The sequence below is a fragment of the Amycolatopsis sp. w19 genome, assembly GCF_051373225.1.
Lineage (GTDB): Bacteria > Actinomycetota > Actinomycetes > Mycobacteriales > Pseudonocardiaceae > Amycolatopsis > Amycolatopsis japonica.
Genome location: NZ_JBPQFM010000010.1, coordinates 1 through 110,360, shown reverse-complemented (window position 1 = coordinate 110,360; position 110,360 = coordinate 1). Strand labels below are relative to the sequence as shown.

The 110,360-nt window shown below is 69.4% G+C and carries 112 protein-coding genes, 2 pseudogenes and 2 riboswitches; of the genes and pseudogenes, 47 read left to right on the top strand and 67 right to left on the bottom strand.

The window, feature by feature from the left end; all coding sequences use genetic code 11:
- Positions 1–45: 45 nt before the first annotated feature.
- From ACSMFO_RS21045 to ACSMFO_RS21005, 9 genes are all read right to left on the bottom strand, one after another.
- On the bottom strand, positions 46–831 hold the full coding sequence (locus ACSMFO_RS21045) for a DeoR/GlpR family DNA-binding transcription regulator (RefSeq protein WP_016335505.1): 786 nt from the start codon (positions 829–831) through the stop codon (positions 46–48).
- A gap of 126 nt (positions 832–957) precedes the next feature.
- A complete protein-coding gene (locus ACSMFO_RS21040) occupies positions 958–2,814 on the bottom strand; it encodes a DUF5107 domain-containing protein (RefSeq protein ID WP_436460178.1) in 1,857 nt (618 codons plus the stop codon).
- Positions 2,811–3,878, bottom strand: a complete 1,068-nt coding sequence (locus ACSMFO_RS21035) for an ABC transporter ATP-binding protein (RefSeq protein ID WP_038511256.1) — start codon at positions 3,876–3,878, stop codon at positions 2,811–2,813. Before ACSMFO_RS21035 ends, ACSMFO_RS21040 begins: the two co-directional genes overlap by 4 nt.
- A gap of 6 nt (positions 3,879–3,884) precedes the next feature.
- Positions 3,885–4,814 (bottom strand): carbohydrate ABC transporter permease, encoded by a 930-nt coding sequence (locus ACSMFO_RS21030; RefSeq protein WP_436460177.1) that lies wholly within the window; start codon positions 4,812–4,814, stop codon positions 3,885–3,887.
- Positions 4,815–4,824: 10 nt separating this feature from the next.
- A complete protein-coding gene (locus tag ACSMFO_RS21025) occupies positions 4,825–5,775 on the bottom strand; it encodes a carbohydrate ABC transporter permease (RefSeq protein ID WP_037345437.1) in 951 nt (316 codons plus the stop codon).
- Positions 5,775–7,169, bottom strand: a complete 1,395-nt coding sequence (locus ACSMFO_RS21020; RefSeq protein ID WP_436460176.1) for an ABC transporter substrate-binding protein — start codon at positions 7,167–7,169, stop codon at positions 5,775–5,777. The genes ACSMFO_RS21025 and ACSMFO_RS21020 overlap by 1 nt, the downstream gene beginning before the upstream one ends.
- A gap of 81 nt (positions 7,170–7,250) precedes the next feature.
- Positions 7,251–8,132, bottom strand: coding sequence for a class II fructose-bisphosphate aldolase (locus ACSMFO_RS21015; RefSeq protein ID WP_436460175.1), 882 nt, complete (start codon positions 8,130–8,132; stop codon positions 7,251–7,253).
- A gap of 8 nt (positions 8,133–8,140) precedes the next feature.
- The gene (locus ACSMFO_RS21010; protein ID WP_436460174.1) at positions 8,141–9,031 is read right to left on the bottom strand and encodes a 1-phosphofructokinase family hexose kinase; all 891 of its coding nucleotides are present in this window, start codon (positions 9,029–9,031) and stop codon (positions 8,141–8,143) included.
- A gap of 7 nt (positions 9,032–9,038) precedes the next feature.
- Complete coding sequence (locus ACSMFO_RS21005; RefSeq protein ID WP_436460173.1) at positions 9,039–9,920, bottom strand: SIS domain-containing protein; 882 nt, start codon at positions 9,918–9,920, stop codon at positions 9,039–9,041.
- Between the two features lie 141 nt (positions 9,921–10,061).
- Between ACSMFO_RS21005 and ACSMFO_RS21000 the strand changes: the two genes are divergently transcribed.
- The 4 genes from ACSMFO_RS21000 (at position 10,062) to ACSMFO_RS20985 (ending at position 13,535) form a co-directional block, all read left to right on the top strand.
- Complete coding sequence (locus ACSMFO_RS21000; RefSeq protein ID WP_436460172.1) at positions 10,062–10,334, top strand: hypothetical protein; 273 nt, start codon at positions 10,062–10,064, stop codon at positions 10,332–10,334.
- 78 nt (positions 10,335–10,412) lie between these two features.
- Entirely contained in the window at positions 10,413–10,886 is a 474-nt protein-coding gene (locus ACSMFO_RS20995) for a carboxymuconolactone decarboxylase family protein (RefSeq protein WP_395869632.1), read from the top strand.
- A 99-nt stretch (positions 10,887–10,985) separates the two neighbouring features.
- Complete coding sequence (locus ACSMFO_RS20990) at positions 10,986–11,435, top strand: MoaF C-terminal domain-containing protein (RefSeq protein ID WP_436460171.1); 450 nt, start codon at positions 10,986–10,988, stop codon at positions 11,433–11,435.
- A gap of 654 nt (positions 11,436–12,089) precedes the next feature.
- On the top strand, positions 12,090–13,535 hold the full coding sequence (locus ACSMFO_RS20985) for an APC family permease (RefSeq protein WP_436460170.1): 1,446 nt from the start codon (positions 12,090–12,092) through the stop codon (positions 13,533–13,535).
- Here ACSMFO_RS20985 and ACSMFO_RS20980 read toward each other — a convergent pair.
- Positions 13,515–14,264 carry a GntR family transcriptional regulator gene (locus ACSMFO_RS20980; protein WP_436460169.1) on the bottom strand — a complete coding sequence of 250 codons (750 nt, stop codon included), beginning with the start codon at positions 14,262–14,264 and terminating at the stop codon, positions 13,515–13,517. The two genes, ACSMFO_RS20985 and ACSMFO_RS20980, sit on opposite strands and share 21 nt — an antisense overlap.
- A 109-nt stretch (positions 14,265–14,373) precedes the next feature.
- Here ACSMFO_RS20980 and ACSMFO_RS20975 point away from each other — a divergent pair, with 109 nt between their 5' ends.
- Together ACSMFO_RS20975 and ACSMFO_RS20970 are read left to right on the top strand one after the other, a co-directional pair.
- Entirely contained in the window at positions 14,374–15,243 is an 870-nt protein-coding gene (locus tag ACSMFO_RS20975) for a Cgl0159 family (beta/alpha)8-fold protein (protein ID WP_436460168.1), read from the top strand.
- Between the two features lie 20 nt (positions 15,244–15,263).
- Positions 15,264–16,748, top strand: coding sequence for a CoA-acylating methylmalonate-semialdehyde dehydrogenase (locus ACSMFO_RS20970; protein WP_436460167.1), 1,485 nt, complete (start codon positions 15,264–15,266; stop codon positions 16,746–16,748).
- Between the two features lie 215 nt (positions 16,749–16,963).
- Here ACSMFO_RS20970 and ACSMFO_RS20965 read toward each other — a convergent pair whose 3' ends face one another.
- A complete protein-coding gene (locus ACSMFO_RS20965) occupies positions 16,964–18,352 on the bottom strand; it encodes an amino acid permease (RefSeq protein WP_436460271.1) in 1,389 nt (462 codons plus the stop codon).
- Positions 18,353–18,522: 170 nt separating this feature from the next.
- Between ACSMFO_RS20965 and ACSMFO_RS20960 the strand changes: the two genes are divergently transcribed.
- Positions 18,523–19,428: a glutaminase gene (locus ACSMFO_RS20960; protein ID WP_436460166.1), complete on the top strand. Its 906-nt coding sequence runs from the start codon at positions 18,523–18,525 to the stop codon at positions 19,426–19,428.
- A 36-nt stretch (positions 19,429–19,464) separates the two neighbouring features.
- Positions 19,465–19,873: pseudogene (locus ACSMFO_RS20955) on the top strand (MSMEG_6728 family protein).
- Positions 19,874–19,930: 57 nt separating this feature from the next.
- On the opposite strand, the gene ACSMFO_RS20950 reads toward ACSMFO_RS20955, so the two are convergent.
- Entirely contained in the window at positions 19,931–20,350 is a 420-nt protein-coding gene (locus tag ACSMFO_RS20950; protein WP_436460165.1) for a hypothetical protein, read from the bottom strand.
- Positions 20,351–20,378: 28 nt separating this feature from the next.
- Positions 20,379–21,236, bottom strand: coding sequence for a LysR substrate-binding domain-containing protein (locus tag ACSMFO_RS20945; RefSeq protein WP_436460164.1), 858 nt, complete (start codon positions 21,234–21,236; stop codon positions 20,379–20,381).
- Positions 21,237–21,318: 82 nt separating this feature from the next.
- Between ACSMFO_RS20945 and ACSMFO_RS20940 the strand changes: the two genes are divergently transcribed.
- On the top strand, positions 21,319–22,260 hold the full coding sequence (locus tag ACSMFO_RS20940; RefSeq protein WP_436460163.1) for an MBL fold metallo-hydrolase: 942 nt from the start codon (positions 21,319–21,321) through the stop codon (positions 22,258–22,260).
- Here the strand turns inward: ACSMFO_RS20940 and ACSMFO_RS20935 are convergent.
- The 4 genes from ACSMFO_RS20935 to ACSMFO_RS20920 form a co-directional block, all read right to left on the bottom strand.
- Complete coding sequence (locus ACSMFO_RS20935) at positions 22,207–22,383, bottom strand: hypothetical protein (RefSeq protein ID WP_436460162.1); 177 nt, start codon at positions 22,381–22,383, stop codon at positions 22,207–22,209. The genes ACSMFO_RS20940 and ACSMFO_RS20935 overlap by 54 nt on opposite strands.
- 146 nt (positions 22,384–22,529) lie before the next feature.
- On the bottom strand, positions 22,530–23,303 hold the full coding sequence (locus ACSMFO_RS20930) for a hypothetical protein (RefSeq protein ID WP_395872639.1): 774 nt from the start codon (positions 23,301–23,303) through the stop codon (positions 22,530–22,532).
- Positions 23,290–24,825 (bottom strand): substrate-binding domain-containing protein, encoded by a 1,536-nt coding sequence (locus tag ACSMFO_RS20925; RefSeq protein ID WP_436460161.1) that lies wholly within the window; start codon positions 24,823–24,825, stop codon positions 23,290–23,292. Before ACSMFO_RS20925 ends, ACSMFO_RS20930 begins: the two co-directional genes overlap by 14 nt.
- On the bottom strand, positions 24,822–26,060 hold the full coding sequence (locus ACSMFO_RS20920) for a hypothetical protein (RefSeq protein ID WP_436460160.1): 1,239 nt from the start codon (positions 26,058–26,060) through the stop codon (positions 24,822–24,824). The genes ACSMFO_RS20925 and ACSMFO_RS20920 overlap by 4 nt, the downstream gene beginning before the upstream one ends.
- A gap of 170 nt (positions 26,061–26,230) precedes the next feature.
- Between ACSMFO_RS20920 and ACSMFO_RS20915 the strand changes: the two genes are divergently transcribed.
- Positions 26,231–27,886: a glutamate--tRNA ligase gene (locus tag ACSMFO_RS20915; RefSeq protein WP_436460159.1), complete on the top strand. Its 1,656-nt coding sequence runs from the start codon at positions 26,231–26,233 to the stop codon at positions 27,884–27,886.
- A gap of 505 nt (positions 27,887–28,391) precedes the next feature.
- Here ACSMFO_RS20915 and ACSMFO_RS20910 read toward each other — a convergent pair.
- Positions 28,392–29,105, bottom strand: a complete 714-nt coding sequence (locus ACSMFO_RS20910; protein WP_436460158.1) for a hypothetical protein — start codon at positions 29,103–29,105, stop codon at positions 28,392–28,394.
- 15 nt (positions 29,106–29,120) lie between these two features.
- Positions 29,121–29,954, bottom strand: a complete 834-nt coding sequence (locus ACSMFO_RS20905; RefSeq protein WP_228694928.1) for a hypothetical protein — start codon at positions 29,952–29,954, stop codon at positions 29,121–29,123.
- A 209-nt stretch (positions 29,955–30,163) separates the two neighbouring features.
- On the opposite strand from ACSMFO_RS20905, the gene ACSMFO_RS20900 reads away from it, so the two are divergent.
- Positions 30,164–30,391, top strand: coding sequence for a hypothetical protein (locus ACSMFO_RS20900; RefSeq protein WP_051972438.1), 228 nt, complete (start codon positions 30,164–30,166; stop codon positions 30,389–30,391).
- Between the two features lie 4 nt (positions 30,392–30,395).
- Here ACSMFO_RS20900 and ACSMFO_RS20895 read toward each other — a convergent pair whose 3' ends face one another.
- Positions 30,396–30,629 (bottom strand): hypothetical protein, encoded by a 234-nt coding sequence (locus ACSMFO_RS20895; protein ID WP_038511193.1) that lies wholly within the window; start codon positions 30,627–30,629, stop codon positions 30,396–30,398.
- Positions 30,630–30,800: 171 nt separating this feature from the next.
- Between ACSMFO_RS20895 and ACSMFO_RS20890 the strand changes: the two genes are divergently transcribed.
- Entirely contained in the window at positions 30,801–31,520 is a 720-nt protein-coding gene (locus ACSMFO_RS20890) for a sensor histidine kinase (protein WP_436460157.1), read from the top strand.
- A complete protein-coding gene (locus ACSMFO_RS20885; RefSeq protein WP_436460156.1) occupies positions 31,517–32,182 on the top strand; it encodes a response regulator in 666 nt (221 codons plus the stop codon). The genes ACSMFO_RS20890 and ACSMFO_RS20885 overlap by 4 nt, the downstream gene beginning before the upstream one ends.
- On the opposite strand, the gene ACSMFO_RS20880 is transcribed toward ACSMFO_RS20885, so the two are convergent.
- The 5 genes from ACSMFO_RS20880 to ACSMFO_RS20860 form a co-directional block, all read right to left on the bottom strand.
- Complete coding sequence (locus ACSMFO_RS20880) at positions 32,146–33,702, bottom strand: alpha/beta fold hydrolase (protein WP_436460155.1); 1,557 nt, start codon at positions 33,700–33,702, stop codon at positions 32,146–32,148. The genes ACSMFO_RS20885 and ACSMFO_RS20880 overlap by 37 nt on opposite strands.
- Before the next feature lie 41 nt (positions 33,703–33,743).
- A complete protein-coding gene (locus tag ACSMFO_RS20875; RefSeq protein WP_436460154.1) occupies positions 33,744–34,928 on the bottom strand; it encodes a sodium:proton exchanger in 1,185 nt (394 codons plus the stop codon).
- A gap of 181 nt (positions 34,929–35,109) precedes the next feature.
- Entirely contained in the window at positions 35,110–35,406 is a 297-nt protein-coding gene (locus ACSMFO_RS20870; RefSeq protein WP_436460153.1) for a hypothetical protein, read from the bottom strand.
- Between the two features lie 114 nt (positions 35,407–35,520).
- Entirely contained in the window at positions 35,521–36,099 is a 579-nt protein-coding gene (locus tag ACSMFO_RS20865) for a hypothetical protein (RefSeq protein ID WP_436460270.1), read from the bottom strand.
- Positions 36,100–36,322: 223 nt separating this feature from the next.
- The gene (locus tag ACSMFO_RS20860) at positions 36,323–36,871 is read right to left on the bottom strand and encodes a TetR/AcrR family transcriptional regulator (RefSeq protein WP_436460152.1); all 549 of its coding nucleotides are present in this window, start codon (positions 36,869–36,871) and stop codon (positions 36,323–36,325) included.
- A gap of 108 nt (positions 36,872–36,979) precedes the next feature.
- Between ACSMFO_RS20860 and ACSMFO_RS20855 the strand changes: the two genes are divergently transcribed.
- Both ACSMFO_RS20855 and ACSMFO_RS20850 read left to right on the top strand, forming a co-directional pair.
- Complete coding sequence (locus ACSMFO_RS20855) at positions 36,980–37,588, top strand: SRPBCC family protein (RefSeq protein WP_436460151.1); 609 nt, start codon at positions 36,980–36,982, stop codon at positions 37,586–37,588.
- Positions 37,589–37,614: 26 nt separating this feature from the next.
- On the top strand, positions 37,615–37,974 hold the full coding sequence (locus ACSMFO_RS20850; RefSeq protein WP_350584026.1) for a hypothetical protein: 360 nt from the start codon (positions 37,615–37,617) through the stop codon (positions 37,972–37,974).
- Here ACSMFO_RS20850 and ACSMFO_RS20845 read toward each other — a convergent pair.
- From ACSMFO_RS20845 to ACSMFO_RS20820, 6 genes are read right to left on the bottom strand one after another with little or no spacing between them, the layout of a single operon-like run.
- On the bottom strand, positions 37,904–38,776 hold the full coding sequence (locus ACSMFO_RS20845) for an ECF transporter S component (protein ID WP_436460150.1): 873 nt from the start codon (positions 38,774–38,776) through the stop codon (positions 37,904–37,906). The two genes, ACSMFO_RS20850 and ACSMFO_RS20845, sit on opposite strands and share 71 nt — an antisense overlap.
- The gene (locus tag ACSMFO_RS20840) at positions 38,773–40,368 is read right to left on the bottom strand and encodes an ABC transporter ATP-binding protein (RefSeq protein ID WP_436460149.1); all 1,596 of its coding nucleotides are present in this window, start codon (positions 40,366–40,368) and stop codon (positions 38,773–38,775) included. The genes ACSMFO_RS20845 and ACSMFO_RS20840 overlap by 4 nt, the downstream gene beginning before the upstream one ends.
- Entirely contained in the window at positions 40,365–41,477 is a 1,113-nt protein-coding gene (locus ACSMFO_RS20835) for an energy-coupling factor transporter transmembrane component T (RefSeq protein ID WP_436460148.1), read from the bottom strand. Before ACSMFO_RS20835 ends, ACSMFO_RS20840 begins: the two co-directional genes overlap by 4 nt.
- Complete coding sequence (locus ACSMFO_RS20830; protein ID WP_436460147.1) at positions 41,477–42,382, bottom strand: ABC transporter substrate-binding protein; 906 nt, start codon at positions 42,380–42,382, stop codon at positions 41,477–41,479. The genes ACSMFO_RS20835 and ACSMFO_RS20830 overlap by 1 nt, the downstream gene beginning before the upstream one ends.
- Before the next feature lie 14 nt (positions 42,383–42,396).
- Positions 42,397–42,957 carry a hypothetical protein gene (locus tag ACSMFO_RS20825; protein WP_038511159.1) on the bottom strand — a complete coding sequence of 187 codons (561 nt, stop codon included), beginning with the start codon at positions 42,955–42,957 and terminating at the stop codon, positions 42,397–42,399.
- A 4-nt stretch (positions 42,958–42,961) separates the two neighbouring features.
- Positions 42,962–45,397, bottom strand: a complete 2,436-nt coding sequence (locus tag ACSMFO_RS20820) for a hypothetical protein (protein WP_436460146.1) — start codon at positions 45,395–45,397, stop codon at positions 42,962–42,964.
- 67 nt (positions 45,398–45,464) lie between these two features.
- A riboswitch (cobalamin riboswitch) is annotated at positions 45,465–45,578 on the bottom strand.
- A 67-nt stretch (positions 45,579–45,645) separates the two neighbouring features.
- Positions 45,646–45,794: riboswitch (cobalamin riboswitch) on the top strand.
- Between the two features lie 32 nt (positions 45,795–45,826).
- Here ACSMFO_RS20820 and ACSMFO_RS20815 point away from each other — a divergent pair.
- Positions 45,827–46,834, top strand: coding sequence for a peptidase (locus ACSMFO_RS20815; protein WP_436460145.1), 1,008 nt, complete (start codon positions 45,827–45,829; stop codon positions 46,832–46,834).
- A 242-nt stretch (positions 46,835–47,076) separates the two neighbouring features.
- Here the strand turns inward: ACSMFO_RS20815 and ACSMFO_RS20810 are convergent, their stop codons facing one another.
- Together ACSMFO_RS20810 and ACSMFO_RS20805 are read right to left on the bottom strand one after the other, a co-directional pair.
- A complete protein-coding gene (locus tag ACSMFO_RS20810; RefSeq protein WP_436460144.1) occupies positions 47,077–49,443 on the bottom strand; it encodes a LuxR C-terminal-related transcriptional regulator in 2,367 nt (788 codons plus the stop codon).
- Positions 49,444–49,491: 48 nt separating this feature from the next.
- On the bottom strand, positions 49,492–50,088 hold the full coding sequence (locus tag ACSMFO_RS20805) for a QsdR family transcriptional regulator (RefSeq protein WP_038511150.1): 597 nt from the start codon (positions 50,086–50,088) through the stop codon (positions 49,492–49,494).
- Positions 50,089–50,228: 140 nt separating this feature from the next.
- Between ACSMFO_RS20805 and bdeA the strand changes: the two genes are divergently transcribed.
- The 6 genes from bdeA to ACSMFO_RS20775 are packed head-to-tail and all read left to right on the top strand — an operon-like array spanning position 50,229 to position 55,805.
- Entirely contained in the window at positions 50,229–51,086 is an 858-nt protein-coding gene (bdeA, locus tag ACSMFO_RS20800) for a bis(hydroxyethyl) terephthalate hydrolase (RefSeq protein ID WP_073848943.1), read from the top strand.
- Positions 51,087–51,145: 59 nt separating this feature from the next.
- Positions 51,146–51,916: an ABC transporter ATP-binding protein gene (locus ACSMFO_RS20795; RefSeq protein ID WP_436460143.1), complete on the top strand. Its 771-nt coding sequence runs from the start codon at positions 51,146–51,148 to the stop codon at positions 51,914–51,916.
- Positions 51,903–52,607 carry an ABC transporter ATP-binding protein gene (locus ACSMFO_RS20790; RefSeq protein ID WP_436460142.1) on the top strand — a complete coding sequence of 235 codons (705 nt, stop codon included), beginning with the start codon at positions 51,903–51,905 and terminating at the stop codon, positions 52,605–52,607. Before ACSMFO_RS20795 ends, ACSMFO_RS20790 begins: the two co-directional genes overlap by 14 nt.
- Positions 52,608–52,619: 12 nt before the next feature.
- Positions 52,620–53,498 (top strand): branched-chain amino acid ABC transporter permease, encoded by an 879-nt coding sequence (locus ACSMFO_RS20785; RefSeq protein WP_436460141.1) that lies wholly within the window; start codon positions 52,620–52,622, stop codon positions 53,496–53,498.
- 1 nt (position 53,499) lies between these two features.
- A complete protein-coding gene (locus tag ACSMFO_RS20780; RefSeq protein ID WP_436460140.1) occupies positions 53,500–54,501 on the top strand; it encodes a branched-chain amino acid ABC transporter permease in 1,002 nt (333 codons plus the stop codon).
- Entirely contained in the window at positions 54,498–55,805 is a 1,308-nt protein-coding gene (locus ACSMFO_RS20775) for an ABC transporter substrate-binding protein (RefSeq protein ID WP_436460139.1), read from the top strand. Before ACSMFO_RS20780 ends, ACSMFO_RS20775 begins: the two co-directional genes overlap by 4 nt.
- A 1-nt stretch (position 55,806) precedes the next feature.
- Here the strand turns inward: ACSMFO_RS20775 and fahA are convergent, their stop codons facing one another.
- The 3 genes from fahA to ACSMFO_RS20760 all read right to left on the bottom strand — a co-directional run bounded on the left by fahA (position 55,807) and on the right by ACSMFO_RS20760 (position 58,444).
- Positions 55,807–56,982 (bottom strand): fumarylacetoacetase, encoded by a 1,176-nt coding sequence (fahA, locus tag ACSMFO_RS20770; protein ID WP_436460138.1) that lies wholly within the window; start codon positions 56,980–56,982, stop codon positions 55,807–55,809.
- The gene (locus ACSMFO_RS20765) at positions 56,979–57,821 is read right to left on the bottom strand and encodes a hypothetical protein (protein WP_436460137.1); all 843 of its coding nucleotides are present in this window, start codon (positions 57,819–57,821) and stop codon (positions 56,979–56,981) included. The genes fahA and ACSMFO_RS20765 overlap by 4 nt, the downstream gene beginning before the upstream one ends.
- A gap of 80 nt (positions 57,822–57,901) precedes the next feature.
- Complete coding sequence (locus ACSMFO_RS20760) at positions 57,902–58,444, bottom strand: MarR family winged helix-turn-helix transcriptional regulator (protein ID WP_360960837.1); 543 nt, start codon at positions 58,442–58,444, stop codon at positions 57,902–57,904.
- 239 nt (positions 58,445–58,683) lie between these two features.
- Between ACSMFO_RS20760 and ACSMFO_RS20755 the strand changes: the two genes are divergently transcribed.
- From ACSMFO_RS20755 to ACSMFO_RS20745, 3 genes are read left to right on the top strand one after another with little or no spacing between them, the layout of a single operon-like run.
- Positions 58,684–59,301 (top strand): DUF1989 domain-containing protein, encoded by a 618-nt coding sequence (locus ACSMFO_RS20755; RefSeq protein ID WP_436460136.1) that lies wholly within the window; start codon positions 58,684–58,686, stop codon positions 59,299–59,301.
- The gene (locus ACSMFO_RS20750) at positions 59,298–60,410 is read left to right on the top strand and encodes a tRNA-dihydrouridine synthase (RefSeq protein WP_436460135.1); all 1,113 of its coding nucleotides are present in this window, start codon (positions 59,298–59,300) and stop codon (positions 60,408–60,410) included. Before ACSMFO_RS20755 ends, ACSMFO_RS20750 begins: the two co-directional genes overlap by 4 nt.
- Positions 60,407–61,276: a polysaccharide deacetylase family protein gene (locus ACSMFO_RS20745; RefSeq protein WP_073848933.1), complete on the top strand. Its 870-nt coding sequence runs from the start codon at positions 60,407–60,409 to the stop codon at positions 61,274–61,276. The genes ACSMFO_RS20750 and ACSMFO_RS20745 overlap by 4 nt, the downstream gene beginning before the upstream one ends.
- Here the strand turns inward: ACSMFO_RS20745 and ACSMFO_RS20740 are convergent.
- Positions 61,264–62,823, bottom strand: a complete 1,560-nt coding sequence (locus ACSMFO_RS20740) for a PucR family transcriptional regulator (protein ID WP_436460134.1) — start codon at positions 62,821–62,823, stop codon at positions 61,264–61,266. The two genes, ACSMFO_RS20745 and ACSMFO_RS20740, sit on opposite strands and share 13 nt — an antisense overlap.
- 117 nt (positions 62,824–62,940) lie before the next feature.
- Between ACSMFO_RS20740 and ACSMFO_RS20735 the strand changes: the two genes are divergently transcribed.
- From ACSMFO_RS20735 to ACSMFO_RS20725, 3 genes are read left to right on the top strand one after another with little or no spacing between them, the layout of a single operon-like run.
- Entirely contained in the window at positions 62,941–64,161 is a 1,221-nt protein-coding gene (locus tag ACSMFO_RS20735; protein WP_436460133.1) for a serine/threonine-protein kinase, read from the top strand.
- Between the two features lie 56 nt (positions 64,162–64,217).
- Positions 64,218–64,844: a ClpP family protease gene (locus ACSMFO_RS20730; RefSeq protein WP_038511119.1), complete on the top strand. Its 627-nt coding sequence runs from the start codon at positions 64,218–64,220 to the stop codon at positions 64,842–64,844.
- Positions 64,841–65,431, top strand: coding sequence for a ClpP family protease (locus ACSMFO_RS20725; protein WP_016335566.1), 591 nt, complete (start codon positions 64,841–64,843; stop codon positions 65,429–65,431). The genes ACSMFO_RS20730 and ACSMFO_RS20725 overlap by 4 nt, the downstream gene beginning before the upstream one ends.
- Positions 65,432–65,584: 153 nt before the next feature.
- Here the strand turns inward: ACSMFO_RS20725 and ACSMFO_RS20720 are convergent, their stop codons facing one another.
- Positions 65,585–65,917 (bottom strand): helix-turn-helix domain-containing protein, encoded by a 333-nt coding sequence (locus ACSMFO_RS20720; protein WP_037345333.1) that lies wholly within the window; start codon positions 65,915–65,917, stop codon positions 65,585–65,587.
- A gap of 46 nt (positions 65,918–65,963) precedes the next feature.
- Positions 65,964–66,908: a GlxA family transcriptional regulator gene (locus tag ACSMFO_RS20715; RefSeq protein ID WP_436460132.1), complete on the bottom strand. Its 945-nt coding sequence runs from the start codon at positions 66,906–66,908 to the stop codon at positions 65,964–65,966.
- 71 nt (positions 66,909–66,979) lie between these two features.
- Between ACSMFO_RS20715 and ACSMFO_RS20710 the strand changes: the two genes are divergently transcribed.
- Positions 66,980–67,315: a cupin domain-containing protein gene (locus ACSMFO_RS20710; RefSeq protein ID WP_436460131.1), complete on the top strand. Its 336-nt coding sequence runs from the start codon at positions 66,980–66,982 to the stop codon at positions 67,313–67,315.
- Here the strand turns inward: ACSMFO_RS20710 and ACSMFO_RS20705 are convergent.
- From ACSMFO_RS20705 to ACSMFO_RS20690, 4 genes are all read right to left on the bottom strand, one after another.
- On the bottom strand, positions 67,300–67,965 hold the full coding sequence (locus ACSMFO_RS20705) for a pentapeptide repeat-containing protein (RefSeq protein ID WP_436460130.1): 666 nt from the start codon (positions 67,963–67,965) through the stop codon (positions 67,300–67,302). The two genes, ACSMFO_RS20710 and ACSMFO_RS20705, sit on opposite strands and share 16 nt — an antisense overlap.
- A gap of 54 nt (positions 67,966–68,019) precedes the next feature.
- Positions 68,020–68,196, bottom strand: coding sequence for a CsbD family protein (locus ACSMFO_RS20700; protein WP_360127538.1), 177 nt, complete (start codon positions 68,194–68,196; stop codon positions 68,020–68,022).
- Positions 68,197–68,280: 84 nt separating this feature from the next.
- Positions 68,281–68,487 carry a hypothetical protein gene (locus ACSMFO_RS20695; RefSeq protein ID WP_073848926.1) on the bottom strand — a complete coding sequence of 69 codons (207 nt, stop codon included), beginning with the start codon at positions 68,485–68,487 and terminating at the stop codon, positions 68,281–68,283.
- A 153-nt stretch (positions 68,488–68,640) separates the two neighbouring features.
- Positions 68,641–69,102, bottom strand: a complete 462-nt coding sequence (locus ACSMFO_RS20690; RefSeq protein WP_436460129.1) for an N-acetyltransferase family protein — start codon at positions 69,100–69,102, stop codon at positions 68,641–68,643.
- 95 nt (positions 69,103–69,197) lie between these two features.
- Between ACSMFO_RS20690 and ACSMFO_RS20685 the strand changes: the two genes are divergently transcribed.
- A complete protein-coding gene (locus ACSMFO_RS20685; protein ID WP_436460128.1) occupies positions 69,198–69,725 on the top strand; it encodes an EF-hand domain-containing protein in 528 nt (175 codons plus the stop codon).
- An 87-nt stretch (positions 69,726–69,812) separates the two neighbouring features.
- Positions 69,813–70,766, top strand: coding sequence for a hypothetical protein (locus tag ACSMFO_RS20680; protein WP_436460127.1), 954 nt, complete (start codon positions 69,813–69,815; stop codon positions 70,764–70,766).
- Here the strand turns inward: ACSMFO_RS20680 and ACSMFO_RS20675 are convergent.
- Positions 70,696–71,331 carry a helix-turn-helix transcriptional regulator gene (locus ACSMFO_RS20675; RefSeq protein ID WP_360127513.1) on the bottom strand — a complete coding sequence of 212 codons (636 nt, stop codon included), beginning with the start codon at positions 71,329–71,331 and terminating at the stop codon, positions 70,696–70,698. The genes ACSMFO_RS20680 and ACSMFO_RS20675 overlap by 71 nt on opposite strands.
- A gap of 86 nt (positions 71,332–71,417) precedes the next feature.
- Positions 71,418–71,669 (bottom strand): hypothetical protein, encoded by a 252-nt coding sequence (locus ACSMFO_RS20670; RefSeq protein WP_038522963.1) that lies wholly within the window; start codon positions 71,667–71,669, stop codon positions 71,418–71,420.
- 277 nt (positions 71,670–71,946) lie between these two features.
- Between ACSMFO_RS20670 and ACSMFO_RS20665 the strand changes: the two genes are divergently transcribed.
- The 5 genes from ACSMFO_RS20665 (at position 71,947) to ACSMFO_RS20645 (ending at position 81,652) form a co-directional block, all read left to right on the top strand.
- Positions 71,947–74,004, top strand: a complete 2,058-nt coding sequence (locus tag ACSMFO_RS20665) for a BTAD domain-containing putative transcriptional regulator (RefSeq protein WP_436460126.1) — start codon at positions 71,947–71,949, stop codon at positions 74,002–74,004.
- A 60-nt stretch (positions 74,005–74,064) separates the two neighbouring features.
- Positions 74,065–77,712, top strand: a complete 3,648-nt coding sequence (locus tag ACSMFO_RS20660) for a BTAD domain-containing putative transcriptional regulator (RefSeq protein WP_436460125.1) — start codon at positions 74,065–74,067, stop codon at positions 77,710–77,712.
- Between the two features lie 26 nt (positions 77,713–77,738).
- A complete protein-coding gene (locus ACSMFO_RS20655) occupies positions 77,739–78,998 on the top strand; it encodes an ABC transporter substrate-binding protein (RefSeq protein WP_436460124.1) in 1,260 nt (419 codons plus the stop codon).
- Positions 78,999–79,009: 11 nt separating this feature from the next.
- Complete coding sequence (locus ACSMFO_RS20650) at positions 79,010–80,359, top strand: GH1 family beta-glucosidase (RefSeq protein ID WP_436460123.1); 1,350 nt, start codon at positions 79,010–79,012, stop codon at positions 80,357–80,359.
- Positions 80,360–80,452: 93 nt separating this feature from the next.
- Positions 80,453–81,652: a DUF222 domain-containing protein gene (locus tag ACSMFO_RS20645; RefSeq protein ID WP_436460269.1), complete on the top strand. Its 1,200-nt coding sequence runs from the start codon at positions 80,453–80,455 to the stop codon at positions 81,650–81,652.
- Between the two features lie 488 nt (positions 81,653–82,140).
- Here the strand turns inward: ACSMFO_RS20645 and ACSMFO_RS20640 are convergent, their stop codons facing one another.
- The 8 genes from ACSMFO_RS20640 to ACSMFO_RS20605 form a co-directional block, all read right to left on the bottom strand.
- Positions 82,141–82,968 carry a carbohydrate ABC transporter permease gene (locus ACSMFO_RS20640; RefSeq protein WP_436460122.1) on the bottom strand — a complete coding sequence of 276 codons (828 nt, stop codon included), beginning with the start codon at positions 82,966–82,968 and terminating at the stop codon, positions 82,141–82,143.
- Positions 82,969–82,970: 2 nt separating this feature from the next.
- Positions 82,971–83,864 carry a carbohydrate ABC transporter permease gene (locus tag ACSMFO_RS20635; protein WP_436460121.1) on the bottom strand — a complete coding sequence of 298 codons (894 nt, stop codon included), beginning with the start codon at positions 83,862–83,864 and terminating at the stop codon, positions 82,971–82,973.
- Positions 83,861–84,622 carry a DeoR/GlpR family DNA-binding transcription regulator gene (locus ACSMFO_RS20630; protein ID WP_436460120.1) on the bottom strand — a complete coding sequence of 254 codons (762 nt, stop codon included), beginning with the start codon at positions 84,620–84,622 and terminating at the stop codon, positions 83,861–83,863. The genes ACSMFO_RS20635 and ACSMFO_RS20630 overlap by 4 nt, the downstream gene beginning before the upstream one ends.
- 109 nt (positions 84,623–84,731) lie before the next feature.
- Positions 84,732–85,913: an RNA polymerase sigma factor gene (locus ACSMFO_RS20625; RefSeq protein ID WP_436460268.1), complete on the bottom strand. Its 1,182-nt coding sequence runs from the start codon at positions 85,911–85,913 to the stop codon at positions 84,732–84,734.
- The gene (locus tag ACSMFO_RS20620) at positions 85,913–86,272 is read right to left on the bottom strand and encodes a YciI family protein (protein WP_073848915.1); all 360 of its coding nucleotides are present in this window, start codon (positions 86,270–86,272) and stop codon (positions 85,913–85,915) included. Before ACSMFO_RS20620 ends, ACSMFO_RS20625 begins: the two co-directional genes overlap by 1 nt.
- A 31-nt stretch (positions 86,273–86,303) precedes the next feature.
- The gene (gene glmS, locus ACSMFO_RS20615; RefSeq protein WP_037345307.1) at positions 86,304–88,124 is read right to left on the bottom strand and encodes a glutamine--fructose-6-phosphate transaminase (isomerizing); all 1,821 of its coding nucleotides are present in this window, start codon (positions 88,122–88,124) and stop codon (positions 86,304–86,306) included.
- 41 nt (positions 88,125–88,165) lie between these two features.
- Positions 88,166–88,438 carry a hypothetical protein gene (locus ACSMFO_RS20610; protein ID WP_038522954.1) on the bottom strand — a complete coding sequence of 91 codons (273 nt, stop codon included), beginning with the start codon at positions 88,436–88,438 and terminating at the stop codon, positions 88,166–88,168.
- 65 nt (positions 88,439–88,503) lie between these two features.
- Positions 88,504–89,580, bottom strand: a complete 1,077-nt coding sequence (locus ACSMFO_RS20605; protein WP_436460119.1) for a M20 family metallopeptidase — start codon at positions 89,578–89,580, stop codon at positions 88,504–88,506.
- Positions 89,581–89,629: 49 nt separating this feature from the next.
- On the opposite strand from ACSMFO_RS20605, the gene ACSMFO_RS20600 reads away from it, so the two are divergent.
- Both ACSMFO_RS20600 and ACSMFO_RS20595 read left to right on the top strand, forming a co-directional pair.
- Positions 89,630–90,817 (top strand): cytochrome P450, encoded by a 1,188-nt coding sequence (locus tag ACSMFO_RS20600; protein ID WP_436460118.1) that lies wholly within the window; start codon positions 89,630–89,632, stop codon positions 90,815–90,817.
- Between the two features lie 25 nt (positions 90,818–90,842).
- On the top strand, positions 90,843–91,814 hold the full coding sequence (locus tag ACSMFO_RS20595; RefSeq protein ID WP_436460117.1) for a helix-turn-helix domain-containing protein: 972 nt from the start codon (positions 90,843–90,845) through the stop codon (positions 91,812–91,814).
- On the opposite strand, the gene ACSMFO_RS20590 is transcribed toward ACSMFO_RS20595, so the two are convergent.
- From ACSMFO_RS20590 to ACSMFO_RS20575, 4 genes are all read right to left on the bottom strand, one after another.
- Complete coding sequence (locus ACSMFO_RS20590) at positions 91,801–92,574, bottom strand: hypothetical protein (RefSeq protein ID WP_436460116.1); 774 nt, start codon at positions 92,572–92,574, stop codon at positions 91,801–91,803. The genes ACSMFO_RS20595 and ACSMFO_RS20590 overlap by 14 nt on opposite strands.
- A 9-nt stretch (positions 92,575–92,583) precedes the next feature.
- Positions 92,584–93,252 (bottom strand): papain-like cysteine protease family protein, encoded by a 669-nt coding sequence (locus ACSMFO_RS20585; protein ID WP_125735005.1) that lies wholly within the window; start codon positions 93,250–93,252, stop codon positions 92,584–92,586.
- A gap of 151 nt (positions 93,253–93,403) precedes the next feature.
- Positions 93,404–94,981 (bottom strand): adenylate/guanylate cyclase domain-containing protein, encoded by a 1,578-nt coding sequence (locus ACSMFO_RS20580; protein ID WP_436460115.1) that lies wholly within the window; start codon positions 94,979–94,981, stop codon positions 93,404–93,406.
- A gap of 60 nt (positions 94,982–95,041) precedes the next feature.
- A complete protein-coding gene (locus tag ACSMFO_RS20575) occupies positions 95,042–95,845 on the bottom strand; it encodes a class I SAM-dependent methyltransferase (protein WP_436460114.1) in 804 nt (267 codons plus the stop codon).
- Between the two features lie 114 nt (positions 95,846–95,959).
- Here ACSMFO_RS20575 and ACSMFO_RS20570 point away from each other — a divergent pair, with 114 nt between their 5' ends.
- Both ACSMFO_RS20570 and ACSMFO_RS20565 read left to right on the top strand, forming a co-directional pair.
- Entirely contained in the window at positions 95,960–96,214 is a 255-nt protein-coding gene (locus ACSMFO_RS20570) for a hypothetical protein (RefSeq protein WP_038511068.1), read from the top strand.
- Between the two features lie 37 nt (positions 96,215–96,251).
- Positions 96,252–96,713, top strand: coding sequence for a peroxiredoxin (locus tag ACSMFO_RS20565; protein WP_436460113.1), 462 nt, complete (start codon positions 96,252–96,254; stop codon positions 96,711–96,713).
- 92 nt (positions 96,714–96,805) lie between these two features.
- Here the strand turns inward: ACSMFO_RS20565 and ACSMFO_RS20560 are convergent, their stop codons facing one another.
- Positions 96,806–97,498, bottom strand: a complete 693-nt coding sequence (locus ACSMFO_RS20560; RefSeq protein WP_436460112.1) for a MerR family transcriptional regulator — start codon at positions 97,496–97,498, stop codon at positions 96,806–96,808.
- Positions 97,499–97,578: 80 nt separating this feature from the next.
- Between ACSMFO_RS20560 and ACSMFO_RS20555 the strand changes: the two genes are divergently transcribed.
- From ACSMFO_RS20555 to ACSMFO_RS20545, 3 genes are all read left to right on the top strand, one after another.
- Positions 97,579–98,028, top strand: a complete 450-nt coding sequence (locus tag ACSMFO_RS20555) for a DUF6194 family protein (protein WP_436460111.1) — start codon at positions 97,579–97,581, stop codon at positions 98,026–98,028.
- A gap of 18 nt (positions 98,029–98,046) precedes the next feature.
- Positions 98,047–98,781 carry a TioE family transcriptional regulator gene (locus ACSMFO_RS20550; protein WP_436460110.1) on the top strand — a complete coding sequence of 245 codons (735 nt, stop codon included), beginning with the start codon at positions 98,047–98,049 and terminating at the stop codon, positions 98,779–98,781.
- Positions 98,782–98,969: 188 nt separating this feature from the next.
- Positions 98,970–100,127: a S1 family peptidase gene (locus ACSMFO_RS20545; RefSeq protein ID WP_436460109.1), complete on the top strand. Its 1,158-nt coding sequence runs from the start codon at positions 98,970–98,972 to the stop codon at positions 100,125–100,127.
- A 50-nt stretch (positions 100,128–100,177) separates the two neighbouring features.
- Here ACSMFO_RS20545 and ACSMFO_RS20540 read toward each other — a convergent pair whose 3' ends face one another.
- Genes ACSMFO_RS20540 through ACSMFO_RS20525 form a run of 4 tightly spaced genes read right to left on the bottom strand, consistent with a single transcriptional unit; the run spans position 100,178 to position 102,701 of the window.
- Positions 100,178–100,657 (bottom strand): DinB family protein, encoded by a 480-nt coding sequence (locus ACSMFO_RS20540; RefSeq protein ID WP_436460108.1) that lies wholly within the window; start codon positions 100,655–100,657, stop codon positions 100,178–100,180.
- 37 nt (positions 100,658–100,694) lie between these two features.
- A complete protein-coding gene (locus ACSMFO_RS20535) occupies positions 100,695–101,633 on the bottom strand; it encodes an alpha/beta fold hydrolase (RefSeq protein ID WP_436460107.1) in 939 nt (312 codons plus the stop codon).
- A gap of 13 nt (positions 101,634–101,646) precedes the next feature.
- On the bottom strand, positions 101,647–102,111 hold the full coding sequence (locus ACSMFO_RS20530) for a DinB family protein (protein ID WP_436460106.1): 465 nt from the start codon (positions 102,109–102,111) through the stop codon (positions 101,647–101,649).
- Complete coding sequence (locus tag ACSMFO_RS20525; RefSeq protein WP_436460105.1) at positions 102,108–102,701, bottom strand: class I SAM-dependent methyltransferase; 594 nt, start codon at positions 102,699–102,701, stop codon at positions 102,108–102,110. Before ACSMFO_RS20525 ends, ACSMFO_RS20530 begins: the two co-directional genes overlap by 4 nt.
- A gap of 68 nt (positions 102,702–102,769) precedes the next feature.
- Between ACSMFO_RS20525 and ACSMFO_RS20520 the strand changes: the two genes are divergently transcribed.
- The gene (locus ACSMFO_RS20520) at positions 102,770–103,339 is read left to right on the top strand and encodes a helix-turn-helix domain-containing protein (RefSeq protein ID WP_436460104.1); all 570 of its coding nucleotides are present in this window, start codon (positions 102,770–102,772) and stop codon (positions 103,337–103,339) included.
- On the opposite strand, the gene ACSMFO_RS20515 is transcribed toward ACSMFO_RS20520, so the two are convergent.
- Together ACSMFO_RS20515 and ACSMFO_RS20510 are read right to left on the bottom strand one after the other, a co-directional pair.
- Entirely contained in the window at positions 103,336–103,938 is a 603-nt protein-coding gene (locus tag ACSMFO_RS20515; protein WP_038511038.1) for a response regulator transcription factor, read from the bottom strand. The genes ACSMFO_RS20520 and ACSMFO_RS20515 overlap by 4 nt on opposite strands.
- Positions 103,935–105,038 (bottom strand): sensor histidine kinase, encoded by a 1,104-nt coding sequence (locus ACSMFO_RS20510; protein ID WP_436460267.1) that lies wholly within the window; start codon positions 105,036–105,038, stop codon positions 103,935–103,937. The genes ACSMFO_RS20515 and ACSMFO_RS20510 overlap by 4 nt, the downstream gene beginning before the upstream one ends.
- Positions 105,039–105,157: 119 nt before the next feature.
- Between ACSMFO_RS20510 and ACSMFO_RS20505 the strand changes: the two genes are divergently transcribed.
- Both ACSMFO_RS20505 and ACSMFO_RS20500 read left to right on the top strand, forming a co-directional pair.
- Positions 105,158–106,039 carry an ABC transporter ATP-binding protein gene (locus tag ACSMFO_RS20505; RefSeq protein ID WP_436460103.1) on the top strand — a complete coding sequence of 294 codons (882 nt, stop codon included), beginning with the start codon at positions 105,158–105,160 and terminating at the stop codon, positions 106,037–106,039.
- 14 nt (positions 106,040–106,053) lie between these two features.
- Positions 106,054–106,773 (top strand): ABC transporter permease, encoded by a 720-nt coding sequence (locus tag ACSMFO_RS20500; RefSeq protein WP_436460102.1) that lies wholly within the window; start codon positions 106,054–106,056, stop codon positions 106,771–106,773.
- 15 nt (positions 106,774–106,788) lie between these two features.
- Here ACSMFO_RS20500 and ACSMFO_RS20495 read toward each other — a convergent pair.
- Positions 106,789–108,000, bottom strand: a pseudogene (locus ACSMFO_RS20495) (alpha/beta hydrolase); the annotation flags it as partial.
- A gap of 485 nt (positions 108,001–108,485) precedes the next feature.
- On the opposite strand from ACSMFO_RS20495, the gene ACSMFO_RS20490 reads away from it, so the two are divergent.
- The gene (locus ACSMFO_RS20490) at positions 108,486–108,926 is read left to right on the top strand and encodes a hypothetical protein (RefSeq protein WP_436460101.1); all 441 of its coding nucleotides are present in this window, start codon (positions 108,486–108,488) and stop codon (positions 108,924–108,926) included.
- 106 nt (positions 108,927–109,032) lie between these two features.
- Here ACSMFO_RS20490 and ACSMFO_RS20485 read toward each other — a convergent pair whose 3' ends face one another.
- Together ACSMFO_RS20485 and ACSMFO_RS20480 are read right to left on the bottom strand one after the other, a co-directional pair.
- Positions 109,033–109,464 (bottom strand): MepB family protein, encoded by a 432-nt coding sequence (locus ACSMFO_RS20485; RefSeq protein WP_436460100.1) that lies wholly within the window; start codon positions 109,462–109,464, stop codon positions 109,033–109,035.
- A 76-nt stretch (positions 109,465–109,540) separates the two neighbouring features.
- A partial coding sequence (locus ACSMFO_RS20480) for a DUF222 domain-containing protein (RefSeq protein WP_436460099.1) occupies positions 109,541–110,360 on the bottom strand: 820 nt, incomplete at its 5' end.

Here is a 110,360-nt window from a genome sequence, read left to right as displayed (position 1 = left end):
GGAACTCAAGCCACGAAATTTCCGGCACAGAACACCTGGTAAAAGTCAGACCGCCTGGACCTCGACCCCGGCGGCCTCGAACGCCCGCAGCACCTTCGGGTCGGCGTTCGAATCGGTCACCAGCGCGTGCACCTGCGGCGTCGCGCAGATCCGCGCGAACGCCCGGCGGCCCAGCTTCGAACCGTCGGCGACGGCGACGACGCGTTCCGCCCGCTCGACCATCAGCCGGTTGATACTCGCCTCGCCCTCGTGGTGGGCGAACGCGCCGGCGTCGGCATCGAACGCGTCGACCCCGAGGAACAGCAGGTCGATCGTCAGTTCGCTGAGCACGCGCGTGGCCAGCGGACCGCTGAGCTCGAACGACTGCGGACGCGCGACGCCACCGGTGACCACGATCTTCACATGCGGCCGGACCGCGAGTTCGTGCGCGATGTTCAGCGCGTTGGTGACCACCGTCAGCCCCGGCGAATCACCGCGTCCGGCCAGATCGGACCGGGTCGCCAGCGAGCGCGCGACCCCGGCCGTCGTCGTCCCGCCGTTGAGGCCGACCACCATGCCCTGCGCGACGAGCGCCGCCGCGGCGACACTGATCCGCTGCTTCTCGGGTACGTGCCGCGCGGTCTTGTAGCGCAACGGCAGGTCGTAGGCGAGGTCGTTGGCCACCGCGCCACCTCGGGTGCGGGTGAGCAACTGTTGCTCCGCCAGGTGATCGAGGTCGCGCCGGATCGTGGCGGCGGAGACGTTCAGTTCCTCGGCCACGTCCTCGACGTCGATCTTCTCCCGCTGCCCCAGCAGGTCCAGCAGGGTGCTCAGCCGTTCGTGCCGGGCCATCGGCGCCACTCCTAGCTCGCTGCGGCCTATCGCGCATACCGGTGCGCTGTTGGCCACTGTTTCGAGCAGTATGCTGCATCGCGGTTGTCCGCCGCGAGCGGCACGCCGGTCGAGTGGCCCGGCCGGTCACTTCATCCGGAAGTCGTGCTGTTCCGGCAACGGTTCGTCGGAAACCGCCGCCCAGGTGTCGGACAAAGACGTTTCCCCTTCCCTGATGTTCGCGACCTCGAAACCGCTGTCGTACACGGCCTTGGCCCCGGCGGTGTCGCCGAGGGCGAGCCTGGTCCGGGCGGTCAGGAGCGCGATCCGTCCTTCCACGGGCAATCCGTCCAGCAGCACACTCGCTTCGTCCGGGAGCCCCGCGGCGAGTTGCGCCGCGATGGCCTCGACGACCAGGGGACGCAGTGACGGCGCCAGGGCGACCGCCCGCCGGTACAGCCAGGCGGCCTCGTGCCCGGCCGTGGCGATCGCGAGATTCCGCAACGCCCAAGGGTTCTCGGCCGCCGACACGGACTCGCGCCAGGCGCGGACCGCGTCCGACTGCCGTCCGGCCGCCCAGTGCGCGACGCCGCGGTGATACCAGGTCAGCCAGTTCTTCGGGGCGTACTCCATGAGATCCGCCCAGTACCGGTTCACCAGCGTCGCCGGAGGGACGGCGAGCGGATCGCCGTCCGGCGGCGTCCCGTCGAGCAACGCGAGCCACGGCTCCTGGTCCGGCCCCAGCGATTCGTCCGGAAACGGCGTGCCGGGCAGGCACATGGGCGCGCGCCGGTTCTCCAGCGCGCCCCAGCCGGAACCGGTGGCCAGGAAGGATTCCGGGGTGACGTCGGCGATCTTCCGCCACGCTTCGTGGAGCTCGTCCATGGTCTCCGCCGACGGCAGACCGGCGGCGACGGCTTCACGAGCCGCCGTCCAGTCGTCACCGTGCACCGCGGCCGGATCGGCGGCGACAGGACCATAGGCCTCCAGCCAGTCCCAGCTCTCCCCCGGCGGCAGCCGCAGGTGCTCCAGCTGCGTGCGGGCCAGCCCGGCCTGGATCTCCAGATAGCCCCCGGCCTCCGGTGCCAGCCACTCCTGCCAGCGACGTCCGCCGGTGGATTCGCCCCACAGGAACAGCTTCCGGCCGCGCAACCGGCTGGTGGACAGCTGAGCGAGCCCGGTCCCGTCGGCTTCGACGGCCGCGACCCACGGTCGCCCGGTCACCTCGAAGAAGTAGTCCGCCGCGGCCTCCGCCCGCGCCGGATACGTCAGCTCGCCGGGTACGTCGACCAGGTCGAGCCGTCCCGAATAGCCGTAATGCCAGGCCTGCGTCGCGGGCGCCAGCACCCTGGTGCCCTCGTTCTGCGGCACCGCGATGTTCGACCACCAGTACACTGGGACGTCGTAGGGATGCGGGTTGCGCACCCGCACCGCCACGAGCAGCTGCTCCGACCCTTCCGGCAGCCAGAAATCGACCTGGTACGGCAGGTCGCGGGTGCGCTCCCACTCCCACAGGCGCAGCACCGGTGTGCCGTCCGGGCCCTCGACCTCCGCGGCGAACATCGGCTCGCAGGTCAGCGTCGTATGCCCGGTGCTGCCGAGGTTCCACTCGACACCGCCGGCGAACCACGCGTCCCGCAGGGCGAGGTTCGCGGGCTGGAACACCGGGTTGCGGTAGAGCAGCTCACGTCCGGACGGCTTGTGGACCAGTGAATACAGCCGTCCGCCCAGCGACGGCAGCACGGTGGCGCGGAGTTCGTCGTTCTCCAGCACCATCGCCGGGAGTTCACGGTCGGTGCGCTCGCGGGTGTAGCCGTCCTGCAGCAGGCACGGCAACGTGGTGTCCAGGCGGCCGTAGCCGATGTTCTCCGCCAGGTCCGGCGGCAGCTCGTCCACATTGGACACCTTGGCCACGGCCTCCGGTTTCCGGAGCGGGGGCAACGGGTTCTCCGGCCCCAGCTCGGCGGCCGGGAGCACCAGCCCGGTGCGATACAGGCTGGTCATGCGTCCGGGAGCCTGTCACCGGTCGCGGCGTCGAACAGGTGCACCGCACCCGGTTGCGGGGTCAGGGAGATCGGCTCGCCGCGCTGCCACGGGGCCATCCCGGGAGTGCGGACGGTCAGCACGCGTTCGCCGTCACGGCAGTAGAGGTACTGGTCGCTGCCCAGTTCCTCGACGACCTCGACGATGGCCTCGAAACCGCCGTCACCGATCGTCCAGCCCTCGGGCCGGACGCCGACGACGATACCGGGCCCGGTCAGCGCCGAACGTTGCGCCGGGGTCAGCGGAAGCCGCGTCCCACCGGCGACGGCACCATCACTGTCCACAGTGGTCTCCAGCAGGTTCATCGCGGGCGAGCCGATGAACCCGGCGACGAACACGTTGACCGGCTTGGCGAACAGTCCGACCGGGGTGTCGCATTGCTGAAGGATCCCGTCCTTCAGCACGGCCACCCGGTCTCCCATGGTCATCGCCTCGACCTGGTCGTGCGTGACGTAGAGCGTGGTGATGCCCAGCCGCCGCTGCAGTGACGCGATCTGGGTGCGCGTCTGCACGCGGAGCTTGGCGTCCAAGTTGGACAGTGGCTCGTCCATCAGGAACACACTGGGCTCGCGCACGATCGCCCGCCCCATCGCGACCCGCTGCCGCTGACCGCCGGACAGCTTCGCGGGTTTGCGGTCCAGGTACTCGGTCAGGTCGAGCACGGCCGCGGCCTCGGCCACCTTGCGCTCGCGTTCGGCCTTGGGCATCTTGGCCAGCTTCAGGTGGAAGCCGATGTTCTCCCCCACCGTCATATGCGGGTAGAGCGCGTAGTTCTGGAACACCATGGCGATGTCCCGGTCCTTCGGCGGCAGTTCGGTGACGTCGCGGTCGCCGATGTGGATGGAGCCGTCGTCGACGCCTTCCAGCCCGGCGAGCATCCGCAGCGTGGTCGACTTCCCGCAGCCGGACGGGCCGACCAGCACCAGGAACTCGCCGTCGGCGACCTCGAGGTCGAGGCCGTCGACCGCGGGACGGTCCACCCCGGCGTAGAACCGGGTGGTGTCGGAGAAGGTCACGGTGGCCATCAGGTCCTACTTTCCGGCGCCGAGGGTCAGGCCGGTGATGATCCGGCGGGCGAGCACGAGGTAGAGCACGAGCATCGGGAGCACGACGATCGCCACACCGGCGATCAGTCCGCCGTACTCCGACTGGTAGCTCGCCGCCCCGTAGAAGGTGAAGAGCGCGCGCGACAGCGTGAAATGCGCCTGGTCCTTGAGGAACACGATCGCCAGCAGCGTCTCGTTCCACAGCCCGATGGCGTTCAGCGTCAGCGCGGTGATCATGCCGCCCCGGGTCAACGGCAGCATGACCGAGAAGAACGTGCGCGTCGGCGACGCGCCGTCGAGCGCGGCCGCCTCCTCCAGTTCGTCCGGCAGCGACCGGAAGAACCCGGTCATCAGGAACACCGTGAACGGGATCGACAGCGCCACGTACAGCACGAACAGGCCGTATTCGTTGTCCAGGTGCACTTTGCTGAGCACCACGAACAGCGGGATGATCACGGTCTGGAACGGCACGCCCATACCGATCGCGACGACGTTCGTCATCGGCCCGGCGCCGCGGACGCCGAGCCTGGTCAGGGCGTACGCGCAGGGCGCCGAAACGGCGACCGTGACGACCGTCGCCAGCCCGACCAGGATCACGGTGGTCAGCACGGCCTCGCCGAAACCGGCGTTGTTCCAGGCGTAGATGAAGTTCCGGAACGGCTTGCCGACCTTGAACCACTGGTACGGCAGGTCGAACGGCTTGGTGAAGATCTCCACCGGTGTCTTGAACGACGCCGTGAGCAGCCAGTACAGCACCAGGATGTTGCCTGCGGTGAACAGCCACACGATCGTGGAACCCAGGACGCGCAACGGGCTGAACCGTTTGGAGCCGGGCGCCGGACGTGGTTTGCGTGGCGGCTTGCGCACCGGTTTCGGCGACGGACGCGGAGGCGCCTCGACGTCGGTGACGGACATTTCGTCTCCCTCAGAACTGGATCGCGTCACGGCGCATCAACCGGCGGAGCAGGACGACGAGCACGGACACCAGCACGATCATCGCCACCGCGCAGGCACAGGCGGCACCGAAGTCCGGGGTGCCGTTCGAGCCGAAGGTCCGGTCGAACACGTAGATCCCGAGCGTCCAGGCCTCGTTGGGCGGGGCGTAGGTGCCCGGACCGGCCAGCACGAACACCAGCTCGAAGATCTTGAGCGCGTTGATCGTCCACAGCACTCCAGCGACACCGACGACGTCCCAGGTCATCGGCAGCGTGATGTTCTTGAACTTCTGCCACGGCGACGCGCCGCCCAGCTCCGCGTCCTCGTAGAGGTACGGCGGGATGCGGTCGACCGCGGCCATCAGGATGGTGATGTAGAAACCCGAGCTGGCCCAGATCAGCGAAGCCGTCACCACACCGGTCACATTGGACGGTGCGAGGAATTTCGCCGCGTCCGCGCCGAGGCTTTCCAGCACGTAGTTCGCCAGTCCCTGTTTCCCAGGCTGGTACTTGAAGACGAAGCCGAGGAACATGCCGAGCGCCACCGGCGCCACGATGTTCGGGAAGAACAGGATGGCGCGGACGATCTTGCCGCCCTTCATGTCCCGCAGCACCATGGTGAACAGGAACGCCAGCGCGAACGTGCCGATGCCGCCGAGGAACACGTAGATCAGCGTGTTGCGGAAGGCGTACTGGAACGAGTCGCTCGCCCACATCTGCGTGTAGTTGGTGACGCCGTTGGGTTCCGGCGTGTCCCCCGCCCCGGCCCAGCTGGTGAAGCTCAGCACGACGGTCGCGATCGTCGGCAGGACCAGGAAGGCCAGGTACAGCACCAGCGCCGGCGCGGCGAACGGCCAGAACAGCCGTTTCTTGCGACTCAGGTGCGCCCCGGCCTTCACGGCCCGCGCCGGCGGTTTCGCCGGAGTCGTGACTGTCGCCATCAGCCCTGGTTCTTCCAGAATTCGGCACCCTTGGTGGCGAGCTGGTCGACGAACTGCTGCGGGGTGATCTGGCCCTTCAGCAGCGCGATGTCGGCGGGGTCGAAGACGTCGGTCTGCCATTTGCCGCCGGCGATACCGTCGATCCCGTCGTACTGCAGGACGTGCTCCTTCTTCGGATCGTCCAGCGCGGCCTTGACCTGCTTCAGGTCGTCCGGCACGGCGAGGTCCGCCCGCGGCACGAGGTTGTCGGCCACCACGGGGATCCCGGCGAGCAGGTTCTTGTTGAGGAAGTAGGCGATGAACGCCTTGGCCGCTTCGGCGTGCTTGGCCTTCTTGGTCACCGAGAACCCGATCGACATCTGCTCGACGGTGTCGTGCGTGGCGCCTTCGGGCATCGGGAACTGGAAGGAGCCGTAGTTGATCTTCGTTCCGGCGCCCTGCTTGTCCAGGTATTCGCGGGTCTCGCTCGGCGCCCAGCTGCCGACGTAGAGGAACCGGGAGTCACCGTCGGCCCAGCGCTGCTGCACCTGCGGGAACTTCGCCGCGTCCCAGCCGTCGATGAAGTACTTGGGCAGCTTCGCGGTTTCGGTGGCGGCCTTGAGGAAACCGGGGTCGGTCTTCCACGCCTGACCGGTCTTGTCGGTCGCGGCCTTGTACAGCCCGCCCGCGCCGACATAGCGCTCGGCGAGCTGGGTGTAGAAGTACATGTTGTAGAACGGGATGTCGCCGTCGAGGCTGATCGCGGCCTTGCCGTCGGACTTCGCCTTGTCGAACAGGCCGATCAGCTCGTCCATCGTCTTCGGCTGCTGGATGTCGCCGGCGGTGTCCTTGTTGAACCACCAGGCGCTCGACTGGATCGTGTACGGGACCATGAAGTTGTGGCCCTCGCGGTCCTTGTTCTGCGGGAAGTCGTACGAGCTGGGCGAAAGCACGTCCTTGACGGTCTTGTCGCCCTCGCCGACCTTCATCGCGAACACGTCGTCGACGCTCTGCGTGCCGCCCGGCGTCATGACCGCCGCGCCGACCTTGCTGACGTCCTGGTCGAACAGATCCGGCACGGCGTCGGTGTTCAGCGCGGGCACCAGGTTCTGGGTGTAGGCCTTGCGGCCCAGCCACTGCACGTCGACCTTGACGCCGGTCTTCTCCTGGAAGCATTTGAAGGCCTTCTGGAGGACCTTGCCCTGCGGCTCGTCGGCCGTCCACATGGACCAGTACGTGAATTCCTTGTCCGTCGCGGGTTTCACCCCGGCCTCCGGACAGGGCGCGTTGAGGAACTGATCGACGCCCGGGAGCGCGTTCTCGCCGGTGCCACCGGCCGCCGTGTCCCCGCCGCCGCATCCCGCGAGCAGGAGCGCCGCCCCTGCCGTCAATGCCGTGAGCCTGCCTACCCGCATCCGCCACCACCTGGATCGAAGATCACACAAGTTCTGCTTGTTCTTGCGCAGTTTTGTGAGGTTTCACGCACATGTCAACACTCAATCGCGCAAAGTCTGCTCAATCGTCACCTTGACCGGTTCAACATGATCAAGCTTGAGCACTCCCAGCAGTCGCCGCACCTCGACGGCGACCGCGGCACGCCCGGCACCGAGGTATTTCCGCGGGTCGACCCGCTCAGGATGCGCGCGCCAGTCCTCCGCCGCGGCCGCGGTGAACACCTTGTTGAGCTGGGTGGCGATATTGATCTTCGTCATCCCGGCTCGCACGGCCTCGGCCAGCCCGTCGTCGGGTACGCCGGACGAGCCGTGCAGCACCAACGGCACCGGCACTTTCTCCCGCAGCCGCGCGATCAGCTCGAAGTCCAGCGCGGCGTCACGGGTGAGCATGGCGTGCGAACTGCCCACCGCCACCGCCAGCGCGTCGATCCCGGTGGACGCGACGAACTCCGCCGCCTCGTCGGGATCAGTGCGCGCGCCGGGCGCGTGGACGCCGTCCTTGCCACCGACCTCGCCGAGTTCGGCCTCCACCCACACTCCGTGGTCGTGGCAGTACGCGGCGACTTCCCGGGTGGCGCGCACGTTGTCGGTGTAGTCCAGTTTGGACGCGTCGAACATGACGGAGCCGAAGCCGAGCGCGACCGCCTCGCGGACCAGATCGGCCGATTCCGCGTGGTCGAGATGCACCGCGACCGGTGTCGCGGCCCCTCTGGCCGCGGCGAGGGCCGCTGTCCCGACCGGCGCCAGGGAGCCGTGGTATTTCACGGCGTTCTGGCTCAGCTGCACTATCACCGGCGCTTCCGCCGCGGTGGCGCCGTCGATGATCGCGGTGATGTGTTCGAGCTGGATCGCGTTGAACGCGCCGCAGCCGTGCCGGGCCGCCGCTGCGGCGCCGACGATCTCCCCGGTTCCCACCAGAGGCATGACAACTCCTAATCCGGGCGGGCGCGCACGGCGACCAGCCCCTGTTCGGCTCGGTAGTGCGCGAGGTCGACGTCCCCGGCGAGCGGGCCGAGCACGGCCGCCCCGGACAACGCGACGGCGCGGCGCAGGATGTCCTGCCAGGATTCGGCGCGGCTCAGCCCCAGTGCCAGCGCGGCGACGACGGCGTCGCCGGCGCCGGTGGTGTTGCCGGTGAGCACAGTGGACGGTGCCGCGTGCCAGGTGCCGGAGTCGGTCACCGCCAGCAGTCCTTCGGCACCCAGCGACACGACGACGGCGCCGGCGCCGGCCTTGCGCAGTTCGGCCGCGGCGGCCACCGGATCTCGCAGGCCGGTGACCTCGCGCAGTTCGTCGGCGTTCGGTTTGACGACGGACGGTTTCCCGGCCAGTCCGGCGAGCAGCGCTTCACCGGAGGTGTCCAAGATGGACGGTGCGTCGCCGAACAGCCCGGCGTATCCCCCGGCTCCGGGAGGAAGGCTGCCCGAGCAGACGAGGACGTCGGGCTTGCGGGCCCGGACGGCCTCGGCAAACGTTTGCCACTCGTTTCCGGTGAGCCGGGGCCCTGGCTCGTTCAGCAGCGTGACCGATCCGTCGTCGGCCAGAACCGTGATGGTGCGCCGGGTCTCGCCGCCGATCGGAACCGCCGTGGCGGGGATTCCCGCCACGGCGAGATCACCCACGACGGCGGCGCCCGTCGCGCCGCCCGCCGTGAAGAGCGCGCGGACGTCGGCGCCGAGCGTGTGCAGGACACGGGCGACGTTGATTCCCTTGCCGCCCGCCCGGTGCCGCACCTCCCGAACCCGGTGCACGTCACCGGCCCGCAGACCGTCCACTGTGTACGTGACGTCCAGCGCGGTGTTCGGCGTGACGGTGACGATCACGGCTGCCTCAGGTCAGGACGACGGAACGAGTGAGACTGCGGGGGTTGTCCGGGTCGAGCCCCTTGCGGGCGGCGATGGCCCCGGCGACACGCTGCGCGCGGACCAGGTCCGCCATCGGGTCCAGGCCGCTCTCGACGAACAGGCCGCCCGCGCGGGCGACGTCGTCGGCCAGCCCCTCCGGCGCCTGCCCGAACATCCAGGTCACGCGGCCGGGTTCGCTGATGCTGATCGGCCCGTGCCGGTAGTCCCACGCCGGGTACGACTCCGTCCACAGCAGGCACGCCTCGCGGAACTTGAGCGCGGCCTCGTTCGCGATGCCGACGGACCAGCCGGTGCCGAGGAAGCTGAACTGCTCGGCGCCGATGAGCTCGTCGGGCAGCGGTTCGGCGAGCACGCGCTCGGCCTGGTCGGCGACCGCGGTCAGGTCCTCGCCGAGGTGCGCGCGCAGCATCGCCAGCGCCGTCGTGGCGAAGCGGGTCTGCACGACCGAGCGCTCGTCGACGACGGACAGGTCGACGATCGTGTCCGCGGCGGCCTCGATCTCGCGGGGCACGCCGGTGATCGCGATGGTCGGCGTCCGGCCCCGCAGCTTCGCCAGCAGGGCGTGGACCTCGGTCGTCGTACCCGACCTGGTCAGCGCCACCACGTGGTCGTAACCGCGGCCGTCCGGGAACTCCGACGCGGCGAAGGCGTCGGTCTCGCCGAGCCCGGCGGACTCGCGAAGGACGGCGTACGCCTGGCCGATGAACCACGACGTGCCGCAGCCGACGATCGCGACCCGCGCGCCCGGCGGCGGCAGCAGCTCACTGTTCGCCGAGGCCAGCGCCGCCGCGTCCCGCCAGCGGCCGGGCTGGCTCGCGATCTCCGCCGCCATGAAGGTCCCGCTCATGAACTCCCCATCCGTACCAGTTGTGCGCAATAGCTGTCACGTTAGGTGCAGTTTTGTGCAACGTCAATGCTCTATTAGCGCACTTTCACGCATTTGATGCGTTCAGATGTGCAGGATGGCCTGGTCACCTACGGTGGACGGATGCGGATCGTCTCGCTGCTCCCCGCCGCGGGCGAACACGCCCGCCCGATCACGTGGGACACCGTCGTCGCAGCGCGGCCCGACGTCCTTCTGTTCATGCCCTGCGGTTTCCCGCCCGAACGGACCAAGGCCGAGCTACCACTGCCGACCGGACTGCCCGGCTGGGGTGACATCCCGGCCGTGCACATCCTGGACGGCCCGGCTTACTTCAACCGCCCCGGACCTCGCGTCGTCGACGGCGCCGAGATCCTCGCCGGGCTCCTGCACGAGTGACCGGCGTCACTCCGAAAGCTGTCACAACCTCTCCGTCCGGCTCGTCATGTAGGCAGCAATCGACCGAGAGGGAAGATCATGGAACCGCGCGTCAACCTGTTCGAGAACGAAGTCATCCTCAAGTACGCCAAGCGTCTCGGCGCCGCGAACCGCCCGATCGAGGAGTCCTCGCTGCCGCACGCGACGCAGGAACTGGTGAAGCTGCGCGCCAGCCAGATCAACGGCTGCGGCTTCTGCACCGACATGCACAGCAAGGACGCCGCGCACGCCGGTGAGACCTCGGTCCGGCTCAACCTGGTCGCCGCCTGGCGGGAGGCGAACGTGTTCACCGAGGCCGAGCGCGCGGCCCTCGCGCTCACCGAGGAGGGCACCCGCATCGCCGACGCGCACCACGGCGTCAGCGACGACACCTGGGCGCAGGTGCGCAAGCACTACGACGACGAGCAGATCGGCGCTCTGATCGCGCTGGTCGCCACGATCAACGCGTACAACCGGCTCAACGTCATCGCCCGGACCCCGGCAGGCGACTACCAGCCCGGCATGTTCGACTGATCCTCGCGTTCATCGACAACAGCATCGCTTCGCCGGACAACGATCGAGGTGCGACGGGCTGCTAAACCTGCGGATACCAGCGATCCGGAGGTTCAGCCCGTGCAACTCGACGTCCGCTTCTTCCCCGTGACCGGCACCCATCGGCTCAGCGCCGACCTCGTCGGGCTGCGCGCGAACTTCCACTACGGCTCGGGAAACGTGCTGGAGCAGCATTATGCGGACAGGACGACGATGATCTGGACCGGCGTCTCCGGCGATTTCGCCGGTGTCCGCCAGAAGGAATCGACACTGCGTGTCTTCGAAACCGGCCCGGCGCAGTATTTCGTCACCTGGTACGAATCCGGAACAGTCGCGACGGCGGCGCACGGTGAGATCTTCGACGGCGGTTATCCGATCGCCGTGATGGCGGACTTCGGCCGTCTGATCGCGACTGCCGCCTACACGAATCCGCGCGAGGACGGCGGGCAGTACTTTCTCGTGGATCAGGCGACGATCGAGATCCTGGACAAGCCGCACGGATGGCCCTCCTTTCCCGAACCGCGGTCGTGAGTGGCGTTTCGGGCTCTATTGAGGGGTAAGTCAAAAGTGGCGCGATGGAGTCGGCGGCGCGTGCAGGCTCGCCACCGAGGCATAGCACGCCCTCAGACTGTCCAAAAAGGATACTTTTTGAGATCAAACCGTCTGATTTGGGCACTTTGCGCAGTATTGCCCGGGTGTCGTGAGTGGTAATGGTCGTTCTAGCCCTCTTTACCACTCACGACCCACCGGAGGGACCGGACATCATGACATCAATCGGGCGCGCGGGCCAGGCAAGGTGTCCGCCGTGGACACATCGCGCCGGGCTCGTCCCCGCGAGTCATTCCGGAATCCCGCGTGGCAGGGTTCGATCACGCCATATTCGACTTACCCTCGATAGAACGACCCTCGCCACTCGCGACCCCCTGGCAATACTGCGCAAAGTGCCCAAATCAGACGCGCTGATCTCGCAGAACGTCCTTTTTGGACAGTCCGAGTGGCGCCAGGCCTCGGTGGCGAGCCCGCTCGCACCGCCGACTCCATCACGTCACCTTTGACTTACCTCTCAGTAACCCGAAACGCCACTCACGACCAGGCGCTGCCGAACAAGCGCCGCGCGCGCAAAGGCAAAGCCCAAGCCCACCTCCGCTCCCATACTGGCCGTCCAGCGGAGATGAGGAGCAGCGCATGAGCCGAGACGACACGTCGCTCGCCAAAAACGTCCTGGGCGTGCCAGGCATCGTCTTCCTCGTGCTCGCCGCGGTCGCGCCGCTGACCGGGATGATCGTGATCGCGGCCATCGGCATCGCGGTCGGGAACGGCGGCGGCATGGTCGCGGCGTTCCTGCTGGCGACGGTCGTCCTGTTGCTGTTCGCGGTCGGGTACGCGCAGATGTCGCGGGTTCTCACGAGCGCGGGCGGCTTTTACGCCTTCGTGGTCAAGGGATTGGGCAGGACACCGGGTCTCGTCGCCGGTTTCATCGCGATGCTCGGCTACAACTGTTTCGTCGCGGGAGCGATCGGGACGAGCGGGTTCTTCACCTCCACGGCGATCGACGACGTCTTCGGCCTGAAACTCGATTGGCTGTTCTGGAGCGCGCTTTCGGTCGCGCTGGTCCTCCTGCTCAGCCGTCGCGGGATCGCGGTCAGCGCGAAGGTGCTGGGCGCCTCGCTGATCCTCGAAGTGTCGATCCTGCTGATCATGGACTTCAGCGTGCTGTTCCGGCACGGCTTCTCGTTCGCCGCGTTCAGCCCGTCCGTGATGTTCCAAGGTGCCGGCGGGCTGGCGTTGTTGTTCGCCGCCAACGCTTTCATCGGTTTCGAGGCGACGGCGCTGTTCGGTGAGGAGGCCAGGGATCCCAAGCGGACGATCCCGCGGGCGACCTACATCGCCATCGGGTTCATCGGGGTGTTCGCCGCGTTCACGACCTGGGCCGTGGTCAGCGCGATCGGCGCCGAGCAGGCGCAGGACGTGGCCGCCGCGCATCTGTCGAGCGGGGATCTCGTGCTTTCGGTCGCCCAGGAGTACCTTGGCGGCCCGCTGACCAAGGTGATGTTGCTGCTTCTGGTGGTCAGCCTGTTCGCGGCACTGCTGGCGCTGCACAATTCGGCCACCCGCTATCTGTACGCGCTGGGCCGGGTCGGCGTGCTGCCGCGTGTGCTCGGCAAGACCAGCCCGCGCAACGGTGCGCCGCACTACGCCTCGATCGTCCAGTTGCTCTTCGGGTCGGTGGTGGCGCTGGCGTTCCGTCTCGCCGGGCTCGACCCGGTCGCCGACCTCACCGCGAGCATGACCGGCTTCGGCACCCTCGGCATCCTCACCCTGCAGTTGTTCGCGGCGGTGGCGATCCTGGTCTATTTCCGCCGGACACGGGACCGCCGGGTCGTGAAGACGCTGATCGCGCCCGGGCTGGGCGCGGTGGGCCTCGGGCTCATCGTGACGCTGGCGATCGTCAACTTCCCCACGCTCGCTGGGTCGAGCAATGGCGTCGTCCCGCTCCTGCCGTGGCTGCTCCTGGTGGTCGCGCTGGCCGGGCTCGCGCTCGCCGGCTGGCTGCGCCGGTTCCGTCCTTCGGTTTACGACGCATTGGAAACCGACCTGGAACGCGAACCGTCAAACGTTGTTGGTCAGTGAGAGATTGAACGAATAGCGCGAGGCGCGGTAGACGTGCCACCCGTATTCCACGACCTTGCCGGACTCGTCGTAGGTGGTGCGGCGCATGGTGAGCAGCGCCGCGCCCGGCTTCTCGTCGAGCAGTTCGGCGTCCTCCTCGGTCGCCTGCCGGGCGCCGACGTTCTGCTGGGCGGCGTGCAGCCGGACACCCGCCGAGCGCAGTAGCTGGTAGAGCCCCTTGTCCCGCAATTCGTCGTCGGCCGGATCGATGAGACCGTCGGGCAGGTAGTTGTTCATGATCGCCAGCGGTTCGCCGCCGGTCGAGCGCACCCGCTTCAGCCGCCGGACGTGGGTCAGGCCCGGCGTTTCGAGCTGTTCGATCGCCTCGTCGCCCGCGGGCTCGACCTGGTTCACGAGGACGACGGATTCCGGCTTGTCCCCCAGTTCACTGAGGTCGTCGAAGAGGCTGCTCAAGCGCAGCGGCCGGGCGACCTTGGTGCGGACGACCTGCGTGCCGACACCCCGTTTGCGGACGAGCAGGCCCTGGTTGACCAGTGACTGGATCGCCTGGCGGATGGTCGGCCGCGACAGGTGCAGCCGCGCCGCCAGGTCCAGCTCGTTGTCCAGCCGGGCGCCGTTGGGCAGCCTGCCGTCTTCGATGGCGGCGCCGATCTGCCGGGCGACCTGGGAGTACAGCGGTTCCGGGCCGTTCGGATCCACCACGATCTCGCCGGGCACCCAGGGTTTCATGCGCGGAGCCTACCGCGCTCGACCATTATGACCTTATGTCCATATGTCTTGACAAAGTCTCCGAACGCTTGCGATGGTCGAAGGACCACGCGAGCCGGGAGGTACGAACGTGTCGGACACAGTGCGCCGGATAGCCACTGCGAGGGTGCGGGATCCGGGAGCGATCGCCGTGGCCGCCGCCACCCGCGTCCGCGCGAAATCGCCGTTCAACGACAAGGGCCGCACGATGATCATCGCCGCGGACCATCCGGCTCGCGGCGCGAACGGCGTCGGCTCCGACCCGCTCGCGATGGCCGACCGCGGCGAACTGCTCGACCGCCTCGGCCTGGCGCTGGAACGCCCCGGGGTCACCGGCGTGCTGGCGACGCCGGACATCATCGACGATCTGCTGCTCCTCGGCGTGCTCGACGGCAAGACCGTCATCGGCTCGATGAACCGCACCGGACTGGCGGGATCGAGTTTCGAGATCGACGACCGGTTCGCCTGCTACGACGCCGAAACGATCGAGCGGATGCGCTTCGACGGCGGCAAGACGCTCACCAGGATCTGCCTGACCGATCCGACGACACCGAGCGTTCTCGAGAACACCGCGAAGGCGGTCAACGACCTGGCCGACCGCAAGCTGATCGCGATGGTCGAACCGTTCCTCTCGGACTGGGTCGACGGCCGTCTCCGCAACGACCTCTCCCCCGACGCCGTGATCCGCTCGATCACCATCGCCTCCGCCCTGGGCCGCACATCGGCGTACACGTGGCTGAAGCTCCCGGTGGTGAAGGACATGGAACGCGTGCTGGCCGCCTCGACGTTGCCCGCCGTCCTGCTCGGCGGCGAGGTCAAGGACCCCGACGCCGCGTTCGCCTCCTGGCAGCGGGCGCTCGCGCTGCCGACCGTGCAGGGCCTCGTGGTCGGACGATCCCTGCTCTACCCGCACGACGGCGACGTCACCAAGGCCGTCGACACGGCCGTCGGACTGCTGTGAACACCTGTGGAGGACAACGCGTGAAGACCATCGACCACTGGATCAACGGCGCCGCGACCACGGCGGGCTCCACCCGCACGGCCCCGGTGTACGACCCGGCCGTCGGGCACGCACGGGCGGAGGTGCTGCTCGCTGAACCGTCCGATGTGGACACCGCGGTGGCCGCCGCGGCCAAGGCCTTCGGGGCGTGGGGCGATTCGTCGCTTTCGCAGCGGACGAAGGTGATGTTCGCCTTCCGCGAGCTGCTGGTGAAGCACGAGGACGAACTCGTCAGGATCATCTCCGCCGAACACGGCAAGGTGATCGACGACGCGCGCGGCGAGATCGTCCGCGGCCGCGAGATCGTCGAATACGCCTGCGGGATCGCCGACGCGCTGAAAGGTGGCTTCTCCGACCAGGTCTCGCGGGACGTGGACGTGCACGACTTCCGGCAGCCGCTCGGTGTCGTCGCCGGGATCACGCCGTTCAACTTCCCGATCATGGTGCCGTTGTGGATGCACCCGATCGCCATCGCGGCGGGCAACACGTTCATCCTCAAGCCGAGCGAGCGGGTCCCGTCCGCGTCCCGGCTGGTCGCCGAACTGTATGCCGAGGCGGGGCTGCCCGACGGCGTGTTCAACGTGGTCAACGGGGACAAGGTCGCGGTCGACGCGATCCTGGAGCACCCCGGCATCGACGCCGTGTCGTTCGTCGGGTCGACCCCGATCGCCAAGTACGTCCACGAACGCGCGACGGCCACCGGCAAACGCGTGCAGGCGCTGGGCGGGGCCAAGAACCACGCCGTCGTCCTGCCCGACGCCGATCTGGAATACGCCGCGAACCACCTCACGGCGGCCGCGTACGGTTCCGCCGGGCAGCGTTGCATGGCGATCTCCATCGGTGTCGCCGTGGGGTCGGCAGGGGACGGGCTGATCGAGATCCTCGAGCGCAAAGCCACTGAGATCAAGGTCGGGCCCGGCCACGAGGCGGGCAACGACATGGGACCGGTGGTCACGGAGGCCGCGCGGCGGCGGGTGATCGACTCCGTCGCCCTCGGGGCGGAGCAGGGCGCGACCGTGGTCGTCGACGGGCGGGAGCTGCGGGTCGCCGGGCACGAGGACGGGTTCTTCGTCGGACCGTCCCTTTTGGACCACGTGACCACCGAGATGGCCGCCTACCGCGACGAGATCTTCGGACCGGTGCTCGGGATCATCCGGGTGTCCACACTGGACGAAGCGATCGCGCTGATCAACGCGAACCCGTACGGCAACGGGACCGCGGTCTTCACCGGCAGCGGCGAGGCGGCGCGGCGATTCCAGCGCGAGGTGAAGGTCGGGATGATCGGGGTGAACGTGCCCATCCCGGTGCCGATGTCGTACTACTCCTTCGGCGGGTGGAAGGACTCCCTCATCGGCGACAGCCCGATCCACGGGCCGGCCGGCGTGCGGTTCTACACGCGGGCGAAGGTCGTCACCACGCGGTGGCCGCACTCCACCGCCGGTTTCCACTTCCCGACGTCCAGCTGAACACCCGCGTTTCGTCCTCTGAATGCGATTGCGCATTCAGAGGACGAAACACGGGGTGTCAGCGCCAAGGGTTTCTTAGGTGGCTGTTGAATGTGGCGGCAGGTCCGTGAAGGCCTCCTTGCCTACCCTGAAGGTATCCCCCAGTACATGAAGGCCCCCTTCCTTGCGCTAGACGCAAGGAAGGGGGCCTTCATGTACTGCGAAGGCGACGACTGTCAGCGCACCTCTTGCCGTTGCCGTTTCCCGACGATCCGCCAGCCGACCGCCAGCACCACGACCAGCACCGGGATCGAGTAGAAGGCGATCTTCTCGGCGCCGTCGGAGAAGCCCATCAGGATCACCACCAGCGCGAGGAAGCCGAGCGTCGCCCAGCCGCTGTAGGGCGCCCACGGCATCCGGTAGGACGGCCGTTCCACCTCCCCGCGCAGCGCCGCCTGACGTAGCCGCAGCTGACAGAAGATCAGCGTCGCCCAGGTGGTGATCACGCCGAGCGAGGCGATGGCGATCGCGATGTCGAAGGCGTCCTTCGGCACCAGGTAGTTGAGCACCACGCCCAGCACGTAGGCGCCGGACGTGAACAGGATGCCGCCGTAAGGCACATGGCGACTGCTCATCCGGCCGACGAACTTCGGCGCCTCGCCCTTGTCCGCGAGCGCGCGCAGGATGCGGCCGGTCGAATAGAGCCCGGAGTTGCAGCTCGACAGCGCGGCGGTGAGCACGACGGCGTTCATCACGTCACCGATCCCCGGGATCCCGAGGCGGGTGAACACGGTGACGAACGGGCTCTCGCCGCCGTTGTAGAACGGCCACGGCAGGAGCATCGCCAGCAGCAGCACGGAACCCACGTAGAACACGCCGATCCGCCAGACGACACCGTTGATCGCCTTCGGAAGCACCTTGCGGGCGTCCTTGGTCTCGCCGGCGGCGATGCCGACTACCTCGATCGCCGAGTACGCGAAGATGACCGCCTGCAACGTCATCAGCGCGATGCCGACACCGGCCGGGAAGAATCCACTGTGGGCGGTCAGGTTGTGCACGCCCGCGGTGGTGCCGCCGATGTCGGCGCTGGTGAGCACCAGTCCGAGGGCGGTGACCAGGAAGACGACGATGGCCAGCACCTTGACCACCGAGAACCAGAATTCCAGCTCGCCGAACAGTTTCACCGAAAGCAGGTTCACCGCCAGCAGCACACCGAGCGCGACCAGTGCGGTGATCCATTGCGGCACGTCTGGCAGCCATTTGTGCACGTAGATCGCCACCGCGGTGATCTCCGCGATGCCGGTCATCGCCCAGTTCACCCAGTACATCCAGCCGGAGGCGAAACCCGCCCACGGCCCGATGAACTTGCGGGCGTAGGTGACGAAGCTGCCGGAAGACGGCTCGTGGAGCACGAGCTCACCGAGGGCGCGCATCACGAAGTACGCGGCGATACCGCAGAGCGCGTACGACAGGACCAGCGACGGCCCGACCTGGTGGAGCTTGCCACCGGCGCCGAGGAACAGCCCGACGCCGATCGCGCCGCCGATGGCGATCATCTGCACTTGGCGGTTGCCCAGCGCTTTTGAGTAGCTTTCACCTTTTTCGGTGAGCAGCGAGGAATCCATGGTTGCCAGACGGTAGAGCGTGTGCGGCACGTCACCAACATTGCTAAGGAAGACTTAAGGTGTGCGGGACGTCACTCCGGCGGTTTAACGGGAATTTCCTTTTTCGATTTGACAAATTCACCCGCGAACCCCGATCGTCGCGCGGGAAGGAGCGCTTCTACGCTACGGCCGTGGACCTCGCAGCGCTGCTGGACCGGATCGCCGACGACGTCGCGCCGGAGATCGGCCGCGGCTCCGTCGCGGACTACATCCCCGCCCTGGCCAGGGTCGAACCCGGCCGGTTCGGCATGGCGGTGGCCGAAGTGGACGGTGGGCTGCACGGGGTCGGCGACTGGGAGGTGCCGTTCTCCATCCAGAGCATGTCGAAGGTCTTCACCTTGGCGCTCGCGCTCTCCCACGGCGACGGGGTGTGGGAACGGGTGGGCCGCGAGCCGTCCGGAAACCCGTTCAACTCGCTGGTCCAGCTCGAGAACGAGGACGGAATCCCCCGCAATCCGTTCATCAACGCCGGCGCCCTCGTGGTGACCGACGAATTGGCGCACCACGGCGACGCGGCGGAAACCCTGCTTCGGTTCCTCCGGGAGGAAAGCGGGCGCGCCGGCATCGGGATCGACGCCGAGGTCGCCGCGTCGGAGGCCGCGCACGCCGACCGCAACCGCGCCCTCGCGTATTTCATGGCGTCGTACCGGAACATGCGTCATCCGGTGCCCGCCGTCCTCGACCAGTACGTGCGCCAGTGCTCGATCGCGATGAGCTGTGGCGACGTCGCGCGGGCGGCGGTGTTCCTCGCCCGCCACGGCGTGCGCAACGACGGCAGCCGCCTGCTCGAACAGAGCGCCGCCAAGCGGGTCAACGCGGTGATGCTGACCTGCGGCACCTACGACGCGGCCGGCGAATTCGCCTACCGCGTCGGGCTTCCGGGCAAGAGCGGGGTCGGCGGCGGCATCGTCGCGATCGTCCCCGGCCGGTGCGCGATCTGCGTCTGGAGCCCCGGCCTGGACCCGCGCGGCAACTCCGTCGCGGGCGTCGCGGCGCTGGACCGGTTCACCACCCTGACCGGCTGGTCGATCTTCTGAGCGGTTTGGATCCGCGCCGACGGGGAAGCCGCCGGTGTGCAGACGTTTCTCCCGTGCGCTGATTTCCGGGCCTCCGCTTCCGTCCTCGACCAGCGGAGGCTCGGGAAACAGCGGGTCGAGACCATCCAGGTGAGGCGCTCGTCCGGTACGGCTTCGACGTCTGCGAGGTCTGGTGCGAGACCGGCCGCCAGGACACCTGCCGCGAAACACTGCGGCTCGACCTGCTCCGCGCCACCGGACTCGACGAGGTCCGCACCCAGGACCGGCTCGCCGACGCGAAGGAACTGCGCCCTGGCTCGGCGACGCGGATTTCCACCGCAGCCATCGGTCCGCGCTCGTCCGCAAGGAGCCGGGGCACTACCGCGCGAGTTTCCCGGACGTTCCCGACGACCTGCCCTACGTCTGGCCGGCGTCGGACCGTCCACGACGAGAAGGAGTGCGATGAGCCAGCGATTCCGCAAAGGCGACAAGGTCCGCTGGAAGGAGGACCCGCAGCGCGGGCTCAGCCGCTCGAAGGACGCCCCATCTCGTGTCCCGGCCGTCCCTCGGTCCGCCGCCGGCGCTTGATCCGCTCTTCGTGCAGGTGCCGCCGTCCGCCGGTCAGGTCACCGGTGACGTCGCGCGCCATGTCGCGGTACGCCGCGTAGTAGCCCTCGTCGTACTCCTCGATCAGCTGGAACGTCCACCGCTCCGGCAGCACGTTGAGCCCGACAAGTTCGGTCTGGATCCGCTCCGCCCACTCGGCGTGCCCGGCTTTCCGGAGGGCGTCGACGGCCTCGCCGAGCGCGAAGTCGGCGGTTCCGGTGAGGTGATGGAAGGCGTACAGGTGACCACGCGCCTGCTCGACCGTTTCGAGGGCGAAGATCAGCTTCCCGACGGCGTCGACGGTCGCCTCGTCGGGTTCTGAAGATGAGTCCGGCATGCCGGGGAATGCCCCCGCGCCGGCCCGTCTACACCTCGTCGGCCGCGATCCGCGCGAACGAGCGGATCAGCGGGTTCTCCCGTTCGGTCACCCACGCGACGACCAGCGGGCTCGGTGGCATGTCGGCCAGCGGCACCCAGGTGAGGCCGTCCGGCAGGGCGTGCCCGAGCGGTGCGATCCCCGCCGATCCGTTCCACAGGACGGCTTGGAGGCATTCGCCGACCGTGCGCACCACCGGTCCGGACGGCCGCTCGCCCACTGGCGTCGCCCCGTTCCAGTACTCGCGCCACAGTGGATCCGTTCCCTCCGGCAGCTGGAACCATGGCCGATCGGCGACGTCGGCCAGCCGCAGTGTCGCGCGATCGGCGAGTGGGTCGCCGGTGCGCAGTACCAGGCCGACCGGATCCGAACGCAGGACCCGCACGGTGAGGCCGGTTTCGTCGAACGGCGAGCGGGTCAGCGCGACGTCGGCCAGTCCGGCGCGCAGACCGGTGGTGGGGTCGGTGAAATCCGCCTCACGGAAGCGGATCGAGACCTCGGGATGCCGGCGCCGGAACGCCGCGGCCAGGCGGGTGCCCGCCTCCCCCGCGCCGTCGGCCAGGGTCCCGACGGTGAGCGTCGCGAGGCCCGCCGTCTCGATCACCCGGGCGCGGGCGCGTTCGGCCTGGTCCAGCAGGGTGCGGGCCTCCGCGTACAGGGTGGTTCCGGCCGCGGTGGGCTCGACGCCGGCGGCCGACCGGAGCAGCAGGACCACCCCCAGGTCGTTCTCCAGCTGCCGGATGGCCCGGCTCAGCGGCGGCTGGGTCATGTGCAGCCGCGCGGCGGCCCGGCCGAAGTGCCGCTCCTCGGCGACGGCGACGAAATAACGCAACAGACGAAGCTCCATCACCAGCGATGATACCCATCAGGTATCGGCTGGTGAAGATCGGACTTGGACGGCGCCCGAGGGCCGGCACGACAGTGGGGTCATGCCCTTCGAACCACTCACCCACGAACCCGCCGTCGACCCCGCCCAGGTCAGGGAGATCGCCCGCGACGTCGTGGTGATCCCGAATCTCGGCGTCGACCTCGTCCCCAACATCGGCGTCATCGGCGGCTCGCATTCGGTGCTCGTCGTCGACACGGGACTCGGTCCTCGCAACGCCGAGAAGGTGCTCGCCTTCGCGGCCGAACACGCCCGCGGCCGCAGGCTGTACCTGACGACGACGCATTTTCACCCCGAGCACGCTTTCGGCGCACAGGTCTTCGCGGACGAGGCGACCTATCTCGTCAACAGCGCCCAAGCCGCGGACCTGGTCCACAAAGGACCGGGCTACCTCGAGATGTTCCGCGGCCTCGGCACCCCGGTCGCACGGGCGCTGGACGGCGTCGACTTCGTCACCCCCGACGTGGTCTACGACGACGAGTACGACCTCGACCTCGGCGGGCGGGTCGTGCGCCTGGCGGCCACCGGACGCGCCCACAGCAAGGGCGATCAGGTGGTGACCGTGCCCGACGCGGGCGTGCTGTTCACCGGGGACCTGGTCGAGACCGGCCAGTTCTCGATCTTCCCGTGGTTCCCGCCGTACGACACCGATGTCTCGGGACCGCGCTGGATCGAAGTGCTGGGACGGCTGGCCGCCGCCGGACCGGACCTCGTCGTCCCTGGCCACGGCGACGTCTCCGGACGCCGGATCCTGATCGACGTCCGCGAGTACCTCGAACTGCTGCGCGACGAAACGTGGGAGCGGCGCGACTCGGCGCTCCCCGAAGAGTCCATCGCCGCGGAGGTCGAAGCGCTGATGATCGAACGCCACCCCGAGTGGGAGGGCCGGGAGTGGATCGCGAAGGGCGTCGGCTGCTTCTGCGCCGACCACTCAGGCCATGAGGCAGCAGGCACCGGTGAAGCAGCCGAAGGCGCCTCCGCTTGACGCGTTCTTCCAGTTGTCGAAGCGGTCGATCACGAGTTCGACCTCGGCCTGCCGGGCCACGGTGACATCGATGGCGGAGTCGGCGAAGAAGCTGCGGATATCGTCGGCAACGGTGCTCTTCATGGAAGATCTCCCTCGAACCTGCGGTGTTGGATACCGAAATCGTGCAGGTTCGGGCCCCGGTGTCGACAGTGCGAAGCGCCACGGACGACGTGTGGCTTTCGACTGCTCCACTCGCGTCAACCGGCTGACGCGAGTGGAGCAGCCGGCTATTTGAAGATCGCGATGGGGTGGACGACGAGTTCCCCGGTTTCGGGGTCCCAGTCCTCGACCTTGCCGAGGCAGCGCGCCCGGAACGCGCCGGTGGGCGCGGAGTCCCGCAGATCGCTGGTCACACAGGTGAACCGGATCCGCCTGCTCCGCTCCGGATCGTCCGGATTCCCGTACGGCGCCACGAAAACCGTCTCGGTGTCGGTCTGGGAGCGTTTACGGAACAGGCCCTTCACGGAGATGAACGCCTCGACGCCGCGCAGCCTGGTTTTGACCTGACGGGTGCTCTCCGGACCGTCGGCCCAGCCGAGTTCCTTCACCAGTGCCCGGTTGTGGGCCAGTTCCTGTTTCGTCAAATCGACGTAGATGATGTCGTGGTGCTTCTCCAGCACCTTCGTCACGATGCCGATCACCGTGATCGGTTCGGCCTTGCGGATGTACCGCCGGAACTCCTCGTCGGTGTCGGTGCGCTCCGATTCTCCTTTCAGCGGGCCGAATCCGCCCGAACCCCAGAATCGCCAGCCCCGGCTCTTCCGTTTCTCGACCTCCTGCTCCAGCGCCTCGTTGTAGCGATGCAACTGGTAGAGGCCCATCACGGATTTCGTGTGCAGGTAGAAGCCGATTCCCCGGATCATGCCCTGATCGCCGTCGGACCGCGCACGGCGCCAGTGCTTCACGAAAACGACGATCGCGACGAGGAAGGCGACCACGGTCAGCACCCAGACCGCGAGCCACAGTCCCCAGACATCCCACCACAGATTATCGGCAGCCACGGATCTCCTTGAAGGCGTCGAGCAGCGATGTCGTGTTCGCGTCGACCATCCGGCCACCGGTGGCCACGGCCGCGCGCTCCAGCTCGGCGGGGTTCGCCTCGCCGAACCGGATGGTGTACGTGTGCACGCCCGGATCCCTTGGCGCGCGCAGGAATTCTTCGATACCGGGGCCGGTGTTGCTCTCCCCGTCGGTCATCAGCACGATCGAGACGTCTCCGCCGGGCTCGGCGCCACGATGGATACCCGCCTTCGTGTACGCCTCGCCGAGCGCGGACCAGACCGCGGTGTTGCCGTCGAACTCGTCGGCCGCGATGAAGGCCCGCAGCGCGTCGAGATCACTGGGCCCTTCGATGGTGAACTCCTTGTCCCCCAGTATCTTCCCGCCGAACCGGAGGACCGTGAGGCGCTCGCCGCGGTAGAAGCGGTCGAAGCCTCCGTCCGGACCACCGCTCAGCCCGGCGAAGGTCGCGCGGAGCGCGGCGATCCGCGGCCCCTTCATCGAACCGGAGAAGTCCAGCACGAAGATCACACGCCCCGGCGCGCGGGAAGCGGACGCCGCGTAGTCGTCGAGGAGTTTGTCCACGACGGCCTGTTCGTCCGGGAAGTACAGCGAGTTCCCGATCGAGGCCGGCAGCCTCGGATCGAGCCTCACCTCGCCGGTGATCGGACGGCGAAGGGTCCGCTCCATCAGTTTCTTCTGCGTCGCCGGGCTCCTGAGCCAGGAGACGACCTTGTCGTACGCCTCCCGTTCGGCCGGGTCCAGCAGCAGGACCGGGTAGTCGGACTGGACGATGCCGTCACGCGGATACACCAGTTCCAACGGGGTCTTGAGCCTGCCGCTCGCGTTCAGGGAGAGCAAGGTGGACTCGTACCCGATGATCGCGTCCACGTCCTGGCGCTCGGCGAACCGATCGGCCACGGCGGCCGAAGTGTCCGCCGTCAGCGTGTGCCCGGTGCGGAAGCCCTGGAGTTTGTCGCATTTCACGTCCTGGAGGCGCAGCGCGGCGCCGGTGCCCGCGGCGGCCGTCGCCACCCCGACGAGTGAGGTGAGCCCGCTGGTCGACTTGGCCGGATCCGCCATCGCGAACCGGAAGCCACCGCCTGCCGCCGCGTCCGCCAGATCCGCCCATGAGAGCTTGCCGTCCGGTTTGCCTCGGCGTAGTTCCGCCGCCTTCGCCGGGGTGATCCCGACGATGACCGGCGACACCATGGTCTTGGTCGCGAGCGGCCGTTCCCCCTTGTCGGCGGACTGCCGGTGTTTGAGCTGGAAATACCGGTCGGTGGAAAGCCAGGCGAGATCGTGCGTGGCCTTTCCCGGGGTGAGGGAGGCGGCGGCGTCGATCGTTCCCCGGAAATCCATTTCCAGTTCGATTCCCGTTTCCGTGCGAAGGTCGTCGAGAATCGGCCCGAGATCGGCCAGCTCCGAACTGGCCAGCACGCGCAGTTTCACCTTCTGCCCACCGCTCGTACAGGCGGCGACCAGCAGGAGCAGGCAGCACAGGATCGCGAGGAGCCGCTTCACGGGCAGTCCCCCACCGTTTTGATCATCTCTTCCAGCACCGGGTTGTCCGGCAACGGCGTGGTGCTGTCGTCGGCGGCGATCTCCGGAGCGGGCAGCCCCTGTTCGCGGAGGAACTCGTACAGCCGCGCGCTTTTCGTGCTGCCCGCGGGGGTCGCGACGCCGAAGCCGAGCTCCATCGCGCGGCGCTGCAGCTCCGGATCGAACGTGATCAGCTCGCCGAGCCGTTCCGCTTCCGGTTTCAGCGCCAGGAACTGGGGTTTCGTCAGGATGTCGTCCTTCGGATACAGCAGGACCCGGTCGTGGTCCGGCCGTCCGCTCTGCGCCTTGGCCCGCAGCTGCATGGCGAGGTATTGATGCTCGTAGATGACGACGATCGGTTTGTCCCCCTCGGCCAGATTCGCGTACGACTCCGACAGATCCGCCGACGGGAAGCCTTGTGCCGCCACGAGCGGTTTGACCCGGTTGGCCAGCTTTTTCGCGGACGAGAGGTTCGGCGGACCGGCGGGTGCGCCCGCCGGCTGCGGGTCGACGACGGGGACATGGCGGCCGTTCTCCAGGAACGCCAGCAGGATCAGGTACGTCGCGCCCGAGTTGGAGTCGCAGATGTTCGAGGTCTGGGCGAGCACCCTGTTGCCGTTCTCCGCGCCGAAGCGCCTGATGCCGAGCGAGTCCCAGGTCTGTTCCTTTCGCAGGGTCTCGATGAACTTCTCGGTGTCCAGCGTGTAGTACAGCGGCTCCTGTTCACCCTCCGGTTTCGTGGCGATCTTGTTGCTCGCCAGCGTTTCCGCGTAGCGGCGATACGTGGCGAGGACGATCGGGCTGGTGAACGGCTGCCGCGCGCTGCCCGTCCATTGGTCGGCCCTCGACCGCCGGACGAGACTCGCGGCGGGCTCGCCCGACATGAACACGAAGTCGTACTGGCTGAGGTCGTGGGTGGCGACGTCCCGCGAGCCCGCCCTGGTCACGTGGACGCGGATGTGGTGGCGCATCAGGATTTCCTGGATCTTCGCGTCCTCGAAGAGATCCGATTTGGAGCCCATCTTGCCGCGCAGGACGAGCGTCTGCTGGAACGGGACCACGATCGCCCCGCTCATGAGCAGGGCGATCAGTCCGGTCACGGCCAGGGCCAGCGCGGGCCCGAAAGTGCGGAGAAAGCGACGGCGCAGAAAGAACGCCGAGGGTTTCGGTCGGATGGTGAGCTGGGGTTCTTCACGAAGCGAGCTATCGGTGGTCACCGATTTCCTCCCCGAATGTCCGGCAAGCCCATTTTACCGGGGAGCACCGACGGAAAAGCACGTCTCGATCCGGCTTCGGGACCACCCTCACCAGGCCCGGAGGCCGGACGGTTAGGCTCTTCGGTGGCGAAAACCGCCATGCACCACGACGCCGGGAGATCTGAACCGCCATGCTGGACCGAGCAGTCATCGACGCCCTCTTCCCCGCCGACCTGCCCGAGCCCGAGCACTGGGAACAGCGTTACCCCGCCCGCGAGCTGCCCGAGGGCGCCCTGGTCACCCGGTTCGGCCCCTCGCCGACCGGGTTCGTCCACATCGGCGGGGTCTACGTCGCCACCATCGACCAGGACGTCGCCCGCCGCAGCGGCGGCCGCTACCTCGTCCGGGTCGAGGACACCGACCGCTCCCGCGAGGTCGAAGGCGCCATCGAGCAGTTCGAGCGCGGTTTCGCCTACTTCGACCTCGCCGCCGACGAGGACATCCACCGCGGTGGCGACTACGGCCCGTACCAGCAGTCCGAGCGCGAGCAGATCTACCTGACCTACGTCCGCCACCTGCTTCGCACCGGCCGCGCGTACCTCGACTTCGCCACGAAGGACGAGCTCGCCGCGATCACCGCCCGGCAGCAGGCGACGAAGCTGCCGACCGGCTACTACGGCTCGTGGGCCATCTGGCGCGACGCCGACCCCGCCGACGTCCAGGCCAAGCTCGACGCCGGCGACCCGTACGTCGTGCGGTTCCGCGCCCCGGACGACACCGGCGCCCGGGCCCGGTTCACCGACGCCATCCGCGGCCCGCTGGAGGCCGAGGCCAACCGCAACGACGTCGTCATCCTCAAGAGCTCCGACCAGAGCCCCCGGCTGCCGACCTACCACTTCGCGCACGCCGTCGACGATCACCTCATGCGGGTCAACGTCGTCATCCGCGGCGACGAGTGGATCTCGTCGGTGCCGGTGCACCAGCAGCTGTTCGACGCGCTCGGCTTCGAGCCGATCACGTACGCGCACATCGCGCCGCTGATGAAGCAGGAGGGCGGCAGCAAGCGCAAGCTGTCGAAGCGCAAGGACCCGGAAGCGAGCGTCGACTTCTACATCGAGTCCGGCTACCCCACCAAGGCCGTCCTGTACTACCTGCGTGGCCTCGCCAACGGCCGTCTCGCCGAGATGCCGCTCGACCAGGCGCTGGCCGAGCCGATCAACCTCGACGAATGCGGGGTCGCCGGCCCGCTGGTCGACCTGGTCAAACTCGACGACATCTCGGCCGACCACATCGCCACGCTGACCGGCGCCGAGATCCTCGAGGAGGTCCGGGGCTGGGCGGAGCGGTTCGACCCCGAGCTGCGGACCGTCCTCGACGCCGAGCCGGACCTCGCGCTCCGTGCGCTCGCCGTCGAACGTGACGGCGCCGAGAACCCGCGCAAGGATCTGAAGAAGTGGAGCGAGTTCCGCGCCGTCTACGGCTTCTTCTTCCCGCAGCTGCACGCCGCCGTCGCGAGCCCCGACGACGAGCGGATCACCGCGCTCGGCGTCGACCGCGCGGTCGTCCAGGCCGTGGCGCGGGACTTCGTCGAGAACTACCAGCAGCTCGACGACGGCCAGGAGTGGTTCCAGCAGATCCGCGACGTGGCCGCGAAGCACGGCTTCGCGAAGAACGCCAAGGAGTTCAAGAAGAACCCCGAAGGCTTCCCGGGCTCCATCCGCGAGGCCTCGCAGATCATCCGGATCGCGATCACGGGCTCGACCCGGAGCCCCGACCTGCACTCGATCACCCAGGCGCTGGGGCGCGAGGAGACGCTGGGCCGGTTCGCCGGCCTCGTGGCCGAGTGACCCCGTTGGCCGCAGGTCCGTGAAGGTCCCTCCCCAAGTACATGAAGGCCCCCTTCACTGCGTCTAGCGCAAGGAAGGGGGCCTTCATGTACTGCGGGGGGCGAGCGAGCGTGACAACGGCGTGGTGGGCGCGTCTCATGAGTGGTAAGGACGTTAGAGCGGATCGGTATTTGTTCACCCACTCCTGAGCAGGGCGAATGTCGAGGGTCGCGCGGGTCTCGGGGCTTGATGGCGCCGGAAGCTCGGCGTTCCAGGTGCCGACGATGCAGGAATCGAAGCGTTGAGTGTCCTAATTCCCGCATCGTCGAGGGTTGCTCTGGTCGAGGAGCTTGATCAACGGAAGATCGGGGCGTTGAATGTCCCGAATCCTCCGTTGATCAAGGTCATGCCGAGCGGGGAAGATTCCGGACACTGGACGTCCCCAATCCTCCCCGCTCGCCGACATCGGGCCCCGCCAAGACCAGCAGGTCGGCAAGTACAGGTTCACCAGCACCGTCCTCACCACTCACGAGACGGGCAGGAACTGGTCGTAGAAAGCCGTCTTGACCGCGACGACCGCCTCTTCGGTCTCCCGGAACCGCTCCCGCGCCTCGCTGGAGTCGATCAGCTGCACGAGGCGCAGCCCGAGCTGGTCGGAATGCGTCAGCGAGAGCGGGGACGCGGCGGCGAGCGGGCGCGACTTCGCGTCGTGCACGTGGTGCGGGTAGTAGAAGACGGACTTGTCGCCGAGCACCGGGCCGATCCGGCGCCAGAGTTCGCCGTACTCGACCGACACCAGCACCTCGCCCCAGAACCGCAGGATGGTCAGCAGTTCGACGTCGGCGTGCTTCGAATCGCCCGCCGAGGAGATCAGCTCCATGGTGGTGTCGAGGCAGGCCGCCGTGGCGAGGGACTTCCGCGACCGCACGAGCACTTCGCGCGGGACGCCGAGGGCGAGGATGTCCGTCATCAGATCCTCGCGGTGCGAAGGTGTGCTGCCGGGCGAAGTGTTGTCCGGGTACTCCTCGCGGACGATGACGCGGGCGATCCGTTTGGACTGCTCGTCGGTGAGCAGGTCGATCGCCAGGTCGTAGGCCATGGTGAACGCCAGCGACAGGAACCGGCGCTGCAGCAGGACCGCTTGGAGCTCTTCCCCCGGGAGGTCGGTGACGCCCCGCAGCGCCGGATGGTTCCGGAACCGCTCGATCAAACCGTCTTCGAACTCGTCGAGCTCGCGCATCAGTACACCTCTTGCTCAGAAACGGATCATGTCGATGCTTCGGTTCCAGTCGGCGAGGTCGACGTCGCGGCCGATGTCCCACAACGTGTCGAGCTCGCGCTGGATCTGTTCGCCGAGCACGGTGTCGTGCGTGCCCTCGATCTGGAACTGCGGCGAATTGACCGCCAGCTGGCCGTGCAGGAACATGCTGACCAGGTAGCGCCCGTCGGCCCGGTACACCGAAACCGAGGCCTGCGAGTTGAAGACCCGCACCTTCAGGTTGCCCTGACGCTTCGCCAGCCGCCGGTGCAGCCGGGAGAGTATCTCCAGGCACTCCGCGATCCCCGTGCTCACGAAGGGGTTGCCCGCGCCGTCGCTCCGGCCCAGCGCCGCCTCCCGCAGCCCCACCAGCATCGAGTTCGGGTGCAGCAACATGATCCGCACCTCGGCGCGCCGGTCGACGATCGCGGCTTCGAGCTCCTTTTCCAGGCGCTGCAGGTTGGGGATCCAGGTGTTCAGGATCGTCACCTGTTTGGCCTTCGCGACGTGTGCCGCGAACTCGTCGTCCGGAAAACGTTTGTGCACTTCGACCACGCCGCCGTAGCGCGAACGGCGGAGGCTCGTGGCGATGGTGTCGATGTCGAGACCGGCGAGCCGGTCGCGGATGTCTTCCAGTGCGCGCAACGGGGTCAGTTCGACGAGCAGCACCACGACCACCCCGCTGACCATGATCAGGGTCAGGGTGGTGACGCCTTTCGGCGCGACTTTGTCGAGCAGGCCGAGCTGTTCCGCGATTCCGACGGCGAAGCCGGCCACCGCCAACCCGCCGAGACTGAGCAATTCGAGCCAGCGACGCATTCTGCGGAGCATTCACCCTCCGGGATCCGGCAGTTCGGCCCTCATGTTCTCACGATCGGAGAGCCCTTTGTGATCGGGGTCACCTCCACGGAATTCACGAAAAGAATCGAATCCGGCGCGGGAATCCGCAGTGCGAAGGGCGCAGATCACAAGGCGGACGTGAAACGCGCGGGCCTCGACAGACGACTTACCGGATACGCAAGTACGGAAAGTTGTGGTCGATGAGCGCTGATCGCGTTGTCCAGCTGCGCTGGGAGCACCGCCACGTGGCCGACGACGGCGGCCGCGCGGCCTTGTCCTACCCCGGGATCTCGGTCGTCCGGCGGACCGAGGGTGAAATCGTCGACCGCACTTGGATACCGGTCGGTGAAGAACCCACCTTCGCCGACGACGAGGCGCTGATCACCGCCCTGCACGCCGCCTGGCGCTGGTCCAGGCCCGCCGCTTGATCCGTTATTCGTCGCCCGATTTGTACCGGCGCTGGAGTTCTTCGTCCTGTTCACGCGGCGACTTTTCCGACCAGCGACCGTGGACGAGGTCGTTCTCCGTGTAATCGGCGCGCCGTGAGGCCCAGCCGGGCAACATGATCTTGCGTGTCCCGCCCCGCCCGCGATCGCGTACATCGGTGATCACGGCGATGCCGATCACCAGCAGGAGTATCCCGAGCACTATCCAGATCACGGCCATGGTCCGCTCCCCCGCAGATATGTCGTTTCCGCCAGATTAGCGGTACGAGGGGTTTCGCCATACGGGATTTCCGCCACCTTTCCTTGCTCCATTCGGGCTAGCCCGGCGGGCATACACGGTTTCAGTCCCCGCGGCGAAGTGACGACGGCGCCGCGGCCATAAGGTGACGACGTGCTCGGTGAAAGGCTCGACTCCTGGCTGCGCGGACACGAGTCGCTCGTCGACGTCCTGATCGCACTGCTCCTCGCGGGATGCTGTGTCCTTTTCGGACTCTTCGTCCGGGCGGAGGTCGCGTATTTCCTCTTCTCTCTGCTTCTCGCGCTTCCACTCGCCTTGCGACGCCGCAATGCCGTGGTGTGCGCGACAGTGGTGCTGGGAGTCGCGAGCATCCAGTGGCTCACGATCCGGGACGGCGTCGGTGCCTTGCCCGCCGATCTCGCAGTGCCGCTGGCGGTGCACGCCGCGGCGGCCTACGGACCGCGGCGAGCCGGTGGCGCCGCGCTGGCGGCAGGGCTCCTCGGCGCGATGCTCGGCGGGCTGAGCTGGCCGATGCTGCCGTCGTCCGCGGCCGCGCATCTGCTCGTCGGCGCCTTCCTGGCCAGCACCGTGCTGGCCGCGTGGGCGACCGGGGCGTTGCGCCGGGTCCGCCAGTCCCACAGCCGTCAGCAGGCGAGGCTCGCGGTCCTCGCGGAGCGGGAACGGATCGCGCGCGAAATGCACGACATCGTCGCCCATTCGCTCGCGGTCGTGATCGCGCAGGCCGACGGTGGCCGGTACGCGGCCACGCCGGAGGCCGGACGGTCGGCCCTGGTCACGATCGGCGACTGCGCCCGGAAGGCGCTGGGCGATCTCCGGCGGATGATCGGCGTCCTGCGGGACGGACCGGCGTGACCGCCCCGCCGGTCCGTGTCCTGCTGGTCGACGACCAGGCCTTGGTCCGGGCAGGCTTCCGGCTGGTCATCGAGTCCCAGGCCGATCTGACCGTCGTCGGTGAGGCGGGTGACGGTCTCGCCGCGGTCGACCACACCCGGCGCCTCGATCCCGATCTGGTCCTGATGGACGTCCGGATGCCGGTTCTCGACGGTATCGAGGCCACTCGACGGGTGCTCGCCCTGCCTGACGCGCCCAAGGTCCTCATGCTCACGACGTACGACCTCGACGAGCACGCGCTGGCCGCGATCCGGGCCGGGGCGAGCGGTTTCCTGCTCAAGGACGCCACCCCCGAGGAACTGCTGGCCGGCATCCGGACGGTGCACGACGGGGACTCGGTGATCGCCCCCTCCACCACCCGCAGGCTGCTGGACCGGCTGGCGCCCCCGCTCGATCCCGGCGCGGCCAGGTCGGCGGCGACGCTGACCGGACGTGAGCGGGAAGTGCTGGCCGCGATGGCCCGCGGCTGGTCCAACGCCGAGATCGCCGAGCGGCTGGTGGTCGCGCCGGGAACGGTGAAGACCCACGTGGGCAACATCCTGGCCAAGCTGCGGGTGCGGGATCGGGTGCAGGCGGTGGTCCTGGCCTACGAAGCGGGAGTGGTCCGGCCCGGCGAGCGGTGACGGGCACAGCTGACGTCGGTTCTGGGCAGGGCTCCGCCGAGCAGATACGACTCGACGATGTCGGTGACGCAGGGCGCCGGGTCGAAGAGATAGACCCCGTGCCGGAACGCGCCGTCCAGCGTGACCATCCGGGATCCGGTGAGGGCGCGGCGCAGCGCCAGTTGCCCGGCATACGGCGTGACCGGATCCCCCGAGGCGCCCACGAGCAGGGCGGGCCGGTCGTCCCCGACCGGGACGGGTGGCTCCGCAGGCGGGACGGGCCAGAACGCGCAAGGCGTGATGTGCCGGGCCAGCGGACCGAACAGGGGCTCGGCGGCCCGGTGCGCCAGGATGTCCCGGTAGTAGCTTTCGGGATCCCGCCAGGCGGCGCGGTCCGCGCACTGGTTGGCGACGGTGGCGCTGAACCCGAAGGACGGCTCGACGTCCGGATCCGTGTACAGGGAGAGTTTCCACTCCTGCGTGGGTGTCGGTGTCACGGTGAGACCGCGGGCGGCGTCACGCAGCACGGCGATCTGGGAGCTGAACTCCGCGTAGAACGCGTCGCTGTCGTCGACGGTGAGCAGCAGGCCGGGGATCATCGCGGCGTCGATCCGGTGCTCGCCGACGCGCAAGGGCTCTCGGGCGGCGGCGCGGGCGATCCGGTCCACCGTGGCCAGGACCTCTTCCGCGGTGGCGCCGAGATGATGGTGTGCGTCGCGGCGGGCGGCCCACCGCGCCCAGTCGCTCAGGGCCGCGGCGTCCGCCACTGCGGTCTCCCTGGTGAGCGCGGGACCGGCGGCCCCGGGCGCGGCAGCGCTGTCGAGCACCATCCGCTCGGTCCGCCGAGGAAAGAGCCGTCGGTAGACCGAGCCGAGATGACTGCCGAAAGACCAGCCCAGGTAGGAGATCTTCGATTCTCCGAGGGCGGCTCGCACGAAGTCCAGATCCCGCGCCATGTCGCGGGTGGAGGCGTGTGCGAGAAGATCACCCCGGTCCGCGCAGCTTCGCGCGAGCTCCCGCGCGACCAGCACGCTGCGGTCGAAGGAGGCCCGGTCCGGACTCGCCAGCTGAGCGCTCTGCAGGTATCGCCCGGTGGGCCAGCCGCATTCCAGCGGCGAGCTGAGCCCGAAGAATCTCGGGTCGATCCCGACGAGGTCGTACCGCGCCGCGAGCGACGGCGCACCGGACGGGACCTCCGGGGGCGGCCCATGGACCAGCAGTGCCACGCCGTCGCGGGACGGGCCGGGTCCGCCGGTGTTGACCACCAGGGTGCCCAGACGGCGCGCGGGGTCGCTCGCGGGACGGCGCGCGACGGCCACCGAAAGGGTTCTGCCGCCCGGGTCGGCGTGGTCCAGCGGCACGACGACCTCACCGCAGGTCGCCCCGGCGGCGGCGAGCCGTCGTCCCGTCTCGTCTTCCGGCCCGGTCCGGCAGTCGTGCCAGTCGATCCGCGGCGCCGGGGTCGCCGAGGCCGGTGGCCCGCCGTCCGCCAGCAGCAGGATCGCCAGGCCCGCGGCGAGTACTTTTCGTCGTTTGGTCATACCTGGACGCTAAGCGCGCGAACTCGCGGAAACCTCTGCTCTCAGACCGAAATCCGCTCCTCGCGACTACTCCCGGAGGCATAGGGTGCCCGGCGGAACGGGGCGGCAAGGGTCGGCAGGAGATGGCGGCGGTTGCGGATCAGGGCGGCGAGCGCGATGAGCGCGTAGACCCCGCACAGGACGTAGCGCGCGGTCTGGCCGGGCAGTGCGAACTGCACCGCGAACAGGCCGAGCAGCGTCCAGGCGGCCCAGCGGGGGAAACGCAACGCGAGCAGAGCGGCGACCCCCAGCAAGGTCTGGGTCGCGGTGAGGAGGAATTCCTCGATCTGACGGCCGTCCATCCGCAGTGCGGATCCCCCGCCGCCGAGGACATAGGCGATCGGCAGACTGCCGACGAGCAGTGTCCATTGGTTGACCTTGCTGGAAAGCAGGGTGCCGAGCGCCGCGTCGCCCTTGCCCCGCAAGGCGAAGAGTATCGCCACGATGAACTCCGGCGCCTCCGACGCCAGCGGCGCGAGCCATTGCACGAGCAGGAACCGGTCGACGCCCAGTTCCGTCCCGACGGCGATCAGGTTGTGCGCGAACGGTTCCGCGCTCGCGAGGATCACCACGGCCGCGAACACGAACAGCGCGGCCACGAGGGTCCGGCGGGGCCGCCGGGGTTCGGCGCGGGAGACCTTCCAAAGGTAGAACACGAAGAAACCGAGCAACGCGAAGCCGAGGACCAGCGAGATCTGCCCGGTTCCGGGGATGACGAACGCGACGATCGAGGCGATCGCGAGGAAGCCGAGCTCGATCCGGTACGGCGCGTCGAGGATCAGCTCGCGGACGGTGGCGCCACGGCGTTTCTTCGCGACGGCGAGCGCGACCAGCACGACGGTGGACCACCCGAGGCCGAGCAACAGCCGGTTGGAACCGGTCATGTTCGCCGCGGCGTAGGCGATGTACTCGGGATTCGAGCCCGCCGTGTAGGCGAAGTACAGGTCCACCGCGTACTCGGGAAGGACCGCGATGACGGCCAGCACGGCGATCGCGAGGCCGCCGGAGATGTCCACCTGCGCGGCTTCGGCCGCCCAGGCGAGCAGGAACGAGGCCGCCACGACCGCGAGGCCGAACAGCAGCAGCCCGGCAGGCGCGCCCGGATCGGTGCCGGTGAAGCGCAGGAGAAGGGCGGGCACGGTGAGCGCGGCACACAGGCCGACGGGCTTGAGTCGGTTGACGATCACCGACCGAGCTTCGCGGCCGTGGACGGGTTACCACAACCGTTTCCTCATCCACCCGACCGGCGATAATTCCCTTGCGGGACAAGTAAAAACGAAGATCGTCCCACCGAAAACCGGACGTCGTCCCACCGGAGAAATGACGAACTCCCCGGTATCCGCGGGATACCGGGGAGTCCGGGGGCGGTCAGCCCCGGGCGTTCGGGTCGATCACGTCGCCGGCCAGTCCGGTGGCGGCGTCACCGAGCGCGCCGGTGGAGTCGACGACGCCCTGACCGGCCGCGGTGGCCGAGTCGACGGCGTCCTGGCCCGCCGTGGCGGCACTCTCGGCGAGGCCCTGACCGGTCTCGGCCAGCCCGCCGGTCGCCTGGGTGACCTGGTCAGCGGCGCCGGAAAGGTCGACACCGGTCAGTTCGCCGACCTTGTCGCCCGCGCCGCCCAGCAGTTCGGCGGCCTTTTCCTTCAGCGAGTCGAACAGGCTCATCAGGGGTACTCCTCGGATCGGTCGTGCGGAGGCGGCTGAAAGTTCACCGTACAGGACAAATCGGGCACGGTGCGCGATGGCCGTCGCTCCGGACAGGTGAAATCCGAGGAGCGTTCAGAGACAGGGCGGCCGGTACCGGTCGATCGAGAGGCCGCGGAAGTCGAGCTTGTTCGGGGTCTTGCCGACGAAGACCAGGCCCCGCGCCTCGGCGAGCGCCGAAGCGAAGGAGTAGCCGGGCGTACCCAGCTCGGGCAACGTCGTCCAGGCGGAGGGCTTGAAGCTGAAGAACTTCTTCACCGGCTTCCCGCCGGTCGACGGCACCTTCGTGAGCCACTTGTCCCCGCCACTCCAATGCGAGGCGGGACGCAGCTGGACGTAGAGGTCGTCGGTCGCGCTGTAGGTCATCCAGAAACCGGCGGATTTCGAGAGATCCGCCTGCGCTTCGAACTGATTCCCCAGCCAGACGACGACAACGTGCCATTCGGCGTTCAGGAAGGTCACCTTGGCCGCGTAACCGCCGCGTTCGCGGACGAGCAGGCTGCCGGTCGGCGGCAGTGTGGTGCCCTCACCGGAGGCGAGCCATTGCTGCAATCGGTCGATCGACGGGGTGGCGCATTCACAGCCGTGCCCGCCGGACGCGTTCGCGACGGCGCCGGGGCCGATCAGCGAAGCCAGGAGCATCGACGAGAGCACCGCGAGCGTACGAATCCGGGATCCTCCGCGCATTCCCGGAAGCTAGCACAGCGAACGCGAAAACCGCCGTACAGCGCCGAAAGCGGCCGACGATGCCCCGCTCAGCGGGAATCGTCCTTTATGGACAGTGGCCGCGCGCGCAGACGTTGCGAAAGCCACTTTCACAACATTGAGGGTTGCGAAAGTGGCTTTCGCAACCCTCCCCCGGGCCCGGCGAGCGCGCTCACCCGAGCAAGCCGTCGACCTCGGCGGCGAACAGCAGGACGGGATCGAACCCCATGCCGGCGAAGTGCCCGGCGAGCTCGAGCGAAAGAACGCCATGAACACGGGTCCAGAAGGTGACGGCACGACGGAGCACCCGGCCGTCATCCGGCTCCGCCGCGTACGCCCGGAGGAGCACGGTCATGATCTCGTCCGAGATCTCCGTGGTGTCGCCGGGCGCGTGATAACCGGGGATGGGCGTTCCGTAGACGAACAGGTATCGCTGCGGGTCCGCAAGCGCCCATTCCCTGATCGCGTAGGCGACTTCAGTCACGCTGACTGCCGCCTGGACGGCGCCCGCAAGGCTTCGATACGCGTCGCGGACAAGGTCCGTGATCAGGTCGTCGCGACTGGGGAAGTACCGGTACAGCGCGGGGCCACTCATGCCGACGTGCTTGGCGATCGCGTTGAGGGACAACGCGGACACACCCGTCGTGGCCAGCTGCTCCCACGCGTGCCGCTTGATCTCCGCACGCACCTGGGCCCGGTACCGCTCCCGCGAGGTCTCCACCAGCCACTCCCTTCCGTTCAGTTAGAGGCTATCACTTTCCCTATTGACACTCACGTCGTTGTGGTTATAGCTTCTAACTATCGCAATCGCCGCTAACAAGGAGTCCCGATGGAGTCGCTCTATCGCACCGCCGCACTCGCCCTCCCGCTGGCGGTCGGCCTGCTGGGCGGTGCCGTGGCCCCCGCTCACGCCGCCACCGCGTCCCCCGCCCCGCTTTCGTGCCAAGGCAAGACCATCGACACGAAGGCCCCGATCCACTACCGGACCGAGGCCCTGATCAAGGCGCCACTGAGCAAGATCTGGCGCCTGCAGACCGATGTCGAACGCTGGCCGTCCTGGCAGGAGCCGGTGCTGAGCAGCGAACGCCTGGATCGCGGCCCGCTGCGGAGGAACTCCCGGTTCCACTGGACCACCCCGGCGCCGGCCACGGCCACGACCCCGGCCACCACGCTGTCGATCACCTCGACCGTCCACCAGATCCAGCGCGGCAAATGCCTCCGCTGGAGCGGGCCCGCGGTCGGCGAGGGCCTCGGCATCGACAACGGGATCCACGTCTGGAACTTCACCGAGGTCAAGGGCGGGGTACTCGTCCGCACCGAGGAGAACTGGTCCGGCGCCCAGGTCGAGGCCGACGTGCCCACCGCGACCAAGTTCCTCGGCTGGGGCCTCGAAGCCTGGCTGAAGGACCTCAAGGCCACCGCCGAATCCCCCTGCTGACCGCACCACACACCTCGGAGGAACCGATGTCCACCCAGACGCTCGACCGCGAAACCACCGTCCGCCGCGCCCCGCGTGCCGTCATCGTCTCGGCCTGGGCCGTACCGATCATGGTCGTCGGCCAGTTCGCGATGCTCGCGATCGTCCCGGTCGCGCTCGTGCTGATCGGCACTTTGCGCGACGCCCGGCTCAGAACTCTCCGCTGGGGCGCGATCGCCCTCACCTCGGCCTACGCCACTCCCCTGGCGCTGTGGGCGATCGGCCCCGAAAGAGCGCAAAGCCTGTCCAAGGACATGCATCCCGTCTTCGCCGCGATCATCGTGGCCGTGGGAGTGGCGTTCGCCGTGTCCTTCCACGTCCTGCGCCGGAAGCGGGCCCATCGGTGAACGAGGGGATCACGCCGTAGGACGCTTTCCGCGAAGCCCGGCGCAACGTCGCGAGCACGGCGGGCCCCAGCACCAGGATCGCCACCGTGTTGGTGATCGCGCGGCCGGTGTCCCAGCCCGCCGTCGAGGTCAGCAGGGTGAACACGGCGAAGCGGTGCAGGTTCTCCAGCAGCGGGGCGCCGGGCACGTAGGAGATGTGCCCGTCGTGGTACGGCACTTCGGCGTCGGTGATGAACGGCCAGAACCACAGGTTCATCAGGAATCCGAAGACGTACGCGACGAAGATCCCGTACGCCACCAGCATCGCGATCTCCGCCTTGCCGGTGACGCGGCGGGGCAGCAGCCCGGCGCCCATCCCGATCCACGCCGAGCACATCATCTGGAACGGCAGCCACGGCCCCACCCCGGCGGTCAGCAGCGCCGAAGCGAACATCGACGTGCAGCCCAGCACGAAACCGAAGCCGGGACCGAGCACCCGCCCGGCCAGCACCAGCAGGAAGAACACGGTCTCGATGCCCGCGGTCCCCGCGCCGAGTGGCCGCAGGGCGGCGTTCATCGCGGAGAGCACGCCGAGCATCGCGAGGGCCTTGGAATCCATGCCCCCTTCGGACATCTCGGCCAGCACGATGACGATCAGGATCGGCAGGATCGCGATGAACACGAACGGCGCGTCCGGGCCGTGCTGCATCGATTGCGGCTCGACACGAACCAACAGCGGCCAGACGAACATCATCAGCCCCGCCAGCGACGCCAGCCCGAGCACAGTCGCCGAGCGGGGGCCGAGCCGGACCGCCGCGGTCACGAGACCTCCTGCGGAAGCGCGGACCGGACCTCGTCGACGGTGAGCCAGGGCTCGCCGAGGATCTTCGCGATCTGCGTGGCGAACGCCGGGGAGCCGCCGAGCACCTCACCGGTCGGGCCGTCCGAGACGACCTCCCCTTCCGCCATCACGAGCACCCGGTCCGCGATCGTCGCGACGAATTCGACGTCGTGGGTGGCCACGACGATCGCCTTGCCCTCCGCCGTGAGCGAAGCGATCATCCGCGCCAGCGCCGCTTTCGCGGTGTAGTCGAGGCCGCGGGTCGGTTCGTCCAGCAGCATGATCCGCGGGGCGGCCGACAACTGGACCGCGAGCACGAGCGCGAGACGCTGCCCCTCCGAGAGATCACGGGGATGCGACGCGGGATCGATGCCCGGAGCGAGCCTGTCGAGCAGTTCCCGGCACTTCCCCGGCTCCGCACCCGATTCCGCGTCGGCGGCTTCGCATTCGGCGGCGACGGTCTGCAGGTACAGCAGATCGCTCGCGGTCTGCGGCACCATCCCGACCAGGGCGCGTGCCGCGGCACTGCTCAGCGTCTTCGGGTCCTTGCCCTCGACGGTGACCTTGCCGCCTTGCCGCGGGCCGGAACCCTGCACCGCCCACAGCAGCGAAGACTTGCCGGAACCGTTGCGCCCCATCATCGCCAGCACCTCGCCGGCGCGCAGGGCCAGATCGACCTCCCGCACCGCCACCTTCGGCCCGTAGCGCACGACGACACCGGACGCGGCCAGCAGTTCTTCGCCCACGGTCGTGTTTCGCGCGGGCGGAGCACCCAACGTCAGCGAAGAAGCGCGCCGCCGGGCATCACGGACCGACATCGGCAGCGGATCCCAGCCCGCCAACCGTCCCAAGTGGACGATCGGCGGCGCGATGGGCATGTCCTTCAGCACTTCCGGCGGCGTTCCGTCGATCACCTCCCCGGTGCCCGGCACGTGGATCATCCGGTCCGCGAACGGGATCACGCGTTCCATCCGGTGCTCGGCCATCAGCACCGTCGTGCCGAGGTCCTCCACCAGCCTGGCCAGCGTCGCGAGCACCTCCTCGGCCGCCGTCGGGTCCAGCGCCGACGTCGGTTCGTCCAGCACCAGCACCTTGGGGTGGGTGGTGAGCACCGCGCCGATCGCCACCCGTTGCTGCTGCCCGCCGGACAGCGTCCGCAACGCGCGCCTGCGCAGTTCCGCGATGCCGAGGAGGTCGAGGGTCTCCTCCACCCGGCGTCGCATCACCTGCGGGCTCAGGCCGAGTTGCTCCATGCCGTACGCGAGTTCGTCCTCGACCGTGTCGGTGACGAAGCCCGCGAGCGGATCCTGGCCGACGACGCCGACCAGATGCGCGAACTCGCGCGGCGGCCGGGACCGCGTCGTCACGCCGTCGATGGACACCGTGCCTTCGAGGTGACCGCCGGTGAAATGCGGGACGAGACCGTTGATCGTGCCGAGCAGCGTCGACTTGCCCGCCCCCGTCCGGCCCGCGAACAGCACGAGTTCGCCTTCACCGATGGACAGCGTCACGTCGGACAGCACCGGTTCGGCGCGGCCGTGATAGGTGAAGGAAACGTGGTCCAGTTCGATCATGCGTGCACTTCTTCTTCCAGTGCGGCGTAAGGAGGTTCGGGGGCCGGGGTGAGGAACGCGGGCAGCACGCCGATCAGCACCCCGAGCAACGGCACCCACGACAGCGACGGCCAGGACAGGCCGATCAGCGACGGGTTCATGTTCATCGGGTTCACCTCCGACGTCGTGAACAGGACGGCCGCGACGGCGATCCCGCTGAGGGCGACGACGATTTCCGGCGGCTGCCAGCGATCCGGCCGGTAACGCGTGCGCCGGACGCGTTTGCCCGCCGACCGGAATCCGGCGAGTCCGATCACGACTCCGACGGAAAGCACCGGCGCGGCCAGGTATCGGGGCGTCGAACCGTCCAAAGTGGCGTAAACACCGACGCAGACGCCGAGCAGGCCGATGATCATCAGCGTGCCCGTGATCAGCCTGGCCCGCGCTTCGACCGTACCCGCGCGGCCGTAGCCGCGTGAGTCCATCGACGCGGCGAGCTGCAGCGAGCGGGAGAGCGCGTCCTCCAGTACCGGGATGAGGATGGTGTGCAGCGTCTTCACCTTCTTCTTCCCCGAACCGCCGCGCAGCCTGCGTGCCCGCCGGACCCGCAGCACACTCTCGGCGAGCTGCGGGAACACCGACAGCGCGACGATCACCGCCGTGCCCACCTCGTACAGCGCCGGCGGCATCGCCTTGAGCAGCCGTTTCGGGTTCGCGAGCGCGTTGGCCGCGCCGAGGCAGATCACCATCGTCGCCAGCCGCATCCCGTCGTAGAGCCCGCCCAGCAACGATTCCGCGGAGACATCGCCGAAGAGCCGGATACCCGCCGCCCATTCCGGCAGCGGGATTTCGGGCAGCCGCAGGATGATCGTGGCCCCCTCGCCGCCGCCGAACACGACACGGAAGAAGACCCGGATCGCGACGATGAACGCGCCGAGGTACAGGTAGAGCCGGAACGCCAGCGCCCACGGCGCCTCACTGCGGCGGGCCACGACGACGTACCCCGCGACGGCCACGATGGTCAGCAGCAGCCACGGGTTCGTCGTGCGGGTCGCCGCGACGGCGAGTCCGAGCGCCCACACCCACCACGCGGCCGGGTGCAGATCGCGCGGCAGGAAATAGGACGTCATCAAACTCCTTGTGCGCGTTTGCGTCTGCGTGCCATCAGGAATCCCGCCACGCACAGCGCGAGCACCGCGGCTCCCGCGGCCCAGGGCGCCCAGCCGCCCGCTCCGGACTCGCGATCGATCACCGCGTTGACATCCTCGGCGTTCTCGCCTCCGGTGAACGCGACGTTCATCGACGGATCCTGCGCCTTCGGCCGTGCCGAAGCACTCGGGCGCGGTTTGGGCGGCGGCAGTGCGGCGGAACTCGGACCCGCGGCCGGAACTTCTCCGGCACCCGTCGTAGGCTGGGAGCCGTCGGCCTGCTGTCCGTTCCCCGACGGCGGTCGCTGCTGGCGCTCGCCGGGGTCACCGGTGACCGGCTTCGCCTCCTCGCGCGGCACACAGGGCTGGCTCTCCGTGCCGGGCCGTACGGCGGAGACCCGCGGGACCGGGTTGCTCTGGGTGGTGGCGTTCAAGGAGAACGACCAGCCTTCGAAACCGCCGGGGATGAAGTCACGGTTCTTGACGCCCCACTGGCTGTAGTCCCAGGCACAGTTGTTCGAGGCGTGCCAGTAGGACCAATAGGCCTGAGCCGGAGGCGTGTCGACGCACGGCTCACGGTAGTCACCGCGACCCGCGACGGGGACGGTCTCGGCCGCGGACGGGCGGTTCTCGACCCGGCAGACGAACGACTCACCCCAGCGCTGGACCCCGGCGATCTGGAAACCGGCGCCCTTGAGCGCGTCCAGCCCGGTGCCGCGGGTGGTCTGGGGATTGCAGCGCACGATGGTCGTGCCGCCGAGCTGCTGGAAGTCGACGACGACGGTGACCCCGGTGGCATCCCTGCAGAACCCCGGATATCCCTTGCTCTGGTCGACCGCGTGCGCGGACGGCGCCGTGGCGGCGATCAGGAAGACCGCCGCCACCACGGGAAGGACCCTTTTCACGGGATGGCCGGGTTCCTCGGCGTGACGCCGGGCGGCGGGTTGGTGGTCGCGGACTTGTTCAGCGAGAACGACCAGCCCTCGAAACCGCCCGGGACGACGTTGCGGTTGAGGGCACCCGAGCTGCTGTAGGTCCAGGTGGAACCGGAACCGTCGGCGTTCCAGTAGCCCCAGTACGCGCCCGCGGGCGGGGTGGTGACGCACGCTTCCTTGTAATTCGGGTTGGTCGTCAGCGGGAGCGTCTCCGTCGCGGACGGGCGCCCTTCCAGACGGCAGACGAAAGCGAGCCCCCAGCGCGCGGTGCCGGCGACCGCGATCCCCGCGTCCTGCAACGCCTTGATCCCCGTGCGGGCGGTGCCCGGCGTGGCGTTGGGCGAGCAGCGGGTGATCGTCGGGGCGGCCAGCTCCTGGAAGTCGATCACGACCGTGACCCCGGTGCGCGCGTCGGCACCGGTGCAGATCCCGGCGTAGCCCTTCGTGGTGTCGACCGCGTTCGCGGGTGCGGCGGACAGCCCGATGAGTCCGATGAGGACGGTCGTGACGGCGAGCAGTCTCTTCATGGTGTTACCCCCTTTTCTTGGTGAAACGACGAAGTACGAAGACGAGCGCGATCGCGGTGGAGAGGAACAGCACGGCCAGCCCGGCGAGTCCCCAGATCAGCCATCCCGGCCGGTCGTCGGACTGGGCGGCGGCCAGCGCCGGTGTATCGGTGCCGGCGGTCAGCGGGAGCCGGATCGCGGGTGACAGCGGGGAATCCGCGGCGGTGAGCCAAGACCGGCCCGCGACCCCTTGTGCGGCGGCCGAACTGGTCGGGAAATCGGTCTCTCCCCCGGTTCCCTTGGCGAATCCGCCGTCCTGCTGGACGAGCTTGCCCAGCGAGCGCGCGGTTCCGCTCGCGTCGAGACCGGCGGTCTGCCGCGCGGCGGCGACGGTGGCGCTGAGCGCGATGTCCACCTCGCCGCCTTCTCCCGTCACCAAGCCCTCGCCGGTGGGCCGGACGCCGAGCGCGTCCACCGCGGAGACGAACGCCGACACGCGCCGTTCGGTCCAGCCGTCCGGGCGTCTGGTCGGCGGCGCGGCATCCGTGTGCGGACGGGCGACGAGCGCGGTGACCGCGGCGGCCGTCGCGGCGAGGTCGCCGGAACCGCATTCCGCGGTGTCGAGGTGCTTCGGGAAGGTCCCGTCCGCGCATTGGCGGGAGAGGAGCAGTTCGACCGCGGGGCCGGGATCGGCGGCGGTGGCGAGGACCGCCCAAGCGTGCCGCTCGACCGTCCGATCGGCGTCGGCGAACGATCCGGTGTCGGTGAATTCCCCGTCGGTACCGCGCAGTTTCACCAGATCGGCACGCAACGGACCGGCGACGTCCGACTTCGCGAATTCGGCGACGAGCACGAGTTTCGCGAGCGGTTCGGCGTACGACGCCTGACCCTGTTCGTACGGCGCTCCGTGCGCGTAGGCCTGCACGGCTTCGGGCTTCAGCAGGAACTGCGAAGCGCGGGCGACCGCGTCCGGCTGCTGGTCCAACGCCCGCAAGGCCAGCACCACGTCGGCGGTGGCGTCGTAGTCGACGTAGGTCTTGCCGTCCTCGGTGACCTCGACGTGGTCGCCGCCGACGAGCCGGTTCGTCAGGTAGGCCCCGAGGCGGACGGCCGGGGTCGCGGTGACCGGAGCGGCGATCGCCGCGACCGTCGACACCCGGGCGCCGGTGGACGCCTTGGGCGTGATGGATTTCTTGGGCTCAGGAGCGGGCTTGTGCGGCTGCGTCACAGGAGCCGGGGTTTCCGGGACGCCGGTGGTCGGCGGCAGGACTTCGCCCTTCGCAAGCGGGTAGAAACCGACCTGCGACAACCCGAGCGAAGCCTGGGCACTCGCGCGGATCCAGGTGTCGAGGCCGCTGATGCCGGAGGAACGCGCCGCCTCGTAGGAAGCCGGGTCGTAGGCGATCGCGCCGAGTTCGCCCGCGAGCTTGTTCCCGGAGTCGGCCGCGGCGTTCGCCTGCGCGGATTTGAGGAACCGCACGCCCTTGTCCACCGCCGCGTTCGCGCCGCCTGCGTCGACGAGCGCTTGGACGATCAGGCCGGTGCTGTTGGTGTTCGGCGCCTCGGTGCCGACGCCGCCACCCCAGCCGCCGCCGGGCGTCTGGTTCGCCTTGAGCCAGGAGACGGTCTTGGCGATCGGGGCGTCGAGACCGGCCGCGCCCGCCTTCTTCGCGGCCAGCATCGCCGAGAGGGCGAGCCCGGTGGCGTCACCGTCGGTCGGGGAAAGGCCGAGCGGTTTACCCTCGTCGCAGGTCGAGACCTTGCGGCCGTCCGGAGTGACGTGGTCGCCGGTCTCCTTCGTCGGGATGTAGGAGAAGAGGACGCGGAAGTAGCCCTCGGAACACTGCTGGGTCAGCAGCCTGTCGATGGCGATCCGGTCGTTCTCTCCCGCCACGGCGAGCCCGATCACGCCGAGCGCCTGGCCGAACATGTTCGCGTTGTTGCTCACCGCGTCGGCGAGGGCGGGATCCTTGGAGTAGTCGCTGACCCGGCCCTTGTCGGGGCCCTTGCGCATGATGGCCGCATGGGTCTCTGCGACCAGGTCGTAGCCGTCGAAGGCCCGCGGATTCCGGCCGGACACCTGGGCGGCGACCATCGTCTTCGCCACGGCGCCGCCGACGATGATCTTGTCGTATCCCGCGCCGGGGGCGAGCCCGTCCCAGGTGAAGTAGTCGGTGGCGTGACCCTGGTCGTCGAGGAACTTCACGATCGGCTCGGCCCGCGCGCCTTCGCCCGCGGCGTACATCGCGAAGAGCGCGTCGAGCATCAGGCCGTGGTCGGGCAGTGAGCCGCCGCTGGGGTTGTCGAATGTGCCGTCCGGCTTCAGCTTCGTCGCGAGCCAGCGGGAATTCACCTTCGCCGCACCGGGATCGTTCGCCGCCGTCGCCGTCCCGCTGAGCGGTGCGGCGATCATGGTGACGATGACGGCGAACGCCGACGCGGCCAGGTACCCGCGGCGCATGACTCCTCCTTGCGGCATGGCGGAGGACAGCGCGGGACGCCGCAGTCACCCCTGTTTATCGCGACAGTGGTTCGTACGTCCGCCCGTTCGGTATCCCGGCTCGCCCTGCGAAGGGCCCACGGTTGCGCGACAGCGCCGGATTTCGACCGGCTTCCCCGTCACGGGCGGCGGTGTTCTGTTGTCGAGCCAGCCGAGGTTAACACCTGTTCACCTCCGGTAGGTACCACCGGCCAGTCGGTCGTGAGGATCACATGGGCACCCGGCGGTATCCCGCACCCGACCGGGGTGAGAGTCTTCAGGCGCGGTCGTGGGGGAAGTCCGGTGAGAGTCCGGCGCTGTCCCGCAACGGTGTGCCTTCCAGGCGAGCCCGGTCACCCACATCGCACGGTGTCACCGACTCCTGTCGTGGAAATGCGGGAAAGGGTTCTCATGAGACGTTTGGTTTTCGCTGTCGCCCTGCTGTGCGGCATCGGGCTGGTCGCCGCTCCGGCGGCGGCCGCGGCCACCCACGACAAGGCGGACGCCGCCGCCGGCTGGCTCGCCAGGCAGATGACCGACGGCGAACGGTTCGAGGCCGACTTCGGCGGCCAGAAGTTCCCCGATCAGGGCCTGACGATCGACGCGATCTTCGCGTTCGCCGCGGCCGGCGTGTCGGACACGAACGCGGGCAAGGCGATCGCCTGGCTCGCGAAGCCGGAGGTCACCACCGGCTACGTCGGGGGCGGCACCGAGGCCTATGCGGGCGCGCACGCCAAACTGATGCTCGCCGCGCAGATCCGGGGCAAGGACCTGGCGTCGTTCGGCGGCGTCGACTTGAAGGCGGGCCTGCTCTCGCTGCTCACGCCGTCCGGCCGGTTCTCCGACCGATCCGAGTACGGCGACTACTCCAACGCCCTCTCGCAGTCGCTCGCCCTCCTGGCGCTGGACCGCACCCCGGGCGGTGCCCCGGCGTCGGCCGTGACGTTCCTCGCGGGCACCCAGTGCGCGGACGGCGGTTTCCCGCAGAACTTCGGCGAAGCGACGTGCACGAGCGACGTCGACGCGACCGCGACGGTCGTGCAGGCCTTGCGCGCCGTCGGTGACCCCGTGAACGCCCGCGAGGGCACGTCGTGGCTGGTCACGAAGCAGCACGCGAACGGCGGCTTCGGCGTCGCCGCGAACGCGCCCAACGCCAACAGCACCGGCCTCGCCGCGGAAGCGCTGGCCGGTCATCGTCCCGCCGCCGCGGTCAAGGCGCGGGAATTCCTGCGGTCACTGCAGACCGGCTGCGCCGGCGCCGAGGCCGACCGCGGCGCGATCGCCTACGACGCCACCGGTCCGAACCCGACGACCGCCCCGCGCGCGACCGCGCAGGCGATCCTCGGCCTGGCCAGGGTTCCGCTGAGCGACCTGCACGGCGGTGGCCGCCCGCAAGCCCCGGTCCTCGCCTGCCCGTGAACCGTCCTGGATACCTACTTGTCCGGATTCCGTGAAGGCCTCCTTGAGGGACTCTGGGTCCCTCAAGGAGGCCTTCACGGCCTGGGCACACAGGTCACGGCGTGAGCGAAGGCGTGACTCGCGTGATCAGGGACGTGACTCGCGTGGCTGGAGGCCGCATTCGGGAGTTCCGCCTCCAATCACGTGAGTGGGGCCTCCGATCACGCGAGTTCCGGCTTCGATCACGTGAGTCACGGGCAGCGTCACTCGCCGGCGGCGACGCGGCGCGCGAGTTCCACGCGGGACCGCACCCCCAGTGCGGTGAAGATGTTCCGCAGGTGGTGGTCCACCGTCCGGTGGCTGATCACCAGCCGCCGCGCGATCTCCTTGTTCGTCTCCCCCGCCGCCACCAGCCGGGTGATGGCGTCCTGTTGCGGCGTGAGGCCGGCGAGCGATCGGTGCGGAGCGTCGACGGTCTCGCCCGCCGCGCGCAGCCCGGCCCTGGCCCGTTCGGCGAAGCGGGTCGCGCCGACGTTTTCGAAGCCGCGCAAGGCATCGCGGAACTGGTCGCGGGCGTCACGGGTCCGGCGATGCCGCCGCAGCAGGGTGGCGTACGCGAACCTGGTCCTGGCGAGTTCCACCGCGCCGCCCGCCCGCCGGTGCGCCTCGATGGCCGCCTGGAAATGTCGTTCCGCCACACCGGGATCCGACGCCATCAGCGCGTGACAACGGTGGCTCAACGCGAGCCAGCAGGGTTCCGCCCCGGCCAGCGTCCAGCGGTCGAACACCTCCAGCGCGGCACGGGCGCGTTCGGGTCGTCCGGCGTTGACGGCCGCCTCGACGAGTTGCGGTGTGGCCAGCACGCGGATCACCGGCTGGTCGCCGGAGACGCCCGAAGCGAGATCTTCGAGCCTGCTCAGCGCGTCGTCGGGCCGGTCCTCGGCCAGGTCCAGGCAGGCGTGCGCCCACGCGGCGACGGCGGCGGGCCTGCCGAGACCGCGTTCGGCGATGCCCTCGGCCGCCTCGTCCAGCTCCGGCGCGCGGTCGCCGAGGAGCGCGGCGGCCAACCCCAGCAGCGTCAGGTGTTCCATCCGCAGGTTGTGGGGCGCGCGCAGGCCGTCGCGGGACGCCGCCCGCGCACACGGGATCCGGTCGAGCGCGATGGCCGAAAGCGCGAGATAGACCAGCGCCCATGGCAGTTCCGCGTGGCGTTTGCCGAGCCGCGCGCGGCTCACCGCGGCCGCCGCGTACTCGTGCGCCTGTTCGGCGTGCCCGCGGGCGAAGGCCGCTTCGGCGGCCCAGACGGCTCCGGCGACGTCGGTGTCGGCCATCCCCTTGGCGACGGCTTCCTCCAGCGGGACGACGGCGTCGTCGTGCCGTCCGGCGTAGACCGACGTCAAACCCCGGAAATGCGCGAACGCCAGCCCTTCTCCGGCCGGGACCGTCCGTGCCAAAGCCCGGTAGCCACCCAGGTCGCCGCCGAGTCTCCGCGCCTCGCCCGCCAGCAGCAGCGCGGCGGCCGGATCGGGCAGCAGCCGCGCCGCCGTGCCGAGTTCGTGGGTGGCGACGGCGGGATCGCCGTCGCGCAGCTCGATCTCCCCGTGCAGCAACGCGACCGCGCCCGGTTCGGCGTCGGCTCTGGACAGCAGCAGCCGCGCCCACCCCGGTCTGCCCGCCTGCCAGGCCGCGTCCGCCGCCGCCAGCAGCCGGGCCGCCCGCACGCCCGGATCGGCGGTCAGCGCGGCGGCGCGTTCGAGATGCCGCGCCGCCGCAGCGTGATCCACAACGGGTGCCGCGGCGAGCGCGTCCGCGAGTGGTTCGGACGGCGTGGCGGTCGCCATCGCGCGATGCCAGAGCGCGTCCGGCCCCTCCTCGACCGAGGCCAGCCGTGCGTGCGCCGCCCGCCGGTCGGCCGGTGACGCCGCCGCGTACCAAGTCGCCTTCCGCGCGGAAAAGTCCATACAGGTGCCGAGAAAACGCAGACGCTCGTCGAGCGGCATCGCGTCGAGCTCGGCCGTGTACCGAGGCAGACGCTCCCGCAGGATCGGCGAAACCGGCTCCCGCCCGGCCGCCTGCGCGGACGTCAGCGACGCCGCCAGCGCGACCAGATCGGCTGGGTTCCCGTCACCCAGTTCGACCAGCTGCGGGCGTACCCCGGCGGGCACGCCACGGTCGCGCAGCACCTGATCGGCGGCGGATTCGCTCAACGGTGGCAGCTCGACGGAGTCGAACTCGTCCGACCCGGATCGCGACGCGAGCACCATCCCGACCGGCGCGCCCGCCAGGCGCCGGGCGGCGAAACCCAGCGCCGCCAAGGACTCCTGGTCGATCCAGTGCGCGTCGTCGACCCAGCAGATCGTCGGAGCCGAGACGGCGCCGAGCCGGTCTCGCGCTTCCGCGCCGCTGGAGACCGACGCGCCGAACATCCGCTGCAGGGCGCCGTACGGCAGCGTGCTTTCCGCCCGCAGGCCCCGCACCCCGACGAGCCGGACGCCGAGGGTGGCGCGCAGCTCGGCGAGCAGGGCCGACTTGCCCAGCCCCTCCATGCCGCGGATCAGCACGGCACGCCCGGCGGCCGAGCGCAGCCCGCCGAAGAGGTCGTCCCTGCCCCGCAACGGGTACACAGGCATCCGCGCCTCCTCGAGATCCCTCTCGATGAAACACCAGGCGCAAGTGTTTCACAAGGTCTTGCTCGGCACCCGTCCCTCCACCAGCGCTCCGAGCAGCGTCGACGCCGCGTCGAGATCGGGGGTCCGGGAGGCGAGGACGTCCGAATACAGGAACGCCTCCCCCAGCCGCACGATGGCGTAACAGAGGCTGTCCAGACCGACGCTGGGCTCGAAGCCGCCCGCGTCGACGTCGCGGCGCAGGAGCTCGACGTGCGCGGCGATCACCCTCGGCTGGACACGGCCGTCCGGGTCGGTGAGCAGCCTGATCGCCAGCACCGGCTCGTCGTCGAGGAAGCGGCGGAACCCCGCGCTCGCCGCCAGCACCGACCGGTACTCCCGCATGATCGCGAGACAGCGCAGTTCGCCGGCCGCGTTACGCACCACGTCGCCCTCTTCGCGCTCCCAGGTGCGCGCGGCGGCCGTCAGGGTGCGCTCGGACAGGTAGTAGAGGGCATCACCGAGCAGGTCTTCCCGGTTTCCGACGCGACGGAACAGGGTGCTGCGCGAGATGCCCAGATCCTGGGCGAAGGCGGAGGTGTCGACGCGGACGCCGCGATCGATCCACCGGGCCGCCGCGCGGACTATGTCCTCGGCTGAGGGATTCACGATCGCCGATCGTACGGGCGCCCGGCCCGGCGGGGGCGACCGCGGACCAAGACCGGCGATTTCACCGATGCAGGCGCCTCCGTCCGTTTGTCAGAGTCCATCACCACGGACTGTGTTCAACGGCGAACGGAGACGGCACCATGCGTAGTACGACCCGGATCCTTTGTGGACTGGCCACCGTCGCGGCACTCACTGTCGCCCCCACGGCCTACGCCGCCGAGAACCCCTACGAACGAGGACCGGACCCGACCGAAAGCAGCATCGAAGCCTCACGCGGCTCCTTCGCGGTGTCGCAGACCTCCGTGTCGAGCCTGGCCGTCACCGGCTTCGGCGGCGGAACCATCTACTACCCCACCAGCACCGCGCAGGGCACGTTCGGCGCGGTCGCCATCTCGCCGGGATTCACCGCGACACAGTCGAGTATCGCGTGGATCGGCCCGCGGCTGGCGTCGCAAGGCTTCGTCGTGTTCACGATCGACACCAACACCATCTACGACCAGCCCGACAGCCGCGGTGACCAGTTGCTGGCCGCACTCGACTACCTGACCCAGCGCAGCACCGTCCGCTCCCGCATCGACACCTCCCGGCTCGCCGTGGCCGGGCATTCGATGGGCGGCGGCGGTTCACTCGAAGCGGCGCAGGACCGGCCGTCGCTGCAGGCGGCGGTGCCGCTCGCGCCGTGGAACACGCAGAAGTCGTGGTCCTCGCTGAGGGTGCCGACGTTCATCATCGGCGGCGAGTCCGACACGGTCGCTCCGGTGGCCTCGCATTCGATCCCGTTCTACACCAGCATTCCCGCCTCGGCGGAGAAGGCGTACATGGAGCTGGACAACGCCAGTCACTTCTTCCCGAACACGGCGAACACGACCATGGCCAAGTACACGATCTCGTGGCTGAAGCGGTTCGTGGACAACGACACCCGCTACGAGCAGTTCCTCTGCCCCGCCCCGGACGACCGCGCGATCAGCGACTACCGGGACACGTGTCCGCACGCCTGAGTGTCCTCGGCCCCGGCGCGCCCGCGCCGGGGCCCCCTTCCGCCGTTGGGAGTTCTTGCGTGACCCTGTCGACCTTCGAGATGTCCGGCGTATCGGTGACCTTCGGTGGTCTCGTCGCGTTGTCGGACGTCTCCCTGACCGTCGCACCGGGCCGGGTGCTCGGGGTGATCGGCCCGAACGGGGCCGGCAAGACCACGCTGTTCAACGTCGCCTGCGGTTTCGTCCGGCCGGACACCGGCGGGCTGACCTGGCGCGGCACGGAACTGCGGCGGCTGCGCCCGCATCACCTCGCCGGCCTCGGCATCGCGCGTGGCCTGCAGGAACTCGGCCTGTTCGACCGGATGACCGTGTTGGAGAACGTCCTCGTGGGCGCGGGCAGGCACGCGAAATCCGGTTTCTGGTCTTCGTTGCTGGGGCTGGCGAAGGACGAGAAGGCCTTGACCGAGCGGGCGATGACACAGCTGGAGGGCTTCGGCATCGCCGACGTCGCCCAGCGCTATCCCACCAGTCTTCCGTACCCGGTAAGAAAAAGGGTCGCTTTGGCGCGAGCGCTGGTGAGCGAACCCGACCTGCTGTTGCTCGACGAACCGGCGGGCGGTCTGTCGTCGGAGGAGATCGACGAGATCGGCACGCTGGTCCGCGGTCTCACCGAACGCATGTCGGTGATGCTCGTCGAGCACCATATGGATCTGGTGATGGGGGTCTGCGACGAGATCGTGGTGCTGGACTTCGGCAGGGTCATCGCCCGCGGCACGCCTGACGAGATCCGCGCCGATCCGGCGGTTCAGGCGGCTTACCTCGGCGAGGAGGTGGCCGGTGCTGACCGTTGAGCGACTCTCGGCGAGCTACGGCCCGGTACGCGCACTCGATTCCGTGAGCCTTTCGGCCGCCGAAGGCGAGATCACCGCGGTGCTCGGTGCGAACGGCGCGGGCAAGACCACGTTGCTGCGCACCATCTCCGGCCTCCTCCGCCCCTCGGGCGGCCACATCAGTCTCGGCGGCAGGGACTTGAGCCGAGTGTCCACAGAGGACCTTCCCGCGCTGGGTCTCGCGCATGTTCCCGAAGGCCGCGGCGTACTGGCCGAACTGACCGTCGAGGAGAACCTGCGGCTCGGCGCGCTCGGGGCGCGCGGCCGCGTGACGACGGCCGATCTGCGCCGGATCCACGACCTCTTCCCCGTGCTCGCCGACCGCAAGAACGGCCTCGCGCACGTCCTTTCCGGCGGCGAGCGGCAAATGCTGGTCATCGGCCGCGCGCTGCTCTCCCGGCCGAAGGTGCTGCTGCTCGACGAACCGTCCTTGGGGCTCGCGCCCAGGATCGTGGCGCGGATCTTCGGGCTGCTGCGCGGTCTCGTCCACGAAGAAGGCCTGGCCGTCGTGCTGGTCGAGCAGAACGCGCGCAGCGCGCTGTCCATCGCCGATCACGGCGTCGTGCTCAACCTCGGGCGGGTCGTCGTCCGGCGGGACGCGGCCGCGCTCGTCGCGGACGACGCGCTCCGGCACGCCTACCTCGGATTCTGAAAAGGGAGCTTCGTGCAGCAACTGCTCACCACCGCGCTCACCGGCCTGACGCTGGGCGTGGTCTACGCCGCGTTCGCGCTGGCGCTCGTGCTGATCTGGCGGGCGACGCGGATCGTGAACTTCGCGCAGGCGCCGATGGCGATGATCACCACCTACGTCGCGCTCGTCCTGATCGACGCGGGCTGGTCGTACTGGGCGGGTTTCGCCGTCGCCCTGCTTTCGGGCCTGGTGCTCGGCGCGCTCGTGGAACGGTTCGTGATCCGGTTCGTTTCGGGGAAACCCGAGATCAACGCCGTCATCCTGACGCTGGGGCTGTTCATCGTGCTGCACGCGCTGGCGGCGCTGGTGTTCGGTTCGCGGTACCGGTCCTTCCCCGCACCGTTCGGGCTCACCGGATTCCAAATCGGCGGCACGACGATCGCGCTGACCGGGTTCGGCGTGTTCACCATCGCCGCCGTCGGCGTGGTGCTGATCGGGCTCGTGGTGCTGTTCCGCGGTACCGACCTGGGCCTGCGGATGCGAGCCGCGGCCTTCGACCGTGAGGTGGCCCGCCTGCTCGGCGTGCGGGTCGGGCGGATGCTCACTCTCGGCTGGGCCCTGGCTGCGCTCGCCGGTTCGCTGTCGGGTCTGCTGATCGCCGGCGGTGGGCTGGTCCATCCGTCCTATATGGACGGTGTGGTGGTGTACGGCTTCGTCGCCGCGGTACTCGGCGGGCTGGACAGCCCGGTCGGCGCGGTCGTCGGCGGCGTCGTCCTCGGCCTGTCGCTGAGCCTGGTGAGCGGCTACGTCGGCGCGGAACTGGTGCCGCTGGCCGCGCTGGCGCTGCTCATGGTGGTGCTGCTCCTGAAACCCGGCGGCCTGTTCACGAGCGTCCGCGAACGGAGGGTCTGACGTGCTGCGACGTCATCTCCTGAGCGCGCTCGCCGCGTTGGTCGTCGTCGTGCTCGTGCTGGAGAACTCCGGGCCGTACCTCACCGCGCAGTTCACGACGATGGCGTATCTCGCGATCGCGGCGGGCGGTCTGACCGTCCTTACCGGACTCAACGGGCAGCTCTCCTTGGGACACGGCGCCTTGATGGCCGTCGGCGCCTATTCGACGGCGCTCCTGCTGCGGTCGGAGGCCTTGCCACTCCTGGTGATCCTGCTCCTGGCGATGGTGATCACCCTCGCGCTCGGGGCGCTCGTGGGGATCGCCGCCGCCAGGCTGCACGGACCGTATCTCGCCGGGGCGACGCTCGCGCTCGCCGTCGCCGTCCCCGGGATCCCGTTGTTCTTCGGCGAAGCGCTCGGCGGCGAGCAGGGCTTGCCGGTACGGATGCCGGAGATGCCCGGCTGGCTGGCAGACGCCGCGTACTTCGTCACCGGCCAGGACCTCACGTCGATCCGTTACCTCGCTTACCTTTCGTGGTTCGCGGTGATCGCCGTGTTCGTCCTGCTGGCGAACCTGTCGCGCGGTCGCGTCGGACGCGACTGGCGGGCGGTCCGCGACGAGGACGTCGCCGCCGAGCTGGCCGGGATCGACCTCGGCCGCACCAGGGTGCGGGCGTTCGTGGTCAGCGCGGGATGCGCGGGCCTGGCCGGGGCGCTCATGGCGTTGTCCGCGCGGCTGGCGGCGCCGAGCGGTTTCGCGCTGACACTGTCGCTGCTGCTGGTGTCCGCGGTGGTGCTCGGCGGTCTCGGGAGCCTCACCGGAGCGCTCGCCGGGGCCGCGCTGCTGACCTTCCTGCCGCCGCTGGTGACCGGCGCGGGAACGGATCTCGGGCTGTCCGACGTGCAGGCCGCGCATCTGGCGCCGTTGATCTACGGCCTGGTCACCGTCCTGATCGTGCTGCTCGCACCGGCGGGCCTCGCCGGCGGGCTGCGGAAACTCATCCACTGGAGGCGAAGTTCATGAAACGCTGGACCAAGGCCGTGGCCGTCTTCCTGGCCGTGACGGTCACCGCCGCCTGCGGCGCGGGCGGCAGACCCGAGGGGGAACAGAAGGGTTCGACGGTCGGCGTCACCGACACGACCATCAAGATCGGGGCGCATTTCCCGCTGACCGGCGTCGCCGCGCCGGGCTACAGCGAGATCCCCGGCGGGCATCAGGCGTACTACGACTACGTGAACGCGAACGGCGGCGTCCACGGCCGCAAGATCGAGTTCGTGGTGAAGGACGACGGCTACAACCCGACCACGACCAGCGCCGTCACCAACGAACTGGTGCTCAAGGAAGAGATCTTCGCGATGGTCGGCGGCCTCGGCACGCCGACGCACAGCGCCGTCGTCGATTTCCTGAACAACTCGAAGGTGCCGGACCTGTTCGTGTCGTCGGGTTCGCTGCGCTGGGGCGACGATCCGAAGAAGGCGCCATTCACCTTCGGGTGGCAGCCGGACTACGAGATCGAAGGCAAGATCATCGGCGACTGGGTGCGCAAGAACCTGCCGAACGCCAAGGTCGGTCTGTTCCTGCAGGACGACGACTTCGGCCGCGACGGCGAGAAGGGCGCGCGGCGCTACCTCGGCGAACAGATCGTGGAAGTCGCGAAGTACTCGCCGGGCAACACCGACATCGCACCGCAGATCGCGAAGCTCAAGGCCGCGGGCGTGGATCTGGTGCTGGGCTTCACCGTTCCGTCGTACACCGCGCTTTCGCAGCTGGCCTCGCTGAAGATCGGGTTCAAGCCGAAGTGGTTCTACAGCAACGTCGGTTCCGATCCCGCGCTCGTCGGCTCCCTGCTCGCGCGGTTCTCCGAAGGCAAGGTGACCAACGGCGCGTCGCTCATCGACGGCGTGCTCACCACCGAATACCTGCCCGGGGTCGACGCGCCGGACAACGCGTGGACGAAGCTGTGGCAGAACGTCTGGAAGGCCCACGGCAAGGGCGGCGACCTGACGAACTATCGCATCTACGGGATGGCGCAGGCGTACACGTTCGTCCAGGCGTTGCAAGCGGCCGGAAAGGACCTGACCCGGGAACGGATCGTCGAAGTTCTCCAGCAATCCGGGAAGACGTTCGAGGGACCAGGCCTCGCGCCGTTCCGCTACACCGGCGACAACCACTTGGGCATTTCCGGGATGTCGGTGGTCGAACTCAAGGGAGGCGTCGGCAAGGATCAGACACCGGTACTGGTGACCGACCTCGGCGACGCCCCCATCGAGGCGAACGACTCGGCGGCGAACGACGCGCCGCCGCCGGACGGGATCGCCGGTAGCTGAGTCACCGTGCGGGCAGCACGCGTCCCCGCACCTCGCCGAACCCGATCCGCGAACCGTTCGCGCCGGGCGCGGTGCCGGTGATCACGACCTCGTCGCCGTCCTGCAGGAAGGTGCGCTCCTCCCCCTTGACCGTGAGCGGTTCCTTGCCGCCCCAGGACAATTCGAGGAACGCGCCGCGCTGGCGCTTCTCCGGTCCGGAGATCGTGCCGGAGCCGTACAGGTCACCCGTGCGCGACGAGGCGCCGTTGACCGTCAGGTGCGCGAGCATCTGCGCGGGTGACCAGTACATCTCGCGGAACGGCGGGCGGCTGACCTCCTCGCCGTTCCATTCGACGACGAGGTCGATGTCGAGTCCCCACGGGTCGCTCTCCCGCAGGTACGGCAGCGGCTCCGGATCGGTCTGCCCCGGCAGCGGGATCCGCGCGGCTTCCAGCGCCAGGATCGGCACCACCCACGGGGAGATCGAGGTCGCGAAGCTCTTGCCGAGGTGCGGGCCCAGCGGGACGTACTCCCACGCCTGGATGTCGCGGGCCGACCAGTCGTTGAGCAGGACCGCGCCGAACACGTGGCGGGGGAAGTCGTCCGGCGTGATCGGGGTGTTCAGCGGCGTACCGGTGCCGACGACGAACCCCATCTCCGCCTCGATGTCGAGCCGCGCGCTCGGCCCGAACACCGGCGCCGTGCCGGCCGGGGCCTTGCGCTGACCGTTCGGGCGCACGATGTCCGTACCGGAGACCAGAACCGTGCCGGAGCGTCCGTGGTAACCGACCGGGAGGTGCTTCCAGTTGGGCAGCAACGGTTCCGCGTCGGGGCGGAACAGCCTGCCGACGTTCGAGGCGTGGTGTTCAGAGGCGTAGAAGTCGACGTAATCGGCGACCTCGATCGGCAGGTGCGGCGTCACCCGCCCGATCGCGTGGACCGCGCCGTCGGGGAGTTCGCCGGAGACCAGGTCGCGGATCCGCTCGCGGACCGCCACCCAGCGGTCGTATCCCTGCGCCATGAACGGGTTCAGCGTCGGCGCGGCGAACACGTCGTCGCCGAGCGCCGCGGCCAGGTCGACGACGGAATCGCCGACGCGCACGCCGACGCGCGGGGAATCACCGTCGACGGAGAACACGCCGTACGGCAGGTTGTCGATCCCGAACAGGGAGCCTGCGGGGATGTCGATCGTGGTCATGCCTCTCCTCGGGGCGCCTCGAGCAGGCCGAGTCCGGCCAATTCGGTCAGGGGGTCGGTGATGCTGCAGGTGCCGAACGACGTGAAGCCCGCGCGGAGGGCGGCGACGCGATCCGCGTCCAGTGCGCGGAGCCGCTCGGCGACGACGGCGCCGTCTCGTTCGGCGAGAACGGCTTCGGCGTCGCCGCCGGTGAGGACGGCGTCGGTGGCGAGCATCAGGTTGAGGAAACCGTGCTGTTCGAAGCCGGTCTCCGGATCGGTGTTGCGGAGGGCGTGGTGCAGCCCCGCGGTGGCTTTGAACGGCACCCCCGCCGCGACCGCCGCACGGACCGCGGCGGCGAGTTCGGCTTCGCCGGGGTACAGGTCGGCGCGGACGCCGCCGGTGCGGAACTTCGCCTGATGTCCGGTGCCGGAAAGGGCGGTCAGCAGCGGGACGCGCCGCTCGTCACGCGGGATCTCGACGAAGACCGGCGCGGTGGCGCGGGAAAGCGCGGCGAGCACCTCGTCCGGGCCCATCCCGTCCGGGACGGCGATCTCGAGCGCTTCGAGTTTCACCGGGAGCTTGGCGACGGCCTCGTTCACTCCGTCGAACTGTGCGGGTCCGCCGGGCAGGGTCACCGAGACCGGCAGCGGGGTCTCGCGACCGTCCAGCACCTCGGCGAGGTCGCCGAGCGCGGTCGCGGCGATGACCAAGGGCCCGACCAGGCCGGCGTACCAGGCATCGAGGTGCTCGTCGTGGGCGGCGACGGCGTCCGGTAGTGGGGCCAGGCCCGGCGGGAACACCGCGGCGTCGTCGCACAGCCCGGCGAAGAGCGCGGGAATCCGTCCGCCGTCCACCATGGTCTCCTACTCGCCGATTTAGTTCATACATTTACTATCCATCGGGCAGCGTAGTCCGGTCTTCCTGGCGACGGGAAGGCCTACTTGCGGCTCCGGGTGCCGAACTCGGCGCGGCTGGTGATCAGCTTGCCCAGCAGCATCACGAGGATGCGCTGTTCGGTCTCGGTCAACGCGTTCGTCCAGCCGAATTCGCGTTCGTTGTGCTCGCGGAAGACCGAGACCATCTCCTCTTGTCCCGCCTCGGTGAGCGACAACCGCACCGAACGTCCGTCGCGTTCGTCCGGGGCCCGGTCGAGCATGCCTTCCGCGACCAGCGTCTTGACCAGATTCGACACCGCGGCCCGGCTCATCCCGGTCAGCCGGGCGGCGCTGGTCGGTTCGAGCGGTCCGGCGAGCCACACCACGAACAGCAGCCGGAACGCCGACCAGGACCGTCCGCGCGGCCGGTGCACCGCGGCTTCGAGATCGTAGGTCACCAGGTCGGAGGCGCGATTGAGGGTCAGCAGCACCTCGGTCGCCAGCTGGTGACGGAAGCCGTACTCCTGCGCGAGCCGCCGGTTCGCCAGCGCCACGAACGACCAGAAGTCCAGTCCGGCCGCGTCCACAGCGTCCACGTCTTCCATCGGCGCACACTAACCCGGTCCTGCGAAAATGGTCAAAGTCGAAACTACTTTTACCCGGAACTCGCGTGCTTGGATCCGGATCACGCGTGATTCCAGCCGGAACACGCTGTTCCGCCCTCAATCACGCGAGTTCCGGCTTCAATCACGCGTGATCGGCCTAGAGGTTTGTCCATCTTGGGTGCTTGATCATGGAGGTTTCTCCATGGCGAGCGCGTGGTCCGTCCCTGTTTGCTGGGGGCATGAGCAGAACGGAAGTGCCACCAGGGACCGGCAGGGCCGTCCGCGTGGCCGCGGGGGACCTGGTGCGCGTGATCGACGTCGACGGCGGCCAGGTCGGGGACGTGTTCGCCTTCCGCGACGGCGGCGTGGCCGAACTGGCCGAGCACCACAGCGCGGCACACACCCGCGCCGGCGTCGACCGGCTGTTCCCCGCCGTCGGCGAGGCCTTCCTGACCGACCTGCGCCGCCCGATTCTCACGCTGGTCGAAGACACCTCACCCGGCGAGCACGACATGCTCATCCCGGCGTGTGACCCGGCCCGGTACACCGCGCTGGGCGCGCCGGACCACCGGTCCTGCGCCGTGAACCTGCGAGAGGCGCTGGCGGCGGAGGGCCTGAGCTTCACCGGCCCGACCCCGCAGCCGATCAACGTCTTCATGCGCGTCCCGGTCGGCGAGGGCGGACGCCTGAACTGGCTCACCGCGACCTCGCGACCCGGCGACGCGGTGACCCTGCGGGCCGAGATGGACTGCGTCGTCGTGGTCTCCGCCTGCCCGCAAGACCTCGTCCGGATCAGTGAAGCCGGACTCTCCCCGCTCGCCATCGAAACCGTCCACAATGGAGGAACCCGGTCATGACGACCACCGTCGAACACCCCGCGCTCACCCCGGCCACCCTCGGCGGTCTCGCGCTGCGCAACCGCTACGCCGTCGCCCCGATGTCCCGCGTCTCCGCGCGGCCCGACGGCACCCCGACCGGCGAAATGGCCGACTACTACGCCGAATTCGCCCGCGGCGGCTTCGGGCTGGTGTTCAGCGAGGGCACCTACCCCGACAGCGCGGCCAGCCAGGGATACCTCAACCAGCCCGGCCTCGCGCGGGACGAACACGTCGCGGGCTGGCGGGTGGTCACCGCCGGAGTCCGCGCCGCGGGGGGCCGGATGATCGCGCAGCTCATGCACGCCGGGGCCATCGCGCAGGGCCACCCGAACACCGTCGGTCCTTCGGCCGTGCAGCCGCGCGGGGAGAAGATGCGCGCGTACGGCGGTTCCGGGCCGTGGCCGGTCCCCCGCGAACTGACCACAGCCGAGATCGACGACGTCGTCGACGGCTTCGCGGCCGCCGCCGTGCGTGCCCGTCAGGCCGGCTTCGACGGCGTCGAGGTGCACGCGGCCAACGGATACCTGCTCGACCAGTTCCTCACCGACTACACCAATCACCGCACCGATTCCCACGGTGGATCGGTCGCCAACCGGATCCGGCTGACCGCGCGGGTCGTGACCGCCGTCGCCGAGGCCGTGCCGGAGCTGGTGACCGGTGTGCGGTTGTCGCAGACCAAGGTCAACGACTTCACCTATCGCTGGCCTGGCGGCCGCGCCGACGCCGAGGTGATCTTCGCCGCGGTCGCCGGGGCGGGCGCGCAGTACCTCCACATCGCCAGCGAAGGCCGGAACTGGCTGGAGACGGCGAAGCTGGCCGACGGCGGCACGATCACCGCGCTCGCCCGGCAGGTCACCGGGCTGCCGGTGATCGCCAACGGCGGGATGCACGACCTCGCGCAGGCGCACGAGGTCCTGACCGGCGGGCACGCGGACCTGCTGTCGATCGGGCACGGCGCCCTGGCCAATCCCGATCTGCCCGCCCGCGTCGCCGCGGCGGAACCGCTGGCCGAGTTCGACCGGGCGATGGTCTCCCCGACGGTCACGGTGGCGAACGCGCGCCGTTGGCGGGAGAGTCGGCAGGCGTGACGGAAGCAAGCTGGCACGGCGGCGCGGCCGCGGTCGCGACCCTGACCTTCGACGTCGACGCGGAATCCCCGATCCTCGCCAGAGGACGGGGCTACGCGGACCACCTGTCGACCATGTCCCATCAGGCGTACGGGCCCCGGGTCGGGGTGCCGCGCGTCCTCGATCTGCTCGACGAACTGGCCGTGCCCGCGACGTTCTTCGTGCCGGGCTGGGTCGCCGAACAGCGGCCCGGCCTCGCCGCCGCGATCGTGGAACGGGGGCACGAGGTGGCCCACCATTCCTACAGCCACCGGCCGCCGACCGCGATGACCGCGGCCGAGCAGCGAGCCGATTTCGAACGGGGCATGGCGGTGTTCGCCGCGCAGGACATCGAGATCAGCGGTCATCGCGCGGCGGGCTGGGAGTCCACTTGGGACACTCCGGCGCTCGTGGCCGAACACGGGCTGAGCTACGACTCGTCGCTGATGGCCGACGACCGGCCGTACCTGATCGAGACCGGGGCCGGCCGGATCGCCGAACTGCCCGTGCACTGGTCGCTCGACGATTGGGAGCAGTACGCGTTCCTTCCCGCGCCGCACATCGGCTCGGTGATCACGTCGCCGATACGGGTGCTGGAGATGTGGCGCGCCGAGCTGGACGCGATGCGCCGCTATCGGTGCCTGTTCAACCTGTGCCTGCACCCGTTCCTTTCGGGCAGGCCGGGTCGGCTGGAGGCGGTGCGCTCGCTCATCGAGTTCGGGCTCGGACTCGGTGACGTCCGGTTCGCCCGCTGCCGCGACGTGGCGGCCGCGGCGCTGGCCGACCCCGCCTTGCCCGTGGAACCGTTGCGGCGCCTCGAAATCGACCCGGCTGTCTATCCGGACTGAGCCGCTTCCAAGGCCAGGAACAGGTCGACCCGGTCGGCGGTCCGCCCGACGTCGCGGCCGGTCAGCTCGGTGACCTTGGCCAGCCGGTTGCGCAAGGTGTTGACGTGCACGAACAGCGCCGCGGCGGTGGCCGCCCACTGGCCGTCGTGGTCGAGGAACGCCCGCAGGGTCGTCTCCAGTTCGCCGTCGCGGACGCGGTCGTGCTCGCGCAGCGGGCCGAGCAGGGCGTCGGCGAAGGTGTGCCGCCACTGCTCGTCGTGCGACTCCAGCAGCAGCCGGTAGCTGCCCAGCTCGGCGAAACTCGCCGCGATCGGCCCGCCGCGCCTGCCCCGGAGCACACGGCAGGCTTCGCGGCTACGCGACAACGGCATCCGCAATTCGGCCGCGCCCGGCGCGGGGTCGGCGAGCCCGACGACCACGCGCCCACCGGAAAGCCGGTGCGACACCGCCGCCGCCAACCGCGGCGCGAAGGCGGCGGGCGACTGCCTTCCCGAACGGAACGGCAGTACCGCGACGACGTCCTGGCTGCCCGCCGCCACGACCGCGGGGAGCCCGTCCGCCAGGAGGAAGTCCGTCACCGCCTCGGCCATCCCCGGCGGGGTCGCGGCTTCGTCCCCCGCGAACGCCAGCGCGATCACCGCCAGCGGCCCGTCCGGATCGACCCCGAAGGCCCGCAGCCTGCCGGGCACCTCCGCGGCCCGCTGCGCGCCGGAGAGCACCATGTCCAGCAGTTCGACGGCGAACCGCATCTCTATCGCCTGCACCGCCTGGTGCCTGGCCACCTCCAGGCTGAGGTAGCGGGCGGTCTGCTCCAGCGCGTCCCGCTCCCCGCGCGTCAGCTCCGCCGCGGGACGCAGGCACAGCAGCGCGGCGTCCGCGTCTCCGATCGCGCCGACGGGGAACAACGCCGCCCGTGTCCCCGCGCCGAGATCCGCTTCCAGCGGCGGCGGATGCCCGGCCAGCGCCTCGGCCGCGGCGCGCGTCTGCCCGGCGTCCAGTTCGGCGCCGGCGGACGCCAGTTCCCGGCCCATCCGGTCCACGACCGCCAGCGGAAGTTCGTGCTCACGGCGGAGGACCGCGAGCACCCCGGACGCACCCGCGCCCCTCGACAGCGCCGACGTCAGCTCGTCGCCTCGGCGCACCAACGACATCAGCGCGTTCTGCCGGTCGGTGGCCTGGATCGCCGCGGCCGCGCGGGTGACCGCCGTGAACGGCACCGCCACCGAGATCTCCAGCAGCGGCAAACCGGTTTCCCGGCAGGCGTCGGCGAGCGCGGCAGGGGTCTCGCGTTGTTCCACGCGCAGGCCGAAGATGATCCCCGCCGCTCCGGCGCCGACCACCCTCGCGACGAAATCCGCCGGATCGACGCGGTCCAGCCACAGGCCGTTGGTCAGCACGACCTCGTGCTCGCGCACGTACGGTCCCGGGTCGGGGAGCTCGGTGTTGTGCACCCACAACACCTGCCCGGTCAGCGCTCCGTCGCGGCCGGGGACGACCACCCGCAGTTCCAGGGCCGGGTCCTCGACCAGCGCCGCCAAGGTCAGCATGTCTGTGAATATATCCAGTCGCGCCGGTCCTTTATGGATGAACGGCCATTTCATCGTTTTGTCATGAGCCCTGGTTAGCGTGCCTCGGAGACCCTTCAGGATTCGAGGAGCCCCACTGTGACGGCAGTTTCCAGCACGATCGCCGAGCGCTACACCCTGCTCGAGAAGCTGGCCGGCGACGGGACGGCCGTGCTGTGGCGCGGCGAGGACGGGCCGGACGGTCCGCGGGTCGCGATCAAGGAACTGCCGCTTACCACGCACGAGCCCGCGCGCGTTGAGCGGTTCAAGGAGGTGGCCCTCGTCGCGGTGGATCACCCGTCGGTGGTGCCCGTCCGCGATGTCGTGGTGGCGGACGGAAGCGCGTTCATCGTGATGGACCCGGTGGAGGGACGGACCCTGGAGGACCTCACGTCCGAGGGCGCGCTACCGCCGCGATTCGTGGCCGACATCGGCCGAAAGGTGCTCGGCGCGCTCGCCGCCGCGCATACGGCGGGCGTCGTGCACGGGGACGTGCGGCCCGCGAACATCCTGGTGGGTCCCGACGGCGCGGTGAAGCTGACCGGCTTCGGGATCGCCAAGGCCCTCGACCCGGTGGGCACACCGGCGTTCCTCGCCCCCGAAACGATCGCGGGGCACGAAGGCACACCCCATTCCGACCTCTGGTCGCTCGGCGTGACGCTGCTCAGCGCGAGCGAGGGCGGGAACTTCTTCCAGCGGGCGAACGTCGCGGCCACGCTGTACGCCGTCGTCAACGAGCAGCCCGCCATCGACCGGACGCCCGGCCCGCTCGCGGACGTCCTCCGCGGTCTGCTGGCGAAAGCACCACAGGCGCGCATGCTGCCGGACCTCGCGCTTCCGTTGCTGGCCCGGGCGGCGAGCGGGATCGAAACGCCGGTGCCGATCCGGTCCGCGCCGTCGCGTCCCGGCCTGACGCCGCCGTCGGTCTTCGCGGTCCTGGCCGGGGTGGCGAGCATGGTGCTCGGCTTCGCGCTGCTCGGCAACGCGATGCTGATGCACCGGGTCTACTACTTCCTCGTCGAGTTCACTTTTCCGCTGATCTCGGTGGGAGGCTTCTGCCTGATCCTCGCCGGGGTCGCCGCGGTGGTGGGCGGAGCGAGTCTGCTGGCCAGGGTGAGGACGGGGCAGATCATGCTCGGTGTCTCCGCGCTCCTCACCCTGCTTTCGATGTTCCTGCTGGGCTTCCTCGGCGACGATCGGACCTATCTCGGCCTTCCCGCTCAGCCGGGTCTGACCATCGACCTCCTCGTCGTCGTCTTCGCCGTCGTCCTGGCGGGCGTCGTGTGGTTCGTCCCGGCGAAACGCCCTGCTGTGGGCTGATCCGCTCACAGCAGAGAAACCGGCGGGCGGCCTGGCCCCGGCGGCATGGTCGGGGCATGAGCGACAACGAGAAACAGCCACTCTTCGACCAACGGCAACGGGAACGGTTCTTCAGCCAGCGTGTGCTGGTCCTCGACGGCCCGCTCGACGACGACAACGGGACGGTCCTCACCACCCAGCTGCTGTCACTGGCGAGCGAGGATCCGCGCAAGGACATCGCGTTGTGGATCCACTCACCGGGCGGTTCGGTCCCGTCGATGCTGGCGATCCGGGACGTGATGCGGCTCGTGCCGTGCGACGTCGCCACGCTCGCGCTGGGGCTGGCGTGCAGTGCCGGGCAGTTCCTGCTCTCGGCCGGCACCCCTGGCAAACGGTTCGCCCTGCCGCACGCGCGGATCCTGATGCACCAGGGTTCGTCAGGCATCGGCGGCTCGGCCGTCGAGGTCGAGGTGCAGGCGGACGATCTGCGCTACACGCGGGACACCGTGCTCGGGCTCATCGCCGACGACACCGGGCAGCCCATCGACCGGATCTTCGCCGATTCGCTGCACGATCGCTGGTTCACCACCGAACAGGCCCGCGAATACGGCTTCATCGACCACATCGTCGAAAGCCTCGACCAGGTCGTCCCCGTCCGCACCCACAAACTCGGCCTCGGCACGGAAAGGGGTGCCGGCGCATGAGCACCTACACCATCCCCAACGTCATCTCCCGCAGTCCCGCCGGCGAGCGGATCATGGACGTCTACTCGCATCTGTTGTCGGAGCGGATCATCTACCTCGGGACCGCAATCGACTCCGGGGTCGCGAACGCCCTCATCACGCAGCTGCTGTACCTGGAGGCGGACAACCCCGAGCAGGAGATCAACCTCTACATCAACACCGAGGGCGGCGACCCGTCGGCGATGCTCGCGCTGTACGACACCATGCGCTTCATCAAGGCGCCGGTGGCGACGACCTGTGTCGGCCAGGCCGTCGCGGCGGGCGCGATCCTGCTGGCGGCGGGTGAGGCGGGGCACCGGTTCGTGCTGCCGCACACCCGGGTGGTGCTGCACCAGCCCGCGGCGCAGGGGCGCGGCACGATCCCGGACCTGATCCTGCAGGCCGACGAGGTCGTGCGGGTGCGGACGCAGCTGGAGGAGATCCTGTCCGCCCACACCGGCCGCGCCGTCTCGGATCTGCGCCACGACACCGACCGGGACCGCGTGTTCGACGCGGCGGGCGCCGTCGCCTACGGGCTGGCGGACCGCGTGCTCGACGAACGGGCTTAGCGGGTAAGTCTTCTGGTCTCGGAGGTGGATGAAGGGGACTTTCACCGCATGCGACGCAGGTAAAGCGCCCTTCATCTCGTGACCGGGCGGACGGCGCGTGTGATCAGACGGACGACACGCGTGATTGGCTGGACGACACGCGGACGCGACCGCTCAGGCGGCCATGAGCACGGGCCCTCGCGGACGCCGTCCGACCGCGAGGCCCGTGCTGCCACCCCGGCTGATCGTGCCCGCGATCCCGAAGAGCAGGTCCGCCAGGTCGAGCCCGAGCGCGCCGGTGACCGCGGCGATCATCTCGCTCGACGGCTCCTTGCGGCCGCGCTCGATCTCGGAGAGGTACTGCGGCGAGATCCCGGCGCGTTCCGCGACGTCGACGAGGCGGCCGCCCTGTTCCTCCCGCGCGGCGCGCAGGCTCCGGCCCAGCACGTCACGCCACAGCGGTTCCGGCTCGGGACGCTTCTGCTGGAAAGGGAGGATGTCCGCCATACGGTCATCGTGACATCCGGGCCGGGGCCCGCGTGCGCCGTTCCGCTCAAGGCGAAACCGGGCCACGGAACGCGCGCCGGTACGCGCCCGGCGTCGTGCCGACCTGATCGCGGAAGCGGCGGCGGAGGTTCACGGCCGACGCCAGGCCGACGCGGGCCGCGATCACCTCCACCGGCAGCCCGGTCTCCTCCAGCAGGGTGCGAGCCTCGGTCACCCGGCGCGTCAGCAGCCACGCGCCCGGCGTGGTGCCGAGCTGATCGGCGAAGCGCCGGGCCAGCGTGCGCGGCGAGACGTTGAGGTGTGCGGCCAGATCGCCCACCGACAACGGCGTGCCGAGGCGGGTTCCCGCCCATTCGAGGAGACCGTCCAGTTCGTCGCCGGGCGGCGGGGCCGGGACGAACTGCGCCTGCCCGCCGTCGCGATGCGGCGGCATCACCATGTGCCGGGCGACGAGGGCGGCGTGCGCGGCACCGTGGTCACGCCGGACGAGGTGCAGGCAGAGGTCGATCCCCGCGCCCGCCCCGGCGCTCGTGGCGACGTCGCCGTGGTCCACGTAGAGCACGTCCGGCTCCACCTTGATCAGCGGGAACTCCGCCCGCAGCTGAGCGGCGCGCGCCCAATGCGTGGTCGCCGACCTGCCGTCCAGCAGCCCGGTGCGGGCCAGCGCGAAGACACCGGAGCAGATCGTGACGAGCCGCGCGCCCCTGGCGTGCGCGCGCAGGAGCGCCCGGCGCACGGGCGCCGACAGCGGTGCCTCGACCGGCGACCAGCCGGGGATGAGCACGGTGTCGGCGTCCGCCAGTGCGGAAAGGCCCCGCGTCACGGACATCGCGTATCCGGCCGTGGTCGGCACCGCGCCGGGTTTCTCCGTGCAGACGTCGAATTCGTAGTACCGCGGCACCCCGGCCCGCTCCGTGCCGAAGACCTCGGCGGCGATCCCGAGCTCGAACGTCGACTGCACCGGCCGCACCAGTGCCCTCACGCGATGCATGGCAGAAAAGTACCCCATGGTGTCTTCCCTGACACTGTCCGACGACCAGACGGTCCCGGCAGCATGGGGTCATGCACCCAGAGATCCTCGCCCAAGAGGGCTACACTTCCTTCTCCGTCAAGGAATCCCCCGCGCGCGAGCTTTTCCCCGGAATCCGCCTTCGTCCACTGTGGACAGGCACGGACGGCGCGCACGCGAACCTGCTGGAAATGGATCCCGGCACCTCGTGGCCGCACCGCGACGTCCACGAACCGGGCCCCGAAGAGGTGTTCGTCGTCTCCGGCACCTTCAACGACGGCGCGCGCGACTATCCGGCCGGGACGTTCCTCCACGCTCCGGCCGGCTCCTGGCACGTGCCCGCGTCGGCGACCGGGTGCACGCTCTTCGTCTTCTATCCCGAAGGCTGAACCGACAGGCCGCTCTCGGTCGCGAGGATTCCGGCGACCGAGACGGCCTGCTCGCCGGTGATCTTCGCGCCGCGCAGGGTCAGCAGACCGCGGACGCCGGACAGGCGCGAGCCGCGGAGGTCGCAGTCCACCGCGGAGGTCGCCGCGAATTCGGTTTCGGTGAAGTCGCAGTCGACGAAGGTCAGCCGGGAAAGGTCGCCGGAGAACACCGTCTCCCGGAACGAACATCCGGAGAACACGACCGCTCCCTTCACCCGCCCGACCGTCACCGAGGCGTAGTCGAACCGCGCGTTCTCGACGTACAGATCGGTGGCGGCCGTGATCGCCACGCCGAGCCCGATCGCCCGGCAGCGCAGGATTTCGACCCGGCGGGCCGACAGGTCGCGGATCGCCGCGTTGGACAGGTCGACGCCTTCGAGAACCACGTCGGAGAGCGTCAGCCTGTCGAGCCGGGCGTTCGCCAAGTTCACTTCCGAGACGAGGGAGTGCGCGATCTCGCCGCCACCGCGGGCGCCGTCCTGCTCACCGCCGTCGAGATGGACGGTGTCGAAATCGAAGTGGCCACCGAACACGGCGGGTTCGCTTTCGAGGTCTTCGCGCTCGACCGAAGGCCGCCGCACCTTGATGCCGTCGAAATCCCGGAACTCCATGCCCCGGACCGTACCGGGGCCCGCCTCGGCAGGCGGGCCCCGGCGGTCACGAGGTCAGTCCCGGACGCCCTTCACCGCGTCCTTGATCTTCTCGCCCGCCTGCTTGACGTTGGCCTTGCCCTGCTCGGCCTTGCCTTCCGCCTGCCACTGCTCGTTGTCCGTGGCGTCCCCGGCGGCCTCCTTGGCCTTGCCCTTGAGTTCGTCGATCTTGTTCTCGGCCTTGTCGTTCATCGGAGCCTCCTTCGTTGTCCGTTGACCGACGGATACCCGGCTCACGGCCCCGAAAACGGCGCATTCGCTGTGGCGCCCGCCACGTCACCTTTCGGCGCCCGTGTGGCCGCAGGGGTACTCCGCCCTGGCGACGACCGCCGCGCAGGCCGGGCAGTTGTTCACCGGCCGCTCACGACGGCCCCAGTACGGATGAGTGGCCCCGCACAGCGCGGTGACCGGCTCTCCGAGGCCCGGGTCCGGGTTGCAGACGCGGCAGTAGGCGTGCGCCGCCCGCTCGATTCCGGCTGTCATGCTCCACCTCCTGACGGGTACATACGGTACGCGTATTGCTGACGCTCCCCGGACAGACTTGGCATATCCTGTTCGCAGCAAACGGAAACGACGCGGAAATCCACCACGACGAAGGCGCGGCGACCAGCGCACTGCTGCGGCTCGGCCGTTATCTCACCCGTGCGGAGCGTTCCGTACACCTTGTCGGAGGTAGCTGTACACGACCAGCCCTTCGTTGACCTCGGCCACTTTGTCGTACAGCCCGCGGGCCGGGGAATCCTCCAGCGTGTTCCAGTACAGGCGGGGGAAACCGCGTTCCTCGGCGTCCCGCGCGACCCACGCGATCATCGCGGCCGCGACACCCCGCCGCCGGGCGCCCGCGTCGACGAACAGGTCCGCCAGATAGCACCGCTGCGCTCCCCAGATCCCCGCGTGGAACAGGTAATGCGCGAATCCGACCGGCTCGCCGTCCAGCCGTGCGGTGATCCCGATCGGCTGCCCGTCGTCGACCAGGCGCCGCCAGGTCCGATCGTAGGCGTCGTCGTCACGTTCCACGGCGAAGTACGCGTCATTGTCGCGGGCCAGCGCTTCCCAGGAGGGGCGATCGGACTCGGTCAGGAAGCTGATCTCCACCATCCACCCATCGTGCCCGATGGTCCCCCGATCGTGGCTCCGCGGGCCCCTGAATGGCCGCTGTTCCGCTACTGCGTCCGGTTCTATCGTTCGGACGCATGGCAAGCGACTTGCAGCGGCGCAAGGTGTCGGGGGTCTTCGCCGCGATGGACGTCGACGGCGACGGTTTCCTTGAAGAGCAGGACTTCCAGGCCCTGGCCGACCGCTGGGCGCGGCGGCGCGGGCCGGGTGACGAACGGCGGCTGACCGGCATCATGCTGAGCTGGTGGACGACGTTGCTGGCGGCCTCGGATCTGAACCGCGACGACAAGGTCACCCTCGACGAAGTACTGATGGTGGTCGACAAGCTCCCGGACACGCCGGAGGCCGTGACCGCCACGGCCGACGCGATGTTCGAAGCGGTCGACGAGAACCGCGACGGCCTGATCTCCGCGGCGGAGTACCACCAGATGATCGAGGTGTGGAACGGCCGCCCCACCGACACCGACGCCACCTTCCCGCTGCTGGACTCCGACGGCGACGGGATGCTGTCCCGGGACGAGTTCGCCGCGCTGTGGCTGGAGTTCTGGGCGGGTGACGACGCGGAGGCGCCGGGCACCCTCGTCTTCGGCCCGCTGACCGTCTGACGGCTTTCGGGCGGATCCCGCGTCCATACGGGCCGACCCCGGCCGCCCGGCACGTCACCACCGTCCTGGCCGCTCAGGATGGCACGCGTGGAAGCCGACTCGATGGTCTCGCGCGCGATCGCGCTGTGCCTGCGGGACCGGTGGACGGAAGCGGCCGAACTGTTGGCGGAGAACGATTCCTGGCTGGGCGAGCTCTTCGGCGGCCTGGCCGAGCTCTGGGACGGCCGCTCCGCGCGGTTCGGCGCGAATCTGACCGAGCGCGAGCGGTGGCCGTCGAGGACGGTACCGCGACACCTGAACGACCAGATCGCCTCGTACGTCGCCGCGTTGCTGGTGCTGGGCGAGCGAGCACGCGCGGAGAAGCTGCTCGCCGATGAGGCCTTCCCCGAATCCGGCCTGCGGGACAGCGAACGTTCCCTGCTCGCGGCCATGCGCGGACGGCCCGCTCTGGCGATCGACTTCGCGCACCGAAGCCTGGCCGGCCGTTCCGGGCCCGGTCATGACATCGGGGCGTCCGCGATGCACCTGTCGACCGTGTCGGTCCTGCTGTCGCAGGGAAAGCCCACCGAGGCGCGGGAACTGCTGACCGCCGCCCGCGCCACGGCTCCGACGCTGGCGCATCTGCTAGACATCGCGGAAGCCCGCATCGACATCGCCGCGGGCGAAACCGACCGCGCCACCCTGCGCCTCCACGCGGCCACCCGCGGGCTCGCCGTCGGCACGGACATCGCCTGGGCCGATCTCGCCGACCTCGCGGTGCGGAGGAACGACCGGGCGTCGGCGAAGCAGGCGCTCGACGCACTGAACGCACTCGCCGCCGCGATGCCGACGGGACGCGTGTTGCTGCATCGCCACTTGGTCCGGACCTGCCTCGGTGAGGAACCCGCCGACGAATGCCTCTGGCTGGCCCGCGAACGAGACCAGCCGCTCGAACTGGCCGTCGTCGCCGAACGCCTGGCGAACCGTGCGGTTAGATCACCCCGGCCCGTACGGCGTACGCGACGGCATGCGGACGGTTCTTCAGCTTCAGCCGTCCGGTGATGCCCTGGATGATGTGCTTCACGCTGCGTTCCGAGTAGCTGAGCTCACCGGCGATCTCGACGGTGTCCTTGCCCTCGGCCATCAGCCGCAGCACGTCGATCTCCCGCGTGGTGAGCCCGGCGGTGTTGACGCCCATCGGGTCGAGCACCTCGCGCTGCAGCCGCTCGACGTGTTTGAGCAGTTCGCCGAGCAGGCTCGGCGGGAGCACCCCACCGCCGGTGGCCGCCGCGCGGACCGCGTGCGCCAGCCGTTCACCGGTCGTGGCCGACCGCGGCAGGACCGCCACCACCCGGCATTCGATGGCGGGCACGAGCTCCGCTTCGCTGATCTGGCTCACCACGAGCACCACCGGTTTGCCGTCCTCGGCGGCGAGCCGCCGCAGCCAGAGCACGATCTCCGGCGTCAGGCATTCGGCGGCGAACACCAGTACGTCGGTCTCGGCGCGTTGCTCCCAGTCCCGGATGTCGATCCCCTGCTGCGTGCCCAGCTGGCTGGCCAGGCCCGCCGTGGTGATCGGATCGGGCGCGTGCACCGCCACGGTGATCTGTCGGGTTTCCGTGTCCACTTCGTCCCCTCCGCTTGTCCGCGGCCCCAGTCGGATGGATGGGACACAGTTTGCGAAGGAGCTCTTCACGAAGTCTCCACGAGACCTCAACGAGGCGTGAAGGACTTCGTGGCCTGCTGAAACGCCTCGACGTACTTGGGCAGCTCGTCCAGAAGCTCGCGGAGCCTGCCCTCGGGGCCGGTGTAGTCCGGGTCGGCGAGGAGGGCGTAGCCGTACGCCAGCGTCCGGCGAAGTTCGGCGACGCGGGCTTCCGCCACGTCGGCGTCCACGACCAGCCTGCCGTTCTGGGCGAGACTGAGCAGGACATCACCGGCGAACAGCTCCTGATCCTGGCTCACCGGCACAGCATGCACAGCCACGCATGCCCGCCACCAGCGCCGGACGACTCTTTGCCCCTGCGAACGCCCGTGTCTGCCCACTCGCCCGTCACCCATCCGGGCGGCGGAAAACCACATGAACGGACATCCGATAGTCCAGGGGTCGACGAAATCCGGTCATGGCCGGCCAAACCCACACGGTGAGTGTCCGATTGATTGCGAAACCCACATCGGCGCCACTAGGCTTTTCGCCGAGCGGGACACTCTTTTCAGCGGTCGGAAGCACAGGCGGCAGGTCATGGACGAGGTTTCCTCGCTGACGGTGCGGCTGCTGGGCGGTTCCCCCGCTCGCCACGGCGACGGCGAGATCGCGCTGGGTCCTGCCCAGCGGCAGGCGGTGTTCGCCACGCTCGCGCTGCACGCCGGACAGTTCGTCTCCCGCCGGGAGATCATCGACGCCGTCTGGGGCGAGCGGCCTCCGGACAGCGCCACCGGCATCGTGTACACCTACGTCTCGGCGCTGCGCCGCGCGCTGGAGCCTGCCGGCGAACCGCTCGTCGCCAGCCGCGCCGGCTACCGCCTCGACCTGCCGAAGCAGCAGGTCGACGTCCATGTCTTCGAAGCCGAGCTGGACCGTGCCCGCGCGCACCGGCTCGACGGCGCGCACCAGCGGGAGCTGGAGTCGCTGCGGTCCGCGCTCGGGCAGTGGCGGGGCGCCGCGCTCGACGGGATCCCCGGCCCGTTCGCCGAAACCCAACGCGCCCGGCTGAACGAACTGCGTCTGAGCGCGCTCGAACGTCAGGCCGAGGTCGCGCTGCGGCTCGGCGAGCATCGCGAACTCGTGGACGAGCTCGCCGTGCTGGTCGAGCGCCATCCGCTACGCGAAGGCCTGCACCGCATGCTGATCACCGCGTTGTTCCGGTCCGGGAGGCAGGCCGAGGCCCTGGCCGCGTTCGACCGCGCCCGCGAGACGATCATCGAGCGGTCCGGCCTCGAACCCGGCCCGGAACTGCTGGACCTGCGGCGACGGATCCTGGACGACGATCCGGCACTGCACGGCCGGCAGGAACGTCCCCGTCGGACGCAGGCCGTCCCCGCCCGGCCGTCCGCTTTCGTCGGCCGGGAGTTCGAGCTCGGCCGCCTGCGACGGCACCTCTCCGCCCTGCTGGACGAAGGCCGCGGCGGGACGGTCTGGCTGGACGGCGAGGCGGGCAGTGGCAAGAGCGCGTTCCTGGCCGAGGCGCTGGCCACGGCGAGGAGCAGGACACGCTGGGTCGTGGCCGACGAGCTGAGCGGCGCGCTCCCGATGAGCCTCATCACCGACTGCCTCGGCGCCGCCGCGCTCGACGATCTCGGCAAAACGGTCACCGAACTCTGCGAAGACGGGCCTCAGGTGCTCGTCTTCGAAGATCTGCACTGGGCCGACGAGGAAAGCCTGCTCGCCTGGCAACGGCTTCACCGGCTGACCGCGCACCTGCCGCTGCTGCTGATCGGCTCGGCGCGCCCGCTCCCCCGGCGCCGCACGCTCGACGTCCTCCGCTCGGAGTTCGACGGCGAGATCGTCCCGCTGCCGCCGTTCGACGGCCCGGCCGTCGCCGCGCTCGCCGAAGAGACCATGGCCAGGGCCCCGGGCGACGACTTCCTCCGGTTCGCCGCCGAGTACACCGCCGGGAACGCCGGCTATCTGCGCGAGCTGTTCGCCGAATTCGCCGACGGCCACGAGCCGGACACCGCGCCACACGGCAGGCTCGCCGCCGTGGTGGAGGATCATCTCGCCACGCTTTCCGTGCCGGGCAAGCGAACGCTGAATTCCGCCGCGCTGCTCGGCTGGTCGTTCACCGTCACGGATCTGGCGCGCGTCACCGGCCGCGAACCGCGGTCGCTCACCGGGGCGGTCGAGGAGGCGCTCGCCGCGCACGTTCTCGAAGCCGAGGGAGAACGTCTGCGGTTCCGCGTTCCGCTCGTTCGAGCGGTGTTCGCCGCGACCACCCCACCCGCCATCCGCGCCGTGCTGCACCAGGAGATCGCCACGACCATGGCGGACTCCGGCGCGCCCGCGGATCGTGTCGCCGAACAGCTGCTCCAGGCAGGCGACGAGCTGACCGCGCCCTGGATCCCCCGCTGGGTGCTCGACAACGTCCGCGCGCTGTCCGCCGGGACCGCCGTCGAACTGCTCGATGTGCTTTCCCACCAACGGAATCTCACCGAGGAGCAGCACGAGGAGCTGACCGGCGAGCTCGCCGCGCTGCTGCTGCCCGAATCGGCCGCCGCGCCCTCCTGGCCCACCCAGCCCTGGTGCACGCCGCTGCACGCACTCGCCCGGGTGCGCAACCCGAGCGCACCGAAGACGTCCTAAACTGCGGGGACACACCAGTGATCCGGCCACTTTCGATGTCTGACGAGAAATGGAGCCGGCGTGACGAACGGGCTGCGCGTCGAGCTGCTCGGGCCGCCTCGTGCCTGGCTGGACGACGTCGAGCTGAAGCTCGGGCCCGCCCGCCAGCGCGCGGTCTTCGCCACCCTGGCGACTCGGCGCGGCCAGGCGATCTCCCTCGGCGAGCTGATCTCGGACGTCTGGGGCGGGTCGGCGCCAGCCAGCGCCACCGGCAGTGTCCACACCTACGTCTCCGGTCTGCGCGGGGCGATCCGCAAGGCGGGCGGGGACGCGCACGGAATACTGCGTTCGTCCGGGTCGAGTTACTCGCTGCGGCTGGACGGTGAAGCGCTCGACGTCCACCGGTTCGAAAAGGACGTCGCGGCCGCCAAAGCGGCACACGCCGATCAGCGGGGCGCGGCCGCGCGGCTCACCTCCGCGCTCGGTCTCTGGCGCGGCGAGGCCTACTCCGGCGTGCCCGGCCCGTTCGCCGAAGCGGAACGCGTCCGGCTCGCCGAACTCCAGCTCACCGCCGCCGAGCTGCGTGCCACGGCCCTGCTCGGCATCGGCGACCACCGTGAAGTGGTGGCCGAGCTGACCGCGCTGGTCCAGCGGCATCCGTTGCGCGAGTCTCTGCACGAGACGCTCATGCGCGCCCTGCATGCCAGCGGGCGCCAGATCGAGGCGCTCGGCGCGTATCGCGAGGCCAGGCGGATCCTCCGCGACGAACTCGGCGTCGAACCCGGTGCGCCGCTGCGGGATCTGCACCAGCGCATCCTCGACGGCAGCGAAAAGCCCGTCACCGCGCCGAAACCGGTGCCGGTCCGCGTCGTGCCGCCGCCGGTGGCCAAGGCGATCGAACGGGGCGGCCATGGCCACCTGCCCGGCCGTGCCCGGCAGGTCGAGCGGCTCGACGGCTTCGTCACCGACGTGCTCGCCGGACGCGGCCGCCCGGTCTGGCTCGAAGGCGAACCCGGCATCGGCAAATCGGAGCTGCTGATCGCCGGGCTGGCCGGTGCCGCGGCGCGCGGCTGCCAGCTCGCCTGGACCGCGGCCGACGAGCTGCAGCAACGGTTCCCGCTGCAGGTGATCATGGAATGTCTCGGCGTGCACCACGGCGCGGCGGATCCGGCCAAGGCCAAGCTGGCCGGTGAGCTGCACGCCGAACCCGCGCACGGGGACTGGGGTCCCGCCGACCCGATCTTGTCCACTGTGGACAAGTTGCTGACGCTGGTCGACGAGACCTGCGCGGCGGGCCCGCTGGTGCTGGTGATCGACGACCTCCACTGGGCCGACGAGGCCAGTGTGCTGCTGTGGCAGCGGCTGGCCGCCGCCACCCGCCAGCTGCCGTTGCTGCTGGTCGCCGCCACACGCACCGGGCACGGCCGCCGGGACCTGGCCCAGCTGCGTCGCGGGGTCGAAGCGAGGGACGGCGAAATCATGCCGGTCGAGGTGCTGACCGACGACGACATCGCCGCCGTGTTCGAGGTGATCCTCGCGGCGAAGCTCGGGCCGAGCCTGCGGCCGCTGGTCCGGCGTGCGGCCGGGAATCCGCTCTACGCCAGGGAAGTCGCGCACGACCTGGTCCGCACGGGCGCGGTGCGGATCACGGCGGGCGTGGCCGAGGTGACGCTGGACGGCACCGAGAACGCGCCTCGGTCGCTGCTCGCGGCCGTGGCCAGGACGCTGGAAACCCTCGACCCGGCCACGACCGAGATCCTGCGCACCGCCTCCCTGCTGGGCGCGGAGTTCGCCGTCGAAGACATCGCCACACTGGCAGGTAAGAGCCCGCTCGAGGTGCTGCAGGAGCTGGAGCCCGCCACCACCGCGGGCGTCATCGAGTACGCCGGCGACAAACTCGCCTTCCACCATCCGTTCCAGCGGCAGGCGCTCTACGGCGCCATCACCGAGCCGGACCGCGCCGAGTTGCACCGGCGCGCCGCCGAATCACTCGCGCGAGCGGGCGCACCGGTCAAACGGGTCGCCGAACAACTGGCGGCCGGGCCGGTGCCGTTCGACCCGTGGCTGGCGGGCTGGCTCACCGCGAACCACGTCGCGGTGTCCAACCGCGCCCCGCATATCGCGGCCGACCTGCTGCGCGGCGCGCTCGACAGCGCGGTGCCCACCCGTGAGCAACGGGAGACGCTGATCGCCGCGCTGGTCCGCGTGCTGTTCCGGCTCGAACAGACCCCCGAGGCCGAAGCCGAGGAGGCGGTGAAGACCGTCGTGGACAAGGCGGATCTGGCGCAGATGCGGCATTTCCTGGCCGCGCTGCGCTACCGCCGGGGCGACACACCCGGCGCGATCGAGGCGCTCGGCGACACCGCGGACGATCCGTCGATCCCGGAACTCTGGCGCACCAGCACTCGGACGCTGCTCGCCAACTTCCGTCGCGGCACCCTCGACGATCTCGACGAGACCGAACGGATCGCGCGAGGTCTGCACACCGAGGCGGCCGAAGCGGGTGAGCGCTATCCCGCCGCGCACGCGCAGCAGACGTTGTGGCTCGTGCACTCGATCCGCCGGGAGCACGACCGGGCGCTGACCGCGATCGACGCCGCGCTGGAGACCGCAGGCCACGAGGCCGACCTGGCGACGCTGCGGTTCGACCTGCTCGACAACCGGCTCTTCACGCTGCAGAACCTCGACCGGCTCGGCGAGGCCGACGCCACGCTGCACGCCGGGTACGAGACCGCGGCACGGCATGGTCTGCCGACCGGTCCGCAGGTCTCGGCGGCCGTGCACTACTATTGGACCGGGCGCTGGGACGAGGCTTTGGCCGAGTTGGACTCGGTCACCGAGGACGGTCCGGCGATCACCTTCTACGGCGTGCGCGAGCCGGGTGCCGCCGCCCTGTTGCTGCACGGGGTCGCCGCGCTCATCGCGGGCCATCGCGACGAACGCGTCGCCGTCCGCGCCCATCTGGAAGCGGCCGAGGCGCACTCGCCGTCGAACTCGTCCGAACGCGAGAGCTGCGACTTCTACCTGGCGGCACAGGCGATGGCCGCCGAACAACGCGGCGAACTCGACGACGCGCTGCGGCTGTTCGCGCCGGTGCTGCGCCCCGACTACGCCCGGATGATGCTGCGCCACCAATGGCTTCCCGACGTCGTCCGCGTCGCGATCGCCGCCGGGAACGACGCCGTCGCCCAGGAGGCGCTCGCCGTCTGCGCCGAGGAGGCGAGCCAGGAGACCGTGCCCGCCAGGGCCACCGCCGCCGCCCTGCGGTGCCGGGCCCTGATCGACGGCGACCCCGAAGGCATGCGGGCCGCGGCCGATCACTACCGCGAGGTCCGTCGGCCCATCGAACTCGCGGCCGCCCTGGAAGACGCCGCCGAACTGCTCGGCCGCGCCGGGTACCTCGAAGAGGCCACCCGTTCGCTCACCGAGGCGTGCGAGGTGCTCGGGCCGGTCGGTGCCACCTGGAGCATCCGCCGCGCGGAAAGCAGGCTGCGGCGCTACGGCGTCTTGAGCCGCGCCGAACGGGGACCCCGGCACAGCGGGGCCCTGTCGCCGCTGGAACTGCGGGTCGCGCGGCTGGTGGCGGCGAAACTGTCCAACCCGGAGATCGCCGCGGAGCTGAGCCTTCCGAGGAGGACGGTGCAGTCGCTGGTGTCCAGGGTGCTGACCAAACTGCACGCCGATTCCCGGCTGACCGTCGGCGACCAGCTGCCGAGACGACTCGCGTGACCGCGTTCGTACGACCGAGGAGAACCATGACCCGCGTACTGGCCGGATTGACGGCCCTCGTACTGCTGCTCGCCGGATGTTCCGGCACGCCGGAAGCCGGCGGTCCGATCAAACTCACCGTCGCCACCTTCGGCGAGTTCGGGTACGAAAAACTCTTCGACGACTACGAAAAGGCCCATCCGGGCATCACCGTCGAAGGCCGGGTCGCCGACTTCGAGACGCATCACCGGCAGCTGGCCACCGGGCTCGGCGCCGGACGCGGCGGTGCCGACGTGGTGGCGATCGAAGAGCAGTATCTTCCCAAGTTCCGCCAGTCGACGGACAAGTTCAGCGATCTTTCGGAATTCGGCGCGCAGGGCCTCCGTGAGCACTGGCCTGCCTGGAAATGGGACCAGGGCACCGCCGAGGGCGGGAAGTTCGTGATGGGCCTCGGCACCGACATGGGCAGCCTCGCGCTCTGCTACCGCCGTGACCTGTTCGCGAACGCCGGCCTGCCGACCGAGCGCGACCAGGTGGCCGCGCTGTGGCCGACCTGGGAGAAGTTCGCCGAAACCGGGGAACGGTTCAGCGCCAAGGCACCGGACGACGTCAAGTTCGCCGACTCGGCGGGCACCGTCTACACGGCGATGCTCAACCAGGCGCAGGAGAACTACTTCTCCAAGGACGACAAGTTCATCGCCGACACGAATCCCAACGTACGCAAGGCTTTCGAGCTCGCGGGCGGGATGGCGCTGAAGAAGGAGACCGCGGCGGTCACCACCTTCACGCAGCCGTGGACGGTGGCGATCAAGCAAAGCCGGTTCGCCGCCATCACCTGCCCCGCCTGGATGCTCACCCAGATCCAGGAGGCGGGCGGCCCGGAGCTGGCCGGAAAATGGGACGTCACCTCGGTTCCGGGCAAGGCGGGCAACTGGGGCGGTTCGTTCCTGACCGTCCCGAAGCAGGGCACGCACCGCAAGGAGGCCTACGACCTCGCCGTCTGGCTCACCGCGCCCGAACAGCAGGAACGGATCTTCCTGGAGAGCGGGTTGCTGCCGAGCGCGCTGGGCGCCTATCAGGACAGTGCCGTGCTTTCCCACACCAGCCCGTATTTCAGCGGCGCGCCCATCGGCAAGATCTTCGCCGCGTCCGCCGAGGCCTTGCGGCCGAACTACCGCGGGCTGCGCGACGGTGAGGTGCGGCCCGTGTACGGGCACGCGCTCGGCCGCGTCGAGGAGGGGAAGCAATCCCTGGAGGAGGCCTGGAACCAGGCCGCCACCGAAGGCCGCGCCGCGGCCGCCAACTGAGCGGGGACGGCGTGACACTGGGGTTTCCGGACGGGTTCCGGTGGGGTACGGCCACGGCGGCGTACCAGATCGAGGGTTCGACTACGGCGGACGGCCGCGGACCGTCCATTTGGGACACTTTCACCGCGAGAACCGGCCTGGCCACCGGTGATCCGGCTTGCGACCACTACCGCCGTTACCGCGAGGACATCGGCCTGCTGAGTGAACTCGGCATACCGTACTACCGGTTCTCCGTCGCGTGGTCGCGAATCATGCCGGACGGCCGCACGGTGGAGCCACGCGGGCTCGCCTTCTATGACCGTCTTGTCGACGCGTTGCTGGAAAACGGGATCACCCCGATGGTGACGCTCTACCACTGGGACCTTCCCGAGGCACTGCAAGCGGAAGGCGGCTGGCCGAATCGCGAGCTCGCGGACCTTTTCGCGGATTACGCACTGACCGTCCACAAAGTACTCGGTGATCGCGTGCAACAGTGGACCACGATCAACGAGCCGTTCTGCGCCGCCTTCATCGGCTACGGGAACGGCGATCACGCCCCGGGCATCCAGGACGAGGGTGCGGCACTGGTCGCCGGACACAACCTCCTGCTCGCGCACGGCAAGGCCGCGCAGGCATTGCGGTCCGATGGCGGCGAGCAGGAGGTTTCCATCGTGCTCAACTTCGCCCCCGTGCTGACCGATGTGGACGATGCCGCCCACCGCGAGGCCGCGCGCAGATTCGACTTCCTGCACAACAGGTTCTTCCTCGACCCCCTGCTGGGCCGAGGCTATCCACCCGAGCTGCTGGCGGATCTGGCGCATCTCGGCACCCTGGAACCGGCGATCGCCGACGGTGATCTGGAGATCATCGCGCAGCCACTGGACGTCCTGGGCGTCAACTACTACGCGCCCGCCCGCGCGGTGCCGCTCGAAGATCCCGAAACCGACAGCAACTGCCCTCTGCCGGGTCTGCGCGGGATGGACGTCCAGCCGCCCCGCGGCGAGCTGACCTCGCTCGGCTGGGAGCAGCGTCCGGAGTGCTTCACCGACCTTTTGCTGTGGCTGCAAGGACATTGCGGCGGCCTGCCGCTCGTGATCGCCGAGAACGGTGCGGCCTTCGAGGACGAAGTAGTCGAAGGCCGCGTACACGACGAGAAACGCGTACGGTACTTCGCCGACCACCTCGCCGCCGTACACGCCGCGATCGAGCGCGGCGCCGACGTCCGCGGCTACATGGCCTGGTCGCTGCTGGACAACTTCGAGTGGGCCATGGGGTACACGCAGCGGTTCGGTCTCGTGCACGTCGACTTCGAAACTCAGGAACGGGTGCTCAAGGACAGTGCCCTGTTCTATGCGGATGTGGTGGCGCGCAACGGTCTTTAGCGGCTGCTTCCGCTCGTGCCGGAAACTGTCGGTGGTCGGTTGTACGTTCTGCGTGTGGACACACTCAACGCCGCTGTGGCGCGTTTAAAGGAAATCACCTCGTCGGAAGCTTTTCGGGAGGTCAATGCTTCGCTGGACACGTTGGCGGACAACGATGCCGTGGATGCCGCCGTCGCGGCTTCGGAAGGCATCGCGCGGCTGGAGGCTGTTCGGTTACGCGCGTTGGGACGACTGAGCCGTCACCGTGATGGTTTGTCGAGCGTGGTGCAGGAGGTCGCGTTCGCTCTGTCCGTTGTGGACGGACATGCTGCTGGGCTGGTCTCCACCGCTCAGGCACTGACCAATCGCCTGCCACACACCCTGGGACTGTTGGATGCCGGGAAGGTCGGTGGGTACGGAGCGATGAAAGTCGCCACGGCCACCGCCTGGCTCTCGGACGAGGACGCCCGCGCGGTGGACGCGGTGCTGGAGGATCGGATCCCGGACCGGAACTCCGATCAGATCCGGAAAGCGGCCAACCACGCGGCGATGATGGCCGACCGCGACGGCGCCTCCCGTCGTGCCGAACGGAACCGCGGCGGACGTCGCCTATCGATCCGACAGGGCGACACCGGGGTGGCCTCCATCGAAGTCGAAGACGGCCCCGTCGAGAAGGTCGCCGCCGCCTATACGCGGATCGACCGTGAGGCTCGGGCGCTGCGGGCCGACGGGGAGACCCGCACCCTGGACCAGCTACGTGCTGACGTCGCCCTTGATCTCTTGCTGGGTGGTCAGGGCGGGAAGAGCGAACGGTCGGAGGTGTTCCTCTACATGGACTTGAACACCTACCTCGGGTTGAACGATGATCCGGCGGAGATGGCCGGGCATGGGCATATCCCCGCCTCGTTGGCCCGTGAGATCGCCGGTGGGTCGAATACGGTGTTGCGGCGGATCATCACCGACCCACTCTCAGGGCAGGTTCTCGACCTCGGCCGCGACCGCTACCGACCCACCGCCGGTCTCGACGAATTCGTGCGAGTCCGGGATCGCGAGTGCCGAAGACCCGGGTGCCATCGTGTGGCCCAGGCCTGCGACCTCGACCATTCACTGCCGTGGCAACACGGCGGCCACACCGCCGATACCGAACTGATCGACCTGTGCCGCCGCGACCACCGGCTGAAAGACGAACCCGGCTGGAACTACCGGATGACCTCCGACGGAACCCTCACGATCACCACACCCACCGGGCAGAGCTACGACAGCTCGCCACCGGCGCTGCACGAACCCCGCAGCGAGGAACCACCACCGTTCTGAGGCGTCGCCGGAAAACGGCAACGGCACGACGCGACGTCACGAGCCCGGCCGCCTCCCTGCCGAGCCCCATCGGCCCCGTCGCCGAAAACCGACGACAGCACCAAGCGCGCGACCGGCACCGGCCAAGTCGCCAAAAATAGCCACGACGCCACGAACCCGGACGCGACCTCTTCCCGAGCCACCCCTGGGAGCGCCCCGCACAACGCAACGACGCCACTTCGGCAACCATCCGTCGCCGAAAAACGACAGCCCCAAGTGCGCCACCTGCACTCGTCGGGTTGCCGAAAAATGACCACAGCACCAAGCACAGCCAAGTTGCCGAAATACGGCAACGGCCCGACCCGAAGTCCCCTAGCCGCCCCACCCACATCACCAAACCGCCCAAGACGAACGAGCCCCAACCGTCGCCGAAAAGCGACCACAATGCCGCACACCACCACCGCTTCCGTCCCCGAAAAACGGCAACACCCCAGCCAAGAACCCAAACCTCAGCCCCGCGGAGCCCCCCGCATAACCCCGTCGACCACCTTCCTCGCCAACACGATGAACAACCCGACCACCGGCAGCACCCCGATGGTCGCCGCAGTGAGCATCAGCGAGTAATCCGTGAAGTACCCACTAGCCAGCCGCGACAACGCCACCTGAACGGTCGGATGCGCATTGGGGTCGAGCACGATCAGGGGCCAGAAGAAGTCGTTCCACGCGGTCATGAACGTCAACATCCCAAGCACCGCGGCCTGAGGCCGGATGGCGGGCATGGCGACGTTCCAGAACAGCCGCACCGTCGAGCAGCCGTCGACGCGTCCGGCGTCCAGCAGTTCGCTCGGGATCGCCTCCTCGCACGCCTGCCGCATCCAGAACACGCTGAACGCGCCGACCAGTCCCGGCACGATCACCGCCTCCAGCCGCCCGTACCAGCCGAGTTCGCCGACCACCAGGTACAGCGGGATGACGCCGAGCTGGGCGGGCACCATGGCGGTGCCGATGACGACCAGGAACAGCGAGTCGCGACCGGGGAACCGCAGCCGCGCGAAGGCGAATCCGGCCATGCTGGAGAGCAGCACGTTCGACACGGTCACCGTGCCGGCGACGATCAGCGAGTTCTGCATCGCCAGCCAGAAGTCGACGGTCCCGAAGACCCGCTCGACGTTCTCGATCAGGTTGCCGCCGGGCACCAGCGGTGGGGTCGTCTCACCGAGGGCCGAGTTGTCCTTCGAGGACACCACGAACGACCAGTACAACGGGAAGATCGACGCGACGACGACGGCGAGCAGCAGCCCGTAGACGACGAAACCGGTCCGTTCCCTCGCCGCCACGGTCACTCACCGCCCCGCATCCGGCGCACAAGTGAGAAATTGACCAGCGCGAACACCGCCGAGAACAAGAACAGCAACCACGCGATGGCCGCCGCGTACCCCGCGTCGAACTCGCCGAAGCCCTTCTCGTACAAGTACATGGCCAGCGTCTGGAACTGCCGATCGGCGCCACCGGTGCCGTTGACGCCGGTTTCGTCGAGCAGCTGCGGCTCGGCGAACAGCTGCAACCCGCCGATGGTCGAGACGACGACGGTGAAGGCGATCGTCGGCCGGATCGCGGGCACCGTGATCGACCAGAAGCTCCGCCAGCGCGAGGCACCGTCGAGCATCGCCGCGTCGTACCGTTCCTGCGGCACGGACTGCATGGCCGCCAGGTAGAGCAGCGCGTTGTAGCCGGTCCAGCGCCACATCACCATCGCGCTCACCGCGACGTGCGACGCGAACCGATCCGACCGCCAGTCCACCGGTTCGAGCCCCACCAGACCCAGTGCCCAGTTGACGACGCCGTAGTCCTCCGCGAACAGCTGGCTGAACACCAGCGCCACCGCGACCACCGAGACGACGTTGGGCAACAGCACGCTGGCCCGCCACAGGGTCCTCGCCCGCAGGGGACGGTCGAGCAGGGCGGCGAGCCCGAGCGCCGCGAACAGTTGAGGGACGGTCGAAAGGACGAAGATGCTGACCGTGTTGAAGAGCGCGTTGTAGAAATGCGGATCCTGGAGCAGGACACCGAAGTTGTCGAGGCCGGCGAACCCGGTGTCACCGTTGACCAGATGCCAGTGGTGCAGCGCCACCCACGCGGTATAGAGCAGCGGGAAAAGGCCGAACACGCCGAAGAGGACGTAGAACGGCGCTGTCATCAGGTATCCGGCGAGCCGCTCGCCCGTACGCTTCAAACGATGATCACCTTGACGCCTGCGTGGCCGATCTCGTCGAGCTCCCGCGGTTCGGCACCGCTGTCGGTGATCAGGGTGTCGACATCGCAGAGGTCCCCGAACCGGGCGAAGTGGTCGTCGCCGATCTTGGTGTGATCGGCCAGCAGCACCGTCCGTCGCGCGGACGCGATGGCCGCGCGCTTCACCATCGCCTCGGCGGTGTCCGCGGTGGTGAGCCCCCGCTCGACGGAAAGGCCGCTGGTACTGAGGAAAGCGACGTCGACGTAGGTGTCCTTGAGCGCGTCGAGCGCCCAGCCGTCGACCGAGGCCATGGTGTGGCCGCGCAGCCTCCCACCGACCAGCATCAGCGTGACGCCGGGCCGGTTCGCGAGCGCGCACGCGTTCGGCAGCGAAGGGGTGACCACGGTCAGGTCACGATCCGAGGGGACGAGATTCGCCAGCCTGCCCACCGTGGTGCCCGCGTCGAGCAGGATCGCGCCCCCGTCGGGGAGCTGCTCCAGGGCCGCGGCGGCGATACGGTCCTTCTCCGCGGTCATCACCGCGTCACGGGCGTCGAGACCCGGCTCGATACCCTGCCGTTCGACGGGAATCGCGCCGCCGTGCACCCGCCGCACCACTCCGCTGCGTTCCAGCGCCGTCAGATCACGGCGGACGGTCTCGCTGGTGATCTCGAAAGCCGCCGCGAGCGTCGCCACGTCGACCCGGCCGTTCCGCCTGGCCTGCTTGAGGATGGCGCGCTGCCGCTCTTCGGCGTACAACGGTCACCTCCGGTCATGGCGGACGAGCGGTCATGGCGACAATAGTTGGTTTCCCGCCGGTCCGACAACGGAACCCCTCCGTCCATTGAGGACAGAGTGTTGCCCGAAACTACGACAGGACTGCCCGTTTGGCCGCCAGGAAAGCGCGTTCCGTGTCGTTGGTGGCCAAGGCGATCGCCTCGTCGTAGGCGGCGACGGCTTCCGCCGTCCGGCCGAGACGGGACAGCAGATTCGCCCGCGTGGCGGGCAGATGGTGATAGCCCGGCAAGTCCAGGTCCTCGATGCCGGCCAGCGCCTCCGCCGGGCCGTGTACCTCGGCGACGGCGACCGCGCGGTTGAGCGCGACGACCGGCGACGGGGCGAGCCGCCACAGCTGGTCGTAAAGCGCCAGCACCTGCGTCCAGTCGGTCGCTTCGCCGTCCGTGTGCACGGCGTTGATCGCCGCCTGCACCTGATACGGGCCCGGCCGGTCGAGACGCAGACACCGCCGCACCAGCTCGTGTCCTTCGGCGATCAGTTCCCGGTTCCACAGCGACCGGTCCTGCTCCGCGAGCACCACCAGCTCCCCGGACGGCCCCACCCGCGCCGGCCGGCGCGCTTCGGTGAGCAGGAGCAGCGCCAGCAGCCCGGTCACCTCCGGCTCGCCGGGCATCAGCTCGGCGAGCGCCCGCGCGAGCCGGATCGCCTCCAGGCAGAGGTCCGTCCGCAGCAGCTCACCCGACGTGGACGTGTACCCCTCGTTGAACACCAGGTAGAGCACGGTGAGGACGGAGTCCAGCCGCTCGGGAAGTTCGCCGTCCCCCGGCACCCGGTACGGGATGCCCGCGTCGCGGATCTTCTTCTTCGCGCGGACGATCCGCTGGGAGACGGTCGTTTCCGGGACGAGGTACGCCCGCGCGATCTCCCCCACCTCCAGCCCGCCGAGCAGGCGCAGGGTGAGCGCCGCCCGCGCGGGCGGCGAAAGCGCCGGATGGCAGCAGGTGAAGATCATGCGGAGCTGGTCGTCGCGGACCGGCCCCACCTCGTGCGGTTCGTCCGGCGCGTGCAGGAGCAACGCCTGGGCGTGCCGTGCCTCGCGGGTGGATTCCCGGCGCAGGCGGTCGATCGCGCGGTTGCGGGCGGTGGTCACGATCCACGCGCCCGGATTGGGCGGCGCCTTCTCCCACTTCTCGACCGCCGTCGCGAACGCGTCCTGAACGGCCTCCTCGGCGAGCGAGATGTCGCCGAGGAGGCGCGTCAGAGTGGCCACGCACCGGCCGTACTCCGCCCGGTAGATCCCGTCGAAGTCCATCACTGCCGGAGCGACGGGTCGCCGAACGGCCGTACCTCGATCGGCTGCCCGCAGGCCAGCGCGCATTTCCGCGCCCAGGCCAGCGCCTGGTCGAGGTCCTCGACCTGGATCACCCAGAAGCCGCCGAGCTGTTCCTTCGTCTCGGCGAACGGGCCGTCGGTGATCGTGGTCGTCCCGCCGGCGGGCCGGACGACCGTGGAGACGTCCGAATGCTCGAGCCCGCCGACGAAGACCCACGACCCGGCGGCCTTCATCTCGTCGGTGACCTTGCCCGTCCTGGCCAGCATGGCCCGGACCTCGTCCTCGGGCGCGTCCCGCTCGCTTTCGTCGAGCTGGACGGCGAGCAGGTACTGCCTCATCGCGGACTCCCTCGATCGCTGAGGGCGGAAATCATTCCACGGTGACAGACTTCGCGAGGTTCCGGGGCTTGTCGATGTCGTGGCCGAGGATCAGCGCGGCGTGGTAGGCCAGCAGCTGCAGCGGGATCGTGAGCAGGATCGGGTCGAGTTCCGGCTCCGAACGCGGCACCACGAACCGCGGCACGTCGAGGTCTCCGAAGTCCACGTCGTCGTGCGTGATCGCCAGCACCTGCCCCTTGCGCGCCTTGATCTGCTGCATCGCGGCCAGGTTGCGGTCGGCGAGGTCGTCGGAGGGCACGATCGCGACCGTCGGCAGCTCCTCGTCGATCAGCGCGAGCGGACCGTGCTTGAGTTCCGAGGTCTGGTAGGCCTCCGCGTGCCGGTACGAGATCTCCTTGAACTTCTGCGCGCCCTCCCGCGCCACCGGGAAGCCGCGGACCCGGCCGATGAAGAACAGGCTGCGCGCGTCGGCACAGATCTTGGCGTGCTCGGCGATCTGGGACTCGGCTTCGACGATGGCCGCGACCTGCTTCGGCAGCGCCCGCAACGCCGCGACGATACGCTGCCCGTCCGCGTTGGACAGGTCGCGGACGCGGCCGAGGGCCAGCGCGATCATCGCGAAGCCGACGGCCATGTTGGTGAGCGCCTTGGTCGAAGCGACCGCGATCTCCGGACCGGCGTGCAGGTACAGGCCGCCGTCGCAGGCCCGCGCGATCGTCGAGCCGACGACGTTCACGAGGCCGACGACCCGGCCGCCCTTGCGCTTGACCTCTTCGACGGCGAACGCGGTGTCCGCGGTCTCGCCGGACTGGCTGACCGCGATGTAGAGGGTGTCCGCTTCGATGATGGGGTTGCGGTAGCGGAACTCGGACGCCGCCTCCGCGTCGGCCGGGACCCGCGCCAGGTCCTCGATCATGGTGGCGCCGATCTGGCCCGCGTAGTACGCCGAACCGCAGCCGAGGATCTTCACGCGCGCGAAACCGCGCAGATCACGGGGAGTCAGGTTCAGACCGTCCAAACGGGACACTCCGAACCGGTCGTCGAGACGGCCCCGGATCATGCGCTCCAAGCATTCCGGCTGCTCCTGGATCTCCTTGTACATGTAGTGCTGGTGACCGCCGAGGTCGAGGTCGTCGGCCTGGATGTCGATCGCGGTGGCGGCCTTGCCGGTGTCGCTCTCGTCGACGGTGAAGGTGCGGTAGCCGGTGGCGGAGACGCTGGCGAACTCGCCGTCGTCGAGGTGCACCACCTGCGAGGTGTGCCGGACCAGCGCGGACAGGTCGCTGGCGACGAACATCTCCCGGTCGCCGACGCCGATGATCAGCGGCGAGCCGTTCCGCGCGACCACGACGCGGTCGGGGTGCTCGGTGTCGGTCACGGCGATCGCGTAGGTGCCGGTGACGCGGGAGACGGCCTCGACGACCGCGTCTTCCAGCGTCTTCGCACCCGACCGCGCGATCAGGTGGGCGAGCACTTCGGTGTCGGTCTCCGACGACAGCGTCACCCCCGCCTGGGTGAGCTGCTCCCGCAGCGCGTCGGCGTTGTCGATGATCCCGTTGTGCACCACGGAGATCCGGCCGTCTTCGGAGACGTGCGGATGGGCGTTCGCCTCGGTGGCGGGACCGTGCGTCGCCCACCTCGTGTGCCCGATGCCGACCTTGCCCGCGAGCCGCTTCGGCAGCGCGGCCGTCAGATTCCGCACCCGCCCCACGATCCGGTGCACCTGGGCGCCCTTACCGCCGAGGACGGAGATCCCGGCCGAGTCGTAGCCGCGGTACTCCAGCCGCGTCAGCCCCTCGATCAGGATCGGAGCGGCGTTCTGGCCGCCGATGTAGCCGACGATTCCGCACATGACGAGTCAACCTCACAAAGAAAACGGACGGGGGTGGTCCGTCAGCCGTAGACGATGCGGCGCAGTTGCCGCTCGGACAGGTCGGGAGGCGCGACGAGACGGCGGCTCAGCTCACCGGCGATCAGGGGGAAGATCTCGGGGTTCTTCCTGCCCTCCGCCTGCAACTGGGCGTGCCTGGACCGGACGTACTGCTCGGCGGGCTGCCGGTAGAACGCCAGGACGTCCTCGACGACACGGGCGGCGATGGCCGTCGACAAACCTGTCGACAAGGCCACCTGCTCGACGATGTCCGCGTCCTCCACGGAGCTCATCATGCACATCCGGCTACCGAAACGCCAGTTCTTGCCCGGAATCGGGCAAGAACTGGCTCGCGAGAGGATCAGAAGCTTCGAATCGCCTTCACCAGCCCGGTGACCAGCCCCGCCCGCTCCACCATCGACTCCACCAGCAGGTATTCGTGATCGGCGTGGGCGCCGCCGCCGACGGCGCCGAGCCCGTCGAGGGTCGGGACGCCGATCGCGGCCGTGAGGTTGCCGTCACTCCCGCCGCCGACGGCCACCCCGGCGACCCCGGGCAGTAGCCGTTCCGCGACGACGAAGAGGTCCGCGGCGGCGGACTCGGGCATCGGCGGCCGATGGATCCCGCCCCGCACCTCGACTTTCGCTCCTTCGAGACGGGGCGTGAGCGCGGCGAATCCGGCTTCGACCCGCGCCTTCTCTTCGGCGGACTCGACCCGGACATCGACCACGACGGTCGCGGACGCGGGCACCACATTGCTCGCCGTTCCCGCCGAAGCGACCGTCGGAGTGACGCTGGTCCCGGCTCCCGGCCGATCGAGCGCGGCGATCGCCAGTACCTGATGCGCGGCTTCGGTCAGCGCGTTCACACCAGACTCGGGTTCGAGGCCGGCGTGCGACGCCCGGCCGGTGATGACGACCTCGAACGTGCCGCAGCCCTTGCGACCGACCTTGAGACCGCCGCCGTCAGCCGCGCCTTCGAAGACGAGGACCGCGCCGCACGCGCGGGCCTGGTCCTCGATGAGCGCCCGGGATTCGTGCGAGCCCGTTTCCTCGTCGGCCGTCACGAGGATCTCGACCCCGGACAGATCGTCGAGTGCGGCCAAGCCGTGGATCGCCTGCACCAGTCCGCCGAGCATGTCGAACACGCCTGGTCCGGTCACGCGACCGCCGTCGACCGCGAACGGGCGGCGCGCCAGCGTGCCGATCGGGAACACGGTGTCGTGGTGCCCGAGGATCAGCACGCGGGGTTCACCACCGCCGGACCAGCGGACGTGCGGCCCCGCCGCGCTCGCCACCAGGGTCGCCGTCCCACCGAGACGTGCCTCGATGAGTGCGGCCACCGCCTCGGCCGACGCCGTCAAGGCCTCGATGTCCCCAGAAGGCGACTCGATCTCGACGAGGGTTCGGAGGTCTTCGATCATCGCGTCGACAGTCATGCGAACACTTTCGCCTATTCGGCGATGCCGCCGCGCCTAGGATCGGCTCATGCTCGAGAACCTGCTCACGCCGGAGACCAGGACCGATCCGTACCCGTTCTACCGTCAGGTCTTCGACCGCGGGCCGGTCTTCGCGGCCGCCGACGGATTCTTCGTGGTCAGCGGGTTCGAAGAGGCGTCCGCCCTGCTCAAGAACCCCGCGTTCGGCCATGGGGAGCCGGAGGTGCTGCCGGATCCGCACGAGAACGAGCCGGTGGACGAGCAGGGCCGGGTGGTCCGGTCGTTCCTCGCGCTCGACCCGCCCGATCACACGCGGCTGCGGCGGCTGGTCTCCAAGGCGTTCACGCCGAGGATGATCGAGCAGCTCGCCCCGAGGATCGAGGAGCTGGCGAACGAACTCGTGGCGAAAGCGCTCGAAAGGGGCGAATTCGACCTGATGACCGAGATCGCGAAGCCGCTGCCGGTCGTCGTCATCAGCGAGATGCTCGGGGTTCCCCTCGCCGACCGCGGACGTTTCGAGGGCTGGTCGCACGCCATGGGGCGCGCACTCGACCCGTCCTTCCTCATCGCGAAGGAGACCGTCGCGGCGGCCGTCGCTGCCCGGCGTGAGTTCGTCGCCTACTTCCGTGAGCTGGCCAAGGAGCGGCGGAAGCGGCCGACCGGCGACCTGTTCTCCGATCTGGTGTCGGTCTCCGACGAGGGCGACCGGCTCAGCGAAGGCGAACTGGTGATCACCGCGATGCTCCTGCTGGTCGCCGGGCACGAGACGACGACCAACCTGATCGGCAACGGGATCCTCGCGCTGCTGAACCATCCGGAGCAGCACCGGGAACTGGCCGAGGACCGGTCGAAGATCCCGAACGCGGTCGAGGAGATGCTCCGGTACGACTCCCCCGTCCAGCTGACGACGCGGCTCGCCCTGCGCGACACGACGATCGGTGACGAGGTCGTCGGCAAAGGCGCCCAGGCGGTCGTACTGCTGGGAGCGGCCAACCGTGACCCGCGCACACACGAGAACCCGGACCGCTTCGACGTGGATCGCCCCTCGCCGAGGCATCTCGCGCTGGGACAGGGCATCCACTTCTGTCTCGGCGCCCCGCTCGCGCGCATGGAGGGCCGGATCGTCTTCGAGGCGCTGCTCAGCGCCGGCCGCGCCTTCCACCGGACCGCCGATCCGGTCTGGGTGAAGCAGGTGACGCTGCGCGGCCTCGAAAGCCTGCGGCTCGAATTCGCCTGAAAGTCCGGTTTTCGACCTTAGGCGGTTGCCGACCGGCGCCGGACTGCGCATGCTTTGCGCCAATCCGGCGTCGGTGGGGGTGCCCATGTACCAGGAACGCGAGGTCAGAACCGGCTCGTTCCATCGCGCGCTTTCCGAGGCGGTGGAGCATCGCGGCCTTTCCCTGTCCCGGATCCGCGCGCATCTGGCGGCACGCGGCGTTTCCGTGGCCGAATCGACCTTGAGCTACTGGCAGCGCGGCCTCCGCCATCCGTCGACGCCGCGCTCGCTCGACATCGTCCGCGCGCTCGAAGCCGTGCTGGGCCTGCCCCCGGACAGCCTTATCGTCCTGATCGGCCCGCAACGACGTTCCCCCGGCGACGACCGCAGGCCCTCGGTCGCCGAACTGCGGCAGAGCTGGGCCGAGACCTGTTCACTGCTGGACGAGCTGAGCGCGTCGCCCGGCACGGGGGGCAACGCGAAGCTCGACGTCGTCACCGTCGTCGACGTGCTCACCATGACCGGCGAAGGACGGATCTCGGAGATCACCTCGACCATGGTGGTGCGGGCGCGGGAGCCCGGCGCGGACGGTTTCGTGGTGACCCATCAGGACGAGCCCGGCACCGACATGGAGGCCACGACGGTCCTCGCCACCGATGGCTGCCGAAGAGGCAGAGTGCGCCGAAGCGCCACATCGCCGGGGATGGTGTTCGAGCTCCTCTTCGACCGTGGCCTCGCCGAAGGGGAAACGCACACCTTCGCGTTCACCCTGCGGCTGGCCGCGTCGATCCGTTCGACCTGCTTCCACCGGACGGTGCGGTCGCGCATGTCGGCGTACCTGCTCCGCATGCGTTTCGACGGCGCGCTCCCCGCGCGATGCGTCAAAACCGTGCGGGAGCGCGAAGAGCTCGCCCCCGTGGTCAGCGAGCCGCTGCATCCCGGACCGGGTGCGACGGTCAGTGCGTACTTCGAGGAACTCGACGTCGGCATCGCGGGGATCGACCTCATCTGGGAGTGAGACGGCGCCGCCGCCACACCGCGACCAGCACGACACCCATTCCGGCGACCCCGGCGGTGATCAGGCCGGCCACGATCCCGACCGGAATCCCCGTTTCGGCGGGCGGGGGCCCCGGCTGTGTGAAGCCGATCCCGCCGCCGCGCTGGTAGTCCGATCCCGGCAGCTTGTCGGCGTAGCGGCCGTGCACTGCCCGCTGGTAGTCGGCAAGCGGGATGAACGTCCCCACCTGCGACTGCGGCAGGCTCGCCTGCAGCAGCACCACACCGTCGGGCCCTAGTTCGTACCAGCCGTTGATCTGGGGTTCGTTGAGCAGGACCGCACCGGGCTTCAGCCGCGCGCTCAGGGTCTCTTCGTCGTTCCCGGAGAACACGCTCGCCGCGACCCACTTCCCCGGTCCCTCCGGCATCGCCTGCAGCGTGGCCTTCTGCCCGGAATCCGCGGTGGCCGTCACGGCGACGGATCTGAGCATGCCCGCCGGTGCCCCCTCGACGCCCCTGACGAAGTCGGGATTGAGGGTGTAGACCGGGATTCCCTTCTCCGCCATGGTGATCCGCCGCGGTTCGATGTGGTCGACCTGCCGGAAGTTCGATCTCGCGAGTCCGATCGCGTCGGGCTGCCCGGCGACACGCACGGCCGCCGCGAGGTCGCCGTCCGAGGGCGGGACGACTCCTTCGCTCGCCGAGGCGGGCGGCGTGGCGGGCAGCAGCGTCGCGACGGCCACCGCGAGACAGCCGGCGAACTTCCGGCAGATCGTGTTCATGACCGCGCCTCAGCCCTTCCGGATGTTGACGATGGTGTCGTTCCAGCGGAACTGGCCGTTGCTGCGGTACTGGTTGTAGTTCCAGGTCTGGTAGCGCTGGTAGGTGGGCCACGGGTCGCCGACCATGATCGACTGGTTCGCCGAGTCGTAGCCGTAGATCACCTCGGCGTGGCCACCACCGGAGGTCCAGTAGATGCCCGTCAGGTTCAGGATCCCGGAGTCGATCTGGCTGACGACCGAGCTGAAGCCGATCGGGCCGCCCGCGTCCTGCGCGGAGAAGCCGGTGCCGCGGAAACCGCGGACGATCTCGTAGATCTGGGCCGGCTGGTTCGGGCAGTATCCGGCCGAGGTTCCCTTGCCCGCGGCGCAGAACTGGGCCTGGGTGGCGGTGCCGCCCAGCGACCGCTCGATGCTCGAACCGTCGGCTGCCCAGCACCATTGGTTGTACTGCTGCACCTGCTGGGTGTAGTTCAGCTGCTTGGACGCGGCCGTCGCGGCGACCGTCGTCGCGGTCCCGGCCACCGGCGCGATCTCCCGCACTTGAGTGTGGGTCTGGGTCTTGATCAGGCCGCTGGGCCGGTCCCCGTCGCCGGACTGCGCCAACGCGGTGGCGGGCAGCATGCTCAGCGCGAAGACGGCGGCTCCGGTCGCCAGCACGGCCCTCGAAAGGCTCTTCACAGATGTCTCCTTTGACATGGGGATGGGGAGATCACCGTGCGCCGCACCGGCTTCGGGAACAACGCCCTCACCAGGCGCGAAGGAGGATCTGTGATCGTTCACGGTCCGCCACCGGCGGAGTACGGGCCGCCGCGCAAGATTCACGGTGCCTTCACAGAGGCTGTGAATCCGCCACGGGTGTCGCGAGTGTGGTGGACCGGGACCGGCCCCGCAACGTGACCTCCTCAGTCGCCTTCCACCGCGCGGCCTCGGCTTCGGCGGCCGACTCGATCGCCGTCCACGAAGCGAGCAGCCGGGCTTCGACGTTCTTCGCCAGCTCGGTGAGCCGGGCCGCTTCGTTCACCGGATCGCCGATCACCGTGTACTCGAACCGCCGCGGGTCGCCGACGTTCCCGGCGACCACCTCACCCGTCGCCACGCCGATCCCGGCCGGGCATTCCGGCACCTCCGCCGCCAGCCTGCGCGCGATCGCCCGTCCCGTGGAAAGCGCGAGGGTCGCGTGGTCCTCCAGCCGCACCGGCGCGCCGAAGATCGCGAGCGCGGCGTCACCGACGAACTTGTTGACCAGCCCGTGGTTGCGGTCGACCTCGTCGACCACCACCGCGAAGAACCGGTTGAGCAGGCCGACGACCTCCTCGGGCGGACGGCTCGCGGCCAGGGCGGTCGAGCCGATCAGGTCGACGAACAACACCGACACCGTCCGGACCGTGCCACCGAGTTCGGCCGACGTGCGCATCGCCTCGGTCGCGACGTCCTCGCCGACATGCCTGCCGAACAGGTCCCGCAAACGTTCGCGTTCGGCGAGACCGACGGCCATCCCGTTGAAACCCGCTTGCAGCAGACCGAGTTCGGTGCCGTCGTAGACCGGGATCTCGACGGTGAAGTCACCGGCACGGACCCGGCCCAGCGCGTGCTGCACCGACCGGATCGGATTCACCACGGCGCGGGCGGTGAACACCGTCACCAGCAGTCCGAAGACGAGTACCACCAGCCCGAGGGCGATCACCGAGATGGCGAGTTTCGTCGTCGACACGTCGCCGCGTGCCCACGCCAGCACCGCCGTGACCACCAGCCCCGCCACCGGCACCCCGGTGCCGAGGCACCAGAACAGCAGCATCCGCAGGTTCACCCCGCCGCTGAGCGGCCGCGCCGGCACGGTGCCGGACAACGCCAGCGCCGCGTACGGCCGCAGGATGAATTCCCCGGCCAGATAGGCGATCGCGCAGACGACCACCCCCGCGAACGCGACGACGAGCAGTTCGGTGAGCATGACCCGCGGCTGCACCAGCGCGGCCAGCACGCCGAACACGACGGTCGCGATACCCCACAACACCGCCTGGACCAGCGTCAGGCGCAGCGGGACCCGAAGGCTCGACGCGCGTTCTTCGTCGGTCGGCGTCCGGCCCTCGGCCGCCCACCGCAACGTCCGCAGCGCGCCGCGGGTGCCCCACAGCGCGCCCACCACCACGGCGGAGACCACGTAGACCGGGACCGCGATCGCGGTCACCCGGATGAGTTCGCCGGACATGCCGGGGGCGGGCATGAGCAATGCCGCCAGCCCGACCACGACCAGCGCGCCGATGACGTTGGTCGCGATCAGGGTCCCGGTGAGCAGTCCCTGGACGCGACGGCGCAACACGGCCGGGTCCTGAGCGAGCGGGCCGAGCAGCCAGGAGCCGAACGGCCCTTGCCCGCGGCCCCGAACAGAGGAGTCGTTGTCTGATCGCACCCGTGTCCCGCCGTTCACCCGGTTTGAGTGAACGACTGTACACCGAAAGGGGCGTGTCCGTCAGCGGACGGTGCCGGAGCCGATCAGGGTGGTGGCGTCGAGTTCGGTCAGCCCGTCGGCGCGCAAGGACTCGAGATAGCGCTCGCGCACCCGCTCGACGACGCCGGGCTCCAGATCGTCGAGCAGTCCCCGGAATCCGGAGCCGATGACGACCAGCCAGGCGATCTCCGGTGTCATGGTCAGCCGCAGTTCGTTGACCACGACGTCCACATCGGACAGATCCCGCCCGGAAAGCCACTCGGCATAAGCGCCCGCCTGGTCGATGCGATCGATCAGGCTCGGTTCACGCTCCGGCGGCGGCGCGGACTCGGTCACCGCCGCGACCGCGCGGCCGAGATGACGGCCCGCGGCCACCATGGACCCGCCGCGCCAGATCGTGAACACCACCCGGCCACCGGACCGGGCCCTGGCGATCAGCCGGTCGGTCCCGTCCGTCATATCGGGGAAGAAGAAGATGCCGAGCGCGGACTGCACGACGTCGTAGCCGCCGGTGTCCCACGCCGTCGCGTCGGCCTCGTGCGCGCGCAACTGCGGCAAGCCGGCCGAAAGACGGCGCAACTCGCCGATCATCGGGCCGGAGAGATCGAGCGCGTCCACCACACCCCCGGCACCGACCGCGTGCGCCGCCGGAATCGCCGAAGCCCCGGTGCCGCAGCAGGCGTCGAGGACACGGTCTCCCTCGGTGAGCCCGGCGGCGGCCACCGTTGCCGCGCCGATCGGCTCCCACAGATACCGCCCGAGCGCGGCGAAATCGGCGGCGGCCGCGTCGAAGGCGCGCTGGGTTCCCACTTTGCGAGAGGACATGCCGCGACGATATCCGTTTCGCGCTCCGTGCGAACCCGCCTGCGACGGACGGAGGCCGCGGGAACACCCGTCCAGCGGGCGATTCGAGGACGTTCCGGCCCTAGCGTGGCCGGTATGAGGAAAACTCTGCTCGCGCTGCTCGGCGCGGCCGCCGTCCTGGGCTCGATCGCCACCCCGGCCGCCGCGACCACGCTGGAGACCAGGGAGTTCGTCGGCTACGGATCGAGCGACTTCGGCCTCGCGCTCTTCTACGCCCGCCAAGACGCCAAGAAAAAGGCGGAACGGGCCGGGTTCACCGACTGCGAGGAATACTCCAAGATCGTCATTTCACCCTACGACGCGACGGTCTTCTGGCGCTGCACGCGCTGAGACCGATCCGGCGCGGCCGTGGCTCCGAATACCGGACATGGATCAAGGAGACCTCGTCCCGGACTTCACCCTGCCCGACGACACCGGCCAGGACCGCACGCTGTCGGAGTTCTTGTCCACCGGCCCGGTCGTGCTGTTCTTCTACCCCGCCGCGATGACCGGGGGCTGCACGGCCGAGAGCTGCCACTTCCGCGATCTTGCCGCGGAGTTCCGCGAGGTCGGCGCCCACCGCGTCGGGATCAGCCCGGACGGGATCACCAAGCAGCGGGAATTCTCCGCCCTGCATGGCTTCGACTATCCGCTTCTGTCCGATGTGGATGGAGAAGTCGCCAAACTCTTCGGCGTCTGGCGCCGGTTCAGCCCGCTGCACGCCAAGCGGCGCACCTTCGTGATCGACACCGATCGCCGGATCCTCGCGGTGATCAAGAGCGAGCTGAAATTCGACGTCCACGCCGACAAGGCGCTCACGACCCTGCGGGAACGGACTCCCCGCACCTGACGCCGGTCTCGGCCACGGCCGACGTTGCGAAAGCCACTTTCGCAACCTTCAACGTTGCGAAAGTGGCTTTCGCAACCCCAGCGGCGATGGCCCTAACCGTCCTCGCCACTCACGAGGCGGGAAAGCGCTGCCGTGCCGTCGAAAAGCGCCCGCGAGCGGGCCGTGATCCCGGCGTCCCTGGCGGAAAGCGCGGAAGCGACGTCCTCCAGCCGCCGGGATCGCCGCAGTTCCGGCATCAACGCGCGCAGGGGCGCGACGCGGTAGCCCGCCAGCCGAAGCTGATGCACGATCCGCGCGTCCCGCACCTGGGACGGCGTGTACCGCCGCGTCCCCCGCTGATCGCGGCCGGGCACGACGAGCCGTTCCGTGTCCCAGTGCCGCAGGGTCGACGGGCGCACGCCGAGCGCCGACGCGAGCTCGGAGACGCTCATCGAGTCCGAGCCGCGCACGTCTTCGATCGGCTCCCCGGAGATCACCCGGACGGCTTCCCTGGCGTCCCGGAGATCCGCGCGTTCGGCGTCGAGCCCGGCGTGGGCCGCGTCGAGGCGCGCGAGGACCTCGGGGAGCGGATCTTGGTGCACGGCGCGGACGATCTCCTTGGCCTCGACCGGCCCCACCGCGGGGGCGAGCGCGCGGTAGGCCAGCGCGGACCGGAGGTGGATCTCGCCGTAGCTCCGGTAGCCCGAAGCCGTCCGCGACGCCGCCGGGAGCACGCCGTCGCGTTCGAGGTTGCGCACCTGCTGGACGGAGTACCCCGCCAGGCGGGCGACCTCCGCCGTGCGCATCGATTTGAGACTTGACACCTTCACCCCGTCGAAAACGCGCTCGAACCCTCCACAAGCACTTTAATGCCACGCTTGAGCACATGACCATCGAAGAGATCATCGGCCTCGTCTCGGGCCTCGACGGCGTCCTGACCCTCACCCCGGGGCCGGGTGACGAATGGCCGGAGCTCAGCTGGGGCGACGCGTTCTTCTACTACTCCCCCGACGGCGTCGTCCCGACCAACGTCCAGCCCTTCGCCACCATCGTGACCAAGAACTACCCCGGCGACGAGACCTCGCGGCTGGACCGCCCGGACACCTTCCGCGTGAACATCCAAGCCGGCAAGAAGGAGTTCGCCCGCGATCTTGGCCAGAACCCCGCCGACACCGACACCCTGATCGCCCACCCCGTGTACGGGAACGCGGGCTGGCTGGCGGTGGTGAACCCGGCGTCGAACACCGAAACGGCCACTCGCGAGCTGCTTGAAACGGCCTATCGGCTGGCCCGAGCCCGGTACGAGCGGCGGGCGGAATCCGCGCGCGACCGGTAGAGCGAATATCTTGGGGCGGTGGGCCGGAACCTTCGAACCCGTGATCGGCTCAGGCCGGTCGACCTCGCGCGCGAGCACGGCCTGTCCGCGCAGGCGGTCCGCAACTACGAGGCGGACGGCATCCTCCCCGCCGCCGAACGCGGCCCGCAGGGCTATCGCACCTATACGCCCTTGCACGCGCAAGCCCTGCGTGCCTTCCTCGCCCTCGTGCCGGGACACGGCCACGCGACGGCGGCGTCGATCATGCGGGCGGTCAATCGGGACGACGTCGAGGAGGCGCTCCGGCTCGTCGACGAAAGCCACGCGCAACTGCTCGACGACCGCCGCACCCTCCAGGCCGTCACGGCCGCGCTCCGCGATCTCGAACCCGTGCCCCAGGAACGGGGTGACCTGTTCGTCGGCCCGCTGTCCCGGAAACTCGGCGTCCGGCCGGCCACCCTGCGCGAGTGGGAACGGGCCGGCCTTCTCCGTCCCGAGCGTGACCCGAGGACGGGCTACCGCGTCTACAACGCGGCCGACGTCCGCGACGCGAAGCTGACCCATCAGCTCAGGCGGGGCGGCTATCTCCTGGAGCGGATCGCGCCGGTGCTCGACCAGGTCCGCTCGGCGGGCGGCGTCGTTCCGCTCGAGTCGACGCTGCGCGACTGGCACGCCCGGCTCGCGGCGAGGGGACGCGCCCTGCTCTCCGGTGCCGCCGCGCTGAACGCCTACCTCGCTGACACTTTTGGGACAATGGCACTTCCGCGCAATTGAATACGCGGGCAATTCGCGCTTTCCGCATACGAAAGTAGGTCCGCGATCACGGATCCTACTTTCGGCGCTACGACATGCCGTGCGGGCGCTCGTACTGTGCGTCACGTCGAGATGAACCGCCCGGTCCCCTGCGCTTTCCGAACATATTCCGGCGGTTCGTCGTTCCCTCCTTATCGAAGGAAATTCGCATGCGAATTCGCGGACCCGTCATGCTCACCCTGTTCAGCGTCTGTGCCGGAATCGGCGCGCTCGCCGTCCCGGCGACCGCCGCGCCGGTCACGTCCTACGACCAGACGATGCTCCAGACGCTCGCCGCCCAGCTCAAGGTCAGCCCGCTTCAGGCCGCCCAGAAGCTGGACCATGAGAAGAACCTGATCGCGTCGCTGGACAACGTCAGAAATCGTGGCCTCCACACCGACGGCGCGTACTTCGACAACGCAGGTGCCCTCGTGGTGAACGCCGACGCCGGTTCCGCGAAGGAACTTCGCTCCGCCGGGCTGTCCCCGCGCACCGGTGCTCGCGGCGAGAACGCGCTGAACGCCCTGTCCGCCAAGGTCGGCACGGTGATCGGCAAGGACGTCACCCAGGTGCAGTCCTGGGGTCCGGAACTCGCGGCCGACCAGGTCGTCGTCACCGTGCAGCCGGGTGCCGACAGCGCCCTCGTGCGCCGTCTCACCGCGCTGCCCGGCGTCGCGGTCCAGACCGGTGTCGCCAACGGCAACACCACGCAGGCCGACGTCATCCCCGGCCAGATCATGGACCTCGACCCGGGCACCAACTGCTCGCTCGGCTTCCCCGGCACCACCAGCAGCGGCAACAACGTGCTGCTCACCGCCGGGCACTGCGTCGAAGGCAACCCGGACATCCTCAACCGCAACGGCGTCCACATCGGCCGCGGTGTCGCCACCCAGTTCCCGTCGACCGACATGGGCCTGATGGACATCGACGCCGAAGACACCGGCCGCGGCTACGTGGACACCCGCAAGGGCACCACGGTGCGGATCACCGGCAGCTCGAAGGCGCCGGTCGGCACCACGCTGTGCAAGGCGGGCAACACCACCGGCTGGACCTGCGGCAAGATCACCGCGTACAACCAGACCGTGCGCTACAGCGGCGAAAGCGTCGCCACCACCGGGCTGGCGAAGTCGACCGTCTGCACCGAGGGCGGTGACAGCGGCGGCGCCTACATCGCGGGCAACACCGCGCAGGGCATGACCTCCGGCGGCCCGGCCGACGGCCACGACTGCGGTTACAACGAAGGTGCCAACGCCACCGGCTCGTACTCCTACTACCAGCCCGTCGTGGACGCGGCGAACAAGTACGGCGTCACGCTGACCCGTTCCTGACGAACGAAACGACGATGCCGGGGAGCCATCGCTCCCCGGCATCGTCGTTTCTAGGAGTTCAGGATCTGCTCGCGCAGGATGTCCGCGTGGCCGCCGTGCTGGGCGAGTTCCCGCAGCATGTGCAGGTACACCCAGCGCAGCGGGAGCGGGCCGCGCCGGTTCCCGTGGATCAGGTCGTCCAGTTCGAGGGCGGCCGCGGCCTTGCGGGACACCTCACAGGCTTCGCGGTATGCCTGCCGCACGGAGGCGATCGTGTCCTCCTCGGTGAGGATGAACGATTCGTCGGGTGTCTCGGGGAGACCGATCTCGGTCCGCGGGCGGCAGGTGATCCCTTCGACGAACCACACCTTTTCCACGAAGGTCGCGTGCTTCACCAGACCGAGCAGGGTCGTCCGGGAGGGGACGAGCGACCGGCGTGCCTGTTCCTCGGTCAGCCCTTCCAGGGATTCGTCCAGGACACGACGATGTTCGTCGAGGAAGACCTCGAACTGCTCGCGGAACGGGTGGTTGAGGACTTCCAGCGTGGACATGCGCGAAGCATCGCAAAGGTTCTCGATCTCGGGCAACCTACTTCAGGAAGCCGATCAGTTCGGCGCTGACGAACGCCGGATTCTCTTCGGCGAGCCAATGTCCCGCCTTCGGCACCTCGACCGCGCGCGCCAGGTTCGCGACGCGGGGCGCCAGCGTGGCCTTCTGCGGTTCGAGCAATCCCTCCGCTGTCATCAGCAAAGTCGGCGTGGAGATGGGTTTCGCGCCGGCGTTCGCGGTCACGTCCTGCCCGAGCGTCCGGTAGAGCTCGAAACCGCCGTGCAGGACCTCCGGCCTGGAGTAGGTACGGGCGTACTCGTCGATCTCCGCGTCGTCGAACGGTGACGGCGCGCCGGGACCGCCGAAGGCCGTTCCCGAGTAGGCGACCTGGGGATAGAACAGGGACAGGTATTCGCGCACGTCGTCGCCGACGACGGCTTCGGGAACCGTCTTCTGCGAGTGGAACGCGATATGCCAGCTCAGGTTCCGGTAGGCCGTCGCGTCGAGCGCGGGTCCCGGCAGCGGCAGATCGAGATAGGCGAGTTTGGTGAGATCGCCGGGGAATTGCGCGGCGTACTGGAAGGCGACGGCGGCGCCGAGGTCGTGGCCGGCGATCCGGGCGTCGCGCAGGCCCAGCCGTCCGGCGACGAGGCCGTGCACGTAGCGGGCGAGGGTGGCCTTGTCGTAGCTGGGCGGCGAGCCGTCGCTGTCGCCTAGACCGGGCAGGTCGAGGGCGTACACCGTGAAGTGTTCGGCCAGCGCGGGCATGACCCGGTGCCAGCCGTACCAGGTCTGCGGCCAGCCGTGCAGCAGCACGAGCGGGGCACCCTTGCCGCCGGTGACGTAATGCATCTTCACCCCGTCGACGTCGGCGAGTTCGTGCCGGAACCCCGGGGGCGGGGCAGCGGTGACCGGAGGCGAACCGCAGGCCGTCAGCAGGACGAGGGCCGCGACGAACGCGGCGGCTCGGTGGAACATGGGGATCTCCGTTTCAGCGCCCGGTGGCGCCATCGATCAGTTCGCGCAGGATGTCGGCGTGTCCCGCGTGCCGCGCGGTCTCCTCGATCAGGTGGGTCAGCGTCCAGCGTCGCGATGCCCGGCGAGGCCCCGCCGCGGTGAGGTCGTCCCAGGAGGCGATCGCTTGATTCGCCTCGGCGACGGTTTCCCGGTAGGCGGCCAGAATCGACGCCGTCGTGTCGTCCGGGCCCGGGTGGAACGTCGCCTTCCAGTCGGTGACGCGGTGGCCGAGCAGCCAATGCCGTTCCACCTGGGTCAGGTGCTGGACCAGGCCCAGCAGATTCGTGCCGGACGGCACGCCGGGAACGCGGGCCCGGTCTTCCGGAACGCCTTCGGCCTTGGCCATGACCGTGGCGCGGAGATAGTCGAGGAACCCGGCGAGCACGTCCTTCTCGCCGGCTCCGGTCGACGGCGGCCCGGTGTCGCGTTTCCGGCTCATCGCCCGGCCCGCCGGAGGATCAGGATGTGGTCGACGACCGTCGCGGTCCGGCCCGCCGGGCCGGTGGCCAGGCGTTCGGCCGCCTCCGCGCGATCGATCGACCAGACCGCCGGGTCGAGGTCCAGCCCGGCCGCCACCTCGCCGGGAGTGGCGAACTCGGCGTCCTGATCCCACGACCACGGCGCGGCGGAACCGTGGTCGACGACGACCAGCCGCCCGCCGGGGTTCACCGAGCCCGCGGCGGTGCGCAGCACCCGCGCCCGGTCCAGTTCGAAGGGCGTGTGGAAGTACTGCGCGGACACCAGGTCGAAGGTGCCCTCGGGGAAGTCTTCGGCGACGTCGACGCGAAGCGCCGTGATCGGCTCGCCGCGTGCCTGGAGCGAACGCACGGCCGCTCCGGAGATGTCGACCGCGGTCACCCGCCAGCCTCGGGCCGCCAGCCAGAGCGCGTCTCCCCCGGCTCCGCAGCCGAGGTCCAGCGCGCTGCCCGGGGTCAGCGAGCCCGCGATCTCGGCCAGTCTCATGTTCACCTTCGGCGTTCCGGCGGCCCGCCGTTCGTGGAGTTCGTCCCAGAATTTCGTAGCGCTCATGATCGCCACCTTCGCCGCCGGTCCGCCGGTTTGGCACGAAAACTTGCCGACCTGGCAAGATCGAGGGCATGGACGAAACGGACGAGGTGCTCGACGCGGTCGGCCCGCGGTTGCGAGCGCTGCGCAAACACCGCGGCCTGACCCTCGCCGAACTGTCGGCGGCGACCGGGATCTCGGAAAGCACGTTGTCACGGTTGGAAAGCGGCGGGCGGCGGCCGACGCTCGAACTGCTGCTCCCGCTCGCCCGGGTGCACGGCGTGCCGCTCGACGACCTCGTCGGCGCTCCCCGGACCGGTGATCCGCGGATCCATCTGCAGCCGATTCACCGCCACGGCATGACGTTCCTCCCGCTCACCCGGCGTGCGGGCGGGGTGCAGGCGTTCAAGATGCTCATCCCCAGCCGGGACGCACCGGCGGAACCCACGCCGCAGACCCACGGCGGCTACGAATGGGTGTATGTCCTCAATGGACGGTTGCGGCTGATGGTCGGCGACCGGGACATGGTCCTCCCGCCGGGAGAGGCCGCCGAATTCGACACCGCGCTTCCGCATTGGCTCGGCTCGGCCGACGGGCACGCCGTCGAAACCCTCGTCCTGTTCGGGCCGCAGGGCGAACGCGCCCATGTGCGGGCGCGTTAGAGCCAGTCGTGCTCGCGCGCGTACCGGGCGGCCTCGTGCCGGGTCTGCGTCTGGGTCTTCTGCATGGCGTTCGAGAGATAGTTGCGCACGGTGCCCTGCGCGAGATGGAGCCGTCCGGCGATCTCGGCGACCGAATAGCCCTCGCCGGTCACCCGCAACACCTCCAGCTCCCGCTCGGTGAGCGGACAGTCGTCGACGACGGCGAGCGCGGAGACGTCCGGGTCGATCCAGCGTTTTCCCTGGTGCAGCGTGGCGATGACGAACGTGATGTGCGACGGGTCGGCGGCCTTGCTGACGAAGCCCTGGACGCCGAGTTTGAGGGCCTTGCGGAGCACGCCGGGTTTCGCGTGCCGGGTCAGCATGAGGATGACCTGGTCCGGCCGGGTGCGCCGGATCTCCGCGACCGCGCCGAGCCCGTCCACACCGGGCATTTCGAGGTCGATGACGAGGACGTCGGGCTCGTGCCGCAGGGTGGCCTCGACCGCCTCGTCGCCGTTCTCCGCCTCGGCCAGGACGGTGATCTCGCCTTCGAGCGGGAGCAACGCGGCCATCGCCTTGCGCAGCAAGGCTTCGTCGTCGGCGAGCACCACCGTGGTCATCGTTCCTCCAGGGCAGGGAAGGACGCCGCCGTCACGAACCGCCCGTCTTCCTGTTCCACCGTCAGTTCCCCGCCGTCGGCGACGACGCGTTGTTCGAGCGCGGCCAGCCCGCGGAGTTCGGGCGGTGGCGTTCGCGGGGCGCCGTCGTTGACGATACTGATGCTCCATTCCGACAGGGTGATCCGCACGCGGGTCGCCTGCGCGTGGCGCAGGATGTTGGTCGTGGTCTCGCGCAGGACCTGGCCGAGCAGCCTGCCCGCCCCCGGATCGACGTCCGCCTCCCGGTCGACGCGCACGCGGATCCCCGCGGCCTCGAAGAGGTTCCTCGCGTTCTCCAGTTCGGCGGAGAGGTTGAGCCGGCGCTGGGCGTAGGCGAGTTCCTTCGTCTGGGTGATCGTGTCGGCCACGAGCGCGTGGATCTCCGCCAGTTCCTGTTTGGCCCGCCCGGCGTCGATGTCCACCAGTTTCGCGGCGAGCGCCGTCTTGAGCTTCACGACGTGCAGCGTGTGGCCCTGGATGTCGTGCAGATCGCTCGCGAACCGGACGCGTTCCCTGATCACGGCCAGTTCCGCCTCCCGCTCGCGCGACTCCTCGAGCTCCTTGACGACGTCGTAGAACCGTTTGTTGGGGAACATCAGGCCGAGCACGACGGCGGTGATCGCGGCCGGCACGAACACGAAACTGACCAGCTCACCGGACACGTCCTCGTTCGAGACCAGCAGTCTCAACGCGCCCACCGCGGCGATGTAGCCGACGAGCGCGACGGCCGCCGGGATCCGATGGCGTGGCAGTTGCGGGACGACGAGGGAGCCCACGAGGAAGACGCCGAAGAACGCCGAACTGCCGCCGACGAGCAGCACCGAGAACGGCCAGACGGCCGCCGTGATCGCCAGGCACGGGATCGCGACCCGTAGGACCTCGCCCGCCGCCCAGCGCACGAAGGCGACCAGGGCCGCCAGCACACCCACGCTCAGGACGACCGCGTGCCACCAGGTCCGCGAATCCGAGGCGACCACGATCACCCCGCCGACGACGAGCAGCGGGACGAACATGGTGAGGTTCAGCTTGCGCAGCTGTCCCTTCGCCGGCTCGGTGTCCACATCAGACATGAGTCCAGTATCGGCTCTCCTTCGGCGGGGGAAACAGTGACACCACGTCATGGTTTCCTCGTGACGTGACCGCACTGGCCGGGGCGTGCCCGGACGGCTGAGATCGAGGTATGACTCCGACAGCGATCGACGTTGACCGGCTGAACCTGAAATACGGCGACTTCCACGCCGTGAAGGATCTGTCCTTTCAGGTCCGGCGAGGCGAGTTCTACGCCCTGCTGGGCACGAACGGCGCAGGGAAGACCTCGACCTTGGAAACCCTGGAAGGACACCGGAATCCGACGTCGGGCACCGTGCGGGTGCTCGGGAAGAGCCCGCGGGACCGCGCGGCCGTGCGCCCCGAGATGGGCGTCATGTTGCAGGAGAGCGGTTTCTCACCGGATCTGACGGTGAAGGAGTCGATTCGCCTGATCGGGGCGCTGACCCGCCGCACGGACCGGCTCGAACGGGTGCTCGGCATCGTGGACCTGACCCGCAAGGCCGACACGAAGGTGTCCCAGCTTTCGGGCGGTGAGAAGCGGCGGCTCGACTTCGCGACCGCGGTGTACGGCTCGCCGCGGCTGGTGTTCCTGGACGAGCCGACCACCGGGCTGGACATCCAGTCGCGGGACGCGCTGTGGGACGCGGTCGACAACCTGCGCGAGGACGGCTCGACGATCGTGCTCACGACGCATTACCTGGAAGAGGCACAGCAGCGCGCCGACCGCATCGGCCTGATGCACCGGGGCACGTTCCACCGGGAGGGCACGGTCGCCGAACTGACGCGGACGCTGCCGTCGGTGATCCGGTTCTCGCTGCCGTCTTCGGCTCCCGTGCTGCCGGTGCAGGGCAAACGGGAACACGACGGGAAGTTCGTCATCGAGACCTTCGGGCTGCAGAAGGACCTGCACATCCTGCTCCGGTGGGCGCGGGACCACGCGATCGAACTACCGGATCTCGAAGCGGGGCCGACCCGGCTCGACGACGTGTTCCGCGCCATCGAAAACGACTGAAGGACTGAGTTGTCATGCTCTCGATAGCCCGTAGCGAACTGATCCAGATCTTCCGGAACCGGTCGGTCCTGATCACCAGCTTCGTGATGCCCCTCGCCATTTCCGCGTTCTTCGTCTACCAGCACGAGGTTTTCGCCGAGATCGGCAGCCTCGGCTACATCGCGGCGATCGTGATGTTCACCGTGTGCGCGTTCGGTCTCTACACCAGCGCGGTGACCACGCTGGCCTCACGACGGCAGAACCTGTTCCTGAAGCGACTGCGCTCCACCGCGGCCGGCGACGCGTCGATCCTGGCCGGGTTGGTGCTGCCGGTCACGGTCATCTCACTCGTCCAGGTGGCCGTGATCATGACCGTGCTGGGCGTCGTCACGGACACGCCCGCCAACGTCGGACTGCTGGTGGTGGCGGTGCTCGCCAGCGTCGCCATGATGATCGGCCTCGGCCTGGCCACCGCGGGTCTGACCAACTCCCCCGAACACGCGCAGGTGACCACTCTGCCGGTCAGCCTCGGCGTGATCGCGGTGGCGAGCTGGGTCGGCATCTCCGGCACCGACGATCTGACGCTGCTCAAACGCCTGCTGCCCGGAGGTTCGGCCACCGAACTCGCCGTCAACGCGTGGAACGGTGGCGTGGCTCTCACCGATTCGTTGCTCCTGCTCGCCCCGACCCTCGCGTGGGTCGTCGTCGCCGTCGTCCTGGCGGCGCGGCTCTTCCGCTGGGAGCCGCGCCGATGACCGGCAGGTCCGGTCGGCTGGAAGCCTGCCGCTCAGCAGGTAGTCACGCACTGCCGTGTCGACGCACGCGTCACCCTTCAAGAAGACCGAGTGGCGGTACGCGCCTTCCACCGTCACCATGCTCGACCCGGCGAGCGCCCTGCGCATCGCGAGTTGTCCCGCGTAGGGCGTCGCCGGATCGCCGGTCGAGCCGAGCAGCAACGCCGGCGCGGTGGTGCGGATGCGGGTGGCGGGTTCGGCGGGAGCCACGGGCCAGAACGCGCACGGAGTGATGTTGCGGGACAACGGGCCGAAGAGGGGCTCGGCGGCGCGATGCTCCTGGATGTCCCGGTAGTACGCCATGGCATCGCGGTCGGCCGCGCGATCGGCGCAGACGACCGGCGTCCCGGCCCGGTCGGTCGCGGCGCCGGAACCCGTCGTCAGGCCGTCGAGAAGCGCGCTCAACGCGGGCGAAGGGTTCGCGGGCAGACCGGCCGCGGCGGCCCGGAGAGTCAGTACGGTGGCGGTGAACTCGGCCTGCGAAGCGGGCCTGTCGTCATAAAGGTTCGCGAAGAACACATACGGCACCGTGTGACCGTCCACTGTGTACTTTCCGACCGCGAACGGCCGCCGCTCGGCCGAACGCGCGATGTCCCGCACGGTCGCCAGGACCTGGTCCACGGTCTCCCCCAGGCCCTTCGCCGTCCGTGCCCAGTTCCGCAGCGCGGCGTCGAGCGACGGTGCGGTCGGGCGGAGCAGCCCGGGCCCGTACGCCTCGGGATCCACCGCCGAGTCGAGCACGAACCGGTCGGCCCGCGAACCGAACATCTGGAGATACACCGCGCCGAGGTACGTCCCGTAGGAGGCGCCGATGTAGGAGATCTTCCGCTCGCCGAGCGCCTCGCGGACGAGGTCCATGTCCCGTGCGGTGTTGCGGGTCGACGCCGCCCGCAACAACATGGGGTCGTTACCCGAACAACCGCGCGCCAGTTCCTTGGCGAGGGCCACACTTTCGCCGAACGTCTTCAAGTCGGGTCCGGCCGACCGCGTGAACGTGTCGGTCTTCCAGTCGCACCGCAGCGGCGAACTGCGCCCGACGAACCGCGGATCCATGCCGACGAGGTCGTACCGCGCGGCGATCTCCGGCATGAACGCCCCCGCCAAGACCAATTCCCTGGCCGGCCCGCCCGGCCCTCCGGGATTGAGCAGCACCACGCCGCGGCGGCGCGCGGGATCGGTGGCCTTCATCCGGGCCAGCGCGACCGTGATCCGGCGTCCGCGCGGATGGCGGTAGTCGACCGGCACGGCGACGTCGGCGCACTGCGCGCCCGCTTTGTCCAGCTCCACGCCGACGCTGTCGCCGGGCCCGGTCACGCAACCGTGCCAGGTGATCGACTGGGCCGCGGTGGCGGTCGCCGGAGTCAACGCGGCGGCGACCAGTAATGCCACCAGGGCGGCTGTTTTCCTTGGCAACGCGAACTCCCTGATGTCGAGGAAAATCCCGGGTTTCAGGCTAGGGAGCCGGCTTGTGCGGGGGCGTCCGTCTGCGGTCGGAGACGTCTAGCCCGCTGGGGGGGCTTTTCGGGGTTTCATGGCATGAAAGCAGGATGAAAGCGCTCCCGGGATCGTAAGTGCCTCGCCCGACGTGGGCGGGGAAACAGCTGACGCGAGTCCGGATCCGCCCCGATCGGTGCGTGGTCCGGGCGCTGTCGGCAGATCACGAGGGGATTGTCATGAGAGCTCGTTCGAGGGTCGTCGCAGGTCTTGTGTCGGTGTTGATGGCGCTCGCGCTGACGTTCGTCGGCGCGGGATCCGCGGCGGCGGACCAGTCGAAGTCCATCTCCGGGAAGTCGCCGGACGGCGGCGCGAGCTTCAGCGGGACGCTGACGTGGACCGGCCGGGGCAGCTTCAAGGCCGACGTCACGTTGAAGGACGCGAAGTGCGACGGGAACCCCGTCTACTTCTACTTCATCATCAACAAGGGGTGGACGAGCGAGTGGCAGGGCAAGCGGCGCGACAACAACGAGGGCTGCGGCAAGACCATTACCTGGAAGGGCATCGCGGGATCTGACAGCAACGGCATCTTCGGGCCCACACTGCGGGTATGCACGGACATCCGGCCGGGGCTGGACTCTTGCAAGGATTACGGCAACGACAACCCGTACTTCCCGTAACCGGCCTCACCCGCCGATCGGCTCGGGCTCCCGGGTCGATCGGCTCGGGAGGCCTCGGGGTGAACGCCCGGTGGACAACGCCCGCGAGGGGTCGTCGCGCAGCGGCTCAAAACTCCCGGAACGCCGACGCCTGAGCTCGTTGCGTGGCTGTGGCCTGCGTGTTCAACCCGTCGCACCAGCTCGGATACACCCGGAACCCACGTTTGCCCGGCCGCTTCCCTGAGGTGATGCCGAGTTCGGCGAGATGGGCGCCGGTGAACCGGAAAACACCGCGTCGGCCGTGTTGCTCGACGAAGACAAGCAAGCCTGCGGCGGGATCGTCGTCACTGAACGGGGTCGTCGTTCCGCTCGCGCCCCTCTGCCAGAAGGCGACGAAAGCGCCCGGCTTGGCCGGAGTGTTTCGCGCAGTACGGATATGCCACGCCTCGTCGCAGATCTGGACGATTCCCGCCTCGTAGTCGCTGTTCTGCGTCTCGGGGATCACCTCAACGGTCACACCCACTTCGGCCGCATAAGCCTCGAACGCACTGAACTGCACACCGCAAAACTAGCTGCTAGCGGCCGGGCATGCCGAGGGGCCCGTCGCCGGTGTGGCTGGCGGGCTCCTCGGTGTTTCAGACGTGGTGCAGGGTGTTGCGCCGAGGTTTTCGGAGCGGGTCACGGTATTGGGGTGGGATGAACTCCGGTAGCCCGTCGGCGGCCATGCGTACTTCCCAGTCACCGTGGTGAATCAACCGATGATGGAAACCACAGACGAGCACGAGATTCCGGAGATCGGTGGGGCCGCCGTCTGCCCAGTGCTCAATATGATGAGCGTGGCAATTCTTCGGCTTCCGATGACAGCCCGGGAATGCGCAACCGCCGTCTCGGATGTTGAGTGCGCGTCTCTGGCCTGGGGTGACGAAGCGTCTCAGGCGACCCATGTCCAGGGGTTCCCCCGAGGCGCTCATCACGATCGGCAGCATGAGGCAGTCGCAGGCGGCGAGCCGGGCTTCCCGTGCCGTCATCGTCCCCACGAAGTCGAGACACGCGGTCCCGAGACCGGACTTCAGTTCCTCAAGCCCGACGGTGACATGCACCAAGGTGCGGTAGCCGCTGGTGCCCGGTTGGTCCGGGCAGGCGATGGCCAGATCGAGCAGCTCGGCCCAGGCATCTCCCATGCGTTCGCACTTCATCCGCAGATCCGCCTGCCCGAACTCATCCACCGGCCGCGGCTGGGCGTGTGCTTCCAGCGCTGCGGCGGTCCGGGCCCCGGTCTCGTCATCGAGCAGGCCGGTGAGCTTCCAGAAGCCGTCCTTGCGCCGCTCCAGGGTGATCTCCCGCCGTGGTTCCTTCGGCTCAGGATCTTTGGGTTCCTTGCCGTCGGGATTCAGCAAGCCTTGCAGGTTCGCCTCGGCCTTGGCGAGCTGCCGCGGACCGGCGTTCGGGGCGAGA

Excerpts from the sequence above, each read along its gene's own strand:
- ACSMFO_RS21045 (WP_016335505.1), bottom strand. The coding sequence starts at position 831 with ATGGCCCGGCACGAACGGCTGAGCACCCTGCTGGACCTGCTGGGGCAG.
- ACSMFO_RS21040 (WP_436460178.1), bottom strand. The coding sequence starts at position 2,814 with ATGACCAGCCTGTATCGCACCGGGCTGGTGCTCCCGGCCGCCGAGCTG.
- ACSMFO_RS21035 (WP_038511256.1), bottom strand. The coding sequence starts at position 3,878 with ATGGCCACCGTGACCTTCTCCGACACCACCCGGTTCTACGCCGGGGTG.
- ACSMFO_RS21030 (WP_436460177.1), bottom strand. The coding sequence starts at position 4,814 with ATGTCCGTCACCGACGTCGAGGCGCCTCCGCGTCCGTCGCCGAAACCG.
- ACSMFO_RS21025 (WP_037345437.1), bottom strand. The coding sequence starts at position 5,775 with ATGGCGACAGTCACGACTCCGGCGAAACCGCCGGCGCGGGCCGTGAAG.
- ACSMFO_RS21020 (WP_436460176.1), bottom strand. The coding sequence starts at position 7,169 with ATGCGGGTAGGCAGGCTCACGGCATTGACGGCAGGGGCGGCGCTCCTG.
- ACSMFO_RS21015 (WP_436460175.1), bottom strand. The coding sequence starts at position 8,132 with ATGCCTCTGGTGGGAACCGGGGAGATCGTCGGCGCCGCAGCGGCGGCC.
- ACSMFO_RS21005 (WP_436460173.1), bottom strand. The coding sequence starts at position 9,920 with ATGAGCGGGACCTTCATGGCGGCGGAGATCGCGAGCCAGCCCGGCCGC.
- ACSMFO_RS21000 (WP_436460172.1), top strand. The coding sequence starts at position 10,062 with ATGCGGATCGTCTCGCTGCTCCCCGCCGCGGGCGAACACGCCCGCCCG.
- ACSMFO_RS20995 (WP_395869632.1), top strand. The coding sequence starts at position 10,413 with ATGGAACCGCGCGTCAACCTGTTCGAGAACGAAGTCATCCTCAAGTAC.
- ACSMFO_RS20985 (WP_436460170.1), top strand. The coding sequence starts at position 12,090 with ATGAGCCGAGACGACACGTCGCTCGCCAAAAACGTCCTGGGCGTGCCA.
- ACSMFO_RS20980 (WP_436460169.1), bottom strand. The coding sequence starts at position 14,264 with ATGAAACCCTGGGTGCCCGGCGAGATCGTGGTGGATCCGAACGGCCCG.
- ACSMFO_RS20965 (WP_436460271.1), bottom strand. The coding sequence starts at position 18,352 with ATGGATTCCTCGCTGCTCACCGAAAAAGGTGAAAGCTACTCAAAAGCG.
- ACSMFO_RS20950 (WP_436460165.1), bottom strand. The coding sequence starts at position 20,350 with ATGCCGGACTCATCTTCAGAACCCGACGAGGCGACCGTCGACGCCGTC.
- ACSMFO_RS20945 (WP_436460164.1), bottom strand. The coding sequence starts at position 21,236 with ATGGAGCTTCGTCTGTTGCGTTATTTCGTCGCCGTCGCCGAGGAGCGG.
- ACSMFO_RS20940 (WP_436460163.1), top strand. The coding sequence starts at position 21,319 with ATGCCCTTCGAACCACTCACCCACGAACCCGCCGTCGACCCCGCCCAG.
- ACSMFO_RS20935 (WP_436460162.1), bottom strand. The coding sequence starts at position 22,383 with ATGAAGAGCACCGTTGCCGACGATATCCGCAGCTTCTTCGCCGACTCC.
- ACSMFO_RS20915 (WP_436460159.1), top strand. The coding sequence starts at position 26,231 with ATGCTGGACCGAGCAGTCATCGACGCCCTCTTCCCCGCCGACCTGCCC.
- ACSMFO_RS20910 (WP_436460158.1), bottom strand. The coding sequence starts at position 29,105 with ATGCGCGAGCTCGACGAGTTCGAAGACGGTTTGATCGAGCGGTTCCGG.
- ACSMFO_RS20905 (WP_228694928.1), bottom strand. The coding sequence starts at position 29,954 with ATGCTCCGCAGAATGCGTCGCTGGCTCGAATTGCTCAGTCTCGGCGGG.
- ACSMFO_RS20900 (WP_051972438.1), top strand. The coding sequence starts at position 30,164 with ATGAGCGCTGATCGCGTTGTCCAGCTGCGCTGGGAGCACCGCCACGTG.
- ACSMFO_RS20895 (WP_038511193.1), bottom strand. The coding sequence starts at position 30,629 with ATGGCCGTGATCTGGATAGTGCTCGGGATACTCCTGCTGGTGATCGGC.
- ACSMFO_RS20880 (WP_436460155.1), bottom strand. The coding sequence starts at position 33,702 with ATGACCAAACGACGAAAAGTACTCGCCGCGGGCCTGGCGATCCTGCTG.
- ACSMFO_RS20870 (WP_436460153.1), bottom strand. The coding sequence starts at position 35,406 with ATGAGCCTGTTCGACTCGCTGAAGGAAAAGGCCGCCGAACTGCTGGGC.
- ACSMFO_RS20855 (WP_436460151.1), top strand. The coding sequence starts at position 36,980 with ATGGAGTCGCTCTATCGCACCGCCGCACTCGCCCTCCCGCTGGCGGTC.
- ACSMFO_RS20850 (WP_350584026.1), top strand. The coding sequence starts at position 37,615 with ATGTCCACCCAGACGCTCGACCGCGAAACCACCGTCCGCCGCGCCCCG.
- ACSMFO_RS20840 (WP_436460149.1), bottom strand. The coding sequence starts at position 40,368 with ATGATCGAACTGGACCACGTTTCCTTCACCTATCACGGCCGCGCCGAA.
- ACSMFO_RS20835 (WP_436460148.1), bottom strand. The coding sequence starts at position 41,477 with ATGACGTCCTATTTCCTGCCGCGCGATCTGCACCCGGCCGCGTGGTGG.
- ACSMFO_RS20825 (WP_038511159.1), bottom strand. The coding sequence starts at position 42,957 with ATGAAGAGACTGCTCGCCGTCACGACCGTCCTCATCGGACTCATCGGG.
- ACSMFO_RS20820 (WP_436460146.1), bottom strand. The coding sequence starts at position 45,397 with ATGCGCCGCGGGTACCTGGCCGCGTCGGCGTTCGCCGTCATCGTCACC.
- ACSMFO_RS20815 (WP_436460145.1), top strand. The coding sequence starts at position 45,827 with ATGAGACGTTTGGTTTTCGCTGTCGCCCTGCTGTGCGGCATCGGGCTG.
- ACSMFO_RS20810 (WP_436460144.1), bottom strand. The coding sequence starts at position 49,443 with ATGCCTGTGTACCCGTTGCGGGGCAGGGACGACCTCTTCGGCGGGCTG.
- bdeA (WP_073848943.1), top strand. The coding sequence starts at position 50,229 with ATGCGTAGTACGACCCGGATCCTTTGTGGACTGGCCACCGTCGCGGCA.
- ACSMFO_RS20775 (WP_436460139.1), top strand. The coding sequence starts at position 54,498 with ATGAAACGCTGGACCAAGGCCGTGGCCGTCTTCCTGGCCGTGACGGTC.
- fahA (WP_436460138.1), bottom strand. The coding sequence starts at position 56,982 with ATGACCACGATCGACATCCCCGCAGGCTCCCTGTTCGGGATCGACAAC.
- ACSMFO_RS20765 (WP_436460137.1), bottom strand. The coding sequence starts at position 57,821 with ATGGTGGACGGCGGACGGATTCCCGCGCTCTTCGCCGGGCTGTGCGAC.
- ACSMFO_RS20760 (WP_360960837.1), bottom strand. The coding sequence starts at position 58,444 with ATGGAAGACGTGGACGCTGTGGACGCGGCCGGACTGGACTTCTGGTCG.
- ACSMFO_RS20755 (WP_436460136.1), top strand. The coding sequence starts at position 58,684 with ATGAGCAGAACGGAAGTGCCACCAGGGACCGGCAGGGCCGTCCGCGTG.
- ACSMFO_RS20750 (WP_436460135.1), top strand. The coding sequence starts at position 59,298 with ATGACGACCACCGTCGAACACCCCGCGCTCACCCCGGCCACCCTCGGC.
- ACSMFO_RS20740 (WP_436460134.1), bottom strand. The coding sequence starts at position 62,823 with ATGCTGACCTTGGCGGCGCTGGTCGAGGACCCGGCCCTGGAACTGCGG.
- ACSMFO_RS20730 (WP_038511119.1), top strand. The coding sequence starts at position 64,218 with ATGAGCGACAACGAGAAACAGCCACTCTTCGACCAACGGCAACGGGAA.
- ACSMFO_RS20725 (WP_016335566.1), top strand. The coding sequence starts at position 64,841 with ATGAGCACCTACACCATCCCCAACGTCATCTCCCGCAGTCCCGCCGGC.
- ACSMFO_RS20720 (WP_037345333.1), bottom strand. The coding sequence starts at position 65,917 with ATGGCGGACATCCTCCCTTTCCAGCAGAAGCGTCCCGAGCCGGAACCG.
- ACSMFO_RS20715 (WP_436460132.1), bottom strand. The coding sequence starts at position 66,908 with ATGCATCGCGTGAGGGCACTGGTGCGGCCGGTGCAGTCGACGTTCGAG.
- ACSMFO_RS20710 (WP_436460131.1), top strand. The coding sequence starts at position 66,980 with ATGCACCCAGAGATCCTCGCCCAAGAGGGCTACACTTCCTTCTCCGTC.
- ACSMFO_RS20705 (WP_436460130.1), bottom strand. The coding sequence starts at position 67,965 with ATGGAGTTCCGGGATTTCGACGGCATCAAGGTGCGGCGGCCTTCGGTC.
- ACSMFO_RS20700 (WP_360127538.1), bottom strand. The coding sequence starts at position 68,196 with ATGAACGACAAGGCCGAGAACAAGATCGACGAACTCAAGGGCAAGGCC.
- ACSMFO_RS20695 (WP_073848926.1), bottom strand. The coding sequence starts at position 68,487 with ATGACAGCCGGAATCGAGCGGGCGGCGCACGCCTACTGCCGCGTCTGC.
- ACSMFO_RS20690 (WP_436460129.1), bottom strand. The coding sequence starts at position 69,102 with ATGGTGGAGATCAGCTTCCTGACCGAGTCCGATCGCCCCTCCTGGGAA.
- ACSMFO_RS20685 (WP_436460128.1), top strand. The coding sequence starts at position 69,198 with ATGGCAAGCGACTTGCAGCGGCGCAAGGTGTCGGGGGTCTTCGCCGCG.
- ACSMFO_RS20665 (WP_436460126.1), top strand. The coding sequence starts at position 71,947 with ATGGACGAGGTTTCCTCGCTGACGGTGCGGCTGCTGGGCGGTTCCCCC.
- ACSMFO_RS20655 (WP_436460124.1), top strand. The coding sequence starts at position 77,739 with ATGACCCGCGTACTGGCCGGATTGACGGCCCTCGTACTGCTGCTCGCC.
- ACSMFO_RS20625 (WP_436460268.1), bottom strand. The coding sequence starts at position 85,913 with ATGGACTTCGACGGGATCTACCGGGCGGAGTACGGCCGGTGCGTGGCC.
- ACSMFO_RS20620 (WP_073848915.1), bottom strand. The coding sequence starts at position 86,272 with ATGAGGCAGTACCTGCTCGCCGTCCAGCTCGACGAAAGCGAGCGGGAC.
- glmS (WP_037345307.1), bottom strand. The coding sequence starts at position 88,124 with ATGTGCGGAATCGTCGGCTACATCGGCGGCCAGAACGCCGCTCCGATC.
- ACSMFO_RS20610 (WP_038522954.1), bottom strand. The coding sequence starts at position 88,438 with ATGATGAGCTCCGTGGAGGACGCGGACATCGTCGAGCAGGTGGCCTTG.
- ACSMFO_RS20605 (WP_436460119.1), bottom strand. The coding sequence starts at position 89,580 with ATGACTGTCGACGCGATGATCGAAGACCTCCGAACCCTCGTCGAGATC.
- ACSMFO_RS20600 (WP_436460118.1), top strand. The coding sequence starts at position 89,630 with ATGCTCGAGAACCTGCTCACGCCGGAGACCAGGACCGATCCGTACCCG.
- ACSMFO_RS20590 (WP_436460116.1), bottom strand. The coding sequence starts at position 92,574 with ATGAACACGATCTGCCGGAAGTTCGCCGGCTGTCTCGCGGTGGCCGTC.
- ACSMFO_RS20575 (WP_436460114.1), bottom strand. The coding sequence starts at position 95,845 with ATGTCCTCTCGCAAAGTGGGAACCCAGCGCGCCTTCGACGCGGCCGCC.
- ACSMFO_RS20570 (WP_038511068.1), top strand. The coding sequence starts at position 95,960 with ATGAGGAAAACTCTGCTCGCGCTGCTCGGCGCGGCCGCCGTCCTGGGC.
- ACSMFO_RS20565 (WP_436460113.1), top strand. The coding sequence starts at position 96,252 with ATGGATCAAGGAGACCTCGTCCCGGACTTCACCCTGCCCGACGACACC.
- ACSMFO_RS20560 (WP_436460112.1), bottom strand. The coding sequence starts at position 97,498 with ATGCGCACGGCGGAGGTCGCCCGCCTGGCGGGGTACTCCGTCCAGCAG.
- ACSMFO_RS20555 (WP_436460111.1), top strand. The coding sequence starts at position 97,579 with ATGACCATCGAAGAGATCATCGGCCTCGTCTCGGGCCTCGACGGCGTC.
- ACSMFO_RS20545 (WP_436460109.1), top strand. The coding sequence starts at position 98,970 with ATGCGAATTCGCGGACCCGTCATGCTCACCCTGTTCAGCGTCTGTGCC.
- ACSMFO_RS20540 (WP_436460108.1), bottom strand. The coding sequence starts at position 100,657 with ATGTCCACGCTGGAAGTCCTCAACCACCCGTTCCGCGAGCAGTTCGAG.
- ACSMFO_RS20535 (WP_436460107.1), bottom strand. The coding sequence starts at position 101,633 with ATGTTCCACCGAGCCGCCGCGTTCGTCGCGGCCCTCGTCCTGCTGACG.
- ACSMFO_RS20530 (WP_436460106.1), bottom strand. The coding sequence starts at position 102,111 with ATGAGCCGGAAACGCGACACCGGGCCGCCGTCGACCGGAGCCGGCGAG.
- ACSMFO_RS20525 (WP_436460105.1), bottom strand. The coding sequence starts at position 102,701 with ATGAGCGCTACGAAATTCTGGGACGAACTCCACGAACGGCGGGCCGCC.
- ACSMFO_RS20520 (WP_436460104.1), top strand. The coding sequence starts at position 102,770 with ATGGACGAAACGGACGAGGTGCTCGACGCGGTCGGCCCGCGGTTGCGA.
- ACSMFO_RS20515 (WP_038511038.1), bottom strand. The coding sequence starts at position 103,938 with ATGACCACGGTGGTGCTCGCCGACGACGAAGCCTTGCTGCGCAAGGCG.
- ACSMFO_RS20505 (WP_436460103.1), top strand. The coding sequence starts at position 105,158 with ATGACTCCGACAGCGATCGACGTTGACCGGCTGAACCTGAAATACGGC.
- ACSMFO_RS20500 (WP_436460102.1), top strand. The coding sequence starts at position 106,054 with ATGCTCTCGATAGCCCGTAGCGAACTGATCCAGATCTTCCGGAACCGG.
- ACSMFO_RS20490 (WP_436460101.1), top strand. The coding sequence starts at position 108,486 with ATGAGAGCTCGTTCGAGGGTCGTCGCAGGTCTTGTGTCGGTGTTGATG.